Annotated in this window: 66 protein-coding genes and 7 pseudogenes (1 of these 73 only partly in view); 60 read left to right on the plus strand and 13 right to left on the minus strand. The window is 61.1% G+C overall.

All coding sequences use genetic code 11. The features are described from left to right. The 4 genes from B0G74_RS41295 to B0G74_RS41310 form a co-directional block, all read left to right on the plus strand. Positions 1-927 carry the 3' end of a DEAD/DEAH box helicase gene (locus tag B0G74_RS41295; RefSeq protein WP_132383071.1) on the plus strand. The gene continues 2,532 nt to the left of window position 1, outside the view, so 927 of the gene's 3,459 nt are visible here — the last part of the coding sequence; its start codon lies beyond the left edge, outside the window; it ends in the stop codon at positions 925-927. Positions 928-1,167: 240 nt separating this feature from the next. Beyond that, positions 1,168-1,416, plus strand: coding sequence for a hypothetical protein (locus B0G74_RS41300; RefSeq protein WP_132383073.1), 249 nt, complete (start codon positions 1,168-1,170; stop codon positions 1,414-1,416). A 318-nt stretch (positions 1,417-1,734) separates the two neighbouring features. Next, on the plus strand, positions 1,735-2,547 hold the full coding sequence (locus tag B0G74_RS41305; RefSeq protein ID WP_132383075.1) for a peptidoglycan DD-metalloendopeptidase family protein: 813 nt from the start codon (positions 1,735-1,737) through the stop codon (positions 2,545-2,547). 100 nt (positions 2,548-2,647) lie between these two features. Then, positions 2,648-3,262: a septal ring lytic transglycosylase RlpA family protein gene (locus tag B0G74_RS41310; protein WP_132383077.1), complete on the plus strand. Its 615-nt coding sequence runs from the start codon at positions 2,648-2,650 to the stop codon at positions 3,260-3,262. Between the two features lie 504 nt (positions 3,263-3,766). On the opposite strand, the gene B0G74_RS41315 is transcribed toward B0G74_RS41310, so the two are convergent. After that, a complete protein-coding gene (locus tag B0G74_RS41315) occupies positions 3,767-6,505 on the minus strand; it encodes a glucosidase (RefSeq protein ID WP_132383079.1) in 2,739 nt (912 codons plus the stop codon). A gap of 800 nt (positions 6,506-7,305) precedes the next feature. Here B0G74_RS41315 and B0G74_RS41320 point away from each other — a divergent pair. The 4 genes from B0G74_RS41320 to B0G74_RS41335 all read left to right on the plus strand — a co-directional run bounded on the left by B0G74_RS41320 (position 7,306) and on the right by B0G74_RS41335 (position 10,401). After that, the gene (locus tag B0G74_RS41320; RefSeq protein WP_132383081.1) at positions 7,306-7,575 is read left to right on the plus strand and encodes a hypothetical protein; all 270 of its coding nucleotides are present in this window, start codon (positions 7,306-7,308) and stop codon (positions 7,573-7,575) included. A 145-nt stretch (positions 7,576-7,720) separates the two neighbouring features. Next, positions 7,721-9,133, plus strand: a complete 1,413-nt coding sequence (locus tag B0G74_RS41325) for a DUF3300 domain-containing protein (RefSeq protein ID WP_132383302.1) — start codon at positions 7,721-7,723, stop codon at positions 9,131-9,133. Between the two features lie 12 nt (positions 9,134-9,145). Then, a complete protein-coding gene (locus B0G74_RS41330; protein ID WP_132383083.1) occupies positions 9,146-10,060 on the plus strand; it encodes a DUF2950 domain-containing protein in 915 nt (304 codons plus the stop codon). Continuing rightward, a complete protein-coding gene (locus B0G74_RS41335; RefSeq protein WP_132383085.1) occupies positions 10,060-10,401 on the plus strand; it encodes a hypothetical protein in 342 nt (113 codons plus the stop codon). The genes B0G74_RS41330 and B0G74_RS41335 overlap by 1 nt, the downstream gene beginning before the upstream one ends. A gap of 87 nt (positions 10,402-10,488) precedes the next feature. On the opposite strand, the gene B0G74_RS41340 is transcribed toward B0G74_RS41335, so the two are convergent. Both B0G74_RS41340 and ppk2 (B0G74_RS41345) read right to left on the minus strand, forming a co-directional pair. Next, positions 10,489-12,225, minus strand: coding sequence for a SulP family inorganic anion transporter (locus B0G74_RS41340; RefSeq protein ID WP_132383087.1), 1,737 nt, complete (start codon positions 12,223-12,225; stop codon positions 10,489-10,491). 37 nt (positions 12,226-12,262) lie between these two features. After that, a complete protein-coding gene (ppk2, locus tag B0G74_RS41345; protein WP_132383304.1) occupies positions 12,263-13,078 on the minus strand; it encodes a polyphosphate kinase 2 in 816 nt (271 codons plus the stop codon). Between the two features lie 167 nt (positions 13,079-13,245). Between ppk2 (B0G74_RS41345) and B0G74_RS41350 the strand changes: the two genes are divergently transcribed. The 6 genes from B0G74_RS41350 (at position 13,246) to B0G74_RS41375 (ending at position 19,586) form a co-directional block, all read left to right on the plus strand. Further along, positions 13,246-13,572 carry a hypothetical protein gene (locus B0G74_RS41350; protein WP_132383089.1) on the plus strand — a complete coding sequence of 109 codons (327 nt, stop codon included), beginning with the start codon at positions 13,246-13,248 and terminating at the stop codon, positions 13,570-13,572. A 152-nt stretch (positions 13,573-13,724) separates the two neighbouring features. Further along, positions 13,725-15,317, plus strand: coding sequence for a TrkA C-terminal domain-containing protein (locus B0G74_RS41355; protein ID WP_132383091.1), 1,593 nt, complete (start codon positions 13,725-13,727; stop codon positions 15,315-15,317). Between the two features lie 53 nt (positions 15,318-15,370). Continuing rightward, entirely contained in the window at positions 15,371-16,366 is a 996-nt protein-coding gene (locus tag B0G74_RS41360) for a 2-hydroxyacid dehydrogenase (protein WP_132383093.1), read from the plus strand. Positions 16,367-16,550: 184 nt separating this feature from the next. Continuing rightward, a complete protein-coding gene (locus B0G74_RS41365; protein ID WP_243658547.1) occupies positions 16,551-17,486 on the plus strand; it encodes an amino acid ABC transporter substrate-binding protein in 936 nt (311 codons plus the stop codon). Positions 17,487-17,503: 17 nt separating this feature from the next. After that, entirely contained in the window at positions 17,504-18,844 is a 1,341-nt protein-coding gene (locus tag B0G74_RS41370) for an SLC13 family permease (protein ID WP_132383097.1), read from the plus strand. A 529-nt stretch (positions 18,845-19,373) separates the two neighbouring features. Continuing rightward, positions 19,374-19,586, plus strand: coding sequence for a hypothetical protein (locus B0G74_RS41375; RefSeq protein WP_132383099.1), 213 nt, complete (start codon positions 19,374-19,376; stop codon positions 19,584-19,586). Between the two features lie 4 nt (positions 19,587-19,590). On the opposite strand, the gene B0G74_RS41380 is transcribed toward B0G74_RS41375, so the two are convergent. Further along, positions 19,591-21,174 (minus strand): DUF3300 domain-containing protein, encoded by a 1,584-nt coding sequence (locus B0G74_RS41380; protein ID WP_243658548.1) that lies wholly within the window; start codon positions 21,172-21,174, stop codon positions 19,591-19,593. Positions 21,175-21,461: 287 nt separating this feature from the next. Then, entirely contained in the window at positions 21,462-22,277 is an 816-nt protein-coding gene (ppk2, locus tag B0G74_RS41385) for a polyphosphate kinase 2 (RefSeq protein WP_132383304.1), read from the minus strand. A gap of 436 nt (positions 22,278-22,713) precedes the next feature. On the opposite strand from ppk2 (B0G74_RS41385), the gene B0G74_RS41390 reads away from it, so the two are divergent. From B0G74_RS41390 to B0G74_RS41415, 6 genes and pseudogenes are all read left to right on the plus strand, one after another. After that, on the plus strand, positions 22,714-23,394 hold the full coding sequence (locus B0G74_RS41390; protein ID WP_132383101.1) for a hypothetical protein: 681 nt from the start codon (positions 22,714-22,716) through the stop codon (positions 23,392-23,394). A 626-nt stretch (positions 23,395-24,020) separates the two neighbouring features. Continuing rightward, a complete protein-coding gene (locus B0G74_RS41395) occupies positions 24,021-25,478 on the plus strand; it encodes an ATP-binding protein (protein WP_132383103.1) in 1,458 nt (485 codons plus the stop codon). Beyond that, positions 25,475-26,097: pseudogene (locus B0G74_RS41400) on the plus strand (response regulator). Before B0G74_RS41395 ends, B0G74_RS41400 begins: the two are co-directional and overlap by 4 nt. A 165-nt stretch (positions 26,098-26,262) precedes the next feature. Next, complete coding sequence (locus B0G74_RS41405) at positions 26,263-26,649, plus strand: response regulator (protein WP_132383105.1); 387 nt, start codon at positions 26,263-26,265, stop codon at positions 26,647-26,649. Between the two features lie 318 nt (positions 26,650-26,967). Continuing rightward, positions 26,968-27,729, plus strand: coding sequence for a DUF4239 domain-containing protein (locus tag B0G74_RS41410; RefSeq protein ID WP_132383107.1), 762 nt, complete (start codon positions 26,968-26,970; stop codon positions 27,727-27,729). A gap of 249 nt (positions 27,730-27,978) precedes the next feature. Next, positions 27,979-28,263: a hypothetical protein gene (locus B0G74_RS41415; RefSeq protein WP_132383109.1), complete on the plus strand. Its 285-nt coding sequence runs from the start codon at positions 27,979-27,981 to the stop codon at positions 28,261-28,263. A 178-nt stretch (positions 28,264-28,441) separates the two neighbouring features. Here the strand turns inward: B0G74_RS41415 and B0G74_RS41420 are convergent, their stop codons facing one another. The 4 genes from B0G74_RS41420 to B0G74_RS46085 all read right to left on the minus strand — a co-directional run bounded on the left by B0G74_RS41420 (position 28,442) and on the right by B0G74_RS46085 (position 30,838). Further along, a complete protein-coding gene (locus B0G74_RS41420) occupies positions 28,442-29,233 on the minus strand; it encodes a hypothetical protein (protein ID WP_132383111.1) in 792 nt (263 codons plus the stop codon). 11 nt (positions 29,234-29,244) lie between these two features. Next, entirely contained in the window at positions 29,245-30,117 is an 873-nt protein-coding gene (locus B0G74_RS41425) for a DUF2092 domain-containing protein (protein ID WP_132383113.1), read from the minus strand. 46 nt (positions 30,118-30,163) lie between these two features. Continuing rightward, positions 30,164-30,460: a hypothetical protein gene (locus B0G74_RS41430; protein WP_132383115.1), complete on the minus strand. Its 297-nt coding sequence runs from the start codon at positions 30,458-30,460 to the stop codon at positions 30,164-30,166. Positions 30,461-30,670: 210 nt separating this feature from the next. Continuing rightward, positions 30,671-30,838: a hypothetical protein gene (locus B0G74_RS46085; protein WP_165924029.1), complete on the minus strand. Its 168-nt coding sequence runs from the start codon at positions 30,836-30,838 to the stop codon at positions 30,671-30,673. A gap of 1,273 nt (positions 30,839-32,111) precedes the next feature. Between B0G74_RS46085 and B0G74_RS41435 the strand changes: the two genes are divergently transcribed. The 13 genes from B0G74_RS41435 (at position 32,112) to B0G74_RS41500 (ending at position 48,243) form a co-directional block, all read left to right on the plus strand. Next, positions 32,112-33,257: an ATP-binding protein gene (locus B0G74_RS41435; RefSeq protein WP_165924030.1), complete on the plus strand. Its 1,146-nt coding sequence runs from the start codon at positions 32,112-32,114 to the stop codon at positions 33,255-33,257. Between the two features lie 5 nt (positions 33,258-33,262). After that, complete coding sequence (locus tag B0G74_RS41440) at positions 33,263-33,898, plus strand: response regulator (RefSeq protein WP_132383119.1); 636 nt, start codon at positions 33,263-33,265, stop codon at positions 33,896-33,898. A 163-nt stretch (positions 33,899-34,061) separates the two neighbouring features. Further along, positions 34,062-34,448 (plus strand): response regulator, encoded by a 387-nt coding sequence (locus tag B0G74_RS41445; protein ID WP_132383121.1) that lies wholly within the window; start codon positions 34,062-34,064, stop codon positions 34,446-34,448. Between the two features lie 152 nt (positions 34,449-34,600). Next, entirely contained in the window at positions 34,601-35,176 is a 576-nt protein-coding gene (locus B0G74_RS41450) for a lipid-binding SYLF domain-containing protein (protein WP_132383123.1), read from the plus strand. A 393-nt stretch (positions 35,177-35,569) separates the two neighbouring features. Beyond that, positions 35,570-35,977 (plus strand): hypothetical protein, encoded by a 408-nt coding sequence (locus B0G74_RS41460; protein WP_132383127.1) that lies wholly within the window; start codon positions 35,570-35,572, stop codon positions 35,975-35,977. Positions 35,978-35,994: 17 nt separating this feature from the next. Then, a complete protein-coding gene (locus B0G74_RS41465) occupies positions 35,995-37,260 on the plus strand; it encodes an efflux RND transporter periplasmic adaptor subunit (RefSeq protein ID WP_132383129.1) in 1,266 nt (421 codons plus the stop codon). A gap of 13 nt (positions 37,261-37,273) precedes the next feature. Beyond that, positions 37,274-40,501 carry a multidrug efflux RND transporter permease subunit gene (locus B0G74_RS41470; RefSeq protein WP_132383131.1) on the plus strand — a complete coding sequence of 1,076 codons (3,228 nt, stop codon included), beginning with the start codon at positions 37,274-37,276 and terminating at the stop codon, positions 40,499-40,501. A 1-nt stretch (position 40,502) separates the two neighbouring features. Further along, positions 40,503-42,002 carry an efflux transporter outer membrane subunit gene (locus B0G74_RS41475; RefSeq protein ID WP_132383132.1) on the plus strand — a complete coding sequence of 500 codons (1,500 nt, stop codon included), beginning with the start codon at positions 40,503-40,505 and terminating at the stop codon, positions 42,000-42,002. After that, a complete protein-coding gene (locus tag B0G74_RS41480) occupies positions 41,999-43,264 on the plus strand; it encodes a paraquat-inducible protein A (RefSeq protein WP_132383134.1) in 1,266 nt (421 codons plus the stop codon). Before B0G74_RS41475 ends, B0G74_RS41480 begins: the two co-directional genes overlap by 4 nt. Further along, positions 43,257-44,873, plus strand: coding sequence for an MlaD family protein (locus tag B0G74_RS41485; protein WP_132383136.1), 1,617 nt, complete (start codon positions 43,257-43,259; stop codon positions 44,871-44,873). The genes B0G74_RS41480 and B0G74_RS41485 overlap by 8 nt, the downstream gene beginning before the upstream one ends. Continuing rightward, the gene (locus tag B0G74_RS41490) at positions 44,870-45,463 is read left to right on the plus strand and encodes a PqiC family protein (RefSeq protein WP_132383138.1); all 594 of its coding nucleotides are present in this window, start codon (positions 44,870-44,872) and stop codon (positions 45,461-45,463) included. The genes B0G74_RS41485 and B0G74_RS41490 overlap by 4 nt, the downstream gene beginning before the upstream one ends. A gap of 120 nt (positions 45,464-45,583) precedes the next feature. After that, the gene (gene gltS, locus B0G74_RS41495) at positions 45,584-46,783 is read left to right on the plus strand and encodes a sodium/glutamate symporter (RefSeq protein ID WP_132383140.1); all 1,200 of its coding nucleotides are present in this window, start codon (positions 45,584-45,586) and stop codon (positions 46,781-46,783) included. Between the two features lie 164 nt (positions 46,784-46,947). Continuing rightward, entirely contained in the window at positions 46,948-48,243 is a 1,296-nt protein-coding gene (locus B0G74_RS41500; protein ID WP_207915795.1) for a TAXI family TRAP transporter solute-binding subunit, read from the plus strand. 134 nt (positions 48,244-48,377) lie between these two features. On the opposite strand, the gene B0G74_RS41505 is transcribed toward B0G74_RS41500, so the two are convergent. Continuing rightward, a complete protein-coding gene (locus B0G74_RS41505) occupies positions 48,378-49,301 on the minus strand; it encodes a transporter (RefSeq protein WP_243658549.1) in 924 nt (307 codons plus the stop codon). Between the two features lie 383 nt (positions 49,302-49,684). On the opposite strand from B0G74_RS41505, the gene B0G74_RS41510 reads away from it, so the two are divergent. The 6 genes from B0G74_RS41510 (at position 49,685) to B0G74_RS41535 (ending at position 56,372) form a co-directional block, all read left to right on the plus strand. Then, entirely contained in the window at positions 49,685-52,021 is a 2,337-nt protein-coding gene (locus B0G74_RS41510; protein ID WP_132383144.1) for a DUF3141 domain-containing protein, read from the plus strand. Positions 52,022-52,027: 6 nt separating this feature from the next. Next, positions 52,028-52,996 (plus strand): phosphate acetyltransferase, encoded by a 969-nt coding sequence (locus B0G74_RS41515; protein ID WP_279388646.1) that lies wholly within the window; start codon positions 52,028-52,030, stop codon positions 52,994-52,996. A 4-nt stretch (positions 52,997-53,000) separates the two neighbouring features. Then, positions 53,001-54,188 carry an acetate/propionate family kinase gene (locus B0G74_RS41520; RefSeq protein ID WP_132383147.1) on the plus strand — a complete coding sequence of 396 codons (1,188 nt, stop codon included), beginning with the start codon at positions 53,001-53,003 and terminating at the stop codon, positions 54,186-54,188. Between the two features lie 80 nt (positions 54,189-54,268). Then, complete coding sequence (fabI, locus tag B0G74_RS41525) at positions 54,269-55,051, plus strand: enoyl-ACP reductase FabI (protein ID WP_132383149.1); 783 nt, start codon at positions 54,269-54,271, stop codon at positions 55,049-55,051. A 24-nt stretch (positions 55,052-55,075) separates the two neighbouring features. Next, a complete protein-coding gene (locus B0G74_RS41530; RefSeq protein ID WP_132383151.1) occupies positions 55,076-55,333 on the plus strand; it encodes an RNA-binding protein in 258 nt (85 codons plus the stop codon). 151 nt (positions 55,334-55,484) lie between these two features. Then, on the plus strand, positions 55,485-56,372 hold the full coding sequence (locus B0G74_RS41535) for a hypothetical protein (RefSeq protein ID WP_243658550.1): 888 nt from the start codon (positions 55,485-55,487) through the stop codon (positions 56,370-56,372). Positions 56,373-56,591: 219 nt separating this feature from the next. On the opposite strand, the gene B0G74_RS41540 is transcribed toward B0G74_RS41535, so the two are convergent. Continuing rightward, positions 56,592-57,065 carry a glycine zipper family protein gene (locus tag B0G74_RS41540; RefSeq protein WP_132383155.1) on the minus strand — a complete coding sequence of 158 codons (474 nt, stop codon included), beginning with the start codon at positions 57,063-57,065 and terminating at the stop codon, positions 56,592-56,594. Positions 57,066-57,573: 508 nt separating this feature from the next. Between B0G74_RS41540 and B0G74_RS47740 the strand changes: the two genes are divergently transcribed. The 5 genes from B0G74_RS47740 (at position 57,574) to B0G74_RS41570 (ending at position 61,560) form a co-directional block, all read left to right on the plus strand. Further along, positions 57,574-57,810 (plus strand): hypothetical protein, encoded by a 237-nt coding sequence (locus B0G74_RS47740; RefSeq protein WP_342960744.1) that lies wholly within the window; start codon positions 57,574-57,576, stop codon positions 57,808-57,810. A 115-nt stretch (positions 57,811-57,925) separates the two neighbouring features. Further along, positions 57,926-58,324, plus strand: coding sequence for an RT0821/Lpp0805 family surface protein (locus B0G74_RS41550; protein WP_132383157.1), 399 nt, complete (start codon positions 57,926-57,928; stop codon positions 58,322-58,324). A gap of 864 nt (positions 58,325-59,188) precedes the next feature. Next, positions 59,189-59,380, plus strand: coding sequence for a DUF2964 family protein (locus tag B0G74_RS41560; protein WP_132383159.1), 192 nt, complete (start codon positions 59,189-59,191; stop codon positions 59,378-59,380). Between the two features lie 139 nt (positions 59,381-59,519). Further along, positions 59,520-60,107, plus strand: a complete 588-nt coding sequence (locus tag B0G74_RS41565) for a YSC84-related protein (RefSeq protein ID WP_132383161.1) — start codon at positions 59,520-59,522, stop codon at positions 60,105-60,107. Positions 60,108-60,456: 349 nt separating this feature from the next. After that, a complete protein-coding gene (locus B0G74_RS41570) occupies positions 60,457-61,560 on the plus strand; it encodes an AI-2E family transporter (RefSeq protein WP_132383163.1) in 1,104 nt (367 codons plus the stop codon). 103 nt (positions 61,561-61,663) lie between these two features. Here B0G74_RS41570 and B0G74_RS41575 read toward each other — a convergent pair whose 3' ends face one another. Continuing rightward, positions 61,664-62,665, minus strand: coding sequence for an AraC family transcriptional regulator (locus tag B0G74_RS41575; protein WP_132383165.1), 1,002 nt, complete (start codon positions 62,663-62,665; stop codon positions 61,664-61,666). A gap of 254 nt (positions 62,666-62,919) precedes the next feature. On the opposite strand from B0G74_RS41575, the gene B0G74_RS41580 reads away from it, so the two are divergent. From B0G74_RS41580 to B0G74_RS41620, 9 genes are all read left to right on the plus strand, one after another. Beyond that, a complete protein-coding gene (locus tag B0G74_RS41580) occupies positions 62,920-63,975 on the plus strand; it encodes a 3-keto-5-aminohexanoate cleavage protein (RefSeq protein WP_132383167.1) in 1,056 nt (351 codons plus the stop codon). Between the two features lie 155 nt (positions 63,976-64,130). Further along, entirely contained in the window at positions 64,131-65,450 is a 1,320-nt protein-coding gene (locus B0G74_RS41585; protein ID WP_132383169.1) for an MFS transporter, read from the plus strand. 113 nt (positions 65,451-65,563) lie between these two features. Beyond that, on the plus strand, positions 65,564-66,544 hold the full coding sequence (locus B0G74_RS41590; protein WP_132383171.1) for a quinone oxidoreductase: 981 nt from the start codon (positions 65,564-65,566) through the stop codon (positions 66,542-66,544). A gap of 10 nt (positions 66,545-66,554) precedes the next feature. Further along, the gene (locus B0G74_RS41595; protein WP_132383173.1) at positions 66,555-67,403 is read left to right on the plus strand and encodes a TauD/TfdA family dioxygenase; all 849 of its coding nucleotides are present in this window, start codon (positions 66,555-66,557) and stop codon (positions 67,401-67,403) included. Between the two features lie 7 nt (positions 67,404-67,410). Next, complete coding sequence (locus B0G74_RS41600; RefSeq protein ID WP_132383175.1) at positions 67,411-67,971, plus strand: alpha/beta hydrolase; 561 nt, start codon at positions 67,411-67,413, stop codon at positions 67,969-67,971. 186 nt (positions 67,972-68,157) lie between these two features. Further along, positions 68,158-68,514 (plus strand): Rieske 2Fe-2S domain-containing protein, encoded by a 357-nt coding sequence (locus B0G74_RS41605; RefSeq protein WP_132383177.1) that lies wholly within the window; start codon positions 68,158-68,160, stop codon positions 68,512-68,514. A gap of 41 nt (positions 68,515-68,555) precedes the next feature. Further along, positions 68,556-70,232: a 3-(methylthio)propionyl-CoA ligase gene (locus B0G74_RS41610; protein ID WP_132383179.1), complete on the plus strand. Its 1,677-nt coding sequence runs from the start codon at positions 68,556-68,558 to the stop codon at positions 70,230-70,232. A 44-nt stretch (positions 70,233-70,276) separates the two neighbouring features. Then, positions 70,277-71,422: a porin gene (locus B0G74_RS41615; RefSeq protein ID WP_132383181.1), complete on the plus strand. Its 1,146-nt coding sequence runs from the start codon at positions 70,277-70,279 to the stop codon at positions 71,420-71,422. A gap of 30 nt (positions 71,423-71,452) precedes the next feature. Next, complete coding sequence (locus B0G74_RS41620) at positions 71,453-71,821, plus strand: BON domain-containing protein (protein WP_132383183.1); 369 nt, start codon at positions 71,453-71,455, stop codon at positions 71,819-71,821. A gap of 173 nt (positions 71,822-71,994) precedes the next feature. Here B0G74_RS41620 and B0G74_RS47230 read toward each other — a convergent pair. Then, a pseudogene (locus B0G74_RS47230) lies at positions 71,995-72,326 on the minus strand (IS3 family transposase); the annotation flags it as partial. 134 nt (positions 72,327-72,460) lie between these two features. Between B0G74_RS47230 and B0G74_RS41625 the strand changes: the two are divergent. The 7 genes and pseudogenes from B0G74_RS41625 to glgX all read left to right on the plus strand — a co-directional run bounded on the left by B0G74_RS41625 (position 72,461) and on the right by glgX (position 83,756). Then, positions 72,461-72,673: a DUF2964 family protein gene (locus B0G74_RS41625; protein WP_132383185.1), complete on the plus strand. Its 213-nt coding sequence runs from the start codon at positions 72,461-72,463 to the stop codon at positions 72,671-72,673. A 123-nt stretch (positions 72,674-72,796) separates the two neighbouring features. Next, a pseudogene (locus B0G74_RS46310) lies at positions 72,797-72,989 on the plus strand (IS6 family transposase); the annotation flags it as partial. Beyond that, on the plus strand, positions 72,940-75,570 hold the full coding sequence (locus tag B0G74_RS41635) for a mechanosensitive ion channel family protein (protein ID WP_243658552.1): 2,631 nt from the start codon (positions 72,940-72,942) through the stop codon (positions 75,568-75,570). The pseudogene B0G74_RS46310 and the gene B0G74_RS41635, both read left to right, overlap by 50 nt. Before the next feature lie 827 nt (positions 75,571-76,397). Beyond that, positions 76,398-76,681 (plus strand): annotated as a pseudogene (locus tag B0G74_RS47235) (arginine deiminase family protein); the annotation flags it as partial. A gap of 59 nt (positions 76,682-76,740) precedes the next feature. Continuing rightward, positions 76,741-79,136 (plus strand): annotated as a pseudogene (locus tag B0G74_RS41645) (phosphoketolase family protein). Positions 79,137-79,180: 44 nt separating this feature from the next. After that, positions 79,181-81,679: pseudogene (locus B0G74_RS41650) on the plus strand (glycogen/starch/alpha-glucan phosphorylase). Positions 81,680-81,743: 64 nt separating this feature from the next. Continuing rightward, positions 81,744-83,756, plus strand: a pseudogene (glgX, locus tag B0G74_RS41655) (glycogen debranching protein GlgX). Positions 83,757-84,188 lie beyond the last annotated feature (432 nt).

Raw genomic sequence — 84,188 nt, forward strand, 5'->3', positions numbered from 1 at the left:
CGCTGGCGCAATCCGATCGAGAAGAATGGCGACGGCGTGCGCCGCGCGTTGCTGGCGCGCCGCATCCGGCCGTTCATGCTGCGCCGTCGCAAGGACGAGGTCGCCAAGGAACTGCCGGCCAAGACCACGATCCTGTGCTCGGTGGACCTGGAAGGCGCGCAGCGCGATCTCTACGAAACCGTGCGCACGGCGATGCAGGAGAAAGTGCGCGCCGCCGTCAGCGCGCAAGGCCTCGCGCGCAGCCACATCATCGTGCTCGATGCCTTGCTGAAGCTGCGCCAGGTGTGCTGCGATCCGCGACTCGTCCGGACCCTGAAGGCGGCCGGCGAGGCCGGTGAGGCAGGCGAGAAACGCGACAGAACGGACCGGGTCGAGAAGGGTGCGCGCGCCATGCGTTCGGCCAAGCTCGACCTGCTCCTGTCGATGCTGCCGGAACTGATCGAGGAAGGGCGCCGCGTGCTGCTGTTCTCGCAGTTCACGGGCATGTTGGCGCTGATTGCTGAAGCGCTCGAAGAAGCCGCGATTCCCTATGTGATTCTCACCGGTGACACGACAGACCGCGTCACGCCGGTCGAACGTTTTCAGCAGGGCGAGGTGCCGCTGTTCCTGATCAGCCTCAAGGCGGGCGGTGTCGGCCTGAACCTGACCGCCGCCGACACGGTGATCCACTACGACCCGTGGTGGAATCCGGCGGCAGAGAATCAGGCAACCGATCGCGCGCATCGGCTCGGGCAGGACAAGCCCGTGTTCGTCTACAAGCTGATTGCGGCGGGCAGCATCGAGGAAAAGATCGTGGAGTTGCAGGAGCAGAAGGCCGGGCTTGCGGACAGCATTCTTTCCGAAGACGCCGCCGGCGCCGCCAAGTTCTCGGACGACGATCTCGACGCGCTGTTCGCGCCGATGCCTGAGATCGAAGGCGGCCGGTAAGAGCCGGCGTTCCAGAAATCCATCTCGAAACGTCCGGCGCGCATGCCGCGCCGCGCGACGTTGCGCCTGTTCGCGGGCGCTCAAATATCTCCAGATTTGATGGTGCCGTGAGCGAAAGCGTGACAAGTGGTCAAGGAACGTCCTGTTCCCGACGATGCCGTCAACGCTTTGTCCTGACACTCGTTGAACACGCGGCCGTGAAGCGGTCAGTCAACGCAGTTCGTTAAGGAAATACCATCCATGAAGAAGCACATTTTCGCCGTTACCGTCGCGGGTCTGTTCTCGATCGGCGCATTCGCCCAGGCATCCACGCCGGTCGACGCATCGTCGCAAGCAGGCGTGGCTACGCAGGAAGCCTCGGCGCCGGCTGCGAAGCATCACCACAAGAAGAAGCATCACAAGCACGCGCATCGCCATCAGGCTGCGTCGGCTGCTAGCGGCGCGCAAGCCGCTGCGTCGAATGACGGCGCGGCGCCAATCAAGCCGTAAGCATCGGCCGACGATGCGAGGATGCGGGCCGATGCAGGTCGTCGGCCCGTCCTTCATCGCTTTTGGAATCGCAAGGCGTGAGGCGAAGATCAGCGGCAAATCGATGCGAGCTGCAATCACGCATCGCTTGCACGCGCGCTGCTTGTTGCCCGTTGGACCACGCGACGAACCACGGATGCCGATGCTTTGCGAGAACCGTCACACACGCCACCGAATGAATAGCTGGCCGCCATAGCAACGCGCGCCGACACCACACCGCATGCCTGCAGTCGCGGCAAGCGCGGCTAGCCACCCACGCGATTTACCCGGATCTCCCCGATGAAAATCTGTTCGTCCCGCTTTGCCAAATCGGGCTTTTCCATGCTATTAGCGCTGTTGCTGGCCGCGTCGTTGGCGGGCTGCGCGCTGGCCAGGCCGGGAGCACAGCCGGCCGCTCCGGTCTATGCCGTTGACGTGCCGGCGCACGTGTCCGCGCCTGCGCCTTTGCCTACTCCCGCATCCATTTCGCAAGTCCCTGCCGGCTTCTACCGCGTCAATCCCGGCGACACGCAGATCGGCGTTTCCAAGGCGTTCGGTCGCGAGGCTTCGGCGCTCGCGCAGTGGAACCGCTTGTCGCCCGCTGACGGCCTGCGTGTCGGCCAGGTGCTGCGCGTCGCGCCGCCGCTGGGTGCCGGTGCCTCGCCCGCAGCCAGCGCGCCATCGAACTCACTCGCGCAAGCGCGCGCGCTCTTCGCGGATAGCCCGAGCGAGGCTGCGTCCACAAAGGCACGACTCGCGTGGCCGGTGAGTGGCCCCGTGACCGCGCCGTTCGTGTCGGGCAAGACGAAGGGGATCGTGATGGGCGGGCGCGTCGGCGAACCGGTGCGGGCGGCATCGGGCGGCCGCGTGGTTTATGCGGGAGGCCGGATCGCGGCGTACGGCAAGCTGATCATCATCAAGCACGACGCGCATGTGTTGACCGCATACGGCAACAACCGCGCGTTGCTCGTCAAGGAAGGCACGGACGTCAAGGCAGGCGAGGCGATCGCAGAAATGGGCGCGGACGACAAAGGCCAGGCATCGCTGCGCTTCGAAGTGCGCGCGGACGGCAAACCGGTCGATCCGCTCAAGTACCTTCCAAAACGCCAGTAACGCGGCGCGTTCGCGGCCTCGCCGCTCATCTGACCTTGACCTTGACCTCGAACGCGACGCGGAGCCTGCCGCATGCAGAGCGCCGCGCGACGTGATGCTTATGAATTTCTATCTACATTGCTTTGGCACGGGCCGGCGCGCGTCGACAGTCTTGCTGCTCGGCGCGTTGCTCATGCTTGCCGGATGTGCGCAGCCCGGCATCGGTCGCGAATCGCTCAGTGGCGGCGCTGCCGCCGCACGCAACGGTCAACGTGCAACAACACAACATGCGGCACGAACCGGCGACATCGACACATCGCGCGCATCGGACACTGCGAGCGAGGGATCGTCACCTGGTCCTTTGGCGAACGACGATGCCGCATCGACCACGCCCGTCTGCGCGTGCGGCAACACTTTCCGGCAAACGGGCATAGCAACGTGGTACGGCAAGCGGTTCCACGGACGCCGCACCGCGAGTGGCGAGCGCTACGACATGCACGCGCTCACCGCGGCGCATCGCACTCTGCCGTTGGGCGCCTGCGTGCGAGTGACGGCGCTCGGCGGCGCGCGCTCGGTGATCGTTCGCATCAACGATCGCGGCCCGTTCGTGCGCGGACGGATCATCGATCTATCGTATGCCGCCGCGCAGGCGCTCGGCGTCGGTTCGGCGGGCAACGCGCAGGTGACGCTGGAACGCGTCGTTGCGGCACGCCGCTGCATGGAAACCGGCGCCTGATGCTGATCGTGATTACGAGAGAAGGGAAGCGCGAACATGTGGCCAATTGATTAAAGGCCGTCGTCGTATTGCGAGCCCCGCGTCGACTGTAACAAAACCTCTGCGTATGTAAATTATCAGTTGCGGACGCTTCAATTCATACGATTTTCAGCGCAGATGGCGCAACGTTTCTATGCGGTCGCGGTTTAGGTCCGACGTAATAACTACCTGGCCGCCAGTTACAAAAGCAGTTCTTTCATCTTGAGGTCAATTTTCTGACCGGCTAATTTGTGTTCACTCGTGCGGCTAGACCCCCGCGAGCGTGTGATGTTTTGAGCGGCGTCGGCCTCCGGATTGAGACGACGCCGCATTTTTTTGTCTGGATCGCGAGCCTGGTGGATTAGCAATCTTTCAACAATCGTGCAGCGCCTTTTTGAGCAACGATGCGCGAGACAACGCACTGAATCAGATACGTGTACTGGCTAAAACAACGCCCGGAAACGTACGTCGGAAATAGTTGCTCCGTCACCTTTGATTTGCGGCTTCTCCGCCAATCTGTTCTTTGACGACTCTTGCCATTAGCTGCACGCGTTCTGTTTCAAGCAGAGACTTTGCATCGATGCGTCCAAACAGATCGAGGAGAGGGGCCGCGAGCCCCGTCCATCCGGTCTGGTGGCTGGCGCCAAGGCCCGCGCCGTTGTCACCGTGGAAGTACTCGTAGAACAGGATCAGGTCGCGCCAGTGCGGATCGTGCTGAAATTTCGCCGATCCACCATAGACCGGCCTTTGTCCATGCTCATCTCGCAAGAACGTGCCGGTGAGCCGCCGAACAATCTCCTGGGCTACCTCGAACAGTGTCATCTGTGGCCCGGTACCCGTGGGACATTGAACCTTGAACTCGTCGCCGTAAAAGCTGTACAGATTCACCAGCGCCCGAACGATGAGCATATTGACCGGCATCCAGACCGGACCGCGCCAGTTGGAATTGCCTCCGAACATGCCGGTATTCGATTCGGCGGGCAGGTACTGTACTTTGTATTCCTGCCCACCGACATTGAGAACGAACGGATGCTCCAGGTGATAGCGCGAGAGCGAACGAATGCCGTGCGGCCCAAGAAATTCGTTCTCGTCGAGAAGATACCCAAGCACACGCTCGAGTTTCTTTTTATTGAGGATAGACAGCAGACGCCTTTCCTTATAGCCGATGAAACCCGCTTCCGTCGGGGCAATCTGGGCAATCAACTCGGGGTGACGTGTTCGAAACTGAGCCATCAGTTCCATCAGCTTCGGATAGCGAGTGGCGGAATCCGCTTCGAACACCGTCGACGCGCACAGCGGCAACAGTCCTACCATCGACCTCACTTTCAAGCGGGTCGCCTGGCCGTCAGGGAGGCGCAGTAGATCATAGAAAAAGCCGTCTTCCTCGTCCCACATCTCGTCGTGATGTTCGCCGCGGCGGTCCATCGCATAGGCAATCCACATAAAATGCCGGACAAACTTGAAGGCGATCTCTTCGTAGATGGGATCGTACTCGGACAGGATGATGGCCATCTCCAGCATGTTCTGGCAATAAAACGCCATCCACGCCGTGCCGTCAGCCTGCTCCAGCACTCCACCGGTCGGAAGCTGCGCGCTGCGGTCGAAGACACCGATATTGTCGAGACCGAGAAAGCCGCCGGCGAAGACGTTGCGTCCGCTGGGGTCCTTGCGATTGACCCACCAGTTGAAATTGAGCATCAAACCCTGAAACGATCGCTCGAGGAACCGCGGATCAGCCCGGCCCAGCTGTTTCTCGTATTTGTATAGCCAGAGTGTCGCGGCGGCGTGCACCGGCGGATTCACGTCGCTGAAGTTCCACTCGTAAGCCGGAATTTGCCCACTCGGGTGGAAGTACAGGCTTCGCAGCATCAGCAGCAGTTGCTCCTTGGCGAAATCGAAATCCACCAGCGCCAGCGAGATAGTGTGGAAGGCCAGATCCCAGGCCGCGTACCAAGGATATTCCCACTTGTCCGGCATGGAGATCACGTCGGCGTTCAACATGTGGAACCAGTCTGTGTTGCGCACATCGCGACGGGCGGTCTCGAGCAAAGGATGGCTCTTGTGCTCACGCAGCCACTTGTCCAGATCGAAGTAGTAATACTGCTTGCTCCATAACATGCCTGCCAGCGCCTGGCGGTGCACACGGCGTTGATCGTCTGTCAGCGATTTTGGTGCAATCCGTTGGTAAAACTCATCGGCGTCGGCGATCCGGCTCTCGACTATCCCGTCGAAACCGTCGAAGGGCTCGTTCATTCTGGTTGCCGTCAACCGTAGGCGGATCGTCCTGCTTTCTCCACCAGCCAACTCGACGATATAGTGAACGGCGGCCTTCGTTCCCGTCTTTGCTGGACTTACCGCATCGGTCTGCTTCGAGATAATGTAGTTGTGAAAAGCATCCTTGACATAAGGAGACGCGTTGGGCTCGCCCCACAGATGCTGCGCATTACTCTCGTTCTCGGTGAACAACGACTCCGGGGCACCCTCGCAATAGAGCCAGTACTGGCCCAGTTCATGATGGGTTCCGCAAATCGTACCCGTTCCATCTTCACACAGCGACGGCTTGCGGTCATCGTCTCCCCAGGACCAGGTATTGCGGAACCATAGCGTTGGCAATACTCTTAACGGTACGCGCTCCGGCCCGCGGTTGTGCACCGAAATCCGGACAAGGATGTCGTCAGGATCTGCCTTGGCGTATTCGACGAATACATCGAAATACCGGTCATCGTCGAAGACACCGGTATCGAGCAACTCGTACTCAAACTCTTCCCGTGAACGCTTCCCGTTGGTCTCGACCAGGTCCCGGTAGGGATACTCCCGCTGCGGGTATTTGTAGAGGTACTTCATGTAGGAGTGGGTGGGCGTGCTGTCGAGGTAGAAGTAATACTCCTTGACGTCCTCTCCATGGTTGCCCTCGCCATTCGTGAGGCCGAAGAGGCGCTCCTTCAGAATCGGGTCGCGCTCGTTCCATAGCGCCAATGCAAAGCACAGCCGTTGCTGGTCGTCGCACAGTCCGCCGAGTCCGTCCTCTCCCCACTTGTAGGCGCGTGAGCGCGCCTCGTCATGAGTGAAGTAATTCCAGGCGTCGCCGTTATCGCTATAGTCCTCTCTGACCGTTCCCCACTGCCTCTCACTTAGATAAGGCCCCCACTTTTTCCACGGGATTTGTGCCTCGCGCGCTTCGTTCAAGCGTACTTGCTCCGTCACATCCACAACTTGCGCGGCCATGGCTTTTCCTCCGCTACGGGTGAACGAATTCGGCTCGACATCCCAAGCGGATCAGGGCGTTTCAGGCGAACGTACGGCATGCCGGCCAGCGCCAGTCTCGTTGACCCCGACGATTGCGTTCGAACTCGATCTAAAGGCTTGCGGAACGCTGATCGTCGAGGCTTTCCATACTTAACCGGATTGGTGTCGCTTGAATGACACGGGCCTGCGAACTGAATGACACAGGCGTCTCGCTACCATGAAAAAAACAGTAGCGATGCCGTTCATCCGGATGGTCGTTGAATCCATTTAGATTCCTAAATGATCAACCATGAGGTGGGTACGGACAATAAGACTTTGGTCGCACGGTTTATCGAATATTTCAGTTCCCTTCCATCGAGAAGCGGCAGCATTTCCGAAGTGGGACGAGGCGATCAAAAAAGCGGATCGACCAGGAAGGACGACGTCTCGCTGCAACGCGGAATCGCAGAATCGCAGATTGGCAGGCCGTACGAGCCGTCCCGCAGGATCTGTTTCCTGGGACTGTGCGCAACGCTGCGGACTGTGGCAGCCAACTGATCCCTACATTTGCGCCGGGCCAGTATGGGACCAAAGGCTCATTGTCACTGAACAATCCCGTGTCCGATAATGAAGTGTGAGAGGCCCGCGAGGCAAAAAGATCACGCGGTTCGGAATTACGTTTCCATACAGGTGACTGACGTCCGCCGTGCTGGCGCTCGAAGTCATGGTTTTCACCTGGCGGAGCGAATTTGGCCGGTCGGCCTACCGTCGCCCCGCAACCCGTCCAGTTCGAGGTTCCCGTGAAGAAAATCATTGCAACGTTCCTGCTGTGCACCGGCGTGCTTGCCACGACGAGTTGGGCACAGACTGCTAGTGGGCCCGCGGCGAACGCGGCACCAGGCGGCAATTCGGATGAGATCGTGAAGATGCATCAGCAGGTTGCCGCAGCCAACAGAGCGTATGACCGGAAAGTCAGCGCAGCGAAAAGAGTCTACAACGAGCAGAAGGCAGCTGCGGCAAAGGTCCGCGACGAAGCCATTGCTGCGGCCCATAGCGGCGTGGATCAATAGACCAGTTCGGTTGCCGCTCAGCGACCCGTCATCTATCCATCGAAGGGGAAAAGTCCACAGCTTCGAAAAATAACACTACCCCGTGCCGGGCATGGGCGATGCAAACGACCGATGTTCGCGCGGTTGTGGGTTGGAGGGAGTAGCCATGAATCGGTGGAGTGAAAGACTGTCGCAAGTGGTCTGCATATGGTTTGTCGCTGTCGTGATGATGGGTTCGAGCGGGGTGAGCGCCCAGAATCCACCGCAGCAGCCGACCTTCAAGCCAGAGGAGATCGAGGCGCTGGTTGCACCAATCGCACTCTATCCCGACTCTCTTTTATCTCAGGTACTGATGGCCTCCACCTATCCACTGGAAATCGTGCATGCCGCGCGCTGGGTCAAGTCCAATCCGAACATCAAAGGTGACGCCGCAGTGAAGGCGGTAGAGGGGCAGCCTTGGGATGTCAGCGTGAAATCGCTGGTCGCGTTTCCGCAGGTTCTCGAGCCGATGAACGACAAGCTCGACTGGACCCAGAAACTGGGCGACGCCTTCCTCGCGCAGGAAAGCGACGTGCTCGCTGCGGTACAGCGACTGCGCTCGCGCGCTGAGAAATCGGGCAACCTGAAGTCCAATGAGCAACAGAAGGTGATCTCGGAGCCTGCGCCGGCGGGTGGGCAAGCCGCGCAGACCATCGTGCGCATCGAACCGGCGAACCCGGAGGTGATCTACGTGCCGGCCTACAACCCGACCGTTGTGTACGGCGCATGGAGCTATCCGACCTATCCTCCGTACTACTGGCCACCGTCCCCGGCTTACTATCCCGGCGCCGCACTCGCCACTGGATTTGCCTGGGGCGTCGGCCTTGCCGCGGCGGGAGCAATCTTCGGCAACTGCAACTGGGGTGGTGGAGACGTCAATATCAACGTCAACAAGGCCGCCAATATCGATCGCAACTTTGATCGCACCAAAGTTCAGGGCGGCGGCAAGTGGCAGCATGATGCCAGCCATCGTCAGGGCGTCGCCTATCGTGATAACGCGTCCCGCGAGAAGTTCGCCAATAATGTCTCCGGCGCCGACGCGCGCGGTGACTTCCGTGGCCGCACCGGTGACGCAGGCGACCGGGCCGGCGCCGGCAACCGCGCGGGCGGCGCGAACAATGCCGGCGTAGGCGACCGCGCAGGTGGCGCGAACAACGCCGGCGTGGGCAACCGCGCGGGCGGCGCGAACAATGCCGGCGTAGGCGACCGCGCTGGTGGCGCGAACAACGCCGGCGTGGGCAACCGCGCAGGTGGCGCGAACAACGCCGGCGTGGGCGACCGCGGTGGTGGAGGGACGACTGGAGGCTTCGGCAATCGTGCTGACGGAGCGAATACTGCCGGTGCCGGCAATCGCGCGGCAGTGTCCGATCGGACCGGTACCGGAGCCGGCCGCGACAGTGCCTTCCAGGGTGTGGGCGGCGGTGGCGCCTCACAGCGAGACTTCAACCGGGGCCAGGCCAGCGCGCGGTCTTCCGGCTTCAATAGAACGGGCGGCGGGGGCGGGATGCGCTCGGGTGGTGGCGGACGTGGCAGACGCTAGGGAGGCACGAGCATGAAGTCATTACTACGATTTCCTGCGGCTCGGCTCGCCGCGATCGGCGGTTCAGTCGTGGTTGCGCTGGCACTCTGCTTCGGGGCGCCTCCTGCTGCATACGCGCAGACGGACTTCAAGTCGCCGGAAGAGGCGATGACGGCGTTCGGCCACGCTGTTGCCAATAACGACGAGGCAAGTTTAAGGGCTTTGCTGGGCGTCGACTTTCGGGAACTCATCCCTCCGGTCGGCGCCGAGATCCGAAGCCGCTTTCTGAAGGCCTGGGACACGTCGCATGCGATTCAGGCGACTAACAGCGAACGTGCCGACATCCTGGTGGGCAATGATGGCTGGACTCTGCCCATCCCCATCGTGAAATCGGCCAAAGGCTGGCATTTCGACACGCGCGCCGGAGTCGAGGAAATGCGCTTGCGCCGCATTGGCCGAAACGAGCTTGCGGTCATCCAGACAATGCTGGCGGTCTACGATGCGCAGCGCGAATACGCCGAGACGGACCATGACGGCAGTGGCGTGCTCGCCTACGCGACGAAGCTGTCGAGCTCGCCCGGCAAGCAGGACGGCCTGTACTGGCCAACCGGCCCCGATGACAAGCCAAGTCCGCTTGGGGCCGCCTTCGTGACGGCGGGCGCGCGCACCGGGCAGGCAGGCTATTACGGCTACCACTACAAGCTGCTCACGTCGCAGGGCCCTCACGCCCCTGGCGGGGCGTACGACTATGTTGCCAAGGGCAAGCTCTTTGGCGGCTTCGCCGTCGTTGCCTGGCCTGTTCGCTACGGGGATACCGGCATCAAGAGCTTCATGGTCAGTCACGACGGGCAGGTCTACGAGCGTGATCTTGGCCCCGACAGCGCGAAGAAAGCGGCGGCGATGCAGTCATTCGACCCCGGCCCCGGGTGGGCGCAGGTGGCACATTGATGCGCCTTCTTCTACTCGCGGCTGCCTGCGGCGTGCTCGTCGCGCTATCAGGATGCCCTTACTACGCGGTCCCCGCCGGCACGGTGGTGATGACGCCAGCCAGTTACGATCGCTCGTTTGCCGCCGCGGCAGGCGCCATGCGCGACGAAGGACTGGCCATTACCGTACAGGATCCGGCGAACGGCACTGTCGTTGGAAATTTCGGCAGCGTCATCGTGACGGCCGGCGTGCGCCAGCAGGCCGATGGGAGCGTACAGGTGCGGTTCGACTCCAGTGACGCACGCGACCCGACTTTGCTTCAGCGCATCTCGCGCAGCTACGACCGTCGCATGGGACGATGAGCGAGGCCAGGGTAGGGGCGAAGCCTCGCGCCAAGCACGCGACGTGCGGTCAATCTAACGTGTCGCTTCTCGATTTGGATGGTGGTGTTAATCGTGAGCCTGGTCGGTCTGATACCTGGCAACCGCCATGTCCATGTTGAAGAACATTCTGTCGTTCCCGAGCGTCTCTCCCAGCGGACAGCGCCGCACCATCGCGAGCACGTCGGGATTGAGACCGACGAGCCAGAGCACGACTCCCTGCTCCTCACGAATTTTCCTTTCCGCATCGGTTAGCATCTTCAATGCCGTGTATTCGAAGTCGAATACAGCAGAGAGATCGAGCACCAACACTTTCGGTCTGGGCTCGGCAATTAGCAGTCTCAGCTTCTCTCCGACGCGCATGGCATTGGCAAAAAAAATGCGTCCCTGCGGCCTCAGCATCAGTAGCCCGGGGAAGGTCTCGTCGGCGGGGTTGTCGGTCGAGCGCGGACGGAAGACGTTCGTGCCGGGCTTCCTGCCCAGCACATAAACCGGCGGGTCCGACATCTGATGAGCGAGCGCGGCCAGCGACACGATGATCGCGACGACAATCCCCTCGAGCGTGCCGACCACGGCCACGCCGACCAGCGCGACCAGCGCCCAGATGAACTCCGTGCGACGTACCTTGAGGATCTCCCGGAATTCGGCCGGCTTGATCAGTCCGATCGAATAGACGATGACCACTGCTGCCAGTGTCGCCTCCGGCATCAACCCGATGAGCGGTGCCAGAACGAGCATTGTGCCGAGCGCGGCTAGCGAGGCGACCAGTCCGGAAAGTTGGGATCGCCCACCCGAGAGCCGGTTCACCGCGGTCTGCGTCGTTCCGCCGCCAGCGGCCATGGCGCCGAAGAAAGCGCCGCCTAGGTTTGCCAGTCCCGTCGACAGCAATTCCCTGTTCGGCTGTGGAGTCGGCTCGCCGCTTTGCGCAAACGCCCGTCCTGCCGCGATGGATTCGGTAAAGCTCATGAGTGCTATGCCCAGCGCAGGGGGCCAAAGCATCGTCACCATCTGCAGATCCGGCGGCGTAAAGGGAGGCAGTCCCGTGGGGACGTGGCCGACCGTCGCCACACCATACGCCGGCAAGGCGAACAGTTTCACGGCGGCAATGCCGGCCGCCACCGCGACCAGGGGTGCGGGCGCACGGGGGAGGAAGCGCTCCATGGCGACCAGCAGAACGATCATGACCGCGCCGACGGCCACTGTTGCCCAGGACGTTTGCGGGATCTCATGAACGATGGCGAGCAGGTTGTGAAACAGCGCGCCTTTCTGAAAATGGATGCCGAGTAGCTTCGGCACCTGGTCCACGACGATGACAATTCCGATGCCGGCCTTGAAGCCGATGAGCACCGGTTCGGAAATAAAATTCGCGATGAAGCCCAACCGCAGCAGTCTCGCTACGATAAGAATCGCCCCAACCAGGCATGTCAGCGTCGCCGAAGCCGTCAGCAGGCTGGCCGGATCATTCGCGGACGCCACACCGCCGAATGCCGCCGCGACCAGGATTGCGATCGTGGTCGTCGTACTCACGCTGAGGACACGCGAAGATCCCAGCAAAGCGTAGATCAACATGGGAACGAAGGCGGTGTAGAGGCCGACCTGAACAGGAAGGCCGGCAATGGTCGCATACGCCAGTGCCTTCGGGATCACCACCGCGGCTAGCGTCAGGCCGGCAATGATGTCGGGCCTGAGCCACGCTGCCCTGTAGTCGGCAATCCATTCCGGGAAGGGCAGACGGACGCTGCCGGTCGACCGCCGTAGTTGAGGGCCATTTCGCTTTTCCCGGCGGGACGACTGTTCCTGTTTCATGGCAACGATGGCCTTCGTCTACAGTGAGCTCCCGAGGTCAGAATCGCTCAGCGATGTACTTGAACGGATAGTGCGGTTCCTCATAGCCGTCCGCTTTTTGCCGCTTGGGAAGCGTCACTTTCCTGCGGGGCATCGCCGTGTAGGGAATCCGGTGAAGCACATCGCTGATGATGTTGAGCCGCGCGCGACGTTTGTCATTCGAATTCGCCACGTACCACGGAGCGATCTCGGTGTCCGAGGCCTTGAACATTGCGTCGCGCGCACGCGAGTAGTCATACCACCGGCTATAGGATTTCAGGTCCATATCCGTGAGCTTCCACACCTTGCGCCCGTCGTGGATGCGTGCTTCAAGACGGCGGGTCTGTTCCTCGGGGCTGACTTCGAGCCAGTATTTGAGCAGGATGACGCCGGATCCGACGATCGCCCGCTCGACGAGCGGCACCGCCTTGAAGAAGCTCTGCACGTCCTCATCGGAGCAGAAACCCATCACCCGCTCGACTCCCGCGCGGTTGTACCAGCTGCGGTCGAAGATCACGACTTCTCCAGCGGCGGGCAGGTAGGGCAGGTAGCGTTGCACGTACATCTGGCTCTTTTCGCGCTCGCTCGGCGCGGGCAGCGCGACGACGCGAAATATGCGTGGACTCACACGCTCGGTGATCGCCTTGATGGTGCCGCCCTTGCCCGCGCCATCGCGTCCTTCGAAAACGATGCAGATCTTGCTGCCTGTTTGAATCACCCATTCCTGGAGCCTGACCAGTTCGACATGCAACTGGAACAACGCCTTCCGATACTCCTTGTAGGAGAGCGTTTTGTCCGCCCCGGACGGGTCTTTTTTCGCTTCTTTCTTCGCCATTACCATGTCTCCATGCGCACGTTGACCTGAGTAATTTTCCGAAGATCCCCTACCAATGTAGGCTTCGGCGTGAAGCAACGCCATACAACCTTGGTCCAATATCGTCGCCACATCGAACGCCGTATGCTGCAAGCGTCTGCTCGTAGTCGGCCGATCCGGAGGTCGCCATGTCACCGGCATGGTTCGGTTCGATCGCCGCCATCGCACCAGGCACACGCCGCTCGATGTGGCATTTCCAGCGGCTGTCGGAACACCGGGCGCCGGTGTTGCCGTATTGGAATGTTGGCGGGTTTGTTCACGGATGCGCCACGGTTTCGCATGTATCTCCGCTGGCTTGGACAGGCGATCCCATTCAGCTTGAGACCGTGCTGTGCGGTGCTCAACACTCGCTGATCGACCTGCCCGGCGCTCGGGAGGAAATTCGAAAGAGTGCGGCCATTGTCGCGCGGGGTCCCAGCATCGAACATTATTCGCTCAAGCCGGCCTTGCCCTGACCGGTGTCAGGCGCTGCCAGTATCTGTCGAGCAGCACACCGCGTGCACATGCCATGCAGACACGGCAGCCCGATGGAATCCTGAGCACGTGGGAGTAAGTTCTTCTTCGCATCGTCGCGCTATCGTGCCGGTCGTCTAACAACGAGGCCGCTATGGATACACTCAGGGCTCTGCTCGAAACTCAGCCGCTGTTTACGCTGTTCCTGACTATCGGATTGGGTTATGTCGTGGGCGAGTTCAGCATAAAGGGCGTCTCGCTCGGATCGGGCGCGGTCCTCTTCGTGGGACTGGTGATCGGAGGATTCGCGCCCAGGTCGTCGCCGCCTGCCCTTCTCGGAACCCTTGGTTTGCTGCTATTTCTTTATGGCATCGGCATCCAGTACGGGGCCCAGTTCTTTAAGGGCCTCACCAGCGCCGATGGACTGCGCGCCAATGCGGCAGCCGCTCTGGGAGTCGTTGGCGCGGGATTCGTGTCTTTGGCTCTCGTTCCGATGTTTGGCGTCAAACTCGATGAGTCACTCGGGATGTTCGCGGGCTCGGGTACCAGCACAGCAACCTTGCAGGCGATCATCGCAGCGACGAAAAGCGACGGCGCCGCTGTCGGCTATAGCGTAGCCTACCCGTTCGGCGTTGCAGGTCCCATCCTGCTCATTTACATGCTTAGCGCACTGCTAAAAGTGAAGGTCGAGCAGCCGCCGGAAAAGCTCATGGAAACCGCTGAAATCGCGCTGAAAAACGGCGCATTCATCGGTCTCAGGTTTTCCGAGTTGACGGCACGACTGCCGGCCGGTGTGGCAATCGCAGCCGTGCGTCGCGAACACCACAATCTCCTGCCGGGGGACGACCTCGTCTTGCACACGGATGATGTCCTGCTTGCCACTTCTATGGACCCCGCGGTGCTCAAGGACGCAGCCGCTCTTGTCGGAGAACTGCAGCCGGGGAGGATGACCAGTCACCGGGAGGATCTCGACTATGCGCGCGTATTTGCGTCGAGCCGGGCCGTGGTGGGGCGATCACTTCGGGACATCGCCTTCCCTGATGGCGTGATCTGCTCGATTGCTCACGTACGTAGAGGTGATGCCGACATCTTGCCCAGTTCCGACCTGATCCTCGAGTTCGGCGATCGGGTCGGCCTGCTCGCCAATCGAGCTCAGATGAAGGCGATCCGTAGATTCTTCGGCGACTCTATCAAGGGCACCGCGGAGCTAAGCTTCATCTCCATCGGCGCCGGCGCAGCCGTGGGACTACTCATCGGCATGATCCCGATCCCTATTCCGGGGGTCGGCAGGCTGACCCTCGGGCTGGCTGCGCTGCTGCTGGTTGCGCTCTACCTCGGCAAGATTCGCCGCTCCCCACCGTTCGTCTGGACCATGCCTCTCTCGGCCAATCTGGTCCTGCGCAATTTCGGCCTGACGATCTTTCTCGCCCAGGTGGGGATCGCTTCCGGGCCGAAGTTCTTTGCGACAGTCGGCGCGACCGGCATTTCGTTTCTCCTCTGTGGAGTTGCGATTCTTCTCGCACTGGTGCTGATTACAGCGTTCTTCTGCCTGTGGGTTTTCAAGCTGCCGTTTGACGCGACGGTGGGAATCATCAGCGGCGCGACGGGGAATCCGGCCATCCTGGCCTTCGCTAATCGCGTTGCTCCAACAGACAGGCCGGACGTCGGTTACGCAATGATTTTTCCTTCGATGACTATTGTGAAAATCCTGTTCGCGCAGATCGCTGTTGCATTGGTCGGCGGATAGCCGACCAGGTTTTTGGCGAAAAGCCGGACCTCCATGAAACCGGGAGACACGCGATGAAAATTGCCGTATTCAGCGCCAAGCCCTACGATCGCGAATTTCTCAATGCCGCGAACGTTGCCGAGGGCCATCAACTCAAATACTTCGACGACCCGTTAGAACTGGAAACCGTCGAACTTGCCACGGGCAATGACGCCGTCTGTATCTTCGTCAACGACACTGCGGATGCAGCGGTCCTCGACGCACTCAAGCGCGGGGGAACACGCCTTGTCGCGCTGCGCTGCACCGGCTTCAATAACGTGGATCTCAAAGCCGCCGACCGTCTCGGGGTGAAGGTGGTTCGAGTCGTGGATTACTCGCCCAACTCGGTTGCGGAGCATGCGGTTGCATTGCTGCTGGCGATCAATCGGCGGATCCACCGAGCCTATAACCGAACGCGGGATTCCAATTTTGCGCTGGACGGGCTGATGGGTTTTGATTTTTGCGGCAAGACAGTGGCCGTGGTCGGTACAGGCAAGATTGGCCGTGTCTTCACCAGGATCATGCTTGGTTTTGGCTGCAAGGTCATCGGCTACGACAAATTCCCGTCGCCCGAATTCGAGGCGTTAGGTGCCAGCTACGCGCGTCCCCTGGAAATTGGTTCGAGCGCAGACATCATTTCGCTGCACTGCCCGCTGACTCCGGAAACCTTTCACATCATCAATGCCGACAGTCTGGGCAGGGCAAAGCGCGGGGCATTGCTGGTCAATACCAGTCGTGGTGGGCTGGTGGACACCGAAGCGCTGATCGAGGCACTCAAAAGCGGGCAACTGGGAGGGGCGGCGCTCGACGTGTACGAGCAGGAAGCAGAACTTTTCTTTCGCGACCTTTCCAGCACCATCATTACCGACGATGTGCTTCAACGCCTGATCTCGTTCCCGAATGTCATCGTTACCGGGCATCAGGCGTTCCTCACGCGTGAAGCCGTGACGACAATTTGCCAAACAACCCTGCGAAGCGTCACCGAGTTCGAAACGGGCCAACCTCTTTCGAACGAAATCAGGACATCCTGAACCTCACCTCAGGCGTTCGTTCGACGATGAGGGTGAATGGAACATCGCGCACAGCATCACGCCACACGGACGGAGGGATGACGTCATGGCAACGAGAGGCCGAATCGTGAGGGCGATATGGCTGCTGCTGCTCGCTGTGATGTGCCTGCCGTCGCGAGTCGAAGCGGCGGACGGGCAAACCCTGATGATTGCGAAGGCGCGCGGTGCGCTGCGCTGCGGCGTTAGCGAGGGGATTGTCGGCTTTTCCGTACGGGATGCCGCGGGACACTGGTCGGGTATCGATGTCGACTTCTGCCGCGCCGTAGCGGCCGCCGCCCTCGGCGACCCTGCACGGGTCGCATTTGTTCCGCTCACGGCGTCAGCGCGTTTTCCGGCGCTTTTGACGGATGAGGTCGATCTGCTCGCGCGCAACACAACGTGGACCCTGCTTCGTGAGGGGGCTCTCAAGGTCCAGTTCGCAGGTGTTCTGTTTTACGACAGCCAGGCATTCATGGTGCCGGGGCGGGGCGGAGCACAGTCGCTTGCCTCACTCAAGGGTGCCACGGTGTGCGTACAGAAGGAGACGTCCACCGAAGAACATCTGCTTGCCTACTCGGCGGCGAACGGGCTCGACATCAAGCCGCTCGTGCTGAAATCCGCGATTGAAACGGAACAGGCATTCTTCGCCGGGCGTTGCAGCGCATACACGGCCGACGCGTCCTACCTGACTGCCATACGCTTGCATGCGCCAGGCGGCGCGGCATCGGTCGTCATCCTTCCGGAGCGGATCTCGAAACAGCCACTTGGCCCGGTTGTCCAGGGCGGTGACGTCTCCTGGCTGATTCTCGTGCGCTGGGTGCTGTTCACGCTGATCGCAGCAGAAGAACTGGGCGTGACCTCTGAGAACGTGCAGGAACGGATGCGCGATCCCCTTGTTCGGCAGGCGCTCGTTCCCGACGATACAGTCACCCGCGCGATCGGTGTCGAACCCGAGTGGACACTTCGGGCGTTGCGAAGCGCTGGTCACTATGGAGAGATGTTTGACCGAAACCTCGGCGCGCGCAGTCCGCTGCGGCTCGAACGCGGGATCAACGAATCGTGGACGCATGGCGGGCTGATGTATGCGCCGCCGATGCGCTGAACCCAGCGAGGCGCGTCATGAGCGAACTGCAGGTCTATATTGTCCTCGGCGTGTTCGCGACGGTCATACTGGTGATCGCGTTCAACGTGATCGATATGGCCGTCGCCGCGCTTGTCGGCGTGAGCGTTCTGATCGCGCTGCGCATACTCGACGAACAGGACATGCTGAGCGCGGCCCGAACCGCCGCGGGTCCGATCAGTCTGTTGTTCGGCGGCATGGTGGTCGCGCGCATCCTGTCATCCACGGGCCTGTTCGACCTGGTCGGCGACCTGTATCTGCGGGCCACCGGCGGAAGCGGTAAGCGCTTCCTGCTGCTCCTGATTGCGATTGTCGCGCCGCTGTGCGCGTTCCTGCCGAACGCGACCACGGTCGTTCTGCTGGCCCCCATCATCATCCGCGTGGCCGTGGCGCTCGAAGTGGACATCGTCGCTCCGATGGTGCTGACCGCCATCGTCAGCAACTCAGCCGGACTGCTCACGCTGGTCGGCGATCCGGCGACGTTCCTCGTCGGCAGTTCGATCGGCATGACGTTTGGAGAGTACCTGCGGCGCGTCAGCCTGGGCGGTGTCGTCGCCGTTGGGGTCGTGGTGCCGATGCTTCCGCTCCTGATGCGCGACATATGGCAGATCCGGCGGACCTTGCCGGCCCGTGAGCCGCGTGCGCGGCTCCAGCGGCCTATCTATGCGGGCGTGTCGCTCGTCGTGCTCGCGACGATGATGGCGCTGTTCGTGTTCGGCGAGGACTTGCCCACGCGCATCGTTCCGCCGGCGGTTGCACTGATTGCCAGCGCACTGGCGCTGCTGGTCGGCTACGCGTCCAGGGTCGAGTCTACCGATAGCGTGCTGCGGGAGGTCGACTGGAAGACACTGGTGTTCCTCGGCGCGGTTTTCTGTCTGGTTCAGGCGATGACCAGGACGGGTCTGCTTCAGGTCGTGGCACTCCAGCTCTATCAGCAATTCGGCACCCAGTTGTCGCTCGTCGCTCTGGTGATGATCGCCGGAATTGGACTGCTGTCGTCTTTGCTCGCCAACGTACCGGTTGCAGCGGCGTCCATTGTGATGGTCAAGGGATACCTGGTGGCGGCGGAGTTCGTACCCGACATTGCGTTGTCCGACCAGTTCACCCAGTGGCCGCCAGTCACCATTCCGGTGTTCGTCGGGATGATGTTCGGCGCGACGCTCGGAGGCAACGCCACACTCATCGGTGCGGCCGCGAACATCGTATCGGCGGGTATCTGCGCACGCGAAGGCAGACCCGTGACGTTCGCAACGTTTCTGCGCTATGGACTGCCTGTGACACTTGTGCAACTCGCGGCGTCCGCGCTCTACGTACTCGTGCTGGCACGGGTCTCGCACTGATACTTGCGGAACTGACCATGGGGCACGGCGGCCTCGACATCGCGTGTGGGTCCGCAGGATCTGGGCTGGATCGATTCGAGGGGCGGCCGTCTTTGTTGAACATCTGCGCGCAACGTACGCGAGGCCTCGCGTGCAGTTCACAGCCACTGCGCGTGCAACCCTGTTGACGCAGCGATCAGTTCGCGCGCGATGACCGTTTACTTCCTGGCTGCGCCGGTGACGCGTGAAGCCAGGTTCTCGCGTTGAACCTGGTGATGAGAAGTAGCCGCTGCGGTGTTCCCAACTCCGCAAGCCACGCACCGGGACTAGCCGCCCAACCCCGCAGTCCCCGGTGCTATAGTTGTTCCGTCATTCTTCTGCGATCCTGACTCCCATGTTTTGCGACGCGTGCGAGAGAATGCTGCAAAGCGCTATTCCTGCGCCCCATCCACAGTTGCAGAAATCAGACTGTTCGACGTGGCTGCGTCCACTGGGTCGCCGCCCGCTCGAAGTGTGCAGATATCGCTGTCTTCAGTGCGGGGTCAACTGGATGCTCGAAACCGACATGTCGAATGCGGGCGAGCACGAGTGGATCTGTCTTTACCATTCGTCGAGCATTCTCGAGCCAGGCAGCGCTTCGGCGCCCACTTCGCAGGTGGAAACGGATTCTCCAACAGTTGCGCGGGTGAACGCCGCTTATGCAGTGGGTCCAGAAAAGCCGTATCAAATGCTGATTCAGCTGGGATCGCTTCCCTTCGTATGACGAACTAGCGCCGGCCGCCGCCGCCGCCGCGTGCGCCTCCGCCACCGCCGCCACCACCACGGGCTGCGCCGCCCCCACGGTTATAGTTCGACGACTGCGCGCTCGCTTGCCCGCGATTGTAGTCGCGCTGCGTCGCGGTGCCTCCGCCGACGCCCTGGAATGCCGAGTCGCGGCCACCTCCCGAGTAACCGCCGCCGCTTCTGTCGAAGGTTTGTGCGTTTGACGGAGCGGCACGAGCGGACGTTTGCGCACGATTGCTCGCCGCCGCACCTCGATCCGACGCCTGTGCGCGATTGCTCGCCGCCGTACTTCGATCGGACGTCTGTGCGCGATTGCCGGCTGCGGCGTTGCGGTTGGACGTCTGTGCCCGATTGCTGGCTGTAGCACCTCGATCGGACTTGTTGGGCCGATCGCCGGCACCCGCGGTATTCGTTCGGCCTGTACGGTCGGCGGCGGTCGCGTTGTTCTGGCGACCCGTGCGATTTCCGGCTTCCGCGCGGTTGGCGACGCTCGCACGCTCGGTAGCGCCGCCGGTGCGACCGCGATAGTCGCGTCGCGCGTCGGCGCCCTGCGTACCCTTCGAGTACCTGTCACGCGTCGCGTTGTCGCGATAGGCGACACCCTGACGATGTCCCGCGTCGTGCTTCCACTTGCCGCCCTCTACCTTGGTACGGTCGAAATTGCGGTCGATGTTGGCGGCCTTATTCACGTTGATGTTGACGTCATTGTTATTCCAGTTGCAATTGCCGAAGAGTGCGCCCGCAGCCGCGATGCCGACCCCCCATGCGAACCCGGTCGCAAGAGCGGCGCCGGGGTAGTAAGCCGGATACGGCGGCCAGTAGGTCGGCGGGTAAGCGGGAGCGCTCCAGCCGCCGTAGACGACGGTTGGATTGTAGGAGGGCACGTAGACGGCCTGGGGATTGGATGGCTCGATGCGCACGATGGTTTGCGGCGTCTGGCCACCTTGTGGGCGCTGGCCGCCTCCACTCGGGGCCGGGGCTTCGACAACCACCTTCTGCTGCGCGTTAGACGTCAGGTGTCCGGCTTTTTGCGCACGCACCCTTAATCGCTGTACCGCGTCGAGCACGTCCTTTTCATTCGCAAGGAACGCATCTCCGAGCCTCTGGGTCCAGTCGAGCTTGTCGTTCATTGGTTCCAGCACCTGTGGAAATGCCACCAATGACTTCACGCTGACGTCCCACGGCTGGTCCTGCACCGCTTTCACAGCAGCTTCACCCTTCAGTTCCTTGTGCGTTTTCACCCAGCGGGCAGCATGCACGATTTCGAGCGGATAGGTCGACGCCATCAGGATTTGCGATAACAGCGAGTCGGGATAGAGCGCGATCGGCGCGACCAGCGCCTCGATTTCCTCCGGTGGAAATTGCTGGGCCTGAGGCTCGGGCGCCGAGGCTGGGAGTGGCACGGACGCTGCGGCCGCAACAGAGGCTGCAACCGGGGCAGAGGCCGGGGCTGCGGCCGGTGCTGAAGCGGGCTGCGTCTGAGCCTGCTGATCCTGTTGCTTCGATGGGCAGCCCGTCAACACGACGACGAGGCTGATGCTTAAGAGCCGTGCAATCCTTCTCGTCATGGCCGCTCTCCGTTCGTTCCGTCAGGCAGCGAGTTGTTCGTGGGCTTCAATCTCACCGAGGCGGATGATCAGGCGGATGATCCGGTGACTGGTCGCGCGCGGCTACGTTGCACTGTGCGCAGATGATGGAATACATACTGGATTAGTGCTCGCCGTACGATCGGTACAGCCGGGTCTTCCAACTGCGGACCGACCGCCGTAGTTGAGGGCCATTTCGCTTTTCCCGGCGGGACGACTGTTCCTGTTTCATGGCAACGATGGCCTTCGTCTACAGTGAGCTCCCGAGGTCAGAATCGCTCAGCGATGTACTTGAACGGATAGTGCGGTTCCTCATAGCCGTCCGCTTTTTGCCGCTTGGGAAGCGTCACTTTCCTGCGGGGCATCGCCGTGTAGGGAATCCGGTGAAGCACATCGCTGATGATGTTGAGCCGCGCGCGACGTTTGTCATTCGAATTCGCCACGTACCACGGAGCGATCTCGGTGTCCGAGGCCTTGAACATTGCGTCGCGCGCACGCGAGTAGTCATACCACCGGCTATAGGATTTCAGGTCCATATCCGTGAGCTTCCACACCTTGCGCCCGTCGTGGATGCGTGCTTCAAGACGGCGGGTCTGTTCCTCGGGGCTGACTTCGAGCCAGTATTTGAGCAGGATGACGCCGGATCCGACGATCGCCCGCTCGACGAGCGGCACCGCCTTGAAGAAGCTCTGCACGTCCTCATCGGAGCAGAAACCCATCACCCGCTCGACTCCCGCGCGGTTGTACCAGCTGCGGTCGAAGATCACGACTTCTCCAGCGGCGGGCAGGTAGGGCAGGTAGCGTTGCACGTACATCTGGCTCTTTTCGCGCTCGCTCGGCGCGGGCAGCGCGACGACGCGAAATATGCGCGGACTCACACGCTCGGTGATTGCCTTGATGGTGCCGCCCTTGCCCGCGCCATCGCGTCCTTCGAAAACGATGCAGATCTTGCTGCCTGTTTGAATCACCCATTCCTGGAGCCTGACCAGTTCGACATGCAACTGGAACAACGCCTTCCGATACTCCTTGTAGGAGAGCGTTTTGTCCGCCCCGGACGGGTCTTTTTTCGCTTCTTTCTTCGCCATTACCATGTCTCCATGCGCACGTTGACCTGAGTAATTTTCCGAAGATCCCTTACCAATGTAGGTCTCGGCGTAAAGCAATGCCATACAACCTTGGTCTAATATCGTCGCCACGTCGAACGCCGTATGCTGCAAGTCTGCGCTCGTGGTCAACTGATGAAGGCCGGTGAGGAACCACATTCGTGCCACGCGCGCGGAATGCCGCAGGGCGGGGTGGTCATCCGATCCTGATGAACCTGTACAAGCGTCACGCATCCGACAGTCAGATGAAGCGTGAATATCCGCGCTCCCCGTTCGCTACGCCGCATGGCGCGTTTTCAATTCGCGAGAGGAGGCCTCCTCGCTCAACGGCATTCGCTCGGCGCGAGGTGTCGAACGCCACGTGCCGATTCGGCAGGGTAGTGAGTACGATCAGGCGCTAACCGCAATCGGAGAGTTCATGTACGCTACTGGTCCGACGGATGAGGAAGACGTCGAAGCGCGCGAGCCGGTTCTGGATACCGTCGACCGGGTGTCGGAACTGTGTTTTGGTCTGTTTATGGCGCTGACGTTCGTCGGCGCCGTGTCGGCCGTGACAGCAGGCGAAGACGCTGGGCGAAAAATGTTCTACACGGCACTTGGCTGCAACCTCGCGTGGGGCCTGGCGGATGCTGTGATGTTTCTCATACGCACGCTGACCAATCGCGCCAGACGGCTCACACTCGCGTCGACGGTAAAAAGCGAGCCGGACGCGGCCGCCGGAGTTCGCGCCCTTCGCGACGCGTTGCCAAGATGGATCAAACCCTTGATCGCCGATACGGAACTGGAACTCATCCGCGCGCGCCTCGCTGCCGTCACTGCTTTGCCGCACCGCCCGCGCCTCGTGCGCAATGACTTCATCGGCGCGGTGGGCATTTTCTTGATCGTGGTCTTCTCGACGTTTCCGGTTGCATTGCCGTTCATCCTGTTCAGGGATGTCCCGACTGCCTTGATCGTGTCGCGTGCACTCACCCTTGCAATGTTATTTGCCAGTGGCGTGGCGCTAGGCCGCCACGCCGGCTACGGCGGATGGAAAACAGGATGCGCGATGGTTGCGCTCGGCATCGCGCTGACCATGGCAATCATCGCATTGGGTGGGTGATGCGTGGTCGGCTCCGCCGGATTGCCCAGCTCCCGCCTGATCCGCACGAGTTGAGCGTTGATCGACAATGAACGGTACCCTGCATGCACATATAGAAGCCAAGGTGCACGAATGCATCGACAGGCAAACGCATCGGGATCAATAAACTGCCTCGGCTTTACGCTCATTCATCCTCGCTTCACCTGTGGCCTGTATGGGCAACTGGTGATTGCGGTGCGATGTAACCTGCGAGACCTCTGTTCGCTATGGAAAAAAACGGTTGCGCGCGAGCGTCGTCGATATTTGAAGTTTGTCGATCCCGCGACACCGGCGCTTGCGCCATCGAACCACCTGGATGACATCGTGATAATTAACTGGGTACGAAATGAAACTATTCGGGTCTACCCTATTTGCTGATTTATGTCAGAAAATGCAGGATGCCTTGGCCTATAGTGATCCTGCCGATCGGGAAAAATGACGCAAAGTCCCCGGTAAATAATTTGCGGCGGCCTATACTAAATTACAGCTATTACCTTGCCGGATGTTCGCGGCAACTTTCGCGAAGTCAAACTAGGTCGTTGAATCCAGTAGATCAGGCGCCGCAGCCGTATTGGCTGAATCAGCGCGAACTGGGTACGGAGATACCGATGATCAATCCGATCATGCAGGGGAGAGACCGGGTGATAGACGTAGTTACAACGTCAATAGCCTGGTTCGCACAACAACGCTATTTTCTTCAAAGCTTTTCCCCCGACATACGTGCTTTCCTAACTAGTGGCGCCACGATTCGCGAACGACACGATTCTCATTCAACGACGTCGACGCAGGTCTTACTCCCATCCCTTCACTGTGACATTGGCGTGTCGAGCATGCAGGCCACGGCCGACCCCCTTGAGGATCCCGATTCGGCGCCGGGATGGAGAGGGCGTGTTGTCACATGCGTGTCGTGGTTACTGGGAGGCGGCCGCGGTACGCGCCGGATGCTCAACGCAAGGATTCCTTTGCGGGAGGCGCTTGAAATGATGCCGGTCCCGATCGTCACCGTCGACCATCGGAATCAGATCACCTTTGCGAACGCTCGAACGATAGAACTGTTCGGCTACACCAGGGAACAGCTTGCCGGCGCGTCGGCGGAGATGCTGTTCCCGATTCGTGGCGTGGGTGGCGACCATTTGGAAGTCGAAGAGCGTGGCGACGCAAGCCAAATCGCCGGCGTTTCAACGACACAGGTGCTGGTCGCGCGACGGCGTGATGGAGTCGGTTTTCCCGCGGAAACCAATACCACGAAATACACGGTTCACGACCAGGTACTGCGCATCATCGCGATATCGGATCGCAGTGCCTCCCAGGAAGTGGATCGAAACCGGAAGGAACTCGTACATCTGGCGCGCGTTTCGTCTCTGGGGGAGCTCGCCGGATCGCTTGCACACGAGTTGAAGCAGCCACTCACCGCCATTTTGTTCAACGCGCAAGCGGCACAGAAATACATGGAGTCGGAGACTGCCGACAAAGCGGAACTCCGTGGCGCGCTAGAAGATATTGTCACGGATAACCGTCGGGCAAGCGAAGTCATCCAGAAGATCCGGACATTGGCGCGGAAAGGCGATATTGAATTGCAACCGCTGGACGTCGGCGACGTCGTACGCGATATCGCTGTACTTGTGCATAGCGACGCCCTGACTCGCGGCGTTCGCACCCGCTTCGACATTTCCGAAAATCTGGCGATGGTTTGGGGTGACAGGGTTCAACTTCAGCAGGTCGTACTGAACCTGCTGTTGAACGCTTTCGATGCGGTCAAGGAGTGTGCTCCCGCGGAACGTGTGGTCGAGACAACCGTGCGCGAAGAACCGGATGGAGGAGTGCGGATTACGGTGAAAGACAATGGGCTGGGCCTGACCGTCGACAAGATGGACAAGATTTTCAGGGCTTTTTTCACTACCAAACTTCAAGGGCTCGGGCTGGGTCTTTCCATCAGCCGCACGATCATCACCGGTCACGGAGGCAGAATATGGGCGGAGAACAACAATGGCAAGGGAGCATCGTTCCACGTAACGCTGCCCCAGGGAACCGGCTTACGACAGGGCTGCGGCCCACAGTCACCATGAGCCAGCCCACAACCCGTGTTTTCGTCGTGGACGACGACGAACGGGTAGGATGCGCACTCACCCGATTGCTGCGCGCCTCGGGCTATCACGTCGAATGCTTTGACAGTCCGGAAGCGTTTCTGGATAGAACCGATCTGGCGAGCACACCCGCTTGCCTCGTTCTCGATTTGCAGATGCCCGGCATGACGGGGCTGGAGGTGCAGCACAAGCTTGATCAGCTCCTCCCCATCGTGTTTCTGACGGGGCACGGCGACGTCGTCTCGAGTGTGGATGCGATGAAAGCCGGCGCATTCGACTTTCTAACCAAGCCGGTAAGCGAATCGCTCATGCTCGCTGCGATAGATCGTGCGCTTAAGCGCGCATGTATAGAGTTTGCGAAAAGAACCCAAAGGGCGGAGATCGAGGAACGGGTTAATCATCTCACGCGCCGCGAGCGCGAAGTCATGGCGCTCGTATTGACAGGTCGATTGAACAAACAGGTTGCCAGCGATCTGGGCGCAGCCGAAAGACGATCAAGATTCATCGGGCCCGAGTGATGGAGAAGATGAAGGCGAGATCGATTGTCGAACTCGTTCGGCTCGCGGAAAAGGCCGGTGTGCACGCGGCCGACGACGAGTGATCCCCGCGCGGTCTGATCGACACCTCATACGATGCCTGTTCGGCCTCAACCACTGTGGTCGACGCTGCTAGTGGACCAAAGCCCTATATCTCATTTTGCTATCTCCCGGTAGGCTGAAGCTGCAAAAATCTACTAGCGAGAGCGATTGCGTGGTCGCATCGTAATATGGTCAATCCCAACCAAATCGTTGCTGTGGTCGACGATGACGAATCGGTTTGCCGCGCCATCAGGCGTTTACTGCAGTCTGTCGGTATAGAGGCAGAAACGTTCTCCAGTGGTGAAGAGTTTTTGGACACGCTTTCGGCGATTCCGTCATATCGGCCTTCTTGTGTGGTTCTGGATATCCAGATGCCGGGAATCAGCGGCCTGGAGGTCCAGCGTCAGCTTGCGCCGATCGGACTGCCTATCATCATGATTACCGCACACGACGAGCTTTCCGCTCGGCAGACCGCGCTTGTGTCGGGCGCTGTCGCGTATCTGCGTAAACCATTGAACGGCGCCATCCTGATCAAGGCCGTGGAAATGGCGGTAGGCGGTACGCCGCCGACCTGAAGCATTTTCATGAACCTTTGACATCTTGGCGAGCAACGTTTTCGTTTCCGCCCATCCGCTTTTCAGGTCATCCATAACAGTGACGCAGATCTAGAAAGATAGGCGCGCCACCGCAGTATGCTATTGGACCTTGGTTCAATTGCATACTGCGGTGCTGCGCGCAAGATGCGGATTGGGGGTGGGTGTGGCCGAGCTTCGTCAGTCGTGCGCTTTCATGAAACACGAGGAACGTCGGCCCACGGCAACACGGGCGCGGCAAGCGCGTCGCTTCGAAGACCGGGGCGTTTACCCCTATTATCCGGGACGGAGGATTGCAGGATGAGCCACCTCGTCGTCGCACTGATTGTATTCATCGTTGTTCTCGGCAGCGCACTAGCATGTTCCTACCTGCGCGACGTGTTGCCGCAACACCACTTAAGCGACGAATCGATCAGTATGGTGAAGCTGACGACCGGCCTTCTCGCTACTCTTGCCGCGTTAGTCCTTGGTCTGCTCATATCATCGGCGAAAGGCTCTTTCGACACGACGAACGGGGAGCTTGTACATAGCGCCGTCAACATTGTGCGTCTTGATCGCGTGCTGGCCAGATATGGACCGGAGACACGCGATATCCGCGCCCAGCTTAAACACATCACCGCTGCGTCGATCGCGTTACTCGCTGACGGTGATGCGGCACAAGTCGTGCGAATGACTGGCCCGGAGGCAATAGCCAGGACAGAAGAGTTTCAACGCCAGGTGGAATCTCTCTCGCCGCACAACGCGGCGCAAAGTCAATTGCAAACCAAGGCGCTGCAGATTGTCGATGAAGTTTACACCACGCGCTGGCTGGCATTGCTCCAGGAGAAAGCCTCCATCCCCACGCCGTTACTGGTTGTTCTGGTGGTGTGGCTGGCCATCATTTTCGGCACATTTGGCCTGTTCGCCCCTCGCAACGGTACAACGATCACCGTCCTGGTGATGGGCGCGCTGTCGGCGGCCGGCGCAATTTTCATGATCATGGAAATGAACACACCGCTCGATGGGGTAGTCAGAGTCTCCCTTGGACCCATGCGCGCCGCGCTCACCATAATCGGGCAGTAACCGCTCGATCGCGCAGGCATTTGTTCGCTGGTCACCTGCTCAAGACTCACCAGCGATTGAACCAGTGTGATGTGCGAGTTGACGTATAAGGGGGCTGAATCATCGCTGCTCGCAATAGGACTTGAGGACTCGAAGTGCAATATGCGCGGGAGTGAATGCGACTAAACTGGAATATGCATCAGTCCGGACGCATCGTCCCGTCGGGAGGAGATCGCAAGAATCTCACGCTGGTCACATCAGGAGGTGAGTATGAAGATTCTGTTCATGTTGATATGTGTAGTGGCGTCTTCGACTGCGTTCGCGGAGTGCGTCACCAACGCTCGTGGCGTGACAGCGTGCAACAACGCACAAGCGGCCGGCGGCTATAACGCAAATACGGGCAACGCGTGGAAGGCGCAAAAGAATCAGAACGGCGTGACGACGACGCAAACCAGCAAGGGTGGAGAGGCCAGGACGAAGAACGGCAAGGGTGTCTACAAGAGCCCGAGTGGAAAAACATGCTATCGCAGCGCCAACAGTCAGGGTTGCAATTAAAAATAGAAAATGGGATGCGAATGCGGAGCGGCTCATCTCAACGGACGCGGCTGCAAATGCTATGGGCGCCGCTCGCGCAACCAGCATGCCGGTCCCCCGATTCTGCCCACACAGCTGCAGCGGCGGAGGTTATCCGGATGCTTCGCGAGAGCGAGTGCACCGGGTCAGCGGCGGCAGTTTATGAGGGCGGCGGTATCACTCGGTAGTAGACGCCATTCGCACCATAGGACGGTTGGAACCACGTATTGCCGCACAAATAGTAAGTGCCACCCTGAACCTTTGGGGAGATACAGCCCGCTGGCAGCGCTGCGTAGACCGAACCCATCGCGAACTGTGTGCTGGCAACCGCGGCGGTGTTGTACGCATTGGCGCTGCCGGCTGCGACTCCGGCGTTGTATGCGTTAGATGTCGCGGCTGCCGTGTTGGCCGAAGCAATGGCGGCGCCGGCTGCTACACCGACTACTGCGCCCGCGGCGGCTGCGCCTGCTGTGGACCAGCCGCCGCAGTTGTAGCAGCCGGACCCGTAGTTATTCACGACGACGGGCGGATGGTACGCAGGATACGTCGCACCGTAGTAGGAACTGTGATAGGCCGTCGCGCCCGATGAGCTCGTGTATGTCGTGTAACCGGATCCCGTAGCGTGGGTTGCCGTGCCGCCGTAAGCGCTGGTCGCGGTGGTGCCCTGACCATATGTATGGGTCGCGGTCCCGCCGTAACGATTGGTAGCGGTCGTTTGCCCCGATCCTTCCTGGTGGGTCGCAGTACCGCCATAGCGGCCGGTTGCGGTCGTGCCTTGCCCGTATGTGTGCGTTTCGCTGCCACCCCAGGCATTGCTGCGGGTTGTGGAATCCGAACCGGGCGCGTGCGATGTGCTACCTCCGCGATAGTTCGCATGCGACCACGCGCCGGCTGGATCGGTGACGAGCGCCGCAACGAGCACACTCAGGAGACGGATGACGACGGTCTTCATGATGCGTGTCCTTATTGGGTCCCTGGCGGCTTCGTCTTTGGCGGCGGCTTCATTCCTGGGGCGTCGGTCTCGTCCGGGCGCGCGAACGCGATGCGCGCCGCACCGGTCGCTTTGGCCGAAGCAAAGGCATCCGCGGGGACGGTCACATCGAGCTGCCAGTTGGACAGTTCCAGCACGTGACGCAGCCTGGTCCGGTCGTTAAGGTAGACGGCATAGATGCGCCGCGGCAGTTTGTCCTGCGTGCCGATCCAGATCTGCACGAACACATCCCCGGTGATATACGCGACCATGTCTGTCGTCGTATCGCCGACCACGCGCGATTGACCAATATAGAAAGCGACCTTCAGTCCGTCGGCAATGTCCTTATAGGGATCCGCGACGACCACATCGGTAAACGGGAAATAAATCGCGGCGGAATCGTAGGCGAGCTGTAGCGCGGCGTCGATCGTCGGTGGCGCGTCGGCGACGGCAACCAGGTTTTCCGCCGGCTCGAACGCCATCATCGCCTTGCCGTCGTAATAGAACTCAGAGGGCGGCCCGTCGCCGAGGGTGATGACCTTGAGCTTGTCCGGCCGCTGCAGTGTCACCTCCGATCTGGTCGAATAGACGAGGGGAGGACCGAGGCGGCTCGGACTCTCATAGGAGACGACGGCCGTGAATGCCATCGATCGGGCGGCGGCCAGGCGGGCGCACGCCGCTTTGAGCACCTCGATCGCGCGTGGTTCGAGTCCTGTCTGGAACGCCAGAGCGGCAGCCTTCGCGGGCCTGGCCGCTGCCTTAGCCGTGTGCTGCGTTTTCTGTGGCTGCTGGGTGTGGCCGTTCGCGATCATGCCCAGGCCAAGCGCGGCGACGGTCACGCAGCACAGGAATTTCGCGTAGGTCATCGTGGCCTCGATGAGTAGTCCAGTTCAGCGGCATACCCGGCGATGATCACGGGATCATGCCGCACTCGAACATCTTGCTGGCAATCGGCGCAGCCACCTTGTCGATGAACGCGGCGCGCATCTGCGGATCGCTGCGGAGCAGTTCTACGGCCTGTTGTTCCTTCTCCGGCTTGGGCCGGCCTTTTTGCTGGGCCTTTTCCTGCCACAACTGCTCGCATGACGATTGCTGATATTTTTGAACGAGTTTGCCGGCAACCATATCCAGAACCGGGTATTGCGCAGCTGCGGTACCCGCGAACAGCAGCGCCGGTGCGATCGCAAAGCATAAGAGACGCTTGTTCATGACATCGCCCTCACATAGCCATCAAACGGTTATCAGCGAGGAAAAGTGTCGCGACCACCGCTTTCGTAACACTGACCTGGTTCCTGATTTCCGCAGGCCGAGCTCTGGAAAGGGCAATCAAACGCGCGTGCCCAAGAGACAGAATAGGGGACCCGTGCGGACACCGATATTGAACCTTGGTCTAACGTGTGTGCGCAATCCGCTGCCTTGTCACACGTGCCCGAACGTGACCGATCGGGTCGGTGCGTTCAGCGAAGCCGGCGTTGCCAGGGGAAACATCGGGATGTCACTCGCTTCGCAGCAATGCATGTCGACTTCGAATCGCGCGATGCCCAATTCACGCAGGCACGACTGAATGGTTTTGAGGCGCTTGAACATGCGCGCCGCTGCGCTGCCACCGGCCCGTCATACTCGCTAGCCACTTACTTCGGTTGACGGGGGACGTCGAGGTAACAGGGTGGGCCTTCGTCATGACTGTCCCAAGGCGGGAATACCTTGTAGCAACCGTACGGCATCGGGCATGGGCGAGCAGACTGATTCGCAATCAGCCATAGAGTAATAGAGCAATGGCGCATGACCCGTTTCGTCCTGCTCGGCGTGCCTTTATCAAGCGGTTCTCCGTGCGGATGCAATCGCCGCTAGCGGGACCTCGTCGCTGCACATAACATCAATGCTGAATCTAATTGTTTTCTTTTCCCGTTCCGACGTATGCAGGTTTACCAGTAACGTGCGGATGCCGGGGCAACACAGGTCCTTGCTGATTCGAATCTCACGTCATTCAGATTACAAGCGACGGCGCGCGTGAACAACTGCCCTTTGGTTCAATCCAGGTGTTGTTTCAGTGTTAGCGAATCGGTATTTTATTGCATCGTTTGAAGAATGCACAAACTCGACATTTACTAATGCTTGCATCAGGACTACGATTGATTTACCGGCCAGTTCTATGTCGTGTGTAGTAGTTACCTGGCTAGTCATACGGCTGGCCATGCGTGCGTTGTCTCCTGCGCTGGCCGATTTCACCGAATCGTCGCAAGCGACCTGCTGTAGAAGTGACGGACCACAATCTGGCGAACACGCTGCCTGAAAAAACTCGTTGGCGAGCGAATCACGATCCTGACTTTCCGGCCTGCTGCACATTTACGTAGCGGCGAAATCAGCCTTCGGGTCAGGCGCGTTATCTCTCGTCGAAATCCAGAGCGAGCTTTTCCGTCAGCCCATCTCTCGGCGCAAGCTCTTGAGAGGAATCCCGGTCATGAGCATCGTCATGCCAGCGATCATTGTTCTGGAAACCGCCATCATTCTGTGGCTGTTGATGGTGTTTGCCAGTCGCCGGCGAATTGCGCTAACAAGTCGTAGTCTTAAACCGCCAAATCTTGCGGATTATGTCGAGCGCGCGATGGCGTGTCTGGCTGCGATGCGTCCGCAGGTTTTCACAATGTCCGCTGGTGCCGGTTCGCGCGACGTCATATCACGAACCGGTTCGTCGGCAGAGAGGCGCGTGGAGCAGCATCAAATGGCGGAAGAAGCGAATTCACCGGAAGCAGGTCAGCGTGCACGCGCGGGGCGTCCGATAACGGAGAGGGACCATGCCGCGGCTTCCGCACGACCGGTTCGGCGCCAGTCTCATGAAAGTGGCGGACGATCCGCAGGGTTGGACGATTCTCACGTGCTCGTGATGGAAAAAGGAAGCGGCGAAGCGTACTTTCGCGAGGCGCTCGCGCTTTTGCCTATTTCGATTCTGATGCTCGACGAGCGTGGCCGGATTTTGATGGTCAATCCGCAAACCGCCCGGCTGTTTGGATATGAATGCGACCAGTTGATAGGCAAGCCAGTTGGGCTGCTCGTGCCCGCTTTGCGTGCCGACACCGATGTTCCGCTCAGAGCCGACTTGTTCGCATTGCCGGAATCTCATGAAAGGACGCCATTGCGCGAGTTGTCTGCGCGGCGCAACAATGGCACGGAATTTCAGGTGGAGATCAGTCTGAATGCGTTTCGCTTCGACGACGGCAGCGTAACGCTCGCAATCATCGTCGACAGAACCGAGCGATACGAGCTGGAGCGCAACCGGCGGGATCTCGCGCATCTGACGCGCGTGTCCACAGTGGGCCAGCTTACGGCATCTCTGGCCCATGAACTGAACCAGCCGCTGACGGCGATCCTGAGCAACGTGCAGGCCGCGCAGCGCTTTCTCACGGCGGACCCCATCGATCTGGATGAAGTGCGAGAGATCCTGAACGACATCGTACAGGCTGACTATCGCGCGAGCGAGGTGATCCGGCGCATTCGCGCGGTCGTCAAGAAGGGCGATCTGGAAGTCGTATCACTCGATCTCGCGGGCATCATTCGCGACGTGGTCCTGCTGGTACGCGGCGACGCGATCGTGCGTGGCACGCGCGTGACGCTCGACGTCGAGGACGATCTGCCGCCCGTGCGTGGCGACAAGGTGCAGTTGCAGCAGGTCATGCTCAATCTCCTGCTCAATGCGTTCGACGCGATGAACGATATGCCGCCCGTCGACCGCGTAGTGTCGGTGACGCTCATGCGCGAGAGCAGCAATACGATTTGCATCGCCATCAGGGATCGCGGCCATGGACTGACTGTCGACAAGCTGGACAAGATCTTTAAGCCATTCTTTACGTCAAAACCCCAGGGTCTCGGGTTGGGATTGTCGATTAGCCGCACCATCATCGACATGCACCACGGACGACTCTGGGCTGAAAACAACATTGACCGAGGCGCGACATTCTTTGTCACATTGCCTGTTGGGAATGCGACGGAGCAGGATGAGTCGCGATAGAAACCATGACAGATTCTGCTTCGCTTGTATTCGTCGTCGACGACGACGACTCCGTGTGCGGCGCGCTGGCGCGTCTGATTCGGTCAGCGGGCTATCGGGTGGAGACATTCGGTTCGGCACGCGCATTTCTCGACAGGATGCCGGTCGATGCCTGTCCCGCGTGCCTCGTGCTGGATATCGAGTTGCCGGATCTGAGCGGACTGGAACTGGCGCGCGAACTCAATGCGGCGCTGCCGATCATTTTCATCACGGGGCATGGTGACATCGCGATGGGTGTCGGCGCGATGAAAGCGGGGGCAACCGATTTTCTGCCCAAACCGGTGTCCGATACTGACCTGCTGCGAGCGATTGATCAGGCGCTCGCGTGTGCGGTGCGAATGCGCGCGACCCGGCTTGAGTTCGACTCGCTTCGTGATCGCGTCGAGCGGTTGACGCCGCGCGAGCGCGAAGTGATGTCGCTCGTCGTGATCGGCCTTCTGAACAAGCAGGTGGCAAGCGAACTCGGAACGGTCGAACAGACGATCAAGGTTCATCGCAGGCGCGTGATGGCCAAGATGGAAGTCACATCGCTGGCCCAACTCATTCGCATCGCGGACAAGGTCGGCCTTTCAGGCGTCGCGCATTCACACGCGGATCGCTGAGCGGCTGCAAGCGGCCTGACCGGCGTGTCGTCCGGGGATGCCATGAGGCCTTTCGGCGTCCACATTGCACCAAGGTCCACTATCGGCATTTGCGCCTGACTCATAGTCTATGGTTTGGGGGAGTGCACTGCCCCGTGCATTCCCGGACACCGGACTATGTGCAATGGGAAAACTCAAATCATTCGTTGTCGTCGTCGATGACGATGAATCGGTGTGCCGAGCGATCAAGAGACTTCTGCGCTCAGTCGGCATCGCTGCCGAAACCTTCGCAAGCGGCGACGCCTTTCTCGACGTGCTGTCATCCATGCCGTCATATCGTCCTGCCTGCGTCATTCTCGACGTGCAGATGCCGGGGCTCAATGGACTCGAGGTCCAGCAGCGTCTTTCAGGCAGTGGCACGCCTGTCATTTTCATCACCGCCCACGATAGCATCAGCGTGCGCGAACAAGCCTTCGCAGGCGGTGCGGTCGCCTACATTCTCAAGCCGTTCAACGATGATCTGTTCATCAGGACCGTACGCGCGGCCCTCGAAGGAGGACAGCCGCCGTAGTCTGAACACGTGCGGATTCGCCCCGTATTGGACCAAAGTTCAATTGCCATCGGACAGATCTGCTACCAATACTACCGGTACCTGAAGGGCGCGGTGCACGCCGTTCTGGGACCCGGTCACGCAGTGACTCTTTTTGAATGGAGCGTCCTATCATGTTCAAGCTTGTCCGCCTGATGGCAATGATTCCGGTTCTGCTCGCGGCGGTCGCCTGCTCGAGCATGAACTCATCCACGTCTGCGTCGGCGTCCGGGTCATCACGTCCTGAGCTGGATCAGAAAGCGCGTGATGCATATCGGTCACTGGTTGCAACAACGCCAAAGGCGGGGGAACTGGCGACCAAGGCCACTGCCGTCCTCGTGTTTCCGGACATCCTGAAGGCAGGGTTTCTTGTCGGAGCGCAGGGAGGCGACGGCGTGATGTTCGGCCCGGACGGCAAGGTGCTGGGCTATTACAACGCCACGGCACTGTCATACGGCCTGCAGGCTGGGGCACAGAGCTTCCATCAGGCAATGTTCCTGATGACACCGGCGGCGCTCAGTTATCTGAACAGCAGCGACGGCTGGTCCGTCGGCATGGGACCGAGTGTCGTTGTCGTCGACGAAGGCAAGGCGAAGTCGATGACAACGACCACGTTGCAATCCGATGTCTACGCATTCATCTATGGCCAGGAAGGCCTGATGGCGGGCCTCGGCGTGCAAGGACAGAAGATCACCAGGATCAAGCCATGAGTCCGCGACTTTACGGCGCTTTCTGACATCGGCGTCGGAGTGCCGTGAGTCGGTGCCGGAACTGGATTGTCCAGGAGGCGTTTCGCCATGCAACCCCTGATGCGAGTTTCACCCGGGCTTGTGATGTCGGCGCTGGGATGCTCACTGGCAGCCCGGCAACCCATCATTGACCCGGCTAAAGGCCAAAGCCCTCAGCGTCAACAGAGCGACACCGCCGATTGCCGGTTAGGGGCGAAGCAGACCACGGGTGTCGATCCCGTTGTGCTCGCGCAGCAGGCTTCCGGGGCTCAGGTATCCCGGCAGTTGGCCACGTATCACCGCGCGACGGCTGCGTGCATGACTGGCCGTCGGTACACGGTGTAGTAAAGATCGCAAGCAGCATGAGAGGGACCCATGAACAGAAAATGCGTACGTCTTCCGCTGGCGGCTATAGCGGTGTTGAGTGGGCTCTGTTCGGCCACGTTGTGCGCTGCCGAATTCGACGGCAGCAAGCCGCTGCTATGCGCCACCATCGATGCGCACGCCTGCGATCCAGGAGAAACCTGTTTGCGCGCCTTGCCGTCGGACTTGGGCGCACCGCAATTCATGCGCATCGACTTTGCGAAAAAGACCATTACCGGTCCCCAACGCGTGGCACCGATCCGCTTCATGCAAACCGATGAGAGTCAGATTGTTCTCCAGGGAACTGAATTCAGCTTCGCATGGACGATCGTGCTCGACAGGGTGGACGGCACGATCGGCGTGACGCTCGTCAACCGTGAAGACGCCTTGGTGCTGTTCGGTGCTTGCACCGCCATGTAGTCGCGACGGGTGATCTCATGAAACAAGCAACGCCTGATTTCTTCCTGCACAGGCTGCCGTCGCGCGATTCGCGACGGCAGCGCGCGCGCGCGCCCGCGCGGTTGCTGATCTACGCAACGTTGGCGCTGTGCGCTGCGTGCCACAAGCCGGCCCCGCCGCCGCAGGCCGGCGCGGCCGAAGTGACCGTGATGCAGGTCGAGCCGCACGATACGCCGGTCGAGTTCGAGTTCACCGCGCAGACGCAGAGCTCACGCGAAGTGGAGATTCGCGCCCGCGTGGACGGCTTTCTCGATAAGCGGGTCTATACCGAGGGTCAACTGGTCCATGCCGGGCAGACGCTCTTCCTGATGGACCCGAAACCATTCGAGGCCGCGCTGCAGACGGCCAAGGGCCAACTCGCGCAGCAGGAGGCGCGGCTCTATGTGACGAAGGCCAATCTCGCGCGCGTGATCCCGCTCGCCGCGCAGAACGCCTTGAGCAAGAAGGATCTGGACGACGCAACCGGCAACGAGAAGAGCGCGGAAGCGGCCGTGATCGCCGCCAAGGGGCAGGTGCAGACGGCGGAACTCAACCTCAGCTATACAACCATCAAATCGCCGCTCAACGGTCTGTCGAGCTTCGCGAGACAGCAGGACGGCAGCTATGTGACGGCCGGACAGGCCGGCTTGCTGACGTATGTCTACCAGCTCGATCCGATGTGGGTGAACTTCAGCATCTCCGAGAACGAGTTGCTCAGATACCGCGACGAGATCACCAAGGGCGCCCTTCGGTTTCCGGCTGATAACGACTTCATCGTGACTGTCTTGCTGGCCGACGGCAGCCAGTTTCCCGATCAGGGCCATATTAACTTCACCAATCCTGCGTTCAGCACGGAAACGGGCACGTTCCTGGTTCGTGCGTCGTTTGCGAATGCTCAAGGCACGCTGCGGCCCGGACAGTTCGTGCGTGCTCGCGTGGCCGGTGCGGTGCGCCCGAACGCGATTCTCGTGCCGCAGCGCGCGGTATTGCAAGGCTCGAAGAGTCACTTTGTATGGGTCGTCGACAACGACTCGAAAGCTCATCAGCGTGTCGTCGAAGTCGGCGAATGGCATGGCGACGACTGGTTCATCACGCAGGGATTGAAGGCCGGCGAGCGGGTCGTCGTCGACGGCGCGCTCCGCGTTACCGCCGATACACCGCTGAAGATAGTGGCATCGCCCCCACCCGCCGCGGCAGCCGACGCGCCAGAGGAGGGAAGCACCGGTTCGAAGGCGCGCCCATCCAGTACGGTCGCGGCAAAATAAACGGGCGAGCGATATGAACCTGTCCCACTTCTGCATCGACCGTCCGATCTTTGCGTCGGTGATATCGATTGTCATCACGCTTGGTGGCGCCGTCGCGATGGTCAATCTGCCGATCGCGCAGTACCCGGACATCACGCCGCCGCAGATCACGATCTCCGCGACCTATCCAGGTGCGAGCGCCGACGTGGTCGCCAACAATGTGGCCGCGCCGATCGAGCAGCAGGTGAACGGCGCGGACAACATGATCTACATGAGCTCGTCGAGCTCATCGACCGGCAACCTGACCGTCAATGCGTACTTCCAGATCGGCACCAACCCGGAACTCGCGCAGGTCGATGTGCAAAACCGTGTGAACCTCGCGTTGCCGCAGTTGCCGCAATCGGTGCAGGCGCAAGGCATCCAGGTACAGAAGAAGTCGTCGGCGTTCATGATGGTGATCGCGATCTATTCGCCGAGCGAGCGCTACGACGCGACCTACATCGCCAACTACGCCAACATTTACGTGCTCGATGCGTTGAAACGCATTCCCGGCGCCAATCAGTCGGCCATCTTCGGCACGCCCGACTACGCGATGCGAATATGGCTGAAGCCCGATCGCATGGCGCAACTGGGCATCACGGCCGGCGACGTGCAGAAAGCCGTCGCCAACCAGAACCAGCAGTTTGCTGTCGGCCGCCTTGGGCAGTCGCCGACGGGCTCGCCCGTTGAACAGTCGTTCGCGGTCACGACCACGGGCCGGCTCGCCGACCCCGCCGAGTTCGAAAACATCATCATTCGCGCGGCCAGCGGCGGCGCGGCGATCGTGCGCCTGAAGGACATCGGCCGCGCGGCGCTCGGGCAGAAGGACTATTCGATCCGCAGCCGCTATCAGGGCAAACCGGCGACAGTCATGGCCGTGTACCAGCAACCTGGCGCGAACGCGCTTGACGTGTCGAAACAGGTGCGCGCGACGCTCGCCGAGATGAAGAAGACGTTTCCGGAGGGGCTCGAATACAGCGTCGCGATGGACACAACCGAGTTCACCCGCGCATCCATTTCGGATGTCGTGCATACCTTTTTCGAAGCACTGGTGCTGGTCGTGATCGTCGTGTTCGCGTTCCTGCAGAGCCTGCGTGCGACGCTGATTCCGGTGCTGGCGGTTCCCGTATCGATTGTCGGCACCTTCATGGGGATGCTGGCGCTCGGTTTCTCGATCAACATGCTGACGCTGTTCGGCATGGTGCTCGCAATCGGCATCGTCGTGGACGACGCGATTGTCGTGATCGAGAACGTCGAGCGCAACATGAACGTGCACAAGCTGAGTCCAAAAGACGCCGCCAAGCGGGCAATGGACGAAGTCTCCGGCCCGGTCATTGCTATCGTGCTGGTGCTGTGCGCGGTGTTCGTGCCGGTGGCATTCCTCGGCGGCATCACGGGCCAGCTGTACAAGCAGTTCGCGATCACGATTGCGATCTCGGTGGTGTTCTCGGGCCTGGTTGCACTGACGCTGTCGCCGGCGCTGGCCGCATTGCTGCTCAAGCCCGGCCATCACGAAAAGCGCGGCTTCTTCAAGTGGTTCGACAGGAACTTCGAAAGGATGACGAACAGCTATACGCGTGCGGTCAAGCTGGTCATCAAGCGGTTCGTCGTGGCACTGTTGCTGTTTGGGGGGATGATCGCGCTCGCGGTCGTCATGATGCGTTCGATACCGACTTCGTTTCTGCCGCCGGAAGACCAGGGCTATCTGCTCGGCGCGATCATCATGCCGGACGCAGCAAGCCTCGATCGCACGGGCGACGTATCGCAGCACGTCACCGACTACTTCATGAAGCAGGATGCCGTGGGGAGCGTGACGATCGTCGATGGTTACAGCCTGCTCGACAGCCAGAACAAGAACAACGCGAGTACCTTCTTCATCGGCTTCAAGAGTTTCGACGAACGCTACAAATGGGCCAACATCCGCACGCAGAACGCACGGGCGGTGCTGATCGGCGCGTACGAGAACCTGTCGAAAATAAAGGAGGGCATCATCCTGCCGGTCAATCCGCCGTCGATACCGGGGCTCGGCACGACGGGCGGCACCGAGATGTGGATTCAGAGCAAGGGCGACGGCACGATCGCGCAGCTCGCGGACGTGGTGGACAAATTTCTGGAGAAGGCAAAGAAACGCCCCGAACTGGCGCGCGTGACATCGACCTTCAATGCGTCGTCGCAGCAATTGCTCGTCAACGTCGACCGGGACAAGTCAGAAACGCTCGGCGTTCCGGTCGAAGAAGTGTATAGCGCGATGCAGACCATGTTCGGCTCGCTATACGTCTCGCAGTTCAACCGGTCGAGCCGCCTGTGGCAGGTCATCCTCCAGGCTGAACCGGCGTACCGCTTGACGCCGCAGGATCTGAACCAGATCTACGTGCGCAGCAAGACCAACAGCATGGTGCCGCTCAAGGCTGTCGTGACCTCCCAGTACGTGACGGGCCCCGATCTCATCACGCGCTTCAACAACTTTCCCGCTGTCAAGATTACGGCCAACGGCGCGCCGGGCTACAGCTCGGGGCAGGTCATCTCCACGCTGGAAGAGGTCGCGGGTGAAGTGACGACGTCGGATTACGGTATCGGCTGGAGCGGTGAGGCATACGAGGCGAAGCAGGCGGGGGGCACGTCGAGCCTCGTGTTCGTGTTCGGTCTCATCATGGTGTTCCTGATTCTCGCGGCGCAATACGAGAAATGGAGCCTGCCGTTCGGCGTATTGATGGCGGTGCCGTTCGCGCTCTTCGGCGCGCTGCTGGCCATCCTGTTGCGCGGCCTCGAAAACGATGTGTACTTCCAGATCGGCCTGACGATGCTGGTCGCACTCGCGGCGAAGAACGCGATCCTGATCTTCGAGTTCGCGGTGCTGAACCGCGAAGGCGGCGAGTCGGTGTACGACTCCGCCGTCACGGCGGCGACCGAACGGTTGCGGCCGATCGTGATGACGTCGCTCGCGTTCATTCTCGGCTGCGTGCCGCTGGCCATTGCCACGGGCGCGTCGGCCAACAGCCGGCATTCGATCGGCACGGGCGTGATCGGCGGCATGCTCGGCGCGACGGTGATCGCCGTGTTCTTCATTCCGATGTTCTTCTACGTGCTTGAAACGATGTCGGAACGGAGCAGCAAGAAGAAAGATCCGAGCGGCGGAGCAGCGGGCGACGGCACGCCGCCTATCGCGCCGCCTGGCTCGGGCGCTCCGACCGCTAAACCCTCTGCCCGGCGCGAGGACGACTGACATGCGCGGCTCCGCGTTCATCATGCGTTTGGTGCCAGCCCTGCTGCTTGCGGGGCTGAGTCTCGGCCTGGGCGGTTGTCTGCTCGGCCCCGACTACGTGCGACCCACGGTGCCTACGCCGGCGACGTTCCGCTTCGAAGGAAGCGAGGCGGCCGAAGTTGCCAACGCGATGTGGTGGGAGCAATTCGGGGATCCCGTGCTGAATGATCTGATTGCCGCCGCGCTGGCCGACAACAAGGACGTGAAAATCGCTGCGGCGCGCGTCGACCAGTTTCTTGGCCAGTTCGTAACGACGCGCTCGGCCCTGTTTCCGCAGGTCAACGCGGGCTTTGAAGCATCGCGTCAACGCTCATCGATTGCTGGGCTGCCGACGCTGCCACCCGGCGTCAACCCCGTATTCAACGAATTTCAGGCGCCGCTGTCGGCCGCATGGGAGATCGATTTCTTCGGCAAGGTGAGACGTCAGACCGAGTCCGCGCGAGCAAGCCTGCTGGCAACTGAAGAAGGCCGGCGCGCAACGATCCTGTCGCTGGTGGCGTCGGTGGCCTCGTCGTACATCAATTTGCGCGACCTCGACCAGCAACTCTCGATCGCGAAGGCAACGACCGAAAGCCGTGCCGGCTCGGTGAAAGTATTTCAGGCACGGTTTTCAGGCGGCGACGTGTCGCAGATGGAACTAGCACAGAGCGAGTCGGAATACGAAGCCTCTCTCGCGACAATCCCGCAGATCGAGACGCAAATCGCCCAGCAGGAAGACGCGTTGTCCGTGCTGCTCGGTCGCAATCCCGGTCCGATTCTGCGTGGCCGCGAACTCACGGAGCTCGAGGTGCCGCCGGTGCCGGCAGGCCTGCCTTCCGATCTGCTTCAGCGTCGTCCCGATCTGCGTCAGGCCGAGCAGAACCTTATCGCCGCAAACGCATTGATCGGCGCCGCGCGCGCGCTTTACTTTCCGTCCATTTCACTGACGGGCCTGTTCGGAACGGCGAGCGGCCAGTTCTCGAAACTGTTCACCGGGCCGGCACGGATCTGGTCGTACGCAGGCTCGCTGACCGTGCCGATCTTTACCGCGGGCAGCATCAGCGGCCAGGTGAGCCAGGCGGAAGCGCAACAGCAACAGGCGCTGTTCCAGTACCAGCAGTCGATCCAGGTGGCCTTCCAGGAAGTCGACGACTCACTGATCGCACTGCAGAAGTCGCGCGAGCAACTCGTGGTGCAGGGCCGTCAGGTCGAAGCGTTGCGAACCTATTCACGGCTTGCGCGCTTGCGCTATGAAGGCGGCTATACGAGCTACATCGAGGTACTCGATGCCGAGCGTAGCCTCTTTAACGCGCAACTGAGCTACACGCAAACCAACGGACTCGTGTTCAGTTCGCTGATCGGTTTGTATAAGGCAATGGGCGGTGGCTGGGTTGTCGAAGCCGAGCGCATGACGGGGCAGGTCATGCAGCACGGGCCCGCTGCGCCCACGACCGGGCAGCCCGCTACGGAGCAAGCGCAATGACCGCCGAGCGCCTCATTGCCTGCCACGAATGCGACCTGCTGCAACGGGAAGCGCCGTTGACGGGCGAGAGCGTGCTGCGCTGCTGCCGTTGCGGTGCGGAGCTGTACCGTAACCATCCGGACAGTCTCGATCGTGCGCTCGCTTTCACAGTCACGGCGATCGTGCTGTTCGTGATCGGCAATGCGTTTCCGATCGTCGGGCTGTCGGTGAATGGCGATCTTGTCGAGACCACCTTGCTGGGCGCGGTGCGCGTGCTGTACAGGGACGGCATGTGGCCCATCGCGGGGCTGGTGTTCGTGACGACATTCCTCATGCCGCTCATGCAGATGTCCGCGATGGCGTATCTGCTGTTTCCGCTGTGGCGTCGGCGCCTGCCATACCGGCCCGACATCGTGTTTCGCGTGCTGCATCTGGCGCGGCCGTGGGGCATGACGGAGGTCCTGATTCTCGGGATGCTGGTCGCGCTGGTCAAGCTGGCGCATATCGCCAGCGTCGTGCCGGGCGTCGCGCTCTGGACCTTCGGTGCGTTGATGCTGATACTCGCGGCGGCCAGTGCCGCGTTCGATCCGCACGATCTCTGGCAGCGAATAGGCGGCCACTACCGCGCCGCGCCGGGCCCGGAAGAACTCGCCGAACCGGCCGCACGCACGGCAATGGCCAGCGGCCTGATGACCTGTCACGATTGCGGGTTGCTGACAAAAGCGGCGCCACACGTCCACGACGCGAGCTGTCCGCGCTGCGGCGCGCATCTTCACGAACGCAAACCGGCGAGCATCGCGCGCACCTGGGCGTTCCTGATCGCGGCGATGGTGCTGTACATCCCGGCGAACATGCTGCCCGTGATGAACACCAGTTCGCTGTTCGGCTCGGCGAAAGACACGATTATGAGCGGCGTGGTGTACCTCTGGACATCCGGCTCCTGGCCTTTAGCCATCATCGTGTTCATTGCGAGCATCGCCGTCCCGATGCTCAAGATCATCGCGATCATGTTCCTCGTTATCTCGACGCAGCGGCGCTCGCTCGCGATGCTGCAGCAGAGGACGCGCGTCTACCGCGTGGTGGAACTGGTCGGGCGCTGGTCGATGCTCGATATCTATGTGATCACGATTCTCGTCGCACTCGTCCAGTTCAATGCACTCGCGACCATCCAGGCAGGTCCGGCCGCCGTGGCTTTCGGCGCGGTAGTCGTGCTGACGATGTTCGCCGCCATGTCATTCGATCCGCGCCTGATCTGGGACGCAACGGAGCACGATCATGGCTAAACCTCCCGGTCAACCAGGGTCGCCGGACGTTCCTGAAGCTATTGCCACTCCGCGCTCGCGCTGGCGGATGCAGATCGTGTGGCTGGTGCCGCTGATCGCAGTGCTCATCGGCGGATGGCTGGCGGTGAAGGCGATCATGGAGCAGGGCCCGGCGGTGACGATCAGCTTCGAGACCGGCGAGGGGCTCGAAGCGGGCAAGACCAAGATCAAGTTCAAGAACGTCGACATCGGTGTGGTCAAGAGTGTCACGCTGTCGGGCGATCACCGCCGCGTGATCGCCACGGCCGAACTGTCCAAAGATGCCACCAACCTGCTGGTGGACGACACGCGGTTCTGGGTCGTGCGTCCACGCATTTCCGGCGGCACCGTATCCGGCATCGGCACGCTGCTGTCGGGCTCGTTCGTCGGCATGGACGTGGGCACATCGACGAAGCCGAGGCGCGATTACACAGGCCTGGAGTCACCGCCCGTGTTCGCTATCGGCGTGCCGGGCCGAGAGTTTGTACTGAAAGGCGCCGACATGGGTTCGCTCGATGTCGGTTCGCCCATTTTCTACCGGCGGCTGCAGGTCGGCCAGATCGTTTCGTACCAGTTGGACCCGGACGGGAAGGGCGTGACGATGCGTGTCTTCGTCAACGCCCCTTACGAGAAATACGTGAGGTCCGATACGCGCTTCTGGCAGGCGAGCGGGATCGACGTGTCGCTCGATACGACGGGCGTCAAGGTCAACACCGAATCGCTGGTGGCCATCCTGATCGGCGGACTCGCATTCCAGACGCCGGACCAAACGGCCGATGGAGCCGAGGCCGCCCCGAACGCCGAGTTCGCGCTGTACCACGATCGCGCCGAGGCGATGAAGCAGCACGATCGGATCGTCGATACCTATGCGCTGGTTTTCAGGGAGTCGGTGCGGGGGCTGGTGGTCGGCGCACCGGTCGATTTTTTCGGTATCGTGGTCGGCGAAGTCGCGGCGATCAATACGCGGTTTGACCCCGTTACCAAACAGTTCAGCATCCCGGTCGAGATACGTCTCTTTCCAGAGCGCTTCACGTCGCGCTATATGAAGGGAGGCAAAGGAAGGATCACCGACGACCCTCAGCGACTTGCGCAAACGCTGGTCGACCATGGCTTACGTGCGCAATTGCGCACCGGAAACCTGCTGACCGGGCAACTCTATATTGCACTCGACTTTTTCCCGAACGCGCCGAAGGCGAAGGTCGATTGGACCGTCACGCCGCCCGAGATACCAACCATACCTGGCGGCCTGCAGTCCATGCAGAATTCGGTGACGAGTCTCCTCGCCAAGCTCAACCAGATTCCATTTGGCGGGATCGGGAAGGGCGCGCAAAAGACGCTGGCCGATGCCGATAGCCTTCTCAAGCAGTTGCGGACCGATGTGGTGCCTCAGGCACGGGACACGCTCGCTGCTGCACAGACGACGCTGAATTCCGCGAACAGCACGCTACAGCCCGATTCCCCACTGGCGCAGAACACGACGGACGCCATGAACGAACTGGCGCGCACAGCGGCCGCTTTCCGCACGCTGGCGGACTATCTCGAACGCCATCCGGAGGCACTCATCCGCGGCAAGGTGGAGGATAAAAAGTGAAGCGCCTATCGCTATGCCTTGCCGTTGCGCTGACCACGGTCGTGCTCGCCGGTTGTGCCAGCTCGCCCAAGTCGGACTTCTACACGTTGAGTGCGGAGGCGCCGCGCGAAAGCGTCAATCATGGGCCGCCCATGATCGTCGTGATCGGCGCGGTCACCGTGCCCGAACTGGTCGACCGGCCGCAGATCGTTGTTCGCGCCGGCACGAACCATGTGACGATCGACGAATTCGCCCGCTGGGCTGAGCCGCTGAAGAGCCAGATTCCGCGCGTGTTCGTCGCCGATCTCTCGCAGCTGCTGAACAGCCCTCGCGTGTCGACTTTGCCGATAGGCGGCGACGTGGCGGCGGCCTGGCGAGTGCGGATCGACGTCCAGCGCTTCGACGCCTTGCTCGGCGATGCCGTGACTGTCGATGTCTTGTGGTCGGTGTTGCCACCCGGTAAAGCGCCGCCGATCACCGGCCGGACCATCGCGAGCGAGCCCTGCGCGGGCGCGGGCTACGAAGCGGCGGTAGTGGCCTGGAGCAAGGCGCTTGCCACCGTGAGCCGCGCGATCGCGGCCGGCATCCGTCCGCCGACGACCGTCGACTGACGCCGGAACGGAGAACGGAGGTCTATTAGCGGTCATATGTCGCCGAGGTTCGCGTCGGCTGAAACCAGGATACCCCGTTTCCGGGGTCACTGATCGATCGCTGGACTGGAGAAGAAGACCGTGAGCCTCGATACGCTGGAAGTGCTGATGGCCGCGTCGCTCGTTCTTCTCCTTGGACGACAGATTCTTGCCCGGGTCAGACTTCTGCGTACGTACAGCATCCCCGAACCGGTTGTCGGCGGCCTGCTTGTATCGCTGCTGGTGTTTGCGTTGAACCGCGCCCTGCAGATCGACGTCCGTTTCGATACCACGCTTCAAGTGCCGCTGATGCTGACGTTCTTCGCCACCATCGGCCTGAATGCAGACCTCGCGCGACTGAAAGCGGGCGGGCGCTCGCTGATGGCGTTTCTGGGTGTCGTGGTCGGCTTGCTCGTGATGCAGGATGCGCTCGGTATCGGACTCGCCTGGGCACTGGGCCAGGAGCGCTTGCTCGGCCTGCTTGGGGCGTCCATCACGCTATCGGGTGGCCACGGCACGGGTGCGGCATGGGCCAAGGTGTTTGCCGAGCGCCACGGCCTCGCATCGGCGACCGAAATTGCGATTGCCTGCGCCACCTTCGGTCTGATACTCGGGGGATTGATCGGCGGGCCGGTCGCGCGCTTTCTGATCACCCGCTATCGGCTTGCCCCGAATCCGGAGACGGAAGGTGCAACCTCGACCGGTTTCGAGGAGCCCAATACGGTACGGCCGATCACCGCGGAGGCCGTCATCGAAACCGTCGCGCTGATTGCGGTTTGTCTTGCCGTGGGTTCGGCGATCGCGTTATTGCTGAACGGTACGGCTTTCGAGTTGCCGGCGTTCGTGTGCGTCCTGTTCGTCGGTGTCGTACTGCGCAACGGGCTCGCGGTGCGCGGCTGGTATCGCGTGTTCGAGGACGCGGTGTCGGTACTCGGCAACGTTAGCCTCGGTCTCTTTCTTGCTATAGCGTTGATGAGCCTGCGGCTGGGGGATCTCGCATCGCTCGCTTTGCCGCTGTTCGTCATTCTGGTGGTGCAGGCGATCGCGATGGCGGCTTACGCCATTGTCGTCACGTTTCGGGTGATGGGGCGCAACTACGACGCGGCAGTGCTCGCAGCGGGTCACTGTGGATTCGGCCTCGGGGCAACACCGACCGCGATAGCCAACATGCAGGCGATCACAGGACAGTTCGGTCCTTCCCATCTGGCCTTTCTGGTAGTACCTATGGTGGGGGCGTTTTTTATCGACATCGCGAATGCGATCGTCATCAAGTTGTTTTTGTTGCTGCCGCTCTATGGCTGACGGCGGACACCTGCAGGTGACAAACTCCCCGGGTCATTCGCGACTGCCGGCAACGGTTCCGCACAGAGGCTCGCCGAGTCCACCTCGCGCGGAACAGGCCAGACGGGAGATGCCGAATAATGACCAGGCACAACCCAGTGCTTCAGCGTAGCAGCAAAGCCCCCATGACACCCGGGCGCCGGCGGCTTCTGTTCATTGGCGCAATCTTGCTGTTGGCCGCGCTAGGTTGGGGGCTTGCGACGCTCATCAAGCCCGCCATCCAACGCACGATCGTCATTACAACCGGGGCGGACAACGGCATCTATCGCGGTTTTGCGGATCGCTATGCGCCCATCCTGAAACGCGACGGCATTACTCTGGTTATCCGCAGCTCTTCCGGTTCGGTCGAAAACTATGAACGGCTGAAGAATCCGGATAGCGAATACGAGGTGGGTTTTATTCAATCAGGCACCACCAGCCCGAAAGAAACCGATCATCTGCAGACCATCGCTGCCGTCTCGTATGAACCGATCTGGGTGTTCTATCGTGGCGACATCACCGTCAACCGGCTCGTGCAACTGCGCGGCAAAAGGATCGCCATCGGCGTCTCCGGCAGCGGGCTGCTCAACGTCGCCCAGGTATTGCTCTCCTATAGCGGCGTCACTCGGGACAATACTTCGCTGATGCAAATGGATGCCGTCACGGCATATCAAGGCCTTGAAGACGGCAAGCTGGATGCTGCTTTTTTTATAGGCAGGCCCGACGCTCCGATGCAGCACACGCTACTCAACAGCAATCTGAAACTGATGGGTTTTGCCCAGGCCGACGCGCTGGTGCAAAAATTCCCGTCTCTCTCCAAGATCGTTTTTTCCCGCGCCTCGATCAGCATAGTGGATGACCTTCCGCAAGCCGACATCACCCTGTTAGCCGCCACCGCTCTGCTCGTGTCGAAAGACACCATGCATCCCGCACTGGTCTACCTGCTGCTAGACGCGGCCAGAACCGTGCACGGCGCCGAAGATTACTTTACGCCGCACGGCGCGTTTCCCAACCTGAACACCGACGAATTTCCCATTTCGGACGAAAGCACGCGCTACTTCAAATCCGGTCGTCCGTTCCTGCAGCGCTACCTTCCGTTCTGGCTGGCCAGCTTTGTCGAAAGGCGTCTGCTGATCCTGGTACCGTTCATAGCCATAATGCTCGGCTTGCTACAGGCGTTGCCGCGCATGGTGGAGGGGCGGATCAAGAGACGGCTCGCGGTTTGGTACCGCGAAATCAAAGCGCTGGAAGATGAAATATGGAAAAACAGGCAACCGACCCGTGAGCAGATTACGCAATGGCGCGATGAAATCGAGGACATCGATGCACACGCCAGTCAGATACGGATACCGCAGCGCTATTTTCAGGATGTGTACGCGCTCAAACAGGCGATCAGTGTCGTCAGGGATCGGATTGCCCGAATTGCAGGAAACATCAAGTAATAACCAACTTGCCTCTAGCAGGCACTCGGTGTCTACCCGGCAATGCCGTGGAGTCCTCTCGTATCTGGCCGAAGACAAATGGCGCGACGTGCCATTGGCAAGGCCGTGTTGCACTCGCAGGCGCCGCGGCCTCTTCAGCGGTCGAACCAGCGGTACTGCAGCGTCAAGGCGATGGACGTGAAGTTGCCCCCGGCGCGTGTGACAAGACCGTGCGAATACGCGAGCTTCGTCGACCAGCCTCGGGCGATCGGCAAGGAAAAGGTGACACCGTAACGCACGTTGGCCTGGCGATCCTCACCCGGCACATCGTTGACCGACGTTCGGCCTCCAGCGGCGTATCCGAAGTCGGCTGCGATCCAGAGTCCGGGGCGGAAGGTATAGCCGCTGTGCAATTGGAACGCCATCAAGGGGGCTTGAGAGCGCTGATTGCCGCCGAAGAAGTTATTGTTGCTCGTGAAGAACCACACTCCCGCGGACCCATCGACAAACCAGTCGCCCAAAGGCTGAGATACCCCTATTTCAGGTTTGAACGAGTACCGGTTCGCGCCGACATTCACGAGCCGGGAGCCCACGTACTGGCCGCTGGGCACGACTATCGTGAGGCTCGTGCCGACCGAAGTGGTCGACTGTGGCCTGATGAACGCCTCGACGGGCAAAGGCGGATTACCGAAAAGATTGAAGGCGAAGCGCAGCCGGATGTCGCCAAGGCCGGCGCGATGCACTTGCGTCGGTGCATCGATCACATTTCCACTGACATTGCCGCGCGCAAAGGGCGCCGCGATTCCGAACGATGCGGTGTGCCCCACGAGGCTAAAAGTCGAGACATAACCAAGCGAGTAGATGTTGAACCGAGCCTGCACGCCTGAGATCGGTAACGAAGAATCGGTCAGCACGTCGCCTGAAAGATAGGCCCAGGTTGCGACCAGGAAATGGGTGCCGATGGGCGACGGAGAATAGGTGCGTGGTTCGAGTTCCTGAGCGCACGTGGCGGTGACTGAAAACAGAAGTCCGAGTGCGCTGTATTGGATTGGCGCCCAACGGCATGGACGACGTCTCATTGTCGACCCTGGGCTCGCGATCACGCGTGGAAATGAACGCGCGCCCGCACCTGAAGTATATGAGAGAGCATAGGCAACGAGCCTACCTGTCGCCCTCCGACGGAGGAATAGGACCTTGGTCCGATTGGCAGATATCGGAAGTCGCCACACCATGAAAACAAAAATCGGATAGTGCGGCTTGATGCAATCGCGCTCCCATGTGGCATTGCGGCAAAGGCTGCGGCGAGTGCTCCGCCGTTGCGCCAAAACCTGTTTGCGTGCGCGAAAAAGAGCACAACCCGACTGTCGGGAAGCATGTTGGCGGCGGCGCAAAAGAGCGCGCGAACCGCGCGGTCGTTGCCATGGGGCTGTGCTCGCCTCGTGCACCTTTCAGGAGTCGCCGAATGGACGCAAGAACGCAGTTGTCCCGCAGTCAGGACATTGCCGCGAAAATCTCCCGCGTGCTGCAAAGGCGTACCCAGGTCGCGCAGGAGAATTTGAGTGAACGACTAGGCGATGCGCTTGGCCGCGATCAGGAGGACATTCGCTCGCAGGGTGCTATTCCGACATCATTTGATCCACTGCATACGTGGCAATACGTCACCGACGTTGCACAGCGCTCACTTCTCTTCTGGGACACGCTATACCAGCGCGGAACCGAGTTCGTCGAACGAAGTGCCGGTAATCCGACGCCGGTGCTGCATTTCGAGTATGACATCGTGCTCGACGGTCGCAAGTTCAAGCGACCGGTCAACTATGCGTTGCTGCAACTTCGTCCGCCCGCAGGCGTGGATATCGACGTGAAGAAGCGTCCCTATTTGATCATTGATCCACGTGCCGGACACGGTCCCGGTATCGGCGGTTTCAAGGACGACTCGCAGGCCGGCGTCGCGCTTCGCGCGGGACACCCTGTTTTTTTCGTGGTGTTCTTTCGCGATCCCGAGCCCGGCCAGACGATGCTCGACGTTTGCAGCGCCGAACAGCAGTTCGTAAGAAAGGTTCGCTCGCTGCATCCGGAGAGTCCAAAGCCGGCGGTCATCGGTAACTGCCAGGGAGGCTGGGCGGCAATGATGCTTGCGAGTTCCGATCCGGACGAGACCGGCCCCATCGTCATCAACGGCGCACCGATGTCGTACTGGAGCGGCGCCTGGAGCGAAGGCGAGGGCGACAATCCGATGCGCTACGCCGGCGGCCTTCTCGGGGGCTCGTGGCTCGCATCGTATGCGGCGGATCTGGGCAACGGCAAATTCGACGGCGCCCATCTGGTGCAGAACTTCGAGAATCTGAACCCAGCCAACACGTTCTGGGAAAAGTATTACCACCTGTTCGCGAATATCGATACCGAGCCGGCGCGTTTTCTGGAATTCGAGCGTTGGTGGGGAAGCTATTACCTGATGAATCGCGAGGAGATCGAGTGGATCACGCGCAATCTGTTCGTCGGCAACAAGCTCTGGTCGGGGGGAGTAAGCAGCGGTCACGGCGAGCCGTTCGATCTGCGCAAGATCCGTTCGCCGATCGTGCTGTTCGCCTCGATGGGCGATAACATCACGCCCCCTCAACAAGCGTTCAACTGGGTCGTGGACCTCTACAAAAGCACGGAAGAGATCAAGTCGCGAGGGCAGGTGATCGTTGGCCTGATGCACGAGGATATTGGCCATCTCGGCATCTTCGTCTCCGGGAGGGTCGCAAAGAAAGAGCATAAGCAGATCGTTTCCGTGCTGGAGACGATCGAAACGTTTCCGCCGGGCCTCTACGGCATGTCGATCAACGAAGTCAAAGGCGGGTCCGGCGAGACGGAATACGAAGTCGAATTCCGTGAATGCCGGCTCGAGGACATCTCCGCGCATTTCAACCGATTCGGGCGCGTGGACGAGAAGCCGTTCGAGGCGGTGGCCGCGCTGTCGGAGTTGAATCAGCGAGTCTACGAACTTGTCGGGCAACCCGTGGTGCAGGCGATGTCCAACGAGACGAGCGCCCGCATGTTGCGCGAGTTTCATCCACTGCGGCTTCAGCGCTGGGCGTTGTCTGGAATGAATCCCTGGCTCGGATGGTTGCATCCGGCCGCGCAGGCGGTCAGAGAGAGTCGCCAACCGGCCGCCGCGGACAACCCTTGGCGCAAGCTTGAAGAGACCGGATCGGAAATCATCGGCGCGTCGCTCGACTACTACCGTGCGATGCGCGATGCGGCGACCGAGGCCGGATTCTTCGGCATCTACGCGAACATGTATTCAATGTTTCTTGCCGATCGTTCACCCGACGGCGCCAATGTGGAAACGCTCACAACCGGTCCTCGCGACACGCCGTTCGTGCAGGCAGCGTTGCAGTCGATCAGCGAAGGCGGCTACACGGAGGCGCTGGCGCGCGCGGCGTTCCTTCTCGCACGCAAGGGTGCGTCTTTGCCGCTCGCGCGACTGGAGATGCGCAAGGAACTGGCTGAAATCTATGCGGACTATCTGCCGGACATCAGTGCGGACCAATGGCGGCGCATACGAGGTGTCCAGGAGATCATCGCGCGTTACGAACCCGAAGCGGCCATTACGACACTGCCGACGTTGCTCACCCGCGTCGAGGACCGTGAGCGCTTCCTGGAACTGCTTGGAAAGCTCATGGCGGACGAACGCGTGTTGAATTCGGCGCCCGACGACGAACAACTGGCGGCGCTCGAACGCATCCGCGCCGTGCTCGTATCGCGTGTCGGTCGCAAGCGTCAGGGGTCCTTGTCCGACCGGGTTCGCACATGACCCGTGTTGCAATGCAGAACCACGAGGGAAACGTCGATGGAACCCAGACATGCGAAGTATGAGCGCTTGATCGAGTACTGCAGGAACTTGCCGCCACTGCCGACCGCAGTCGTGCATCCGTGCGACCACAGCTCGCTCGCAGGCGCCGTGGAGGCGGCCGGAATGGGCTTGATAGCGCCGCTGCTGGTCGGACCGCGCGCGCGTCTCGAGTCGCTCGCCGAGGAGCATGGCATCAAGATATCCGAATTTACAATCGTCGATGCGCCGCATAGCCATGCGGCGGCCGCCGCAGCGGTGCAACTCGTTCGGGAAGGCAAGGCAGAGGCATTGATGAAAGGCAGTCTGCACACAGACGAGTTGATGGCGGAGGTGATCCGGCGCGATGCCGGCATGCGCAGCGCGCGACGCATCAGTCACTGTTTCGTCATGGACGTGCCGGAGTACGAACATGCGCTGATCATCACCGACGCCGCTATCAATATCGCGCCGACGCTGGAGGAGAAGGTCGATATTCTGCAGAACGCAATCGATCTTGGACACGCGTTGCTGTTTGACGAGGTGCGTGTAGCGATCCTGTCCGCAACCGAATCGGTCAATCCAAAAATCCCGTCGACGGTCGAAGCGGCGGCGCTTTGCAAAATGGTGGACCGGCGCCAGATTACCGGCGCGCTGGTCGACGGCCCGCTCGCGCTCGATAACGCGATCAACGTCGAAGCCATGCGAATCAAGCAGATCGATTCACCGGTCGCCGGCCGGGCCAACGTGCTAATGGTGCCGGACCTCGAGTCCGGCAATATGCTCGCGAAAAGCCTGTCCTTTCTTGCGGGAGCGGATGCGGCGGGCATCGTCCTCGGTGCGCGCGTACCGATCATTCTGACTAGCCGCGCCGACTCCGTCACCACGCGTCTCGCGTCGTGTGCGGTTGCCGCGCTGGTGGCGAAAGCGCGGCGCGAGGCCGGCAAGGTAATCGGGTGACGATATGGCCGATGTGATCCTGGTCTTGAATGCGGGCTCGTCCAGCCTGAAGTTCAGTGCATTCGACGCGCAAACGCCTCGCCTCGACCTGGTCCTGCACGGTCAGCTCGAAGCGCTGTACACGAACCCTCGCTTTTGCTCGACGGGTCGGGACGGCGAGGTGGATACCGAGGAATGGGGCACCGACTACCAACTGGGTCATCTTGGCGCAATCGAGTATCTCGCAGGTTTTCTGCGCAGCCATGGCGAGGGGCATCGCCTGATTGCGGTCGGTCATCGGGTCGTGCACGGCGGCCAGCGGTTTTCCAGGGCGGTCATGGCGACGCCCGACGTGACCGACGAACTAGAATGCCTCAGCCCGCTTGCACCGCTGCATCAGACGCACAACCTCAAACCGATTCGGATCATCGCGCAATTGCGCCCCGAGATTCCGCAAGTTGCCTGCTTCGACACCATGTTTCACAACACGCAGACGGAAACCTCGAAGGCATACGCACTGCCTGCGTCGATTGCGGAGCGGGGTGTGCGCCGGTACGGTTTTCACGGGCTATCGTACGAATACATCGCCAGCGTGCTGCCGGAGGTCGCGCCCGCCGCTGCCGGCGGGCGTATCGTCGTGGCGCATCTCGGCAACGGTGCCAGCATGTGCGCAATGGTCGCGGGAAAGAGCGTTGCCAGCACGATGGGATTCACGGCCGTGGATGGGCTGCCTATGGGCACGCGTTGCGGAAGCCTCGACCCCGGCGTCATCCTGTATCTGCTCGACGAACTGAAGATGGATTCGCAGGAAATTGCAGACCTGATATACAAGCGCTCAGGTCTGCTCGGCATGTCGGGGGTGTCGAGCGACATGCGCACGTTGTTGGCGAGCACCGATCCGCATGCGCGCTTTGCGCTCGACGTCTACACGTACCGGATTGGGCGCGAACTCGGCAGTCTTGCCGCGGCTATGCAGGGTATCGACGGCCTTGTGTTCACGGCCGGCGTCGGCGAGCACGCGGCGGCGATTCGGGAACGGGTGGTGCTTGACGCGGCGTGGCTAGGAGCCGAACTGGACGACGCGGCCAATCAGGCCGGCGGCCCGTTGATCAGCCGTCCTTCGAGCAAGGTATCGGTGTGGGTCATTCCAACCAACGAGGAACTCATGATCGCCCGGCATACGCAGTCTGTTACCAGTGCTTCGGCGTTGTGAAGCTAACTGGCGGACCACGGAAACCCGCGCAAGCATCGCGAACATTGTCCATCGCAGGCTTTCTATGAAGGAGTTCCACCATGCCGATCGAACAACCGCGGTTGATCCTGAAGGAGGCGAGAGCGCTGGTCACTGGCGTCGCCAACGAGCATTCGATTGCGTACGGTTGTGCAAAGGCATTTCATGAGCTCGGGGCCAGTCTTGCGCTCACCTACGCGAACGACAAGGCCAGGCCTTACGTGGAACCGCTTGCACAGGCGCTCAACGCAGAGATTTTCATGCCGCTCGACGTGACGCATGACGGCGAACTGGAGGCCGTCTTCGAGCAGGTCGAGAAGGTGTGGGGGAATCTGGATATCCTCGTTCACGCCGTTGCATGGGCGCCGCAAGAGGACTTGCACGGCGGACTGCTGCAGTCCTCGCGCGATGGTTTCCTGAGCGCAATGGACATTTCCTGCCATTCGTTCGTACGCATGGCGCGCCTTGCCGCGCCGTTAATGAAAGACGGCGGAACCATGCTGACCATGAGCTACTACGGCGCGAACAAAGTCGTGCCGAACTACAGCGTGATGGGGCCGGTCAAGGCGGCCCTCGAAGCCTGTACGCGATATCTGGCATTTGAGCTGGGGCCAAAGGGCATACGGGTGCATACCATTTCTCCCGGTCCGCTCAAGACACGCGCAGCTTCGGGCCTGAAGGATTTCGAGTTGCTGCTCAACGAGGCCGTACATCGTGCGCCGCTGGGCGAAGTGGTCGACATCATGGACGTGGGCTACACCTGCGCGTTTCTGGCCACGCCGTATGCGCGACGGCTCTCCGGCTCCACGTTGTATATCGACGGCGGACTGAACATCATGGCCTAGGGCAACTGGCAAGGAGCGACCATCATGGCTGAACTGCTGCTTGGAAATGTGGAAGAAACCGTCTCTGATGAGGAAATCAGCGAGTTCTTGATAAGGTACGGATTTCCTCAGTGCAGTGAGATCCGCCGTATAGCCGGTGCGGGCTCGCGGCCGGCGGCGTTGGTGATCTTCAACGATGTGACTGCCGACGGGCTGCGAAAACTGCAGACGCGTGTCCACAACATGTACTGGAAGAACCGCACGATCACCGCGCTGCTTCTTCCTGAGCGTGACGAATCATAGATATCGGCTGGAGCGGAACATGGGTCTGCTGTCGTGGTTGACCGGAAAACGCACACCTGAAGAAGGCGATGTCCAGCAGACGAAGGAAATCGTTGATCGGATCGTCAGGCTCAGTCCGCAATTGCGTCTCGCGCGTGACTACGAGGCGCGTATGGCGCCCGCAGTGCGCAAAGCGATCGATTATCTGACGCGCCTCGCGGAAGAGATGCCCCCCGCGTGTGAAGCAAGCGCGGCTGCCTGGACAACGGATCCGTACATTCACGCTTTTTTTGCCGCGCCTGATGATGTTTGCGCGCTCTTTAGCCACTCGGAGGCAGTGCGCGCCTACTTCCGCGATCACCCTGAGGCGGAGGAAGCCTTCGCCGTGCTCGGAATGGCCATCATGGAAAAGAGCATTCTCGGCGTGGCGCAACATGGGGCAACGATCCGGACCGACGTCGTGCAGACGACGGTCAGCTTTAGCGATCATCAGGTGCGCGTTTGCGGTGTGTCGGAAGCAGCGCTCCGGCGGGAAATCGTGCTGCGGGTCGTCGACCAGCTTGCGCTCGAGGGAATCAGCAAAATCGAGGCGGACGAGTCACGGCGTGATTCGCTCGAACAGGAGCGGGCGCTACTCAGGACACGCCTTGCACTTCTTGAACGGCAGGGGGCCGGGGTGCGTTCGCTGCTGGGCAGCGAAGCGTCGTGCAACCCAGCGGAAGCCATGCGCCTGCAGGCGCGCATCGAAGAGAACAATCAGGCTCTGGCGAGTCTCGGCCTGAAGACCGAAGCGCTGGAGCGAGAACTGGATGTGATTTGCGGCGTGCTGTCGTCACCGGACTCGCATTTCTACATCTTGAAGAAGACATTCCGGCTGGACCGGTTGAACGTCATCGTGGAGGAAGTGGGCGTCCGCCCGGCAGAAGAAATAGAGTTTCGGATAGCCCGTTTGCCTGCGAGTCCGGAGACGATGCGCGCCTACGCGATGGTGCGCTTTCAGCGTAGCAACCTTCTGCCGGTCCGCAGCATGTTGACGGAAGCCGGACGGTTGCTGATTTGACGGCAGGCCTCTCACGCACCGTGCCGGGTACCTGGCACAGAGGGTGGCTCCGTCTGTGCGAACCCCGTGTTGCTGAGAGCCACGAGCGTCGCCACGATGATGAGCTTGCTGTCTCTCATGCTGCTGTCCTTTGACGCATACGCGCACCGTGTTTTGCGGCCTGATTGGCCGCCTTTTCCTTCATGACGGACGCGCGTCGCGCTGCCCTTACGATGCCGCTCACTTGATCGTGTAGCCACGACCTTCCATGCAAGCAGCGTAGGCACGGTTGAAGGTGTCCATGGCGCCTTGCGACTGCGACTGCGCCGATGCTGACGCAGCGCGCCGGTTTTGCCGGGCGCGCGAGCCGCCGACCATCGTTCCGGCCGTGGCGCCGATCGCCGCGCCTTTTCCTGCGTCACCGGCTATGGCTCCGATCACCGCTCCGCCAGCCGCGCCACGCGCCGCGCCTTGAACGCGTTCGCCTCCGCCCACTGCCGGTCCAGAAGGCGGCGGCGGGGCGTTGGCCACGGCAGTTGGATCGACTCCGGTGTTAGTCTTGGCCCATGAATAACATGCTCCGTCGTCCTGCTGCTGTTTTTGCTGGCTTTGACCCTTGGCGGGATAAGCGATCGGCTTTCCCTGCGCGGCGACGTCAACTGATATCAATGCGGCTAAAGTGGCAAAAACGCAGTACTTCGTTAACGTATTCACGGCAGCTCCTTGCTTGAGCCCACGCTAATGCAGGTCACCGGTCACCTGAATGCGAGCAGCCGGTAACTGACACCGTCATGGCAATTCTGCCGGGATCTCGCGCTGGGCGATGTGTGTGCAACAACGGCAGGTTGGCTTTTATCATTGCGTTCCCGTCATACCGCGCGCAATCGGACTAAGGTCGTATTTTTGCCGTCCGGCGCCTCGTCAGTCTCTGAGATCGATGATCTAAGACCAAGGTCCGATTGGTATCGCACTGGCCCACCTATAAGCTGCAATAGCGGTTGGCGATTCGGCGCGCTGGGCCTCGATCGCCGCACTAACGGCCGTGCTGATAGCTGGCATGTGCCTCATTGCGTGGTTGCTGCGTCTCAGTTCATTGGTCAATTTCACCAGCGAGGCACGTGCGCGAGATGGTCTGGCTGAAGATCCGCTCCACCGCTGAGCCGGTCAGACTTCTGATCTTTACCTGTCCGCGTCGCCCGTTGTCGATCTGGCGGGCGCGCGAATGCTCAAGACGTTGCATGAAGCACTTCAGACAGCCGCAATAGGGATGAAAGTGGTCGCCGCGCACGGAGACGCGCGAGATATGCTTCGCGCCGAGGGTCTCGAAGATCGCCTCGGCCTCATCGATCGGCGCAACCCGGTCGCGGACTCGTCGACGAATTCCATTCACGAAAAGTATGACCGACGGAACCGATGCAGCCGCTCACATCAACGGATAGCGCAGGCAGCGGTTGGATGAGGCCGCGAGGCCGTGGCTCTCAGCGCATCTGCATGACGCTATCGCTGTTTTTGTCGTGCCAGCGCCGAGGGCAATGCTATTGCTTTCCGGATCCGCTATTGAGGGAGATACACCGATGCCCGCCCAATCTCGCGTTGCGATACACGTTCTACCGCACTGGTTGATAGGTGCGGCTCTGCTGGCCGGAGCGACTGTCGGCTACGCTGGAAACCTGAACTTCCTGAAAGATACGCCGATCAGTTACATGAGGGAAGCTGACCGGAAAGCACTTAACGACGCCGCGCAGACCGCGCTTGAAACAAAGAAGGATGGTGAAACGTTGGAATGGAACAACGCGGGCACCGGCAATCCCGTATCCATCAAGGGCACGGTGACTCCGCACGATACCTCGCACAAGGGCGATCGAACCTGTCGGACGACGACGCTCGTGGCTATCGCAAAGGGCCAGACGCAAAGCTGGATGCCCACCGTCTGTAAGCACGGCAACGGCCTCTGGAAGATACTGAGGCAATGAGTGGCTGGCGGAAGCGTCCCGCATAACTGAAGCGGCACCGGGGTCGCCACGCCGAGGGCGACGTCCACAGTGCTCTCCAGTATTCATCTTCCCGCCGCGGGGCAATTCAATGAAACGGGTGCGACTGCCAAGTCACGAACTCGCCGTCGAAGTCGGCAACTGCTATGCCGAACAAGCAGGAACCTGAGGTGAAGTCGAGCCGCACCCGATGCTTCTTTTCGTCCTGGTAAATCCACCTGCACGGCGTCTCGCCTGAACAGCCGATCCAGACCGCAATCAATGGACTCGTCCTCCATTGCGATGATGCCCAGCGCGCTATTCGTTCATTCGGACTGCCGTTCCCGTGCGTCAGGCGATATCCGGGGGACTTCTTTTTGTCATTTCCCATCGCTCCATTCTCGTAAAGAACTGGAGTATTCGAAAATCCAGGAAGGGGTATGTCTGTGGGACCAAGGTCTTATTGTTTCGTATCGCGAGAGGAATCATTGTAGTGCAGGAGATACAGATTTGAGAGACGGGAATATTTCTCAATCAAGATGGCGACCACGATTCCTTTATCAATGTACCCGCTCGCACATCGGTGTTAATGGGTGAACGGCAGACGAGGGCTACCATGGCATGGCTAGCTGCAACGTTACAGCACTATCGCATCCAGTAGTGCTTTCGCCTGACCGGGTTGTGGTGCGGCCGCACATCAATCGCAACGTGGCGGAACTACTCGCCGGCGACATCACCAGTGCCAGCAAATATCTCGAGAAAAATGGCGAAAACGCTCCACCGCCGACGCTGCACGCACATCCCTCGGGAACGGCGGCGCCCACCAAATGCTGAGGATGGCAAACGATGCAGCCGGGAGAGTTCACTATGGCGCGCGCAGAAAGCAGGATCGTCCTGGCGGTGATTGCTGTATTCGTAGCGCTGGGTGGAATTGCGTCGTCGATCCGAGGCTTGCTTTACGAGAGCCCGGCTCTTGTTCATATCGGGGCGTATGCGATGGTGCTCGGCGTCGCCTGCTTCGTGCTGCTGCTCCGTCCGGGTAAGGGAGCCGGCAAGTAAGGCGAGAGGACCTAGTGTCGGCCCGTACGGCCTGGCGTTGCGCCCGGTTGTCAGAGCGCCAGATCGAACGGGATCGAAGGATGGAGCGGCGAGACTCACGCACCGGGGATTTGCCTCGGAAACACAATGGAGGTCGATGATGAACAGACGGAATTTTGTACTAAAAGTAGCGGCTGTCAGCGCCGCGGCGAGTTTGACGCTCGCGGGCTGCTCCGTGACGCCGGGCAGCGGCAAAAGCCCTGAAACCGATGCATCGAAGCGCCAGGCGATCGACGCGAGTGTTGACGGTACGTTGAGCCGGCTTTTCGCGACGATCAAGGGCTCGCGCGAACTCGCATCGAAAGCCCAAGGCATCCTTGTGTTCCCGGATGTGAAGAAAGCGGCCTTCATTGCCGGGGCAGAGTATGGCGAAGGCGCATTGCGTGTGGGTGGCACGACAGCTGGCTACTACAGCACAGCGGCTGCTTCATTTGGATTCCAGGCCGGTGCCCAGTCGACGGCAGTCATTATCATGTTCATGACGCGGGACGCGCTCGACAAGTTCCGCAATGCGGCTGGGTGGTCGGTTGGCGGCGACGTGGCGGTGTCAATCGTGAAAGTGGGTGCGAACGGCACAATCGACACGACATCGGCCTCCTCGCAGGTCGTGGCTCTCGTGTTGACCAATACCGGGCTGATGGCGGACGCTTCGCTCAACGGCGCCAAGGTGACACGGCTGAATCTGTGAAAGTGAAACGCGGCCTGCCCCAGATACGCCAGCTTGCCTGAACCGTAGTGACGGGCGCGGGGCTGGCGGAGCGCCGCGCGCCGGTGCGGACGACGTTCGGGCGTGCGAATGCGCCGCGGGCCCGGTCGTCGATCAGCCCGCCACGCGGACGTAGCCGGCGGCGCATTTACCCGCACGGAAGCGGTCGCGATATCCGTCACGCCCAGCATGAACAGCTCGCTGGCGATGAATCGACGATCTTTCAGAGAGACGGGTGCAGTGGCATGGTTCTGTTCCGACTACCATGGTTATGGGCGTGCCCTGGATTGTCGCCAGCAGATCATCGAGGCGACCTGCCGGGAGACAAGTTATGTTGCTCACACCGATTACCGAACGGGTGTTGTCCAGGCAATTGCTCGATGTTCTGATCCGTGCCGGACTTATTGCCGTTCTGGCTGTTTTCTGTTTCCGGATCTTCGCCCCGTTCCTCAACCTCATGGTCTGGGCTCTCGTCCTCGCGATCACGCTGTATCCGCTCCAGGTCAGACTCAGGCGTACGCTTGCCAACAAGGACGGTCTGATCGCCACGCTGATCATTCTGGTTGCGTTTGCCGTCATTCTCGTGCCGACCTATATGTTGGGCGTCGCGGTGGCCGACTCGTTGGAGAGTGTGGTGGCCGTCATCAAGAGCGGCAGCTTTCGCATTCCTGCGCCGGCCGATTCGGTTGCCAGTTGGCCGCTGGTGGGGCAGAAGGTGCACGACTTCTGGCAACAGGCCTCGACGGACCTCACCGGTCTCGCGCACCGGTTCGCACCTCAGCTCAAGGAAGCCGGACTTGCATTGCTCGCCACGGTCACCGGCCTGTCGGCGGGACTGCTGATCTTTTTCGTCGCGCTGATCGTCGCGGGGATTCTGATGGCTCACGGCGAGACAGGTCATAAAAGCGCGGCGCAGATCGCTGCGCGCATCTCCGGTCCCGAGACCGGCCCGCAGATCACGGAGCTCTGTACGGCCACGATTCGCGCTGTGGCACAAGGCGTGGTGGGGATCGCGTTTATCCAGATGTTGTTGATTGGCATCGGCTTCGTGATGATGGGCATTCCCGGTGCGGGCCTGCTGGCGCTCGCCGTGCTGCTGATCGGCGTCATGCAGTTGCCGGCCACGCTGATCACGGCGCCTGTGATCGTCTTTGTCATCGTCACCGAGGGTGTCAGTACCACGACGATCATCTTCGCGGTCTACGTGTTCGTCGCGGGACTCGTCGACAACGTGCTCAAGCCATTGCTACTTGGGCGCGGCGTCGCCGTGCCGATGCCTGTCGTGTTGATCGGCGCGCTCGGCGGCATGGTATCGGGCGGCGTCATCGGCCTGTTCATCGGTCCCGTGATGCTTGCGGTCGGGTATCGACTGTTCTGGCGATGGGTGAAAGACCAATCCGGTGCCGAGCAGCCGAAAGAAGAGCGGCAGGCCTGATGCTGCCTGGGCCGATCGGTGTACGTGAGGCACGTGCTGAGTTGGGCATCGAGGTTGCCGGCCGCTAGCCGCGGGTACGACAGAGCGACGGTCGGCGGCGCCATCATTTCAGATGGCTGTTGCGCCAGTTGCGCGGGGTCACGCCGAAGCGTGAATTGAACCAGTACGTGAAGGAGCCCTGCTGTGAATATCCCAGCAACGCCGAAACCCGCCCTATCGGATAGCGCGGGTTGCTCATGTAGCGCACGGCAAGTTCGCCCCGGACCTCGTCCACCAGACTCGAGAAGCTGGTATGCGCCAGTTCGAGCTGGCGCTGCATGGTGCGAACGCTCAGACGCAAATGGCGGGCAACCAGTTCGACCGTGGCCTGCTCAAGGGGCAGCAGCAGGTAGATTGCCTTGCGCACTTCCAGCGCGGTCGAATCGGCACCCGCCACGTTGAGCGAGTCGGCGAGGCTCTCGGCATAGCGCACCAGTTCCGGGTCAGCGGAGGGATTCGGGTAGTCGAGATCGGCGGCCGCACACACGAAACCGTTGAAATCGCTTCCGAACTCCAACGCGCAGCCGAAGAACCGTCGATGAAACGTCAGGTCTGCCGGCCCTTGGTGAACGAAATGGACCGAACGCGGTTTCCAGTGATTGCCGAGCAGGGCGCTGGAGTGGCGCCCGAGCACGCCGACCGCGAGTTCGATCGCCTGTTTCGTCGGAGTGCCCGGTTCGACTACCAGTTCTTCCCGGATGGTGACCGATTCACCGGCGTCCTCGACGTGCATGGCGAGGGCTTCGTTGAGCAGATGCCGGTATTGGGCCGCGGCCAGCAACACCTCGCGAAGCGTGCGCTTATGCGCGAGCAGGACATTGATCACACCAGTACCGAACTTTTGCCGCGTCCCGGCCATCTGCAGCGCGAAAGTCGGGCACGACGCCTTTTCGGCCGTCAGTTCCAGCAGCCGGCACGCGGCTGCTGCCGGAATGCGATCGTCCGGATTCGCAAGCGCCGCAGTATCGATCCCGACCTGCTTCGCCAGCTCGACCGGGTTCAGCCCGACCCGCCGCGTCACATCGAAATAGCCGCTCATGGCTACCGCGCGCAACATCGTTTCCATCGCTATGTCTCCGCTCACCTGTCGCCGGCAGCGTCCCTGTGCCTGTGTCCATGTCTGCTGACTAGATGCCTGCCGCACGTACCGGTGTTAACGCGTAGTGGCATGAATTCCGAAAAGAATGGCGCCGTATCGCAAAAGTGTAGCGCAGGATTGCCGTATCGTGCATCTCAACGGTTCATCATGTTCCGACCAGTTATCAAGCGGCCAGCCGTGTCGCGAGCGTCGGAATACCCGTCACCCTATTGGAGAACACGATGCAATTCCTCGACGATTCGCTGCACCCCGAGAACCAGGACAAGGTTGTGATCACGACCGCTCCGTACGGCCCGGAATGGATGCCGGAGGACTTTCCGGAAGACATTCCGGTGACGATGGAAGAGCAGATCCAGAAGGCCGTCGACTGCTACAACGCCGGCGCCACCGTCCTGCACCTGCACGTGCGCGAACTGGATGGCAAAGGCTCGAAGCGTCTGTCGAAATTCAACGAACTCATCGCCGGCGTGCGAGCGGCTGTGCCGGACATGATCATCCAGGTGGGCGGCTCGATCTCGTTTGCACCGGAAGACGACGGCCAGGCGGCGAAGTGGCTTTCCGACGACACGCGTCACATGCTGGCCGATCTCGACCCGAAGCCCGATCAGGTGACCGTCGCGATCAACACCACGCAGATGAACATCATGGAGCTGCTCTATCCGGAGTACCTGGAAGGCACCTCGTTGTCCAACCCTGCGTTCATGGCCGCTTATAGCGAGATGACGGTTCCCGCCGGCCCGGCATGGGTCGAGGAGCACCTGCGCCGCCTGCAGGCTTCGGGTATCCAGCCGCACTTCCAGCTCACGGGCATCCATGCGCTCGAGACACTCGATCGCCTGGTGCGCAAGGGCATCTACAAGGGGCCGCTGAACCTGACGTGGATCGGTATCGGCGGTGGCTTCGACGGCCCGAACCCGTTCAACTTCTTCAACTTCGTGCACCGCGCGCCGGATGGCTGCACGCTCACGGCCGAGTCGCTGCTCAAGAACGTGTTGCCGTTCAACATGATGGCGATGGCCATGGGCCTGCATCCTCGCTGCGGGATCGAAGACACGATCATCGACGCGCACGGCAACCGGATGACGTCGGTGCAGCAGATCGAACAGTGCGTGCGTGTAGCGCGCGAACTGGGCCGCGAGATCGCCTCCGGCAAGGAAGCGCGCGACATCTACCGCATCGGCGTGCAATACGAAACGGCCGACGAGACACTCGCGGCCAACGGCATGACACCGAATCGCAAGGCAGGCGTGAAGAACCTGCCGCTGCGCGCGGCGTAAGGGATTGGAGCGCGGCAGACGTTTCGCGGATGCCGCGTTTTGGAAGGTAGGGCCCGCCGGCATGCCGGTGAGGGCCGCGCGGTATCCATAAAGGCCGCCTTTGTCCTGCTGGGCAAAGGCGGTCACCAACGAGTTGAACACGAAGGAGACGACTCATGTTCACGCATGCCGAGCCTACGACTGGCAATATTTCGACGGCGCAAAAAGACGTGCGCGCGTATGCATGGGTGGTATTTGTTTTGACGGTCGGGTTGCTGCTCTCCGACTATATGTCGCGACAGGTCCTGAATGCGGTGTTTCCGATGCTCAAGGCCACATGGCACCTGTCCGACACGCGGCTCGGTTCGCTGAGCAGTGTGGTCGCGCTGATGGTCGGCGTGCTCACGTTTCCGCTGTCGGTGCTCGCCGACCGCTGGGGCCGCGTGAAGAGCATTGTCCTGATGGCGGCGATCTGGAGTCTCGCGACGCTCGGCTGCGCGCTTTCGACGAATTATGGCGAGATGCTGCTCGCGCGCGCCTTCGTTGGGATCGGTGAAGCCGCCTATGGCAGTGTCGGCATCGCGGTCGTCCTGAGCATCTTTCCGGCACGGCTGCGCTCCACGCTCACCGCAGCGTTCATGGCCGGCGGCGCTCTCGGTTCAGTGCTGGGCATGGCGCTGGGCGGGGCAGTCGCGGCTCACCTGGGCTGGCGCGCGGCGTTTGGCGCGATGGCGGCCTTGGGGATCATACTGGTCGTCATCTACCGGTTTGCCATCACCGAAGAGCGGCTCGCGCCGCTGCAGCCGGCAAACGCGCGCCGTCAGACACAGGGCGCCGGTATGCGCTTGAGCTTGCGCAGCTTGATGCAGGGGCTCTTTTCGACCAACTCGGTCGTGTGCGCCTACGTCGGCAGCGGCATCCATCTGCTGGTTCCGGCGGCCGTATGGGCGTGGATGCCCAGCTTCCTGAACCGCTACTACGGCATGTCCACTGGCAAGGCGGCCATGAGCGCGTCCGCGTTCGTGCTGGCCACCGCTTTCGGCATGGTGGTGTGCGGAAATCTGACCGACCGGCTCAGCAAGCATGGGCGGGAAAGGAAGTGGAGCGCTGCCGTCGCCTTCTGCCTGCTCTGCTTCGTGCTGCTGATGGTCGGTTTCCGGATGCCGCCGGGTCCGGCGCAACTCATCGTGATCGGCGCCGGCATGTTTTTCTGCGCAGGCGCGACCGGCCCCTCGGGGGCGATGGTTGCGAATCTCACCCCACCGTCGATCCATGCGTCGGCGTTTGCCACCCTGACGTTGGCGAACAATCTGCTGGGGCTGGCACCCGCTGCCATCCTGACGGGCATCGTGGCCGACCGGATCGGGCTCGTCGGCGCGTTGCAACTCGTGCCGTTTGCACCCCTTGTCGCGGCGGTCGCTTTCTACATCGGCAAGCGGACCTATGGCGCCGATGTCGATCGCGTGAATGCCCTGCGTGAACAGGCCGGGGGCTGACCCGACGGTCCTCCGCGAGCTTTAAACCTGGCGGGTGCGCCTGAGAGCAGGACGGGCAGCCCCATCACAGGCCAAATAAATTTGCAGTTCGAGTAAAGGATAGGAGATTCGATATGGCAAAAGCAGTGCGTTTCCATGAAACCGGTGGTCCCGAAGTCTTGCGCTATGAAAACGTTGAAGTGGGCGACCCCGGCCGCGGACAGATCCGCTTGCGCCATGAGGCAGTGGGCCTGAATTTCGCCGACACCTACTTCCGCAGCGGCCTGTACCCCGTGCCGCTCCCTGCGGGCATGGGTGTCGAGGCTGCCGGTGTGGTCGAGGCAATCGGCCCCGACGTGACCAACGTCGCAGTCGGCGATCGCGTGACCTACACGGGCTTTCTCAACACACTCGGCGCGTACAGCACTGAACGCCTCGTCCCGGCGGCGCCGCTCATCAAGCTGCCGGATGCGATCTCCTGCGAAACGGCTGCCGGCATGACGATGCGAGGTCTGACCTCGTCGTACCTGATGCGCCGCATTCACGATTTCAAGGCGGGCGACACCATCCTGCTGCATGCCGCCGCCGGTGGTGTCGGCCTGATTGTGTCGCAGTGGGCGAAGCTGCTGGGTCTCACCGTGATCGGCACGGTTTCGAATGAGGCCAAGGGCGAGATGGCCCGTGCGCATGGCTGCGACCACATCGTCTACTACGGACGGGAGGACGTCGCGAAGCGCGTGCGCGAACTGACCAACGGCGTCGGCGTGAACGTCGTGTTCGACAGCGTCGGCAAGGATACCTTCGAGGCGTCGCTCGATTCGCTCAGGCGCCGTGGCCTGATGGTCTGCGTCGGCACGGCGTCGGGGCCAATCCCGCCGTTCAATCCCCAGCTTCTGGCGATGAAGGGCTCGCTCTACCTGACGCGCCCCGCGCTGGCGGACTACATCGCCGACCCCGCGGAAAAGGACGAACTCGCCGGCGAACTCTTCGGGCATGTCGCCGCAGGCCGCATCAAGATCGAACTCAACCAGCGTTACGCGCTGGAGGACGCGGCGCAGGCCCACCGCGATCTTGAATCGCGCAAGACGACTGGCTCGTCAGTCTTCGTCATCTGAGGAGAACACCATGCGAGTCGAACAATTGACATGCGCCATCGGCGCCGAACTGGTCGGCGTGAATCTTGCCGACGCCGTCGACGATGACGGCCTGTTCGCGGAGATCCGTGCGGCGCTGCTCGAACACCGGGTGCTGTTTCTGCGCGACCAGGACATCTCGCGCGCCGAGCATCTTGCGTTTGCGCGCCGTTTCGGCGAGCTGGAGGACCATCCCGTCGCCGGCAGCGACCCGGAGCATCCGGGCCTCGTACGCATCTACAAGAACCCGGATCAGCCTAACGACCGGTATGAAAACGCGTGGCATGCGGATGCCACCTGGCGCGAGGCGCCGCAGTTCGGCGCTGTCCTGCGCTGCGTGGAGTGCCCGCCCGTCGGCGGCGACACGATGTGGGCAAACATGGTGCTCGCCTACGAGAACTTGCCGGACCACATCAAGGCCCAGATTGCAGATCTGCGCGCCCGCCACAGCATCGAGGCGAGCTTTGGTGCCGCGATGCCGATCGAAAAACGTCTCGCTCTTAAGGCGCAATTTCCGGATGCGGAGCATCCAGTTGTGCGCACGCACCCGGAGACCGGTGAGGAGGTGTTGTTCGTGAGCGCCTTCACCACCCATTTCACCAATTACCACACGCCGGCGCGCGTGCGCTTCGGGCAGGACGCCAATCCGGGCGCGGGTGACCTGCTGCGCTATCTCATCAGCCAGGCGTACATCCCCGAGTACCAGGTCCGCTGGCGCTGGAAACCCAACAGCATCGCGATCTGGGATAACCGCAGCACACAGCACTATGCCGTGATGGATTACCCGCCGTGTCACCGCAAGATGGAGCGCGCCGGAATCGTTGGTGACCGGCCGTACTGATCGCATCATGACTCTCGATATGACACCAACCATCCTGATGGTGCCGGGCTTGCGCGACCACGTCGCGGAGCATTGGCAAACACTGCTGGAGCGGATGCTGCCCAAGGCCGCCTCAGTGCCGCCGCTCGAGCGCGACAAGCTCAGTTGCGCGGCGCGCGTCGCAGCGCTCGATGCCGCGCTCGCGAAAATCCATGGCCCGGTGATCCTCGTCGCGCATAGCGCGGGCGTGATGATCACGGCGCACTGGGCCCAGCAACACAGCCGCAGGATTCACGGCGCGCTGCTCGCCGCTCCTGCCGACCTGGAGACGCCGCTGCCGGCGGGCTATCCGGCCATCGATGAACTGGCCCAGAACGGCTGGCATCCGGTTCCACGCAAGCCGCTGCCGTTCCCGAGCATCGTCGGCGCGAGCCGCAACGATCCGCTCGCGCAGTTCGAACGTGTCGCGACGATGGCGAAAAACTGGGGCAGTCGTCTCGTCGACCTCGGCGAAGTCGGTCACCTGAATCCGGCTGCAGGGTTTGGTGAATGGGCGATGGCGCAGACACTGATCAATGAGCTTGTCTGATCAGAACCGGACCTGCACAGCCAGATCGGGACGCGAGCGAGCGGGCCTTCCTGGTGAGCGAAACCTTCTTCGACTTCATCTGCCCGCGGTGCCTTATCGGCAAGCGCAATCCGGATGAGGCCGTGTCCCGCTCGCAGCGATGCTGGCAGTCATGGTGTTTGCAGTCCAAAGCTAAAGGAACAGGGAATGTCACGTCAGATACCGGTTGGAGTGGTCGATGAACTCGCGCCAGGCCAGCGCAAACTGGCCTTCGCCGATGGCCGCGGCATTGTCCTGTTCAACATCGACGGCACGATCCACGCCATCGACAACGCATGTCCCCACAACGGGGCGTCGATCGCAAGCGGTCAGCTCGACGGGGGCGTGCTGCGCTGCCCGGCGCACGGTCTGCGCTTCGACGTGCGCACCGGCTGCATGCCGGGCGTAGGCGGGTTGAGCCTGACGACTTTCCCGGTTCGGGCCGTCGACGGGAAGCTGGTCGTGAGTCTCGAGGACCCGGTCGCCGGTCCCGCGCCGGCACCGGTGGGCAATTCGGCGCCGTGATCCGGGCCGTGCGGGAACATACAGCTATTTAGGGGAACAGAATGCAAGGTTTGATGATGCAGCAACCGCTGCTGGTTGCTTCGCTGCTCATGCACGCGGAACGCCATCACGGCGACCAGGAGATCGTGTCACGACGGGTCGAAGGCGACATTCACCGGTATCGGTACCGGGATTTTGCGCAACGCGCGCGCCGCATGGCAAATGCCCTCGCGAGCCTCGGCATCGAGCCGGGCGAGCGGGTAGGGACGCTCGCGTGGAACGGCTACCGGCACATGGAGCTTTATTTCGCCGTATCCGGGGCGGGGTCCGTGTTGCATACGCTCAACCCCCGGCTCCACGTCGACCAGCTCGCGTACATCATCGAACATGCGGAAGATCGCGTTGTGTTCTTTGACCTGACGTTTCTGCCGCTGATCGAGAGCGTCGCGCCGCGGGTCAAGAGTCCGAAGGTCTTCGTTGCCATGACCGATCGCGCGCACATGCCGCGAGACCATGAGCTGCCGGCGAGGCTGCTGTGCTACGAGGATCTCGTCAACGGTCAAAGCGACGTTTTCGACTGGCCTCTGCTGGACGAAAACAGCGCGTCATCGCTGTGCTACACGTCCGGGACGACCGGCAATCCGAAGGGGGTGCTATACAGCCATCGCTCGACCCTGCTGCACACCTACGCGGCGGCGCTGCCGGATGCGCTGAACTGTTCGGCGCGCGACTCGATCCTCCCGGTCGTGCCGATGTTCCATGTCAACGCGTGGGGACTGCCGTATATCGCCTGCATGGTGGGTGCGAAGCTGGTGTTTCCAGGGCCGGCGCTGGACGGCCAATCGCTCCATGAACTGATCGAGGACGAACAGGTCACGCTCTCGGCCGGCGTGCCGACAGTCTGGCAGGGACTGCTTGCGCATGTCGACGCGATCAAGGGTTCGTTCTCGTCGATGAAGCGCACGATTATCGGCGGCGCTCCCTGCCCGACAGCGATGACGGCGGCGTTCCAGGAGCGCCATCACGTCGACGTCGTGCACGCATGGGGTATGACGGAATTGAGCCCGGTTGGCACCGTCTGCAGTTTCAAGGCACATCAGGTGTCTCTGCCCGCGGCGCAACGCTACGCGCTTCAGGCGAAGCAGGGGCGCCCGGTGTTCGGCATCGACATGAAAATCGTCGACCTGCAAGGCAACGCGTTGCCGTGGGACGACACCGCGACTGGCGACCTTCTCGTGCGCGGTCATTGGGTCACGCGGGAGTATTTCGGCAGTGACGACACACCGGCGCTGCGCGACGGCTGGTTCCCGACCGGTGACGTCGCCAGGATCGATCCCGACGGCTTCATGCAGATTACGGATCGCAGCAAGGACGTCATCAAGTCCGGCGGCGAATGGATCAGTTCGACCGACATCGAAAACGTCGCGTACCTGCACCCCGAAGTCACGACGGCGGTATGCATCGCCGCGCGGCATCCGAAGTGGGACGAGCGGCCGCTGCTGCTGATCGTGAGGAAGCCGGGCAGCACGCTCGCCGCGGACGAACTGCTCACGTTCTTTGACGATCGGGTTGCGAAGTGGTGGAAGCCGGACGCCGTGTTGTTCGTCGACTCGGTTCCGCTCGGTGCCACGGGCAAGGTGCTCAAGAACCGCCTGCGGGATCAGTTCGGCGACTACTACCTGCCGGCCTCAGATACCGACTTGGCAACAACACAGTTTCATTCGAACAACAAGTCATAAATTGCCGGGTCTACCCGGCGCGCCCCACACTCGGAGGAGACGCAATGAAATTAAAATCGTATAGCTCGGCAGTGCTGCTAGTGTTTTCCGCAGCGGCCCATTCCCAGTCGTCGGTTACGCTCTATGGCGTACTCGATACGGGACTTCTGTATCAGAGCACCTCGGCCGCAACCTTTCTGCCGAACGCGCGTAACCTGGGGCATGTCTATCAGCTCAAGGACGGCGGAATCTATTCCAGCTTCTGGGGCCTGAAGGGAAGCGAGGACATCGGCGCCGGCTACAAGATCACGTTCAAGCTGCAAGGCACGTTCAACACCACGAACGGCAAGTTCGGGCTGTCCGATACGCCGGGCACGACCGCGATCTTCAACCAGTTTGCGACAATCGGCGCGACCGGGCCGTTTGGCACGTTCGACGCCGGCCGCCAGATCATCCCGATGATCTACGCCATGGCGGAAACCGATGTACGCGGCGCGCAGTATTTCGGCAGTATTCTGACCGCGTGGCTGGGTGTCAATCAGGCAGCCGGCTGGCCCGGCACCAGCACGAACGCTCCAATCGGCGCCCTCTATGACAGCAACGCGCTGGTCTACAATTCGCCGAAATTCTATGGTGCGTCGCTTGCGCTCGAGTACGCGCCGGGTGGCGTCGCGGGACAGTTCCAGGGCGGCACGCGTGAGTCGGCTGTACTCAAGTATTCGAATTACGGTCTGAACCTGTCCGCTGTGTATTACAACGGACATGACACCAATCCGTTTCCGCAGAACTTTCCGGCGGCTCCGGCTGTGCCTGCGACAGGCGAGAGCAACAACCGTTTCTATTATTTCGGTGCGATGTATACGATCAGCGGGTTTTCATTATCCGCCTCGTACGCCATCGGCAAAAACCCCGCGAAGAGCAATACCGTCGACTTCGAAATGGCGTCGGGCGGCCTCGGCTACCAGTTCAATCCGCGCTTCAAGATCACGTCCGGCTACTACTACCTGAAGGACCGGAACAATTCAGCGAATCACTCGAGCGAATTCGCAGTGGGTGCCGAATACAACCTGTCCCAAAGGACCAAGGCGTACGCGCAAGTCGGCTATGTCGACAACAAGGGGACGATGAACCAGACGATCATCTATGGGAATCCGGTTGCGCCGGGTGTCTCCACCACTGCGGCCATGGTCGGCATTCGCCATAGCTTCTGATCCCGTCACCCTCATGAACCGGAGTAATTTATGAAAGCAATCACACTCGCGCTGGTGGCCGCCGCATTCGTTGCGGTATCCACGACGGCGTGGTCCCAGACCGGTGAAGCAGCCAGTGCGCAAGGTGCGTCCGCGACGGCGGCATCGGGCTCCGTGGCTCCCGCGGGCAGGAAAGCGGACCATGCCCTGCGCCGCAGGATTTATGCCGCCTTCGGCAAGGACAAGGAGATCAGCGCCGGAGACATCAGTGTCATCGCGAAAGACGGCGCGGTGACGCTGAATGGCACGGTCACCGAAGCTGCCCAGATCGGCAAAGCCGAGGCGATCGCGAGGGGCGTTTCCGGAGTGACGTCGGTGACCAACAAGCTGACGGTGAGGAAGCCGCTTGGCGGCATGTAAGCTGCAATAGCCAGGCATGGAGTACGGCGAGGCCGAAGACAACTGGCCTCGCCGGGTTCCACCCATATAGGGCGACACCCGATCAGGCGGTTTCGCGCAGCCCTGGTCTCCTTGCGAGATGATCGTATTTGCCAGGACTTCGTCCGAGAGGCGCTGCGCCACTGAAAGCGTGGATCCTTGATCTGCCGAGCTTTGATCCAGCCATGCAGGAACTGAACTGGCGGTACGAAGCCGAGTGACAAATGACGTCGACTGCGCTAATAAAACACTCGCGTGTATTCGAACTGGTCCGCAGCGACTTCCTGATGGGTGCGATAGTGCGTTAGCAGGCACCCGTTCGTTCTTTAGGCTGTTAAAGAAGGTCTTCATCAGTACATTTCCAACAATTACCCTTGCCGCTCATCGAGCAGCGCATCCGCTGGAAGTCGAGGCTAGCAAATTGGGTGCCTCCGTCCGAACGATACCGCGCGCCGGGTTGAGGCCGAAGCTGAAACCTCCAGCAGATTGCAGCTTGTGTTTCGAGTCCGTCACGACACGATAACGACGCTTGTGGCCCGGGTCGCAGGACAAAGGCAGGCAAAGGCCGCAATAGCGAACTAATATGTTTTGGGAAACCGGTCGCAAATGTTGGAGGTCCCGATGAAGAAATCTGAAAGACGGGTTGCGATTGCATTAGTGGGCATCGCCATCTGGCTCAGTGGTCTCTATTTCGCCATTACCGGACTGGTCTATGACCGCAGCATGGAATACCGGTACGGCGCGCTCGCCATTTTCGTTGGCGTGGCGATCGCGGTCATTGCGCTGAACCTGATTTCGATTCCCGGCTTGCCGCGCAAGAAAAAGCAGACCTAGCAATAGCAGCGTGCTCACTGCTCACCGGAAGCCGGCGCAGGTGTGGTTTCGTTTTTCTTTTTCGTCTGATCGCGCGTATCGCTCTTCGCTTCACGCGTCTTTCTGCGCTGCCCGCCGCGTGTCAACTTCGTCGAGCAAGACCATCGGGCGATCAAGCGGCGCACCCGACCCATGCTGGAGTTCAACACTTTTCGCTGCGCCCGGATTCTTCCTGGCGGCATCGAAGTGATGCATACGATCGCCAAAAGAACAGATGAAGTGCGCTCGTGGAACCCATCCGTCCACCGCGGATCAATTCTACGAACTGGCAATATAAGCAGTGCTTCCCATATCGATCACCTTTCGGCTGCGAGCCTTACTGCAACAACACCCCGAGCGGGCATCGGTTTATGGTGATGTATGCTTTAACCGCACGAAGCGCAGTTCGGGTGCGCCAAGGCTTTCGTAATAGCGTTAGCCCGGGGCGATCCAGCTCTCACAGAGGTGACCTCTCGGAAGGGATCTCCATGACCCCCTCTATGCAGTGTGAATCCAGTCATGCCATGGTCTCCGCCAGACTGCCGGCGCACGCTGGATTATATGAAGGCGTGTGGTGTGCCGTTGGGTGCGCCTGCTTATGGCTGGCCGTGACCAGCTTCCTCGTTCTGTCGACGGCGGTTATCAATCCCGCGGCAGCCGCGTTGCCCGCCGGGTTGCAAAACATCCTCAACAATGTGACGGGTGGCACCGCGCCGCCAGCTTCCGCAGCGCAGGCTGCATCGGCACCAACGCCCGCGAGTCAGGCCGAACTGGCGCGCTCACTGGACAGCCTGATCGACACGCTCGAGAGCGATCCACAACGCAAAGCGCTGGTAGCCCATCTGAAGGGGCTTCGTGAAGGTACCCAAAGTGCCGCACCCGCTGCGCCGGCATCGTCCGGACAAGGCAAAAGCGATATGCTCGGCGCGATTGCGTCAGGCATTGCGTCGGTCGAAACGGATTTGAGCGAAGGCCGCACGCCCTTGCATTACTGGGCGGCCCGTTCGAGCGCGGCGGCCGACGATCTTTCGACTATTCTCAGCGGCGGAAGCGGGGAGTCGTTCGGCCACGTCCTGCTTGGCATGATCGCGACGTTTGTGGGTTGGGGCGCGTGCGCTGGCCTGTTGATCTATCTGCGGCGGCGCATCAGTGCGCGTTATGGCTGGAAGCTCGCGCTGGAACCGGGTCCAACTTCGTTCGAACTCTTGAGTTTTGCATTTTGGCGGACGGCGCCATGGATCGCCGCATTCGTGGCGGTGGCGCTGTTCATGCGGGGAATGCCTGACGCGCTCGGCGGCACGCTGGGGCTTGTGATCGTCTATGCCATAGTCGCGGGTTCGATCTTCTCGGCGATCTGCCTGATTGTGTTCTCGGCGTTCAACACGGCACACCGGCGTGTCGCAGTTCATCAACTGCTCGCGCAAAGCCGCTGGCCGCTTTTCGCTATCGGTGCATGTGGTGCGCTCGGTGACGCGATGGCCAATCCAGACGTCACAAACCTGCTCGGTTTGAATCTCGCCGGGCTCGTATCGGCATCCGCAAATGTGGCTGCAGCCCTGCTGATCGGTTATTTCGCACTCGCTTACCGGCGGCCCGTCACGCATCTGATACGCAATCGCCCGTATGCGCAACGGCGTGATCACAAACTCGCCACGGAAGCGCTCGATATCCTGGCATCGCTGTGGAACATCCCAGTCCTTTTAATCGCGATCGCATCGGTTTTTACGATCGTTGATGCGCGCGGTTCGGAAGAGAACGTACTACAACCGTCGCTTCTCAGTGCGCTGTTACTCGTGCTCACGCTGTTCGTGTCGGCGCTGCTGATGCACGTGACGCGTCGAAGGGACACGCGCGCCCAGCGCCGCGCCCCGCACCTGATGCGACTCTTGCGCTTCGTGAGCACGCTGCTCGTCCTTCTGATGTGGCTCGCGTACATTCAATTCGAGCTGGACCTGTGGAGCGGACCGATCGCGCGAATGATCAAGCACAGTGCGATGACACCCAGTTTCAAGCACGCGCTGATTACAGTCATAGCGACGGTCTTTGGCGCCTGGTTCATCTGGATACTGTGCGACACCGCGATTCTCAACGCGCTGGGCCCGAGCAGTTCGCGGAACAAGGCTCTCGATCCCGGCATGCGCGCACGCACGATGTTGCCGCTGGTGCGCAACGCTGTTTTCGTGGCGGTTGCGACCCTCGCGGCCATCGTCGCCGCCGCCACCCTGGGCGTCAATCTTACGCCTCTCCTTGCGGGCGCAGGCGTGATCGGTCTTGCAGTCGGCTTCGGTGCGAAGACGCTCGTCACCGACCTGATCACGGGGCTCTTCATCATTGTCGAGGAGACGATCTCGGTCGGTGACTGGATTGAGATTGACGGCAGCCACGCCGGCATCGTCATGGACCTGACGATTCGCACGGTCCGGTTACGTGACGGACAAGGCGCGGTTCACACCATTCCCTTCTCGCAGATAAAAATCGTTAAAAACCTGTCGCGTGACTTCGCCAATGCGGTGTTCGAGGTACGAGTGCCGTTCTCGCTTGACCTTGATGAAGTCACACGCATGATCGTGGAAGTGGGCGAAGACCTGCAGGGAAACTTTCGCCTGCGCAACGAAATACTTGCGCCCGTCGAAGTGTGGGGGCTTGAGCGTTTCGAGGCTAACTGGATGGTTGTGAAAGGGCAGATCAAGACCCGGCCGATGCAGCAGTGGGGCGTGGTGCGCGCTTTTAATGCGCGGCTCAAACGAAAGATGGACGAGGCGGGTATTGAGATTCCGGTGCCGCATATGCGGGTTCACACCGCGCCGAGCGGACCCAGAGCATGGTCACAGCCTGACGATGGTGGCCAGGACGAGAGGGAAGGGCAGCGCCGCGGTTGAAGCGGTAACTGGTGCCGCGGGTGCCATACCCCAACGCAAGTGCATCGACGGCATAACCCCAATCTGCTCGCATGCATGAATTCGTTTCTCTCCGATGCCAGCACGGATCCGGTTGCTTTGCACCGATTTGTCGGACGATGTCGTAGGATCGAGCGGCCGGAACGTGTGCCGGGAAGCTCGTCATGCCCCCGACCGGCAGCAGGGCAAAGCATTGCCGCCCATCGGGGACATCAAACTCACTCCGTCGGCATAGCGGCCATGCTCCTTCCAGTACTCCGTCATCCTGGCGGATGACGGGCGCACGCGCCGCACCCCCATAACAGGCTCGAAACCGACCTTGATCAGCGCGAAGCTTACAGGAGAAATCTTGTCCGCCGTGTGACAGAAGGAAGGCATACCGTCGCCTCTGCGGTCGCCGGCCCATCACCGAAGCGGAACGTTCTGCCGAGTCGATTACGAACTGATCTGAACTGAAACACACATCAGCCAGCGTTATCGATCGGCCAATAAACCCAAAGTCCTATTGTGGCAAAGCGTCAGCAAAGCTATTTTTTGTTTGTACCATGCTGCGTCGCGCGTTTGTCGATCTGCCGATCGTAACCGTAGTCACTTTGTTTACCGGGGTCAGCATGCCATTGCGCTCGGCTCCGAGTCGCATCCGGTGCGACTCCTACGCTCTGGGCTCCGCTAGTCATCGCCACCGGCGTGATTCCACGGGCGGCATTCACGTACGCAAAGAAAACTGCCATCCGGTTTGTAGAACGGAGAGTTGTTGCCGCCCCCTGAAACCTGCAAGAGATTTGTCACACTCGCAATTCAGGGCAAGCATGGTGAGCATGGAGACATTCAACCTCGGAGTTCACTCCGAGGCCGGCAAGCTGCACAAGGTGATGGTCTGTGCTTTGTGACAAAGATGCGCTAACACGGCGTTGAAGTCGTCGAGATGCACCATCTGCTTACCGAGGCAGTCAAAAACCCCGAGGCACGAACGTGGATCCGCGAACGTAAGATCCGCCCGAACACGACCGGTGTGGGCCTTGCCGGCGAAGTACGGAGTTGGCTCGATAACCTTGAACCGCGCCGGCTCGCAGAATTCCTGATTGGTGGCGTGGTTGTGGAAGAGGTTCCGGATTCAGAACACGGCAATGCGCAAAGACAGGAGACATCGATATGGGTACACATCCTACGACGGCTGCTTCGGAGCAGACTGGGCCTGGCAGCGATGAACTTCGGCTGATCGATACGTGGTGGCGCGCATGCAACTACCTCTCGGTCGGTATGATCTATCTAATGGACAATCCGCTACTGCGCGAGCCGCTCAAGGCGGAGCACGTCAAGCCGCGGCTCCTCGGGCATTGGGGCGCGAGTCCAGCGCTTTCGTTCGTTTGGGCGCATCTGAACCGCGTGATCAAACGCGACGATCTGGACGTGATCTTCATGGCGGGTCCCGGACACGGAGCTCCCGGCGTACTCGGCCCCGCTTATCTGGAAGGCACCTACTCGGAGGTGTATCCGGACAAAAGCGAAGACGCAGAGGGGATGCAGAAGTTCTTCAAGCAGTTCTCGTTTCCAGGTCACATCGGCTCGCACGTCACGCCCGAAACCCCTGGCTCGATCCACGAAGGCGGCGAACTTGGCTATAGCCTGTCGCATGCGTACGGAGCCGCGTTCGATAACCCCGAGCTCATCGTGGCCTGCGTCGTTGGGGATGGCGAAGCGGAGACGGGACCGCTTGCCACGGCCTGGCATTCGAACAAGTTCGTCAATCCGGCGCGGGACGGCACCGTATTGCCGATTCTTAACCTGAATGGTTACAAGATCGCTAACCCCACCGTGCTTTCACGCATCAGCCACGAAGAGCTGGAAGCGCTGTTCGTGGGCTATGGCTACAAGCCGTATTTCGTCGAAGGTTCGGACCATGCCGAGATGCATCAAAAGATGGCGGACACGCTCGATACGGTCGTCGCCGAGATTTGCGCGATCCATGATAAGGCGCGCGCTGGCGGCGAAGTCGAGCGGCCGCGCTGGCCGATGATCGTGTTGCGTACGCCCAAAGGGTGGACGGGACCGAAGACGATCAAAGGACACAAGGTGGAGGGCTCGTGGCGTTCGCATCAGGTGCCGTTCTCCGACGTGCGCGGCAATCCCGCGAATCTCGAGCTTCTGGATAGTTGGCTGCGCAGCTACAAGCCCGAAGAACTGTTCGATGCCGACGGACGACTGCTTCCCGAACTGAAAGCCCTCGCGCCCGAAGGACGACGTCGCATCAGCGCCAATCCGCATACCAACGGCGGAATACTGCGCCGTGAATTGAAGTTGCCCGATTTCCGCGCGTATGCGGTAGACGTGACACAGGCGGGCAAGGTGCTGCAAGAGAATACCCGGCCGCTCGGGGAATTCCTGCGCGACACGATGCGCGAAAACATGAACACCTTCCGCGTGTTTGGCCCCGACGAAACGGCGTCCAACCGCCTTCAGTCGATCTACGAGGTCAGCAAGAAGATCTGGATGGCCGATCTCCTGCTGGAAGACGAGGACGGCGGGAACTGGCGCGCGACGGCCGGGTGATGGAGATGCTGTCTGAGCATACGTTGATGGGCTGGCTCGAAGGCTATCTGCTTTCCGGGCGGCACGGTTTTTTTCACACGTATGAGGCATTCGCGCACGTGGTGGACTCGATGTTCAACCAGCATGCGAAATGGCTGGACATCAGCAAGAATCACGTGCCGTGGCGTGCGTCGGTATCGTCGGAGAACATTCTGCTGTCGTCGACTGTTTGGCGGCAGGATCACAACGGTTTTTCGCATCAGGACCCGGGGTTCATCGATCTCGTAACCAACAAGAGCCCGTCCGTCACGCGCGTCTACCTTCCACCGGACGCGAATACGCTGCTTGCCGTGGCCGACGGGTGTCTGCGCTCGACCGACTGCATCAACGTCATCGTCGCGGACAAGCAGAAGCACCTGCAATTCACGACCATCGACGAGGCAATAGTGCATTGCGCGAAAGGCTTGGGCGTCTGGCGGCGCGCAAGCAACGACGGAGGTGAGGAACCGGATGTTGTCATGGCCGCGTGCGGCGACGTTGCCACCCAGGAGGCGCTGGCGGCCACGGCCATCCTGCGCGAACGGCTGCCGGAGCTGAAGCTGCGCTTCGTGAACGTCGTCGACCTCTTCAGGATGCAGCCCGCGAGCGAGCATCCGCATGGCTCGACCGAGCGCGAGTTCGACAGCCTCTTCACCGTCAACAAGCCGGTGATCTTCAACTTCCACGGCTACCCGTGGCTGATCCACAAACTGGCCTATCGCTTTCGCAATCACGAGCATCTGCATGTACGCGGCTACAAGGAGAAGGGCAACATCAACACCCCGCTCGAACTCGCGATTCTCAATCAGGTCGACCGCTTCAATCTGGTGATCGACGTACTCGACCGTGTGCCGCGATTGCAGGGCAGGACAGCGCATTTGAGGGAAGACATGAAGGACGCGATCATCAGCAACCTGGACTACGCGCACACGCATGGCATCGATCGCGCGGAGATCACCGATTGGGTATGGCCCGAGTGAACGCCAGCCCCGATTGCCAGCCCCGATAACCGCAGGGAACGATTATGGCTGCCGACCCGACCACCACCGCTATCCGCAGCTCCGCGCGAACGGGGCTGGATGCCGACGCGCTGAAGCGCGGCGTACTCGACAATCTCATCTGCCTGCAGGCCCGTCCGCCGGGCATCGCTACCCCGCATGACTGGTACATGGCCCTTGCCTACAGTGTGCGTGATCGCATGCTGGCGCGCTGGGCCGCGACGTTCCAGACCTATGCCGAACGCGACTTGAGGGTGACTTGCTACTTCTCCGCAGAGTTCCTGATCGGACCGCAACTCGGCAACAACCTCGTCAATCTGGGTATCGAGGCCAATGCGCGTGCCGCCATGCAGGCGCTCGGCCAGGACCTCGACGCGCTGCTCGCGATCGAGGAAGAGCCGGGACTCGGCAACGGCGGGCTCGGACGACTTGCCGCCTGCTATCTGGACTCGCTGGCGACGCTCGAAATACCGTCCGTGGGCTACGGCATACGCTATGAGTTTGGCATCTTCGATCAGGAGATCCGCGACGGCTGGCAGGTGGAAGTTACCGACAAGTGGTTGCAGAAGGGCAACCCGTGGGAGATCGTGCGCCCGAACGTGGCTTACTACGTTGCGTTCGGCGGACATACGCAAAGCGAGACCGATCCGCAGGGCCGCCTGCGCGTGCAATGGATTCCGGCGCACATGGTCAAGGGCGTGGCCTGCGATACGCCGATGCTGGGGTTCCGGGTCAATACCTGCAATACGCTGCGCCTGTGGAAGAGCGAAGCCGTCGAGTCCTTCGATCTGCAGGACTTCAACGCTGGCGATTATTACCAGGCCGTGCAGGAGAAGGTGATATCCGAAACGCTGTCCAAGGTACTTTACCCCAACGACGAGCCCGAAGCCGGCAAGCGGCTCCGTCTCGCGCAGCAGTACTTCTTCGTCTCCTGCTCGCTGCAGGACATGCTGCGCCTGCTCGATCTCAAGGGCGAACCCGTTGGGCGCTTCGCGGACATGTTTGCGGCGCAACTGAACGATACCCATCCTTCAATCGCCGTTGCGGAACTGATGCGCCTGCTCGTGGACGTGCGATTGCTGCCTTGGGACGAGGCGTGGAGCATCACCCGGCGCACGCTCGCTTATACGAACCATACGCTGCTGCCTGAAGCACTCGAGACTTGGGGGCTGCCGCTCTTTCGCGGCCTGCTGCCGCGCCCGCTCGAAATCATCTACGAGATCAACCGCCGCTTTCTCGACGAGATCCGGCAACGTTATCCCGGCGACGACGCACGCCTCGCGCGGATGTCGATGATCGACGAGGCAGGCGAGAAAAAAGTGCGCATGGCGCATCTGGCGACTGTCGGGTGTTGTGCCGTGAACGGCGTGGCGGCGCTGCATTCCGCGTTGCTCAAGCAGACCGTGATGCGCGACTTCGCGCAACTGTGGCCCGAGCGCTTTCATAACGTGACCAATGGCGTCACGCCGCGTCGCTTCATGCTGCTCAGCAACCCGGGATTGGCGCGGCTTTTGGACAAGACGGTGGGGGAGGGATGGGTGACCGACCTCACGCGGCTTCGGGCTCTCGAAGCGCATGCCGACGACGCGGCCTTCCAGGACGAGTGGCGCGGAGTCAAGCGTGCGAACAAGGAGGCTCTGGCGCAACACATGCGGAGCGCGGTTGGTGTCGTCGTGGACCCTACCGCGTTGTTCGACATTCAGGTCAAGCGCATTCACGAGTACAAGCGTCAGCACCTGAATGCGCTATACGTCGTTACGCTGTATCAGCGCTTGCGTCGCGACCCGCAACGGGCTGCCGCGCCCCGCTGTTTCGTGTTCGGCGGAAAAGCGGGCGCCGGGGTATGCAATGGCCAAGCTGATCATTCGACTGATCAACGGTGTGGCTGAAGTCGTGAACAATGATCCTGCGATGGATGGCAGGCTGAAGGTCGTGTTCTTCCCGGACTTCAACGTGAAAAACGCACACTTTATCTATCCGGCCGCGGACTTGTCCGAGCAGATCTCCACCGCCGGCAAGGAAGCATCAGGCACCGGTAACATGAAATTCATGATGAACGGCGCACTGACCATCGGGACACTCGACGGCCGCGAACGTCGAGATCCGGGAGGAAGTGGGGCGACCAGAATTTTTTCCTTTTTGGCCTGACCGCAGACCAGGTGGAGCAGATCCATCGCGAGGGCTATCGTCCGGCGGATTGCGTGAATGCGAACGAGGAACTGCGTGAAGCACTGGATCTGATCGCGGATGGGCACTTCTCGCGTGGAGACCGCAACATGTTCCGCCCGTTGATCGACAATCTGCGGCAAACCGATCCGTTCCTCGTGTTGGCGGACTATGCGGCCTACGTGGCGTGCCAGGAGGAGGTGAGCGCCGCCTGGCAGGATGCGCGACGCTGGACCCGTATGTCGATACTCAACACCGCGCGGGCGGGCAAGTTCTCCTCCGACCGCGCGATACGCGAATATTGCGAACAGATCTGGAAGATTCACCCGGTGAGCGTCGATCTTGACCAGCGACCCTGAAACCGGCCCGGCCCGAGTTTATCCGGTTCATCCCGGATCCCGTTTCCCCCCGGGCGCAACGGTTGTGCCCGGGGGGGTCAACTTTTGCGTTTTCAGCCGCCACGCAACGCGGGTCGAACTTCTGCTCTATGCGGCCCCGAGCAGTCGCGAGCCGTTCCAGATCGTCCCGCTCGTGCCCGAGCGTAATCGAACCTTCTTCTACTGGCATGTGCTCGTGGAAAACCTGCCGCTGCACACCTGTTACACATGGCGCGCGGATGGACCGCGGGACACGCAGCATACCGGCCGCGCGTTCGATCCGAGCAAGGAACTGCTTGATCCTTTTGCCCGTGCCGTGTCAGCTGATCTATGGACACGGCGCCCTGCTGGCGATACGGCCGACGCCGGGCATGCAACACACCGCGCGATCGTGACGGAGCCGATGCTCGCGTCCGGCAGCCGAGCATCGCGCGGACTGGACGACGCGATTATCTACGAGTTACACGTCGGCGGTTTCACCCGCCATCCTTCGAGCGGTGTAGCGCATCCCGGAACGTTCGCCGGTTTAATCGAAAAAATTCCGTACCTGAAGCAGCTCGGCGTCACCCACGTCGAACTGCTGCCGGTCATGGCCTTCGATGAGCAGGACGTACCGCAAGCCGCAGCCGTGCGCGGGCTTTGCAACTATTGGGGCTACAGCACGCACAGCTACTACAGCCCGCATCCCCGATACTGCATCGATACCAGCCGTGCTCCGCAGGAATTCCGGGCGCTGACCGACGCGTTGCATGCCGCGGGCATCTTCGTGCTGCTCGATGTCGTTTTCAACCATACGGCGGAAGGCGATGCTTCAGGGCCGGTGATTAACTTCAAGGGCCTGGCGAACGACATCTTTTACCATCTCGACGGGAGCGACCGGCGCCGCTACCGCGATTACACGGGCTGCGGAAATACGGTCAATTGCAACCATCCTGTGGTAACCGCATTCATTGTGCATTGCCTCGAATACTGGGTGGAGGAGCTGGGCGTCGACGGATTCCGCTTCGACCTGGCAAGCGTATTCGCGCGCGACCAGCGAGGCGAGCTGATGGCCGACCCGCCGATCCCCTGGGCTATCGAGTCTTCGCGAGTGCTTTCGCGCGTGCCGCTGATCGCCGAAGCATGGGATGCTGCCGGTCTTTATCACGTCGGCGCTTTCCCTGGCATGGCCTGGGCCGAGTGGAACGGCCGCTACCGGGATGTGATTCGCCAATTCGTGCGCGGCGATCGCGGCCTCGTCGGCAAAGTTGCCAGCTGCATCGCGGGAAGTTCGGACCTCTATGCGGACGACGGCAGGCTCCCCAGCAACAGCATCAATTTCGTCACTTGCCACGACGGCTTCACGCTAAACGATCTGGTGAGTTACGAGGTAAAGCACAACGAAGCCAACGGCGAAGAGAATCGCGACGGCAGCGATGCAAATATCTCGTGGAACTGCGGCACCGAAGGCGAGACCCGACGACCCTGAAGTGCTCCGCTTTCGACTCCGCCAGGCGCGGAACCTGATTGCCATCCTGTTCTTGAGCCGGGGCGTACCGATGCTACTCCGCCGGCGACGAGGTACTGCGCAGCCAGCGTGGCAACAATAACTGCTATTGCCAGGACAACGCACTTGGCTGGTTCGACTGGACACCGTCAGATGCCGGTATGGACATGTCCCGCTTCGTGCGTGAGTTGATTGCGTTGCGCAAACGGCACGCGAGTCTGCACCGTGCGCGCTTTTTCACCGGGCGTCCCGCAAGCGGGCAGACGCACCCCGACGTGGCCTGGCACGGCGAGCGCCTGCATGAGCCGCATGGCACGACCCGGAATCCTGTCTTCTCGCTTTCACGCTTGCCGGGCAAACTTCCGACGAGCCGCTGCTGCACGTGGTGTTCAACATGGACCAAGTGGAGCGCCTCGTCGCGCTTCCTGACCTCGACGAGCGGGGCTGGCGGCGCGTCGTCGATACGGCAGCCGTCCACCGCACGACATCGTCCCGCTTGCCGAAGAGGTCAGGGCGGAAAGCCAAGCATGTCATGTGCAAGCGCGCAGTGTGGTGGTTTTCGAAGAGAGGTGAACGGACCTACGGAGCGACGTGACGGCATGAATGACCATCGCGACCCCGGTCGCCGCCGATGATTGGATGCCGGGTAGAACGGCGGCTGGGCGAACCTCTGCAATCCGGCGATTCGGCGGCAAGGGGCTGATTCTTCAGGCTGTTCGGAAACTCGGGCGATGATCGGCTTACCGGCGGACGCGTGTCTGGATGCGTGTTTTCCCTTGATAGTGCAAACGGCTTTGTTAGAAGCGGAATGTTGGCTATCTTTAAGTCACGATCTGTCAGGCCGAACAGTAGAGGCAATTCATGAAAGCATGCAACGTCGTGAATGCGCTCGTCCTCGCGGCATGCGTGATGCCGACGTCGAACGCCTATGCGCAAGCCAGCAACGCCATGCCGACGGCGTCGAGTTCGGCTACAAGTTCAGGCAAGGCGACGCCATCGGACAAG

Source organism: Paraburkholderia sp. BL9I2N2 (genome assembly GCF_004339745.1).
Lineage (GTDB): Bacteria > Pseudomonadota > Gammaproteobacteria > Burkholderiales > Burkholderiaceae > Paraburkholderia.

What these genes read in the sequence shown, in the direction of transcription:
- B0G74_RS41350 (WP_132383089.1), top strand. Translation starts at nt 13,246, where the DNA reads ATGTCACCGGCATGGTTCGGTTCGATCGCCGCCATCGCACCAGGCACA.
- B0G74_RS41505 (WP_243658549.1), bottom strand. Translation starts at nt 49,301, where the DNA reads ATGAGACGTCGTCCATGCCGTTGGGCGCCAATCCAATACAGCGCACTC.
- ppk2 (WP_132383304.1), bottom strand. Translation starts at nt 22,277, where the DNA reads ATGGCGAAGAAAGAAGCGAAAAAAGACCCGTCCGGGGCGGACAAAACG.
- B0G74_RS41315 (WP_132383079.1), bottom strand. Translation starts at nt 6,505, where the DNA reads ATGGCCGCGCAAGTTGTGGATGTGACGGAGCAAGTACGCTTGAACGAA.
- B0G74_RS41615 (WP_132383181.1), top strand. Translation starts at nt 70,277, where the DNA reads ATGAAATTAAAATCGTATAGCTCGGCAGTGCTGCTAGTGTTTTCCGCA.
- B0G74_RS41360 (WP_132383093.1), top strand. Translation starts at nt 15,371, where the DNA reads ATGAAAATTGCCGTATTCAGCGCCAAGCCCTACGATCGCGAATTTCTC.
- B0G74_RS41450 (WP_132383123.1), top strand. Translation starts at nt 34,601, where the DNA reads ATGTTCAAGCTTGTCCGCCTGATGGCAATGATTCCGGTTCTGCTCGCG.
- B0G74_RS41430 (WP_132383115.1), bottom strand. Translation starts at nt 30,460, where the DNA reads ATGAACAAGCGTCTCTTATGCTTTGCGATCGCACCGGCGCTGCTGTTC.
- B0G74_RS41500 (WP_207915795.1), top strand. Translation starts at nt 46,948, where the DNA reads ATGACACCCGGGCGCCGGCGGCTTCTGTTCATTGGCGCAATCTTGCTG.
- B0G74_RS41620 (WP_132383183.1), top strand. Translation starts at nt 71,453, where the DNA reads ATGAAAGCAATCACACTCGCGCTGGTGGCCGCCGCATTCGTTGCGGTA.
- B0G74_RS41425 (WP_132383113.1), bottom strand. Translation starts at nt 30,117, where the DNA reads ATGACCTACGCGAAATTCCTGTGCTGCGTGACCGTCGCCGCGCTTGGC.
- B0G74_RS41535 (WP_243658550.1), top strand. Translation starts at nt 55,485, where the DNA reads ATGGCGCCCGCAGTGCGCAAAGCGATCGATTATCTGACGCGCCTCGCG.
- B0G74_RS41610 (WP_132383179.1), top strand. Translation starts at nt 68,556, where the DNA reads ATGCAAGGTTTGATGATGCAGCAACCGCTGCTGGTTGCTTCGCTGCTC.
- B0G74_RS41570 (WP_132383163.1), top strand. Translation starts at nt 60,457, where the DNA reads ATGTTGCTCACACCGATTACCGAACGGGTGTTGTCCAGGCAATTGCTC.
- B0G74_RS46085 (WP_165924029.1), bottom strand. Translation starts at nt 30,838, where the DNA reads ATGTTCAAGCGCCTCAAAACCATTCAGTCGTGCCTGCGTGAATTGGGC.
- B0G74_RS41530 (WP_132383151.1), top strand. Translation starts at nt 55,076, where the DNA reads ATGGCTGAACTGCTGCTTGGAAATGTGGAAGAAACCGTCTCTGATGAG.
- B0G74_RS41465 (WP_132383129.1), top strand. Translation starts at nt 35,995, where the DNA reads ATGAAACAAGCAACGCCTGATTTCTTCCTGCACAGGCTGCCGTCGCGC.
- B0G74_RS41335 (WP_132383085.1), top strand. Translation starts at nt 10,060, where the DNA reads ATGCGCCTTCTTCTACTCGCGGCTGCCTGCGGCGTGCTCGTCGCGCTA.
- B0G74_RS41510 (WP_132383144.1), top strand. Translation starts at nt 49,685, where the DNA reads ATGGACGCAAGAACGCAGTTGTCCCGCAGTCAGGACATTGCCGCGAAA.
- B0G74_RS41600 (WP_132383175.1), top strand. Translation starts at nt 67,411, where the DNA reads ATGACTCTCGATATGACACCAACCATCCTGATGGTGCCGGGCTTGCGC.
- B0G74_RS41460 (WP_132383127.1), top strand. Translation starts at nt 35,570, where the DNA reads ATGAACAGAAAATGCGTACGTCTTCCGCTGGCGGCTATAGCGGTGTTG.
- B0G74_RS41585 (WP_132383169.1), top strand. Translation starts at nt 64,131, where the DNA reads ATGTTCACGCATGCCGAGCCTACGACTGGCAATATTTCGACGGCGCAA.
- B0G74_RS47740 (WP_342960744.1), top strand. Translation starts at nt 57,574, where the DNA reads ATGCTCAAGACGTTGCATGAAGCACTTCAGACAGCCGCAATAGGGATG.
- B0G74_RS41580 (WP_132383167.1), top strand. Translation starts at nt 62,920, where the DNA reads ATGCAATTCCTCGACGATTCGCTGCACCCCGAGAACCAGGACAAGGTT.
- B0G74_RS41625 (WP_132383185.1), top strand. Translation starts at nt 72,461, where the DNA reads ATGAAGAAATCTGAAAGACGGGTTGCGATTGCATTAGTGGGCATCGCC.
- B0G74_RS41310 (WP_132383077.1), top strand. Translation starts at nt 2,648, where the DNA reads ATGAATTTCTATCTACATTGCTTTGGCACGGGCCGGCGCGCGTCGACA.
- fabI (WP_132383149.1), top strand. Translation starts at nt 54,269, where the DNA reads ATGCCGATCGAACAACCGCGGTTGATCCTGAAGGAGGCGAGAGCGCTG.
- B0G74_RS41550 (WP_132383157.1), top strand. Translation starts at nt 57,926, where the DNA reads ATGCCCGCCCAATCTCGCGTTGCGATACACGTTCTACCGCACTGGTTG.
- B0G74_RS41375 (WP_132383099.1), top strand. Translation starts at nt 19,374, where the DNA reads ATGCTCGAAACCGACATGTCGAATGCGGGCGAGCACGAGTGGATCTGT.
- B0G74_RS41475 (WP_132383132.1), top strand. Translation starts at nt 40,503, where the DNA reads ATGCGCGGCTCCGCGTTCATCATGCGTTTGGTGCCAGCCCTGCTGCTT.
- B0G74_RS41595 (WP_132383173.1), top strand. Translation starts at nt 66,555, where the DNA reads ATGCGAGTCGAACAATTGACATGCGCCATCGGCGCCGAACTGGTCGGC.
- B0G74_RS41440 (WP_132383119.1), top strand. Translation starts at nt 33,263, where the DNA reads ATGACAGATTCTGCTTCGCTTGTATTCGTCGTCGACGACGACGACTCC.
- B0G74_RS41445 (WP_132383121.1), top strand. Translation starts at nt 34,062, where the DNA reads ATGGGAAAACTCAAATCATTCGTTGTCGTCGTCGATGACGATGAATCG.
- B0G74_RS41405 (WP_132383105.1), top strand. Translation starts at nt 26,263, where the DNA reads ATGGTCAATCCCAACCAAATCGTTGCTGTGGTCGACGATGACGAATCG.
- B0G74_RS41390 (WP_132383101.1), top strand. Translation starts at nt 22,714, where the DNA reads ATGTACGCTACTGGTCCGACGGATGAGGAAGACGTCGAAGCGCGCGAG.
- B0G74_RS41330 (WP_132383083.1), top strand. Translation starts at nt 9,146, where the DNA reads ATGAAGTCATTACTACGATTTCCTGCGGCTCGGCTCGCCGCGATCGGC.
- B0G74_RS41370 (WP_132383097.1), top strand. Translation starts at nt 17,504, where the DNA reads ATGAGCGAACTGCAGGTCTATATTGTCCTCGGCGTGTTCGCGACGGTC.
- B0G74_RS41470 (WP_132383131.1), top strand. Translation starts at nt 37,274, where the DNA reads ATGAACCTGTCCCACTTCTGCATCGACCGTCCGATCTTTGCGTCGGTG.
- B0G74_RS41325 (WP_132383302.1), top strand. Translation starts at nt 7,721, where the DNA reads ATGAATCGGTGGAGTGAAAGACTGTCGCAAGTGGTCTGCATATGGTTT.
- B0G74_RS41485 (WP_132383136.1), top strand. Translation starts at nt 43,257, where the DNA reads ATGGCTAAACCTCCCGGTCAACCAGGGTCGCCGGACGTTCCTGAAGCT.
- B0G74_RS41415 (WP_132383109.1), top strand. Translation starts at nt 27,979, where the DNA reads ATGAAGATTCTGTTCATGTTGATATGTGTAGTGGCGTCTTCGACTGCG.
- B0G74_RS41420 (WP_132383111.1), bottom strand. Translation starts at nt 29,233, where the DNA reads ATGAAGACCGTCGTCATCCGTCTCCTGAGTGTGCTCGTTGCGGCGCTC.
- ppk2 (WP_132383304.1), bottom strand. Translation starts at nt 13,078, where the DNA reads ATGGCGAAGAAAGAAGCGAAAAAAGACCCGTCCGGGGCGGACAAAACG.
- B0G74_RS41565 (WP_132383161.1), top strand. Translation starts at nt 59,520, where the DNA reads ATGAACAGACGGAATTTTGTACTAAAAGTAGCGGCTGTCAGCGCCGCG.
- B0G74_RS41605 (WP_132383177.1), top strand. Translation starts at nt 68,158, where the DNA reads ATGTCACGTCAGATACCGGTTGGAGTGGTCGATGAACTCGCGCCAGGC.
- B0G74_RS41355 (WP_132383091.1), top strand. Translation starts at nt 13,725, where the DNA reads ATGGATACACTCAGGGCTCTGCTCGAAACTCAGCCGCTGTTTACGCTG.
- B0G74_RS41590 (WP_132383171.1), top strand. Translation starts at nt 65,564, where the DNA reads ATGGCAAAAGCAGTGCGTTTCCATGAAACCGGTGGTCCCGAAGTCTTG.
- B0G74_RS41575 (WP_132383165.1), bottom strand. Translation starts at nt 62,665, where the DNA reads ATGGAAACGATGTTGCGCGCGGTAGCCATGAGCGGCTATTTCGATGTG.
- B0G74_RS41365 (WP_243658547.1), top strand. Translation starts at nt 16,551, where the DNA reads ATGATTGCGAAGGCGCGCGGTGCGCTGCGCTGCGGCGTTAGCGAGGGG.
- B0G74_RS41410 (WP_132383107.1), top strand. Translation starts at nt 26,968, where the DNA reads ATGAGCCACCTCGTCGTCGCACTGATTGTATTCATCGTTGTTCTCGGC.
- B0G74_RS41300 (WP_132383073.1), top strand. Translation starts at nt 1,168, where the DNA reads ATGAAGAAGCACATTTTCGCCGTTACCGTCGCGGGTCTGTTCTCGATC.
- B0G74_RS41560 (WP_132383159.1), top strand. Translation starts at nt 59,189, where the DNA reads ATGGCGCGCGCAGAAAGCAGGATCGTCCTGGCGGTGATTGCTGTATTC.
- B0G74_RS41380 (WP_243658548.1), bottom strand. Translation starts at nt 21,174, where the DNA reads ATGACGAGAAGGATTGCACGGCTCTTAAGCATCAGCCTCGTCGTCGTG.
- B0G74_RS41340 (WP_132383087.1), bottom strand. Translation starts at nt 12,225, where the DNA reads ATGAAACAGGAACAGTCGTCCCGCCGGGAAAAGCGAAATGGCCCTCAA.
- B0G74_RS41395 (WP_132383103.1), top strand. Translation starts at nt 24,021, where the DNA reads ATGATCAATCCGATCATGCAGGGGAGAGACCGGGTGATAGACGTAGTT.
- B0G74_RS41520 (WP_132383147.1), top strand. Translation starts at nt 53,001, where the DNA reads ATGGCCGATGTGATCCTGGTCTTGAATGCGGGCTCGTCCAGCCTGAAG.
- B0G74_RS41480 (WP_132383134.1), top strand. Translation starts at nt 41,999, where the DNA reads ATGACCGCCGAGCGCCTCATTGCCTGCCACGAATGCGACCTGCTGCAA.
- B0G74_RS41305 (WP_132383075.1), top strand. Translation starts at nt 1,735, where the DNA reads ATGAAAATCTGTTCGTCCCGCTTTGCCAAATCGGGCTTTTCCATGCTA.